Source organism: Pseudomonas sp. FH4 (genome assembly GCF_000510915.2).
GTDB classification, from domain to species: domain Bacteria; phylum Pseudomonadota; class Gammaproteobacteria; order Pseudomonadales; family Pseudomonadaceae; genus Aquipseudomonas; species Aquipseudomonas brenneri.
The window spans coordinates 57,672-173,014 of the sequence record NZ_AOHN01000019.1; the positions used below are offsets into that span (position 1 = coordinate 57,672).

The following is a 115,343-nucleotide window of genomic DNA, read 5'->3' on the forward strand; positions in this document are numbered from 1 at the left end:
ACTTGTAGTTGAAGCCCAGGCCGCCCTGCTGGGTCGGCTGGCTGACGCCCGGCCAGGCCGTGGATTCCTCGGCGATCACCAGGGCGCCGGGAGCTTCCAGGGCAACCACATCATTGAGATGGCGCAGGAACTCGATAGCTTCAAGGTTCTCGCGCCCACCGTGACGGTTGGGTACCCACTCACCGGCCTTGCGTGAATAGTCGCGGTACAGCATCGAGGCCACTGCATCCACGCGCAGGCCATCAATATGGAAATGCTTGAGCCAGTGCAACGCCGACGCCAGCATGAAACCATGGACCTCAGTGCGCCCCAGGTTGTAGATCAGCGTGTCCCAATCCTGGTGAAAACCTTCCAGCGGGTTGCCGTATTCGTACAGCGCGGTGCCATCGAACTGCGCCAAGCCATGGGTATCAGTGGGGAAATGTGCTGGGACCCAGTCGAGAATGATGCCGATATCCGCCTGGTGGCAGGCATTGACGAAGGCGCCAAACTCATCCGGTGAACCGAAGCGCGCACTGGGCGCAAATTGCGACAGTGGCTGGTAGCCCCAGGATCCACCGAAGGGATGCTCCATGATCGGCATCAGTTCGATATGGGTAAACCCCAGTTGCTGCACATAAGGAATCAGCCGTTCGCCCAGTTCGCGCCAGCCGTATTGGCACGACACTTCGCCCAACTCGTCGAGCTCGCATTGCCAGGAGCCGACGTGCAGCTCATAGATCGACAGCGGCGCACTGGCTGCCTGCCGTTCGCTACGGGCTTGCATCCAAGCCTCATCCGACCAATCCACTTGCAGCGGCGCGGCGACTTTTGAGGCGGTGTCGGGCGGCAGCTGTGTGGCCAGGGCCATGGGGTCGGCCTTGAGTGGCAGGATGCCGGCAGCGCCGAGGATTTCGTATTTGTAAGCGGCCCCCGGTTGCAGGCGCGGGATAAAAATCTCCCAGACCCCAGCCGGGTGGCGCAGGCGCATGGGGTGGCGGCGCCCGTCCCAGATATTGAAGTCGCCCACCACCGAGACCCGTCGCGCATTCGGCGCCCATACCGCAAAGCGCACGCCCTGGATGCCGTCGACGCTCATCACCTGGGCGCCCAGGCAGTTGCTCAGGTCACGGTGATTGCCTTCGGCGAACAGGTACAGGTCCATTTCCCCGAGCAACTGGCCGAAGCTATAGGGGTCTTCGGTGATCTGTTCGCCGCCGGCCCACTGGATTTTCAGCAGGTAGCCCTGGCGCGTGGCGAAATGCCCGACAAACAACCCCGGGATGGGCGTGGAGTCCAGGCCACCAAGCACATCACCGCTGTCACGGACCAGCACTTGCACGCTCAAGGCCTCGGGCAAAAACGCGCGGATCACCTGGCCGCCCGCCTCGTCCTCATGGGGCCCGAGGATCGCAAAGGGATCCGGGTGTTCGGCCCGCACCAGGGCTTCGATATCCTTGGGCGCAGGCATGACAGCAAACTTCGATTGCAGCGGTTCTTTGTGTGTAAAGCTCATGATTTCTCCCACTGCTTGCCCATTTTGGAATAGCTGGCCAAGGCCCCTGTAGGAGCTGGCCTGCCAGCGAAAATCGTCAACGATAATCCGGGTCAACTGGCACCCCGCGTTGCTCTCTGGCTCTTCGCCGGCAAGCCGGCGCCTACAATAATCCGTGCAATCCGCGTAATGGCACCGCCAGCCACGCGGGGCGGTTCTGCGCCTCGTAGGCCACTTCATACGCAGCCTTCTCCAGGCTGAACAAGGCCAGTGCCGCCTGCGCGCCGTTGGCATCCTGCCAGTCATGCGCCAGTGTAGACGTAGCCTGTTGATACGCCTGGATAAATGCCTGCCGTGCTTCGCTCAGGTAGCGATCAGCCACGCGCTGGCGGGCAGCCTCGGCATCGGCCGAGTGGTCCAGGCCTTGCCCTTGCACATTCAGGGCCATGGCGGCGGCATAGTCGAATGAACGCAGTACACCGCTGACGTCCTTGTACGGGCTGTGCTTGCCTCGCCGTTCGTGCAGGGGCCGCGCGGGCTCGCCTTCGAAGTCGATCAGATAGGCATCGCCCTTGACCACCAGCACCTGGCCCAGGTGTAAATCACCATGGACCCGGATGCGCAAGCCGCCCACCGTGGCTTTCGCCAGATCCTGCACATGGCTGGCAATCGCCTTTTTCTGCGCCAGCAGTTGAGTGACCAATGCCTGGTCGGCGGGGTTCAATTGGCTTTGGTGTTGTTTGAGCAACTGCAAGGCGCGCTCGATCTGCGCGCCCACCTGTTTGGCCCAGCCCTGGCTGTCCTTGATCGACGTCACTTGCGGCTTGAAGTCCGGGTTGCTCGTTGGCGCGGCCAGGACGTTGTGCATTTCCCCCAGCCGCTGCCCGAGCAAGCCGGCGAAATCCGCCAGTTCGCCAAGGGCGTTATAGTGCTGCTCCTGCTCGGAAATGGCTTCGGCCAGTTCATCACGAATGGCCCGTTCCAGGTTGTTCTGGGTCCAGCCCCAGGCATCGCCCTGGTTACTCAGGTAACCCTGGGCGATCATCAACAGGCTATCCTGGCCCTCGTTATCGCGGCGGATCACCGAGCCCAGCAGCGGCGAGATATGAGCGTAGCCAGCGGCGGTCAGGTAGGCGCCCATTTCCAGTTCCGGGTGAACCCCGGCGCTGACTTTGCGGATCAACTTCAGCACCAGGCTTTCGCCGACCACCACTGAACTGTTGGATTGCTCGGCGGCCAGGTAGCGCACTTGCAACTCGTCGCCCGCCGGTAAGTTGGCCAAGTGTGGGGTCGATTCGAAACGAATCTCGCCGTCGCTGCTGCTGAGCACGGTCTGCGCGCGCAGGCCCTCGATGACGGCGCGGATATAGCTATCGAGACTGAAGGCATCGGTGATCAAGCCCACCTGGCGTACTCGGCGTACCCGCGCCAGGGCCAATTGTTGCGGCAAGGCACTGGTGAACTGGTCTTCACCCAACAGGCCGAATGGCAATTGATAACGACTGGTCTGCCCAGCGCTGGTCACTTCTATCTCACTGAGCAGCACCGGATGCTGGGCGTCGCCAAAGCGCACGCCATAGGCGATATGCACGTGCTCGATGGTTGACTCCTTATTGGCGAACCAGCGCCGCTTGGGCAGCCAGGTGGGCAACGAGGTTTGCTCCAGGATGGTGCGGCATGGCACTTCGAGCAATTCTTCGAGGCGTTTCTTCAGGACCAGGGTGGTGAAGTCCGGCAAGCTCTGGGCCGGTTCCACGTGCCAACTGGGCATTTGGTTCTCTGGCGCAAGAACGAACCAGTAGAAGCCGTATGGGGCCAGGGTCAGCAGGAAATTCAGTTGGCCAATGGGCGGGAATGCGTTGCCGCCGAGCATCTCCACAGGAACCATCCCCGCGAAGGCCGACAGGTCCAACTCCGCCGCCTGGGCCGTGCGCGAGACGTTGGCCACGCACAGGATGATTTCGTGCTTGCCGTCGGCGCCAGTGTATTCGCGGGTGTAGGCGAGAATCCGGCGATTGCTCGGTGAAAGCATTTTCAGGCTGCCGCGCCCGAACGCCTTGGACTGCTTGCGGATTGCCAGCATGCGCCGGGTCCAGTTCAGCAATGAATGCGGGTCCTGGGCCTGGGTTTCGACGTTGACCGACTGATAACCGTAGAGCGGGTCCATGATCGGCGGCAACACCAGGCTGGCCGGGTCGGCGCGGGAAAAACCGCCGTTGCGGTCGATGGACCATTGCATCGGCGTACGCACGCCGTCACGGTCACCCAGGTAGATATTGTCGCCCATCCCGATTTCATCACCGTAATACAGGGTCGGTGTGCCAGGCATGGACAGCAACAGGCTGTTGAGCAGCTCGATGCGTCGGCGGTCGCGTTCCATCAGCGGCGCCAGGCGCCGGCGAATCCCCAGGTTGATACGCGCACGGCGGTCCGCGGCGTAGTAGTTCCACAGGTAGTCGCGCTCTTTGTCGGTGACCATTTCCAGGGTCAACTCATCGTGATTGCGCAGGAAGATTGCCCATTGGCAATTAGCCGGGATTTCCGGGGTCTGGCGCAGGATATCGGTGATCGGGAAGCGATCTTCCTGGGCCAGGGCCATATACATGCGCGGCATCAGTGGGAAGTGGAAGGCCATATGGCATTCGTCAGCGTCGTCGCCCTTTTGGTCGCCAAAGTACAGTTGGGTGTCTTCCGGCCACTGGTTGGCTTCGGCCAGCAGCATGCGGTCCGGGTAATGGGCGTCGATCTCGGCGCGGATCTGCTTGAGCACCTCATGGGTTTCGGGGAGGTTTTCGTTGTTGGTGCCGTCGCGCTCGATCAGGTAAGGGATGGCATCCAGGCGCAGGCCGTCGATGCCCATGTCCAGCCAGTAGCGCATCACTGATAGCACCGCCTTCATGACTTGCGGGTTGTCGAAGTTGAGGTCCGGCTGGTGGGAATAGAAGCGGTGCCAGAAGTATTGGCCGGCCACCGGGTCCCAGGTCCAGTTGGACTTTTCGGTGTCGAGAAAAATGATGCGCGTGCCGTCGTATTTCTGCTCGTCGTCGGACCACACGTAGAAATCCCGGGCGCTGGAGCCAGGCTTGGCCTTGCGTGCGCGCTGGAACCACGGATGCTGGTCGGAGGTGTGGTTGATCACAAGCTCGGTGATGACCCGCAGGCCACGCTTGTGCGCCTCGGCGATAAAGCGCTTGGCGTCGGCCATGGTCCCGTAGTCGCTGTGTACGCCACGGTATTCAGCGATGTCATAGCCGTCGTCACGGCGCGGTGAGGGATAGAACGGCAGCAGCCAGATAGTGTTCACGCCCAGGTCGGCGATGTAGTCGAGTTTGGCGATCAGCCCGGGGAAGTCACCGATGCCATCGTTGTTGGCGTCGAAATAGGATTTGACGTGAACCTGATAAATCACCGCGTCCTTGTACCAGAGCGGGTCTTTGATGAAGGTGGCAGCCTTGGGTTTCTTCGCCATTGGAAACTCCTGGAGAATGCAAAAAACTTACGACGGGACTCGGTCTATGTGAGATCGGCTCTTGTGTGGGAGCGGGCTTGCTCGCGAAGGTGGTGTATCAGTCAACTATCAACCAACTGATCCACCGCTTTCGCGAGCAAGCCCGCTCCCACATTTGATCTGCATCCCATTCAAGACTGGGTGATGCGCCAGATGCCAAACGGCATCTGGGGCTCGATGCGCATCCATTGGGTCTTGCCGTACCAGGTCCAGCGATGGCCACTCATCAGGTCTTCGCCCTGGGCCTGGGCATCGTCCGCCAAGCCCATTTCCCACAGCGGCAACTCGAAATGGGCCTCCTGGGCGTTGAACGGATCGAGACTGACGGCAATCAGGATGAAGTTGCTGGCGTCCTCGCTGCGCTTGCCGAAATACAGAATGTTGTCGTTAAAGGCGTTGTAGAGCCTCAAGCCCAGGTGCGTCTGCAGCGCCGGGTTCTGCCGCCGGATGCGGTTGAGTTGGGCGATCTCGGCAATGATGTTGCCGGGGGCGCTGAAGTCTCGGGGGCGGATCTCGTACTTTTCCGAGTCCAGGTACTCTTCCTTGCCCGGTACTGGCGCGCTCTCGCACAGTTCAAAGCCCGAATACATGCCCCACAGGCCCGAGCCCATGGTGGCCAGCGCAGCGCGTATGAGAAAGCCGGCGCGGCCGGACTCATGCAGGAAACCGGGGTTGATGTCCGGTGTATTGACGAAAAAGTTCGGCCGGTAGCATTCACGCCAGGGCGACTGGTTCAACTGGGTGAAGTACTCGCTCAACTCGGCCTTGGTGTTGCGCCAGGTGAAATAGGTATAGCTCTGGGAGTAACCGACCTTGCCCAGGCGCGCCATCATGGCCGGCGTGGTGAAGGCCTCGGCGAGGAAGATCACGTCCGGGTGTTGTGCGCGTACATCGCTGATCAACCATTGCCAGAACGGCAGCGGCTTGGTGTGCGGGTTGTCGACGCGAAACGTCTTCACGCCCTCCTCGACCCAACCCAGCACAATGTCGCGCAACTCCAGCCACAGGCTGGGGATCGCATCGGCGGCATAGAAGTCGACGTTGACGATATCCTGGTATTTCTTCGGCGGATTTTCCGCATATTTGATCGTGCCGTCCGGGCGCCAGTTGAACCAGCCGGGGTGTTGCTTGAGCCACGGGTGGTCCTGGGAGCACTGGATGGCAAAGTCCAGGGCAATCTCCAGGCCGTACTCGGCGGCGGCGGCCACCAGGCGGCGGAAGTCTTCGCGGGTGCCCAACTGTGAATGGATTGCGTCGTGACCGCCCTCCTCGCTGCCGATGGCATAAGGACTGCCAGGGTCATCGGGGCCGGCACTCAGTGAGTTATTCCGGCCCTTGCGATGGCTGCGGCCGATGGGGTGGATCGGCGGGAAGTACAGCACGTCAAAGCCCATGTCGTGGATCATCGCCAGGCGTGAATGCACGTCATTGAAGGTGCCGTGGCGGGCCGGATCGTCAGTGATCGAGCGCGGGAACAGCTCGTACCAACTGGCAAACAACGCTTGTGGACGCTCCACATCCAGTGCATAGACCGGGCTGATACTCAGGTAGGGCCGCAGGTCAGCCTGGGCCATCAGCTGTGCACTGTCTTCGTGCAGGAACAACGCGACCTGCTCGGTTTCCAGCAGCCCGGACAACTGCTCATGCAACAGCCGCAAGCGTTGTTGCAACAGGCCGTCGCTGCGTTCAGCCGCTTGCAGGACCTGCTGGCGACCTTCCTGCAGTTCCAGGCTGACGGGGACGCCAGCCGTGTGTTTTTTGCCCAGCTCGTAGCAGAAACTGGCGAAATGGTCGATCCAGGCTTCGATACAAAACTGGTGTGGGCCTCGCTCGGTCACGCTGAACGCGCCCCGCCAGGCATTGTTGCCCTGGTCGCCCATGGGCACCTCGTGCCAAGTATCTTTGCTCAATGGCCGCCAGCGGATCAACACCGCCAACGAGTCATGACCGTCGGCGAATACCTTGCTGGTGACATGGATCTGCTGGCCTTGCACGGCCTTGACCGCGAATGCGCCAGCATCGATCACTGGCATCGTGTCTTCTATGGCGATCCTGGGCAGCAACAGCGCCTGGGACAGCGGCAATGCGGGTATTTCAGCAGTCATCGAGCATCTCCCCTTCCGCCCAATGGGCGCTCTAGTGCTTGATAGTCAGTGCTGCGGGCAGCCTCTCCCTGAGTCGGCCGTATAAAGTCCGAGCCCGGCCACCTTTGAAAAGTTCAGGTGGATGTACCGCCACCGGGCGGGAATCAATTGGCCAAGGCGATTGTCCATCGATTGAGCAAAGCACAAACGAGGCCACCGCGATGAACATCCCGATTCCCGCTGAAACCCCAGACCCGAATATCGATAAACCCACCCTGCCGCCGACCGAGCCGCAACCGGTTCCCGAACAGGAGCCACCTGGCAGCCAGCCCCCGGCGGTGGAGGAACCAGTGAAACCCATGTCGCCCGTGATCGTCTGAGCAGAGGATGCGACGACGAAATTTCCGACGGATGTAAAAGGTATGTCCTCAGGCAGTTCTCACCCCCCGAGTTGATACTTGTCTGGCGCCCCGAAACCAGGGAGGGCGTCACGACACTTCAACTCGCAAGGTGAAAAAACACATGTCATCCATTAATACAGGATTGAACGCCTACCGTCCGTTGCCCCCGAACGACCCCACGCCACGCGCCAACACGCCCGCCGAGCAAGCGAGCATGCAACGCCTGAATGATATTCGCAGTCTGTTGAGTGAGCAGAATATCGACGCCATGTTACGTAATCCCGAATCTCCCGCCGTAGCTGAAGTACTCGCTCAACTGAGCAGATTGATCAACAAGGATACCCTCAGCCTAATGCGCCGTGACCCTTCGGGGGATACCAGCAAGGCCCTCAGCGCTATCGCCACGTTGTTGAGCGAGAGTGCCATCCACAAACGTACGAACGAATCCCTGGGCGCCTATGTCAAGAGCGAAGCCAGAAAGTACGAGGCAACGCGTTTCGATAACCTCCTGCGGCTGAGCATGGCCGATCCTGAGGCGGGGTGGGACACGGCCCAGGGGATATGGAGCGAGTTGCAGGCCTCGATCCTTGCTTCACAGGCACACGCAGGTCAAATCAAAAGTAACGCCAGCACGCTCAGGGGTTACGGTGAGCTCTTCAACATCGACAAAGACAAGTAATCAGCCCTCTGCCGATCCACAGCATCACACTGTCGACAGTCGCAAGCCCCCAAGGCCAGCACCAGTGATTCGGTGATTTGATTGATCTGGATCAGCATGCCCTGAGTACGCTTGATCCAGGCACCCGCCCCAAGCATGCGGGGTGCTGCACATTGTCGCAGCAGCACCTGAAAAAACCATCTGATCCGCTTTTTATCGATTTACCTGAGTCTGTTATGCAAACAGATTGCGCCGCATAGTTCATCCGCCTGATGGAGGCTGATGAGCGAAAGACCATGAGCGATAGAATCCCCGTCCGATTAGTAGAGCATTTCGAGCCTGCACATCCAAAGAAGATGAAGGCCAAATCCAGCGACAACCAGATTCACACCCGCAGTTTCACCGGCCTGTTCCGTACCTTGCGCATAAGCGGTGCGGGCTTTTTGTTCCTGGCCTTTTTTGGCACCGTGTGGCTGAACTGGGACTCACGCCAGGCGGTGCTGTGGGATCTGGCTGAAAGCAAGTTCCATATCTTTGGCGCAACCTTCTGGCCCCAGGACTTCATCCTGTTGTCGGCGCTGTTGATCATCTGTGCCTTTGGGCTGTTTGCCATTACGGTATTTGCCGGCCGTGTGTGGTGTGGCTATACCTGCCCGCAAAGCTCGTTTACCTGGCTGTTCATGTGGTGCGAGAAAGTCACCGAAGGTGAGCGCAACCAACGAATCAAGCTGCAGGCCGCGCCCTGGGGTGTGAACAAACTGGCGCGTCGTGCCGCCAAACACACGTTGTGGCTGGCGATCAGTGTGCTGACCGGCCTGACGTTTGTCGGCTATTTCACCCCGATCCGCCCCTTGGCCGAAGAACTGCTGACCTGGCAGATGGGCGGCGTCAGCCTGTTCTGGGTGCTGTTCTTTACCGGTGCCACCTACATCAATGCCGGTTGGCTGCGCGAAGCGGTGTGCATGCACATGTGCCCGTATGCACGGTTCCAGAGCGTGATGTTCGACAAGGACACCCTGACCATTTCCTACGATGCCGCCCGTGGCGAAAGTCGTGGCCCGCGCAAGCGTGATGTGAATCCCGCCGATGTCGGCCTGGGCGACTGTATCGACTGCCACCTGTGCGTGCAGGTCTGCCCTACCGGCATCGATATCCGCGACGGCCTGCAAATGGAATGCATCGGCTGCGCAGCGTGTATCGATGCCTGTGATTCGATCATGGACAAGATGGGCTACGCGCGAGGTTTGGTGGGTTATACCTCCGAGCACCAGTTGCAAGGTGGCAAGACACATCTGCTGCGACCACGGTTGATCGGCTACAGTGCGGTGCTTCTGGTGATGATCGCGGCCCTGGTGATGGCATTGGTGCAGCGCCCCATGGTGTCGCTGGACGTGGCCAAGGACCGGGGCATGTTCCGTGAAAACAGCCAGGGGCTGATCGAGAACATCTACAGTTTGAAGATCATCAACAAGACCCAGCAACGCCAGGATTACCGCGTGGAACTGGTAGAGGGCGATGGCTTTGAGCTGCAGGGCAAGACCGAAATCAGCCTGGCACCTGGGGAAATCACCGATGTGCCGGTTTCGGTGGCGCTGACCCGTGACAAACCAACCAGCAGCTCGCAAACCATCCGTTTCAAGGTGACGGATATAGATGAGCCAAGTGTTTATAGTGTCGCCGACAGCCGTTTTGTGGCGCCGCTGAACCGTTGATATCCACGGTCTGGGAATCAATAAATCCCCCTGTGGGAGCGAGCTTGCTCCCACATTTGGAAACATGTAGACCATTAGGATCACGATGAAACGCTACGAGAAATTTGCCGACGACATCGCTGAACTGATCCGCTCCGGTGTCCTCGGACCGGGCCAGCGGGTACCGTCGGTGCGTTATGCCAGCCAGACCTACGGCGTCAGTCCATCCACGGTGTTCCAGGCCTATTACCTGCTGGAGCGCCGAGGCCTGATCCGTGCGCGGCCGCGCTCGGGGTATTTCGTCAATACCCATGCCCCCAGCCCGTTCTCGGAGCCGGCGGTCAGCGCCCATGTACACGAATCCACCGAAGTGGACGTCAGTGAGCTGGTGTTTTCGGTACTCGATTCGATCAAGGACCCGCAGACCGTGCCCTTTGGCTCGGCCTTTCCCAGCCCGATGCTGTTTCCGCTGCAACGCCTGGCCCGTTCCCTGGCCAGCGCCAGCCGCGAGATGGACCCGCGCATGGTGGTCACCGACATGTCGCCGGGCAACCCACAACTGCGTCGGCAAATTGCCCTGCGCTACATGGTCGGCGGGTTGATGTTGCCCATGGAGGAATTGCTGATCACCAACGGCGCCCTCGAAGCACTGAACCTGTGCCTGCAAGCGGTGACAGAGCCGGGCGACCTGGTAGCCATCGAAGCCCCGGCGTTCTATGCCTGCCTGCAGGTGCTGGAGCGCTTGAAGCTCAAGGCCGTGGAAATTCCCGTGCACCCGCGCGATGGCATTGACCTGAAGGTCCTGGCCCAGACCCTGGAGCGCTACCCGATCAAGGCCTGCTGGTGCATGACCAGTTTCCAGAACCCCATGGGTGCAACCATGCCCGAGGCCAAGAAGCAGGAGTTGGTCGAACTGTTGCGCGGGCATCAAGTGCCGCTGATCGAAGACGACGTGTATGCCGAGTTGTATTACGGCCAACAGGCGCCCAAGCCAGCCAAGGCCTTCGATACCGAAGGCCTGGTGATGCACTGCGGCTCCTTCGCCAAGAGCCTGGCCCCTGGCTACCGCGTCGGCTGGGTGGCGGCAGGCCGTTATGCGCAAAAGATCGAACGCTTGAAGTTAATGACCTCGCTCTGTGCCTCGATGCCGGCCCAGGCCGCCATTGCCGACTATTTGCAACACGGCGGCTACGACCGGCACCTGCGCAAGCTGCGCTATGCCCTGGAAGAACAGCAAAGTGCCATGCTTGCCGCCATCGCCCGCTACTTTCCGGCGCAAACCCGGGTCAGCCAACCGGCCGGGGGTTACTTCCTGTGGCTGGAGTTGCCGGAGCAGACCGACTCGCTGAAATTGTTCCAGATGGCACTGGCCCAGGGCATCAGCATTGCGCCGGGGCCAATCTTTTCGCCAACCCAGCGCTTTCGCAACTGCATCCGCCTGAACTACGGTAGCCCCTGGGATGAGGCGGCGGAAAAGGCGATGGAGACGCTGGGGCGGATTGTGCGTTCGTTTTAACAGGAGGAATTGGAACCGAATCTCGCGGTTAGTCCACTTTGTTGAATGCCATTTCACAGATTGGAGACGGTTTTTCCGAATTGGGAGTCGTCATCCTGCACAACTCGGAGGCTGACCGCCTGGACCCGTTCGCCCGAGAAGGCTACTCGGTGCTGCACAGTTTCTGATGCTCTGATGGTGTCCGCCTTGCATTCCGGGTCCCGGCTTGACGAGACGGCGGTGCTGAGCGGCGGGAGGTCACTTTTCCCACTGTTCGAGCAGTATTGAGACAAACTTTTCTGCTGCGGGGGACAGAGAGGCGCCTCGTCGGTAAACCAGCCCCAAGGATCGATTCACAATGGGCTCTATCAAAGGAACGCTCACCAATGTCGGATGATCCACGGCAGGCATTGCCAGGCTGGGCATTGCAGACACGCCTAGCCCGGCTTCTACCAAACCCAACGACGTCGACAGGTGTTGGACCTCATAGAACCACTGCGGACGCCAGCTCAAGCCTGACAAGGCATGGTCGAGCAACATCCGGTTGCCGCTTAGGCGACCGACGCCGATAAGACGATAATTGCTGAGTTCTGACCAGGTTACCGAGCTGCGCTCGGCCAGTTCATGATCACGTCGACAAGCCAACACAAAAGGCTCGTTGACCAGTGGCACGAACTCTATGTCGGGGTGCTGGCCACTCATCATATTGATGCCAAAATCGGCTTCGCCGCGAAGTACAGCCTCCAGTCCTTCGTTAGCGCTAAGGTCCAGCAAGCGGATGCGGATTTGTGGATAGCGCTCGTTATAGAGGCGGATCACCGAAGGGAGAAAGTAGAAGGCGGCAGTTGGAATGCACGCAAGGGTAACCCGGCCGCTCTGGCGCTCTGCCAGCTCCCGGATGTTAAGTATTGAATCGTCGAAGTCATCCAGTAAGCGCCGTGCCTTGGGCAGGAAGTCTCGCCCGACGCTGGTCAGGCTTACTCTCCTTGTCGTGCGATCAAGCAGTGACGTTCCCAGCCCCTCCTCAAGTTTTTTCATCCTGCGGCTTAGTGCTGGCTGGGATAGGTTCAATGCATCAGCAGCTTCGTGAAAGCTTCCAAGTTCAGCGATTTTCACGAAAGATCGAATGTCATTCAGCTCATAATGCATTTTTTTATCTCTCCAGAAGGACACGATGAAGCGTAGTCATCCTAGATAACTCATTTGCCATACGCAATAATCAGGCTGATATTTGCATTGGATACAATTTTAAAACCTTGAGACTCTTGCTCACAAGACATCAATTACCCCGATTGATTAAAAAGAGTCAGTGTCTATGCAACGAATTCCCTGTGTGCTTATGCGCGGTGGTACTTCCAAGGGCCCAGTATTTCTCGCATGGGATCTACCCGTTGCGATCGAAGAGCGCGATGAACTGCTGCTCAATCTCATGGGCTCTGGCCATGAGTTGGAAATTGACGGTATCGGTGGTGGCAGCCCACAAACCAGCAAGGTTGCGATCGTCAGCCCGTCACTGCACCCCGACGCGGATGTCGACTATCTGTTCGTACAGGTCATGGTCTCCCAGCGCCGCGTAGACACAGCGCCCAATTGCGGCAATATGCTATGCGCCGTTGGCCCATTTGCCATCGAGCAGGGCTTGGTTAAAGCCTCCCAGGACCAAACTCGCGTGCGTATTCGCAACATCAATACGGGAACGTTTGTAAATGCAGAGGTACAGACCCCAGGCGGGAAGGTCAGCTATGAAGGCGACACGGCTATAGATGGAGTGCCTGGTACTGCCGCTGCCGTGCAACTCACCTTCCTCGATGCCGCAGGTTGCAAGACCGGTAAACTTTTCCCAACGGGGCAAACGCAGGATCTGATCGACGGCATTGCGTTGACTTGCATCGATATGGCGATGCCCATGATGATCGTTGAGGCTGGCCAATTGGGTAAACGCGGTGATGAGACCCCAGCAGAACTGGATGCCGATAAAGCGTTTCTGCACCGTTTAGAGTCCCTGAGACTGCAAGCGGGCCGAGCAATGGGCCTGGGTGACGTCAGTGACAAAGTGATTCCCAAGCCTGTATTGGTGTCGCCGGCGAGGGTTGGTGGCACGATTTCGGTGCGCTATTTCATGCCGCACAGCTGCCATCGCGCCTTGGCTATCACAGGTTCAATTGGCTTGGCCACAGCGTGCGTCACCCAAGGTAGTGTGGTCGCACAGTTGCTCGGCGAAGCGAGCGAGCCACGGTTGAACCAAGTGCGAATTGAACATCCGAGTGGCGCAATAGACGTTGTGTTGTCCTACACAGGTGCGCATGCTGAGACCATTCGCGCTTCAGTAGTGCGAACATCACGTAGGTTGTTTTCCGGTTATGTCTACGCCACGGGCTCCCAGCGACTTGCCGGATAACGCCCCTTGGTCATGCCGGTCAAGGCTGACCTGAAACCGCTTCAATATTCACTGAATGTTCCCGCTGGGCAATGTCTATCGTGCCGCCTGGCGGGTTCGCGGTTGTACGCCTGCGCGTCGGCCACGCAACTCACAATAACAAGAGAATCAACCTATGCTCGCATTGCTTGGCTTGGCCATGGTGGTGGTGTTCACCTTCCTGATAATGACTAAACGGCTTTCGCCAATTGTCGCGTTGACAGTGGTGCCAATCATCTTTGCTGTCATTGGCGGCTTTAGTGGTACCACTGGCAAAATGATGCTAGATGGCTTGAAAATGGTCGCGCCTTCAGCAGCACTTTTGCTGTTCGCCATTCTATTTTTCGGCCTGATGATCGACGCCGGGCTGTTCGACCCGCTGATTCGCAAGATCCTCAAGCGAGTCAATGGAGACCCGATAAAGATCGCTGTCGGTACCGCGTTGCTCTCATTGGTGGTAGCCCTGGACGGTGATGGCACGACTACTTACATGATTACCTGTGCGGCGATGCTCCCCCTTTACAAACGCATCGGCATGAATCCCATGATCCTGGCGACCATCGCCATGCTGTCATTGAGCATCATGAGTGGAATGACTCCCTGGGGTGGCCCGGCGACTCGTGCTATCGCCGCGCTAGGCCTGGATGCCGGTGAATACTTTGTTCCCCTGCTACCTACCATGATTGGGGGGGCAACATGGGTAGTCTTCACCGCGTTTCTGCTGGGTCGAGGCGAACGCAAGCGGATCGGTAATATCCAGCTGGAGAGTGGCGGTGGCAACTGCTACATAAAAGCGATACTCGAAGACACCCCGCACAAACGCCCAAAGCTGGCCTATGTCAACCTGCTGCTGGTCATCGTGGTGATGGTCGCGCTTGTGATGGGGCTTATGCACTCCGCGATCCTGTTCCTCATCGGGTTTGTATTGGCGCTAATGATCAACTATCCGCAGCTGGATATTCAGAAGGAACGTATTCTGGCTCACTCGGGCAACGCCATGACCGTGGTACTTCTGGTCTTTGCAGCGGGTATTTTTGCCGGGATTTTTTCCGGCACGAAGATGGTCGACTCTCTCGCGCAAACCCTGGTTGACTGGATTCCGCCGTCTTGGGGGCACCTGTTCCCTCTCGTGGTGGCGATTACCAGCATGCCCCTGACGTTTGTCCTTTCAAACGATGCCTATTACTTCGGCGTAGTACCTATCCTGGCGAATGCCGCGGCCGCCTATGGCATTGATCCGCTAGAGATCGCCCGTGCTTCGATTCTCGGTCAACCGGTACACCTGATGAGTCCGCTGGTAGCCTCAACCCTGTTATTGGTCGGTATGGTCGATCGAGATATCGGCGACTTCCAGAAAGCCACGTTCAAATGGGCGCTGCTCACATCCCTGGTCGTTACCGCGCTCGCGCTGCTGACCGGGGCGATAAGTCTCTTCACCTAACTCACCCAGGCTGCTTCTTTTTTTCTAACGCCCCTCGCCAGCGGGGAGCGCAATACCCTGCACCTCAAATAACAACAATGAGTCGTTTGCCATGAGCACTTTTTATATCCGCCGAGCGATACTTTCTCTTCTGGGCCTATTACCGTTGGCCAGCGTCAACGCAGATGGTTTTATCAATGACAGCAAACTGAAGTTGCAATTACGTAACGTTTACTTCAATGAGAACTTTCGCGATAAACATGGTTTAAGTGCCAAGTCCGCGAGGACGGCGAAGAGCGAGCGAACCGAATGGGCCCAGGGATTTTTGCTGGATTATCAGTCGGGGTTTACCCAAGGCACCCTCGGGTTTGGTGTTGATGCACTGGGGTTGCTCGGGTTCAGACTTGACTCCGGACGTGGTCGCAGCGGCACTGGCTTGCTGCCCGTCCATGATGACGGCCGTGCAACTGAGGCATTCGCAAGTCTGGGTGTGACTGCAAAGGCTCGACTGGCCAAGACCACGGTCAAATATGGCACCTTGCTACCCAAGACTGCAGTGCTGATCTATAACGATGCTCGCCTGTTGCCGCAAACCTATCAAGGTGCTCAATTCAGCAGTATCGATATCGAAAGCCTTACGCTGACAGGGGGTTATTTAGATCGATTCAAACTGCGCGATTCTACTGACAGCGTGCCGATCGTGCCTGACGGTTATACCGGTGATAAATCCGCAGACTTCAGTTATGCCGGTGCGGAGTACAAACTGGGGAAAAACGTTCGCTTGAGTTACTACTACGGTGAGCTGGGAAATTTTTACCAGCAAAACTTCGCGGGTATCCAGCACGACTTAACGTTAGGTAACGGCGTATTGACCAGCGATTTACGTTATTTCAACAGCATCGATAGTGGGTCTGCCTACGGCGGCAAGATCGACAACAACATGCTGAGCGGGCAACTCTCCTACACCATCTCTGGCCATACGTTTGGTGGTGGATACCAGGCCTTGAGTGGCGATGCCGGGTTGCCCTACATCAGCGGTGCAACGGTCTACTCGTTTAGCAACGCGGGTATCGGTAAGTTTATCGAAGAGGATGAAAAAACCTGGATGCTCAACTACGGCTACAATTTTTCTGCCCTCGGCGTGCCTGGCCTCACGCTCTCCATGCGCTATCTGAGCGGCAACGACGGCAAGTCCAACACCACGGTTAAAGAGTGGGAGCGTGATGCCGAACTGGCTTATGTCGTACCACAAGGCACCTTTAAAGGTCTGGGCGTGCGGTTGCGCAACTACGTTTACCGCGCTGATTACGCCCGGGGTCGCGATAGCAACCGCCTCTACTTGACCTACGACATCGCGCTCTGGTGAGTCGCACCCCGCAGTCTGAGCAACAGCTGTAGGTTATCGGCCACCGCCCAGGTCAACAAATGTCCCGGTGGCATAGGACGCCTTGTCCGAGAGCAGCCAGACGATCGCTTCAGCCACTTCGTCCGGTCGCCCACCACGGGCCATGGGGATACCCGATTCGAGCTTGCTGACCCGGTCCGGATCACCGCTCAGGGCATGAAAGTCGGTGAAGATATAACCAGGGCGCACTGCATTGACCCGAATCCCCTCGCCCGCCACTTCCTTGGACAACCCTATGGTGAAGCTGTCCAGTGCGCCTTTGGACGCGGCATAGTCCACATACTCGCCCGGCGAACCCAGGCGTGAGGCCACCGACGAGACATTGACGATGCTGCCACCCTGCCCGCCATGCCGGGGCGACATGCGCAGCAGCGCATGCTTGGCGCACAGGATCGGGCCCAGCACATTGGTCTTGAGTATTTTGAGGATGCGGAACTCGGACATCTCATCGACCCGCGACTTATGCCCGACGGTCCCGGCATTGTTGACCAGCGCAGTGACGCGGCCCAATTCGGTATCGACCCGGTGGAACAGGCTGATCACTTCATCTTCGATGCTCACATCGGCGCGTACCGCAATGGCCTGGGCGCCCAGTGCGCGGACTTGCTCCAGCACACGCAACGCGGCTTCTTCGTCGGATTGGAAGTTGATACAGATGCGATAGCCCTGGCGGGCCGCCAACAAGGCCGTGGCGGCCCCGATGCCACGACTGCCACCGGTGATGATGACGACTTTGTCCATGTGTACTGACTCCCGATTCAACCTGAGCTGTTGGATCCAAGAATACCTGTGCCTGCCAGGTTTTGCATGGACTGGGGTCAATTGATCTCAGGGGGCAGGAGGCTTTTCCTTAGCCATGATGGCGTTCATGAATGTATCCGGCGGCAACGGGTGGCCCAGGTGGTAGCCTTGCAGCGAGTCGCAGCCCAGGCGCGTGAGGAAGTTCTGCTGCACATCGGTCTCGACCCCTTCGGCCACGATACGCAGGCCGAGGGCCTGGCCCAGGGCGACAATGGCCGAGACGATGGCGGCATCGTCGCTGTCATGTTCAAGATCACGGACAAAGCCGCGGTCGATTTTCAGCTCGTTGGCCGGCAAGCGCTTGAGGTACATCAGGCTGGAATAGCCCGTGCCAAAGTCGTCGATGGACAGGTCAACGCCCATTTCCGAGAGTTTTTGCAACACCGTCATGCTGGCATCGGCGTCGCTCATGGCCGTGGTTTCGGTGATTTCCAAGGTCAGGCTATTAGCGGGCAACTGGTGGCGTTGCAGGGCGTTGGCGACGCTGGCGACCAACCCGGCATGGCAGAACTGCAGGGCTGACAGGTTGACCGCAATGCGCCAGTCACGATAACCCTGGGCAAACCACACTTGCATTTGGCGGCATGCTTCGTTGAGCACCCAATCGCCAATGGCGATGATCAGCCCGGTCTTTTCTGCCAACTCGATAAACTTGTCCGGCAGCAACAGGCCATGTTGTGGATGCTCCCAGCGCAACAGGGCCTCAGCGCCGATGGCGCGGCCGCTGATCGCGTCGAACTTAGGCTGGTAATACAGGCGAAATTGCTGTTGCTCCACCGCATTGCGCAGGTCTTGCAACAGTTGCAGTTGCTTGCGCGCGTTGGTGTTCATCGACACATCGAAAAAGCTGTAGCCGTTCTTGCCCATGCCCTTGGCGTGATACATCGCCGCATCGGCATTCATCAGCAGTTCCTGGGGCGTTTCGCCGTTACCGGGGAACATCGCGATGCCGACGCTGGCGGAAATGTTCAGGTCATGCTCCGCTACTCGGAATGACTTGTTGATCAGCCCGACCTGACGCTCGGCCAGGCGCAGGGCATCGTCGGGCTGGGACAATTGCACCAGCAGTACGAACTCATCGCCGCCGATCCGGGCCAGGGTGTCCTGGCTGCGCAGGTCTTCACGCAGGCGCAGACCCACCTCACGCAACAACTGGTCGCCCAGATGATGGCCAAAGGCATCGTTGACCGGCTTGAAGCCGTCCAGATCAATAAACATCAGAGCAAAACAGCCGCCCTGCTCTTCGACCAATTGGGTGGCCTGCTGGATCCGGTCCGCCAGCAAGGTACGGTTTGGCAGGCCGGTGAGCGTGTCGTGCAAGGCCAGGTGGGTGAGTTCCTGGTTGGCCAGGGTCAGGGAGTCGGCCAGCACGGCGGTGCGCGCTTCCAGCCGGGCGTCGAGCAATGAAGTCAACAGAGCGATGGCCAGTACCGCCAGGGTGGTCACCAGCACCAGGTTGGCCAGGCCGCTGCCGCTCAGGCCATCCACCGATGCCCCGCAAAAACTGCCATCGGCAAAACGCGCGGCAGCCATGCCGGTGTAATGCATGCCGACGATAGCGATACCCATCACTACCGCTGCGCCGCCCCGTGCCAGGCGTACGTAAGGGGTATTGCGCCGTAGATTGAAGGCGATCCATAACGCGGCGGCCGAAGCCCCTACCGCAATCAGCAATGAGGCGCCAAACAGCGTAGGGTCGTAGTCGATGCCCGGCGTCATGCGCATGGCGGCCATGCCGGTGTAGTGCATGCTACTGATGCCTGCGCCCATGATCAGGGCACCAAAACCCAGTTGCCAGATAGGCAGGCGCGATTGGTTGACCAACCACAGGGCGAACCCGCAGGAAAAAATCGCGATCACCAGCGACAACGCCGTAATGCCGATGTCGTAGCCCAGCGCGATCGGCAGGCGGAAGGCCAACATCCCGATAAAGTGCATCGACCACACACCAATCCCCATGGCCAACGCCCCGCCGGCCATCCACAGGTACACCGCCCGGCCCTTGGCCGTGGCGATGCGGCCGGTCAGGTCCAGGGCGGTATAGGACGCAAGGATTGCCACAAACAGGGAAATGAGGACCAGTGCGGGGGAATAGGTGCCGGTAAGCATGGGTTTCTCATGGATGGCGGTGCGAACGGCGTCCGTGCCGCAGGGGAAAAGTTCGGGATTGTAGCGAGAATAATTCTTGAGTAGTTGAAATATTATCACAAGGCCATTACTGGCTATTCGCCCTTCCCTATCCACATCAAAGCGCGGAGCTGCGCCCTGTAGGAGCGAGCTTGCTCGCAAGAAACATCAACGATAACGCGTGCTACCAGAGTAAGCGCGTTGTTGTTGCGTTCTTCGCGAGCAAGCTCGCTCCTACAGGGGAGATGCGGGAGATTCACAATCAGGGTTTTGCGTCTGCCTGCATCTGGCCGTCCCATCCGCCGCCCAGCGCGGCGATCAGTTGCACGCTGGCGACCAGTCGGGTTTGTAGCAGGGTCAGTACGGTGCGCTCGTTGCTCAGGGCCGTGGCCTGGACATTGACCACATCCAGGTAGGCGATCAGACCCGCCTTGTACTGGTTCTGGGTCAGGCGCAAGGATTCACGGGCTGATTGCAGCGCTTCGTTGCTCACGCCTGCCTCATCCTCCAGGACTTTGAGCTGGACCATGTAGTTTTCCACCTCGCGGAAACCGTCGAGTACGGTCTGGCGGTACTTGGCCACGGTTTCATCGTAAGACGCTTCGGCGCGATCGACTTGTGCCGAACGCTGCCCGCCGTCGAACAAGGTCATCGCCAGTTTGGGCCCCACCGACCAGAAACGGTTCGGCAGGCTGATCCAGTCGGCGTAAGTGCTGCTGGAGTAACCACCGGCCAGGCTCAGGGTCAGGTCCGGGTAGTAGGCGGTTTTCGCCACGCCGATATTGGCGTTGGCGGCGATCACTGCACGTTCTGCCGAGGCGATGTCCGGGCGGCGCTCCAGCAGTTGCGATGGCAGGTTGGCGGGAATCTGCGGCAGTGCGGGAATGTCCTGGCTCACCGCCAGGTTGAACGTGGCCGGAGCCTCCCCGATCAGCACCGCGATGGCGTTTTCCAGCTGTGCCCGCTGCCAGACCAGGTCGATCATGCTGGCTTGGGTGCTTTTAAGCTGGGTTTGGGCCTGGGCCACTGCGTCTTTGCCGGAGACCCCCGCGCGGTACTGGTTTTCAGTCATTTGCAGCGAGCGCTGGTAGGTCTCCACGGTGGCTTGCAACAAGCGCGTCTGTTCGTCCATGACCCGCAGTTGCAGGTAGTTCTGCACCAACTCCGACTGCTGGCTCAGGCGCATGGCGGCAAGGTCGGCGGCGCTGGCTTGCTCACTGGCGTTGCTGGCCTCCAGGCCACGACGCAACTTGCCCCAGATATCCGCCTCCCAGCTCACACCCAACTGCGTATTGAGGGTGTCGCGGATACCGCTGCTGGAGCTGCTCAAGCTCGCATTGCTGCTGCCGGTGCCCTGGCTGGCGCGGGTTTTCCCGGCGCTCAGGTCGATCGTCGGGAAGAATGCGCCCCGGGAGCTACGCGCGGTGGCCTGGGCCTGGCGGTAGCGGGCCTCGGCCTGGGCCACGGTCTGGTTGGCGTTGTTGAGCTTGTCCACCAGGCTGTTGAGTTGCCGGTCGCCATACAGCTCCCACCAGGCGCCACGGGCCAGGGCATCGCTGGGCGCCGCCTGGCGCCAGCCCTGGGCCTCTTTGTACTGCGCCGGCTCAGCCACTTGCGGGCGCTGATAATCGGGGCCTATGGCGCAGGCGCTGAGTAGCACGCCGCAAAACACCAATATTGACAGCCGTCCTGTAGGAGCGAGCTTGCTCGCGATGGTCTCAAGGGCACCGCGTACATTCAGGCATAGTGCGTTATGGTTGGCGTTTTTCGCTGGCAAGCCAGCGCCTACAGGGAGGTGCGTTGCGGTCATAGCGGAGTATCCAGGGCGGCGTCGGTACGCACCCCGCGCCAGCCGTTGAAACGGTGGCGCAGGCGGTCGAGATAGAGGTAAACCACCGGGGTGGTGTAAAGGGTCAGGATCTGGCTGAACACCAGGCCGCCGATAATCGTCAGGCCCAGGGGCTGGCGCATTTCCGCACCTTCTGCGGTGCTCAGCAGCAGGGGCAAGGCGCCGAGGATCGCTGCCAGGGTAGTCATCAGGATCGGCCGCAAGCGCAACAGGCACGCGCTGCGGATGGACTCCAGGGGATCCATGCCATCCTTGCGTTCCAGTTGCAGCGCCAGGTCGATCATCAGGATCGCGTTTTTCTTCACCACGCCGATCAACAGGAACAGGCCCAGCAGCGAGATCAGGCTGAATTCGGCGCCCAGCACGTAGATCGACAACAGCGCGCCAACCCCGGCCGACGGCAAGGTCGAGAGAATGGTCAGTGGGTGGATATAGCTCTCATAGAGAATCCCCAGCACCAGGTACACCGCCACCAGTGCGCCGAGGATCATGAACGGCTGGCTTTTCTGGGTGGCGGCGAAGGCATCGGCGGTACCGGCCATCTTCGCAATCACATCCTCCGGCAAGCCGACCTTGGCAATCGCCCGCTCGATGGCGGCTGTGCCCTGCTCCACCGTGACCCCGGGTGCCATGTCGAAGGCAATGTCTTCTGAGGCGAATTGCCCTTCGTGGCTGACGCGGTCGTCGGCCAGGCTGTTTTCGTAGTGGGCGATGGTCGACAGCGGGATCCGCGCGCCATCGGCGGTAATCACCTGTACCTGATTGAGGGTGATCGGGTCCTGGGCGTACTTCGGATTGACCTCCATCACCACCCGGTACTGGTTGAGGCTGTCGTAGATCGTGGAAATCTGCCGCTGGCTATAGGCGTTGTTCAGCACCGAGGTGACCATGTTCATATCCACGCCCAGGCGCTTGGCCTGATCACGGTCGACAATCAGCGTCACCTGTTGTGCGCCACGGCCTTCGCGAGCGTCGATGGCGGTCAGTTCCGGCAGTTCACGCAAGGCGGCGACCACTTTCGGGTACCACAGGCGCAAGGCGGCCAGGTCGCCACTTTGCAGGATGTAGGAGTATTGCGACGACGTCTGGTCGCGGCCACCGCCAAACTGCAGGTCCTGGTCGGCCATCAGCATCAAGCGGCCACCCGGCACCGGCGGCACGTTTTTGCGCAGGCGCTCGATCACCGCCTGGGCCGACAGCTTGCGCTCCTTGATCGGCTTGAGGCGCACCAGCATCACTGCGTTGTTGGTGCCGTTGCTGCCACCGATAAAGCCGGCCACGCTTTCCACTGCTGGGTCTTGCAGCACGGCCTTGCGGAAGATTTCCATCTTTGGCTGCATGACACTGAATGACAGGCCGTCATCCCCGCGTACAAAACCGATCAGTTGCCCGGTGTCCTGCTGCGGCATAAAGGTTTTTGGCACCACCACATACAGTGCGATATTCACACCAATGGTCACGAACAGGCTGAGCAGCGTCAGGCGCTTGTGCCGCAGGACCCAGTCCAGGCTACGGGCGTAACCGGCCACCATCTTATCGTTGACCTTCTGGCTCCAGCGCTGCAAACCGGTCTCCTGCCCTTTGACATGGGGCTTGAGCCAACGGGCGCAGAGCATCGGGGTCAGAGTCAGCGAAACCACCAGCGAAACGATGATCGCCGCCGCCAGGGTGATGGAAAACTCACGGAACAGACTGGTGACAATCCCGCCCATGAACAGGATCGACAGGAACACCGCCACCAGCGACACGTTCATCGACAGCAGCGTGAAGCCGACCTCCTTGGCGCCCAGGTACGCGGCCTTCATCGGCGCGATACCGTCGTCGATGTGCCGGGAAATGTTCTCCAGCACCACGATGGCGTCGTCCACCACCAGGCCGGTGGCGAGGATCAGGGCCATCAGCGACAGGTTATTCAGGGAAAAGCCATAGAGGTACATGATCGCAAAGGTGCCCACCAATGACACCGGCACCGCCAGGGTCGGGATCAGCGAGGCGCGGAAGTTGCCGAGGAACAGGTACACCACCAGGATCACCAGGGCCACGGCAATCAGCAGGGTCATTTCTGCTTCGTGCAAGGTGGCGGTGATCACCGGCGAGCGGTCCATGGCGAGGTTGAGCTTGACGCTGGACGGCAGCACCGCCTGCAGCGCCGGCAACTGGGCCTTGATCTGCTTGACGGTCTCGATGATGTTGGCACCGGACTGGCGGTTGATCACCAGCAACACGGCTGAGTCGTTGTTGAAGAACCCGCTGTTGTAGCGGTCCTCGACACCGTCGCTGATCTTGGCCACGTCACTCAAGCGCAAGGCAGCGCCGTCCTGGTAGCGGATCAGCAACGGCTCGTAGTCCTTGGCCTTTTCCAACTGGTCATTGGCCTGGATCTGCCAATTGCGCTGACCATCTTCCACCGAGCCCTTGGGCCGGCGCACGTTGGCATTGGCAATGGTGTCGCGCACTTCGTCCAGGGATACGCCGTACTGGTCCAGGGCCTTGGGTTCCAGTTCGATGCGCACCGCAGGCAGGGAACTGCCGCCGATCTGCACTTCGCCCACGCCCGGCACCTGGGACAGGCTTTGCGAGAGGATGGTCGAGGCCAGGTCGTAGAGCTGGCCCTTGGGCAACACATCCGAGGTCAGCGACAGCACCATGATCGGCGCCTGGGACGGGTTGATCTTCTTGTAGGTGGGCATGCTGCGCATACCGCTGGGCAACAGGTTGCGCGAGGCGTTGATCGCCGCCTGCACCTCCCGCGCCGCGCCGTTGATATCGCGGTCGGAGTCGAACGCCAGGATCACCCGGGTCGAGCCCTGGCTGGAGGAACTGCTCAGGGTGGTAACCCCGGCAATCGCGCCGAAGGAACGCTCAAGCGGCGTGGCCACGGTGGAGGCCATCACTTCCGGGCTGGCACCGGGCAAGCTGGCAGACACCACGATCACCGGGAAGTCGATCTGCGGCAACGGCGAGACCGGCAGCAAATTGAAACTGACGCCGCCCAGCAACATGATCGCCAGGCTCAGCAGCATGGTGGCTACCGGCCGGCGAATGAAAGGTCCGGACAGGTTCATGGCTCAACCGGCTCCAGCGCTTCGGGGGGCTTGCGCCAGCGACGGCCAAGGCGATCAAAGTACAGGTAGATCACCGGGGTGGTGAACAGCGTGAGGATCTGGCTCAACAGCAGGCCACCGACCATCACCAGGCCCAGGGGTTGGCGCAACTCGGCACCGGAACCAGTAGCGAGCATCAACGGTACCGCACCGAACAAGGCTGCCAGGGTGGTCATCAGGATCGGCCGGAAGCGCAGCAGCGCCGCCTGGTAGATCGCGGTCTGCGGGTCCAGGCCCTGGTTGCGTTCGGCGTCGAGGGCGAAGTCGATCATCATGATCGCGTTCTTCTTGACGATGCCGATCAGCAGAATGATGCCGATGATCGCGATCATTCCCAGGTCATTGCCACTGAGCAGCAACGCCAGCAAGGCCCCCACCGCAGCCGATGGCAGGGTCGAGAGGATGGTGATCGGGTGGATATAGCTCTCGTACAGCACGCCGAGCACGATGTACATGGTCACCACCGCCGCCAGGATCAGCAACAAGGTGCTCGACAGCGAGGCTTCGAACGCCTGGGCTGCCCCCTGGAACTGAGTCTGCACGCCGACCGGCATGCCGATGTCCTTCTGCACTTGGTTGATCAGTTCCACACCTTTACCCAGGGCCACGCCGGGCGCCAGGTTGAACGACATCATCACCGCCGGGAACTGGCCGATATGGGTAATCGCCAGTTGGGCCTGGCGCTGCTCGACACGGGCCAGGCTCGACAGGCGAACCTGGCCGCCATCGGTGGTTTTCACATGGATCTGGTTCAGCGCATCAGGCCCCAGGCTTTCGCCGGACTGGGCCTGCAACACCACGCGATACTGGCTGGCCTGGGTGTAGATCGTGGAAATCTGCCGCTGGCCGAAGGCGTCGTACAAGGCGTCGGTGATATTGGCAACCGAGACGCCCAGGCGCGAGGCCGCGTCGCGGTCGATCACCATGTAGACCTGCAAACCCTTGTCCTGCAGGTCACTGGCCACGTCGGTGAGTTCAGGCAACTGACTCAGGGCCTGGACCAGTTTGCCGCTCCACAGCGCCAATAGATCGGCATCCGGGGACGACATACTGAATTGATATTGGGTGCGACTGACGCGGTCTTCGATGGTCAAGTCCTGCACCGGCTGCATGAACAGGCGGATCCCCACCAATTTGTCCAATGCCGGTTGCAGGCGGGCGATCACCTCGACGGCACTCAGGTCCCGCTCCTTGTGGGGCTTGAGGTTGATCAGCAGGCGACCACTGTTGAGCGTGGCGTTATCACCATCCACACCAATGTAGGACGACAGGCTGTCTACCGCTGGATCTTCAAGGATGATCTTTGCCAGTTCTTGCTGGCGCTGGCTCATGGCAGCAAAGGAAATCGACTGCGGGGCTTCGGAAATACCCTGGATCACCCCGGTGTCCTGCACCGGGAAGAAGCCCTTGGGTACCACCATATACAACACCACGGTCAGGCCCAGGGTGGCGACGGCCACCAGCAGGGTCAGCGGCTGGTGCTTGAGCACCCACTGCAACTTGCGCCCGTAGGCGGCCACCAGCCAGTCGATCCAGGCGCCGCTGGCTTTGTAGAAGCGGCCCTGTTCCTCTTCCTTCGGTTCGCGCTTGAGCAGGCGTGCGCACATCATCGGCGTCAGGGTCAGGGACACCACCAAGGAGATGAGGATGGCTACCGCCAGGGTGATGGCAAATTCGCGGAACAGCCGACCGACCACATCAGCCATAAACAGCAACGGGATCAATACCGCGATCAGCGACAAGGTCAGGGAAATCAGGGTAAAGCCAATCTGCTTGGCGCCCTTGAGCGCGGCGGCCATTGGGGTCTCCCCTTCCTCGATATAGCGGGAGATGTTCTCCAGCATCACGATCGCATCGTCCACCACAAAACCGGTGGCGATGGTCAGGGCCATCAGGGTCAGGTTGTTGATGGAGAACCCGGCCAGGTACATCACGCCAAAGGTGCCGATCAAGGACAGCGGCACGGCAATCGACGGGATGATGGTGGCGCTGAAGCGGCGCAGGAACAGGAACGTCACCATCACCACCAGGGCAATGGCAATCAGCAATTCATGCTGCACATCGGTGACCGAGGCGCGGATGGTCTGGGTGCGGTCGGTAAGGACTGTCACGTCCAGGCCCGCCGGCAGGTTGTCGGTGATGCTCGGCAGCAGCGCCTTGATGCGATCCACCACCTCGATCACGTTGGCTCCAGGCTGGCGCTGGATATTGAGCAACACGGCCTGGTTTTCATTGGCCCAGGCGGCAAGGCGCTCGTTCTCGGCGCCATCGACGATTTGTGCGACGTCTTTCAAGCGCAGCGGTGCACCGTTGCTATAAGCCAGGATCAGTTCGGCGTACTGCTCAGGTGACACCAACTGGTCGTTGGCGTCGAGCATCGAGACTCGGGTCGGGCCGTCAAAGTTACCCTTGGGCTGGTTGACGTTGGAGGCGGCGATCAGGCTGCGCACGTCCGCCAGGTTCAAGCCATTGGCCGCCAAGGCCTCGGGGTTGACCTTGATCCGCACCGCCTGGCGTTGGCCACCGGCAATGCTGACCATGCCGACGCCGCTGATCTGCGCGATTTTCTGCGCCATGCGCGTATCGACCAGGTCATTGAGCTTGGGCAGCAGCATCGTTTTAGACGTGATGGCCAGGGTCAGCACCGGCGTGTCGGCCGGGTTGACCTTGTTGTACACCGGCGGTGCGGGCAAGTCCGACGGCAACAGGTTGCTGGCCGCGTTGATCGCTGCCTGCACCTGCTGCTCGGCGACGTCCATATTGACGTCGAGGTTGAAGCGCAGGGTCAGCACGGAGGCGCCACCGGAACTGGTGGAGGCCATCTGCGTGAGACCGGGCATTTGCCCGAACTGGCGTTCCAGGGGTGCGGTCACCGCGCTGGTCATCACGTCCGGGCTCGCGCCGGGGTACAGGGTCATGACACGGATGGTCGGGTAATCCACCTGGGGCAAGGCCGACACCGGCATCAGGCGATAGGCAATCAGGCCGGCCAGGACAATGGCCAGCATGCTCAGGGTGGTGGCGACGGGCCTGAGGATGAACAGCCGTGACAGGTTCATGCGCCGGCCTTTTGCGCCTTGCCAGCATCCGCCGCCGGGCTGCTTTCGCCTTGCGCCGCGGGCTGGCCCTGCAAATGTTCGGTTGGTGTGGTCGGTACCTGATTGCTGTCATTGACCACTTCTACGTCGGTGCCGTCCTTCAGGCGGTCGGTGCCTTCCAACACCACGCGGTCGCCAGCGGCCAGGCCGTCCTTGACCACGGTGTTCTGGCCATCGGTATCACCAATGACCAGCGTGCGGATCTTGACCTTCTTGTCACCGTCCAGGGCATAGACAAAGGTGCCATTGGTGCCGAACTGGATCGCGGCCGAGGGGACCAGCACCACGTTTTTCAGGGTGTCTGCCAGCAGGCGCACGTTGACGAATTGATTGGGGAACAACACCTGGTCCTGGTTATCGAAGCGCGCCTTGAATTTCAAGGTGCCGGTGGCGACGTCAATCTGGTTGTCCAGGCTCTGCAACACGCCGGTGGCTTGCAGTTGCACATCGCCACGATCCCAGGCCTGCACTGGCAGCTTGTTGCCGGTGCGATAGCGGGCCAATACGGTTTGCAGGGTGTTCTCCGGCAGGGTGAACGCCACGCTGATCGGCTGGGTCTGGGTGATGATCGCCAGGGCGGTGGTGTCGTTGGCCGCTACCAGGTTGCCGACGTCCAGTTGGCGCAGGCCGACACGGCCGGAGATCGGCGCGCGGATCTGGGTGAATTCAAGGTTGAGCTTGGCGTCATCCACCGCGCCCTGGTTGGTCTTGACCGTGCCCTGGTATTGCAGGACCAGCGCAGCGGCGGTGTCCAGGGTCTGTTTGGCGATACTGTCCTGCTCATACAGGCCGCGATAACGTTCAAGGTCGACCTGGGCGTTTTTCAACTGGGCCTGGTTTTGCAGCAGCGTGCCCTGAGCCTGAAGCAATGCATTCTGATAGCTGCGCGGGTCGATTTGCGCCAACAAGTCGCCAGCCTTGACCATCTGGCCCTCTTCAAAGGCTATCTTGACCAGTTCTCCCCCGACCCGGCTGCGCACGTTGATGGTGTTCAATGCGGTCACGGTACCCAGCGCCTTGTAGTACAGCGGGAAATCCCCCGTCACTGCTGGCGCGACACGTACCGGCACCGCAGCGCCCGAACCACCGAAGCCGGGACGCATCATCCCCGTCTTGCTGGTCCTGGCTGCCGGGGCGTCTTTCTGGACGGTGCCAGCAGGCCAGAACTTCCAGCACAGGCCGGCGACCACCAACAGGACAAGCAAGCCAAACAGCCAGCGGCGGGAATTGCGGGGAGACGATTGCATGGATTGATCAACCATTGGATGCGAGGGCTTCTTCTTTGGGAGGCTGAAAGATAAGCACTGGAGCGCGTTTAGAGAAGCGCCTTTACCGGCTATTTACCTTCAGGCTTACAAACATTTACTTTTCGACTTAAAACATCAGCAATTTGGGCTAAACCGCTGAAGCACAAATAAAAACGGCCTGGACTAGGCCAGGCCGCAAGCATGCATCATACGGGTTACTGCAAAGCGACAGTAACGCGCAGGAACAATTACTTCAGTACGGCCAGGGCCGCTTCGTAGTTTGGCTCTTCAGCGATCTCGCCAACCAGTTCGCTGTGCAGCACTTTATCGTTTTCGTCCAGTACCACCACGGCGCGGGCGGTCAAGCCCTTGAGGGCGCCGTCGGCAATGGAGACACCGTAGTCAACGGCAAAATCGGCGCTGCGGAAGTCCGACAGGTTCTTCACGTTTTCCAGGCCTTCGGTACCGCAGAAGCGAGCCTGGGCGAATGGCAGGTCGGTGGAGATGCACAGTACAACGGTGTTGTTCAGGTCGTTGGCCTGGGCGTTGAACTTGCGTACCGAAGTCGCGCAGGTCGGGGTGTCAACGCTTGGGAAGATGTTCAGTACTTTGCGCTTGCCAGCGAAAGTCGCCAGGGTGACGTCCGACAGATCGCCTGCGGTCAGGGAAAAGTCGAGAGCCTGGGTACCAATTTTCGGCAACTCGCCTTCAACCTGGACCGGGTTGCCTTTGAGAGTGACTTGAGCCATGAACGGAATCCTTATGCTGGGTTAGATGAAACAAATTCGAGAGGCCGAAGTTAACCACAAAGTGCGATTGACACCTATGGGCCGCGAGAAAAACTCATGTCGGCATCAGGACCGAGGTGCTGTGGTTTAATTACCGCGCTTTTGCCCTGCCCTTGAAGGAATCCACCGTTGAAGAATCAGCCTGCCACCCACGTTCTGGTCATTGGTTATGTCTGGCCGGAGCCGCGCTCCTCGGCTGCGGGCGGGCATATGATGCAGATCCTGGAGAGTTTTCTTACGCAAGGTTGGGAAATTACCTTCAGCAGCCCGGCGGCCATTGGCGAACATAAGGCCGACCTCGCGGCACTCGGCATTCGCGAATGTACTATCGAGCTCAATAACAGCAGTTTCGATGAATTTATCCACGAACTGGCCCCGGATATCGTGCTGTTCGACCGATTCATGATGGAAGAGCAATTCGGCTGGCGAGTAGAAAAACACTGCCCCGATGCCTTGCGTGTGCTGGAAACCTCCGATTTGCAGAGCCTGCGCGATGCCCGCCACCAACGCCTGAAGGATTTCCTGAAACACTCGCCACAGGCAGATGACTTCAGCCCCTTGTTCGCTCCGGCCCTGGAAGAAGAATTCCAGTTGATGGCCGACACTGACCTGGCCAAGCGCGAGATTGCGGCGATCTACCGCTGTGATATCAGCCTGATGATTTCCGACGTCGAAATCCAACTGCTCACCGAACACTTCAAGGTGCCTGCCGCCCTGCTCCACTGGTGCCCGCTGATGGTCGACCCGCCTGCCGAAGCGTTTACACCCTACGACGAGCGTGCGCATTTCCTGAGCATCGGCAACTTCCGTCACGCGCCCAACTGGGATGCCGTGCTGTGGATGAAAAACAGTGTCTGGCCGTTGATTCGCCAGCGCCTGCCCGGTGCTCAACTGCATGTCTATGGCGCTTACACACCACCCAAGGCCACGGCGCTGCACAATCCGGCGCAAGGCTTTCATGTGATGAACTGGGCCGAGGATGCCCTGCAGGTGATGTCGGCAGCGCGCATCTGCCTGGCGCCCCTGCGCTTTGGCGCAGGAATCAAGGGCAAGCTAGCGGATGGCATGCTCTGTGGCACGCCCAGTGTCACCACGCCCATCGGCGCCGAAGGCATGGGCGACGAGCAGCCCTGGCCTGGGGCAATCGCCCACAGCGCGACGGCCCTGGCCGCAGCCGCCGTCGCGTTGTACGAAGACCCGCAAGCCTGGACCATGGCCCAGCAACGTGGCCGGGAGCTGCTTGCCCAGCGCTACACCGCACATATCCATGGGCCTGCACTGGTCGAGCGTTTGCAACACTGTCGTGACGAATTGGCACAGCACCGGCGCAACAACTTTACCGGCAGCATGTTGCGCCACCATTTGCACAAAAGTACCCAATACATGGCGCAATGGATCGAGGCGAAAAACCGCGTGCTTTAAACACCCATGCTGGCGAGGTGGCACGCAACGGGGCATTATCGGCTGTGCAACCACAATAAAAGCGACGTCAGCATGACCCGAGCCGCGCGAATCACTGACCCTTCCTACGAGTTGATGGACGACCACAACGGCCTGTCCATCATCTATCGCCAGCACGGCTTCCCCTGCCCTCTGGTGCGCTGGCACTTTCACAAGGAGTACGAGCTGCACCTGATTGTTGCCAGTTCCGGCAAGGTGTTTATCGGCGACTATATCGGCAACTTCTACCCGCAAAGCCTGTTCCTCACCGGCCCCAACCTGCCCCACAACTGGATCAGCCAGGTGGAGGAAGACGAAGTGGTGCCAAAGCGCGACATGTTGGTGAATTTCACCGATGAATTGCTGGAGGGCGGCAGCCAGATCTTCACTGAACTCAAGAGCCTGGCACCGCTGCTGGAGCGAGCACAGTACGGCATCGAGTTTCGCTGTAAAAAAACCATCGCCCAGGCCATGACCCTGATGCAGCGTATCGAGGACGCCCAGGGCATGACGCGGCTGGGGCACTTTTTTATCTTGCTGGAGGCACTCAGTACCTGTGAGGACTACCAGTTGTTATCAGGTGTGACCACGGCGCAACTGGCCGATGAGCACAGCATCGACCGTACCAACCGTGCGGTGGACTATATTTTTGCCCACTACGCCCGCGACTTGTCCTTGGAGGAAGTCGCGCACTATCTGGGGATGAAGCCGACCTACTTCTCTCGGGTGTTCAAGCAAGCCACCGGGCGCACCTTCGTCGAGTTCGTCAATCGGCTGCGCATCAGCAAGTCCTGCGAGTTGCTGGCCGATGGCGATAAGGCCGTGACCGATGTGTGCTTTGAGTCAGGCTTCAACAACATTTCCAATTTCAACCGCCGGTTCCAGCAGCTCAAGGGCATGACGCCGTCCCACTACCGACGCCTGGCGGTGCAGCGCTTGACGGAGCAGAACCTGGCCTGAGCGTCCCCAGGGACGGCTAATTCACGACCACTCGTCGCCACTGTCAATGTTGACAGTTATGCCCGCCCCCGCCTTGGGTGTGTGATGTCCTTGTCCAGTTTTCCTGCACAAGGAACCCCCCTCGATGAAGAAGCTCACATCATCCCCCAGCACACCTTATTGCTACGAGCCTGTACTACCAGCCGTTGACGAACTCGAACCGCCCTTCGTCAGCGATGAAGTGCGCCCGTTTCCAGGCGCTACGCTCGGGCTGGGTATCCGACAAACCCGGCCCTGGATGACTGTGAATATTCCGCGATGGATCTTGTTCGGGCTAGGCGATATATACAAGTTCTACATGGGCAGTGATCGCTTTGCCATTGCCTCGGATGAGGTCAGGTACGAGGATTTGGACAAGGCGAAAGTGCAGTTGGTAATCCCTCCCGAGTTGATACCAGAGGGGTTGACCTACCCGTGTTTTTGCGAAGTGATTCGGTCCGGCTCAGGCACCCCCAATACTTCCCCGCGTCAAACCTGGTTCGTCAAACGCACACGTCCAGGGGGTGTCAGTAAAGATCCTGGGCTGCCATATCACACTGAGCTGGTGCTACATCTGCCGCCAGACCTGGTAGGAGGCGTGCTCGACCCCGAGCGTGCAAAGGAAGGGGTGGAGATGACGATCAGCCCTTACCCCAACATCACAGCAGGCGACACCGTCCAGGTGTATTGGAACGGCCGTCCGGTGCAACTGACAATTGATGACGAGCATGTCGCCGGTCTCAAGCCCATTGTCGTGCTGATCCCTGAGTCAATCATCACGCTGGGAGGCAGTGGCGAGGTCACTATTCGCTTTCGGCTCTATGACAAGGTGTTCAACTTTTCCGGGGAAATCCAGCAATGGTCACAAGCTGTCACGCTGGATACCGACCTGACGCATGGCCTGCTTGAGGCACCGCACTTCGTGGTGAACGGAAACTCCGTCAGGGAACTGAATCTCGACATCCATGGCGATACAGACTTCGAAGTAGAGGTCGTGATCCCCAGAAGGCTGCCAAATGGGAGCCTGACACCTGCCGGCGCCTTGATTGTGGTGACATTGACAGGAGCAGACGCACAGGATTTGCCCTTCTACAAGACGCTGCCGGCGTTCCCTGCGCGCATTGGCCTGTCGGCCTCGACCTGGGTGGATCGTAAAGACCTTGAGGCCGTGATCAACGGCCACATGCAGATCGAATACACCCTGACAACGTCCACGGGTGTGTTCCTCGCTGCCTCCCGACGCCTGAACATCACGGTGTTCGGTACGAAAAACTCAATGCCCCCGATGCACATCGAGCAAGACGAAGGCGGCAACATCGACCCTGAACACCCCTTTATCAAAGTCATTTTCCCGCGGTACACCCCCTACGACCGCAACTACAATGTGACGCTGCGCATGGAGGCCATACGGCCCGGGGGCGGCCTGGTGTTCTATGAAGAAACACTATTGGCAGGTGCCGAGCCGCCACCGGAGCGCTATCGCATTGTACACAAGGAAGATTTCGATCGTTTCGTCGGCCTGGGGCCGGTCAGAGTGCTCTACCTCGTCGACAACGGCATGATGCGGATCATGGTTCCCGGCATTCAGGCGATCCGCAAATCCGATGAATTGGTAGTGACCTTTGGCCCACGCTATGCCGAGCTGCCAGCGCCGCAGATGCAATATGTCGATGCGTTCAACAATCTGGATCCGGATCGCATAAAGGGAGGCCTGGTCCAGATAACACTGTCGTTCACACGTACGTTCCCTGGCGATATTTTCAAGTGGACATTGCTCGGAGCGAACAGCAACGGTAGCGACAGTGGCGAGATACTCCTCAATAGCGGGACGGCAGGCAAACCAGTGGTGTTCACGCTCGACCGGGCGTTGTTCGATGCCAATTTGAATAGGGAAATTCGCCTCAGCTATTCGCGGGTGCCAGTAACCGGTGGCAATCCGCAATACTCAGAGGTGTTGGTCGTCACCGTGGGGCAAGCCCTGGATCTGCTGCGACCAGAGGTGCTGCAAGCCCAGCGTTACCCCGACCAAGTGCCACCCGAGGCTGTACTGCGCGGCGCAACCATCGCTGTCACCTACCCACAAATGCTCCCCAGCCATCGTATCCGCGCTTGCTGGACCGGTATTCCCGAGATTGGTACCTATTGCGACACGAAGGATGGCAACACCTCCAGAACCGTGCACTTCGAGGTTCCGCCAGAGGTCATTGGTGCCAATCTCAATGAATATGGGCGCTATATCGATGTGCAGTACTTTGTAGTGCTGGGTACACATCAGACGCCGTCGCCGGTACTGAGCCTGTATGTGTTACCACCGGTACTCCCCCTGCCCTACCTCGAAGGCCATACCAGCAGCGTACTGGACGTCAGCACATTGATCGGTACTGAACGCGCCATGGTCGATCGCTGGAGCTTTATCAATCGCAATCAACGGATGTGGTTTGAACTGCATGGCACCTATGCCAATGACGCCCCATTCTTTTTTGCGCTCTACAACGGCGACCTGGTGACGTACAACGGTGAACAGATCGGTATCCGGCCACAGGCGCCGGTGAGCGAACTGCGCCAACTCAAGGATGGCTCGCAATTGCTCATGCGCTTTGGCGTGACATTTGACCAGACGGTCTATGACACCAATGCCCTGTGGTTCCCGGAGCGCAGGTATACAGTCCAGGCTATTCCAGCGGAGTTTCCGGTGCCCAGGCTGGTGCAGGCAACGGGTTCCGGCACTGCTGTGACGTTAACAGCGCTGAGTGCGCAATACGGTGCGACGGTAGAAGTGCCCTACAGCCCAATGTACACCAGCGACATCATCACCCTGGAAGTGAGAGGCACCGATGGACCAGGCTCGGCAGAACTGGGGCCAAAAACTGGCGAAATCGATGGGACGGTCAACTTCGATCTGTCAGCGGCACTGATTGCCGCCAATATTGGCAACCGTGACACCACCTTTACCGTGAAATATACGGTCCTGCGCACTGGCCAACTCCGTTCGTCAGTCGTGTTGACCGTTACGCTGAAGGCCATCCCATTGGCCGAATTGAGCAAAACCGTAATCCGTATCGATGAAGCGGCTAACGGCGTACTCAATGTGGACGAGTTGATCGGTGATGCAACAGCAAGGTTGGGGACCTGGCCGTTCATTGCCAGGGACCAGCCCGTATGGCTGCGTTTGCTCGGTAACAAACCCGACGGTACGGCACACAACTTAACCCTGCTGAACGGAGCCCAGGGTGACCGGGTGAGTGACGGGTGGTTGAACCAAGGGTATCAATTGCTGACGGTACTCAATACTTACCTGAGAGACCTTGGAAACGGCACTCGACTGTCGATGCAGTTCAAAGTGGCCCTCAATCACAGTACCGATGAGTGGAAAGCACTTGAGTTTCCAGTGGTTACGTACTCCATATTGAGCCTGCTGATCTCAGACAAAACGCCCTTCACCGGTGGGTTCATGAATGGTTGGATCAGCCAGTACCCCAAAGAGAAAAGCATCCAGCGCGAGGCGGATGGCAACTATTACCTGCGGCACGGCCCTCTGACGGGGGATGGTGTCAGAATCTACAAAATATATACCCCGGTCGACTATGGGTATTATCGAGTCAGGTTTAAATACAGGATCAACAAGTTTGCCAGCATTGGTGGGCCAACCAGTATGTTCATTCACCTGGCTAATTTGACGCGCAACATTATCGTCCCCAACCTCAACACATGGAACTATGTCGATGAATACCTGGGTTATTGGAAAGGCGGGGATTTTCAAGCCTCAATAGCTGTTATGAATCCGACGACTGGCGGGATCTACGATATAGATGATGTCTGGATCCAACAGCGACACTTTCCGGGTTGAGTTGCAGCAAACAAGGGGGTAGGTGCAATGCACTTATCCCCTGCTTTTTTGCGTTGATTCACCCTGCAGCCAGCGCTCTCCGAAAATGCTAGGGCCTTACACATGCCACCAGTTTTTCGTCAAATTCCAGCCCGGTTGGGCATGTATAAGGATACTGAATCCACCGTTGGGTCGCTGAGTTAAACACACATCGGTAGAACCCCCCCACTCTGTCAGTGCTTTTGAAATACCCCGCCCTAGTACAAGGAGGTTCTCGTGATTCCGGAGGTGTTGTTGTACAAGCACCGATAGAAACCGCCATGAGTAAGCCCAGTGCGATTTTATAGAGGGTGTGACCTTTGGGGTTTACGCGGGAACAGTTCATAAACATCTCCTGATTAGGTTTTGCCAAACTATTAACCCTCTGCTGTTCCCTTGCGTCTACTGTCAGAAATAACAGGTTGCTGCTCTCGTGTGAGGTTTTGACTGCCCAGCAGGCTCAGTGCAAAAAAGTATTAGTTAAAGTGTTCACAAGGATTTGTCACCACGCCTGCAGCAGGCTGTAATCAACGCACACTCTTCCTGCTGCCATGGAAGACACAACAACAATAACTGTCCTTCTGCAGCCCCCGGGCGCAGAACTGGAGTGCGCGATGAATCTCACAGCAAAAGCACTGCTTGCCTGTACCTGCATGACCCTCAGCGCCGTCAGCCTTGGCGCACAAACCCTGACCATTGCCACCGTCAATAACAGCGACATGATTCGCATGCAAAAGCTCTCGAAAACCTTCGAGGCCGAGCACCCGGACATCAAGTTGAACTGGGTAGTGCTGGAAGAAAATGTCCTGCGCCAACGCCTGACCACGGATATCGCGACCCAGGGCGGGCAGTTCGATGTATTGACCATTGGCATGTACGAAGCTGCACTGTGGGGTGCCAAGGGCTGGCTGGAGCCGATGAAGGATCTGCCGGCTTCCTACGACCTTGACGATGTTTTCCCTTCGGTACGCGACGGTCTTTCCGTCAAGGGCTCGCTGTACGCCCTGCCGTTCTATGCCGAAAGCTCCATCACCTACTATCGCACCGACCTGTTCAAGGCTGCCGGACTGACCATGCCTGAACATCCGACCTGGGTGCAGATTGGCGAGTTTGCGCAAAAGCTCACCGACAAGAACAAGGAGCAATACGGATTGTGCCTGCGCGGCAAGGCCGGTTGGGGCGAGAACATGGCGCTGATCGGCACCCTGGCCAATGGCTATGGCGCCCGCTGGTTCGATGAGAAGTGGCAACCCGAATTCAACGGCCCCGAGTGGAAAGACGCGCTGAACTTCTACGTGGACAACATGAAGAAGTCCGGCCCGCCGGGCGCGTCCAGCAACGGCTTCAATGAAAACCTGGCGCTGTTCAACAGTGGCAAGTGCGCGATCTGGGTCGATGCCAGCGTCGCCGGTTCGTTCGTTACCGACAAAACCCAGAGCAAGGTCGCCGATCACGTCGGCTTCACCTTTGCCCCGCAACAGGTCACCGACAAGGGCACCTCATGGCTGTACTCCTGGTCGCTGGCGATCCCCACCAGCTCCAAGGCTAAGGAGGCTGCCAAGGTCTTCAGTGCCTGGGCGACATCCAAGGAGTACGGTGCGCTGGTGGCCAAGACCGATGGCATTGCCAATGTCCCGCCAGGCACCCGCGCCTCGACCTATAGCGAGGCGTACATGCAGGCCGCGCCATTTGCCAAGGTGACGTTGGAGTCACTGAAAGTTGCGGACCCAACCAAACCGACCCTCAAGCCCGTGCCTTATATCGGCATCCAGTTGGTGACCATTCCTGAATTCCAGGCCATTGGCACCCAGGTGGGCAAATTCTTCTCCGGCGCCCTGACCGGCCAGCAGACAGTCGACCAGGCCCTGGCTGCCGCACAAACCACCACCGAGCGGGAAATGAAGCGGGCCGGCTACCCCAAATAACCCAGGTTCACCCCTGTCAATGTGGGAGCAAGTCCACTCCCACACTGACCGCGCTCCGACTCTCGTTCTGCAAACTGGTTCTGATCCTATGAATGTGCAAACCGCTGCTGCGGATAAACCGCGCAAAAACCGCCTGCTCAACCCAGGCTGGTTCCTCGTCAGCCCCTCGGTAGGCCTATTGCTACTGTGGATGATCGTGCCCCTGGGCATGACCCTGTACTTTTCACTGATCCGCTACAACCTGCTCTACCCTGGCGAAAACCAATTTGTGGGCCTGGAGAACTTCACTTACTTCATCACCGATTCGGGCTTCCTGCCTGGTGCCACCAATACCTTGTTGCTGGTGGGCAGCGTGCTGCTGATCAGCGTGGTGCTGGGGGTGTTGATCAGTGCCTTGTTGGAGGCCAGCGAGTTTTTCGGCCGTGGGCTGGTGCGGGTGCTGCTGATCTCGCCGTTCTTCATCATGCCCACCGTCGGTGCGCTGATCTGGAAGAACCTGATTTTCCACCCGGTGTCCGGTGTGCTGGCCGCCCTGTGGAAGCTGTTTGGCGCGCAGCCGGTGGACTGGCTGGCGCACTACCCGCTGCTGTCGATCATCATCATTGTGTCCTGGCAATGGCTGCCCTTCGCGATCCTGATCCTGATGACCGCCATGCAGTCCCTGGACCAAGAGCAGAAAGAAGCGGCGCGCCTGGACGGTGCCGGCCCGATTGCGATCTTCTGGCACTTGACCCTGCCGCACCTGGCACGGCCCATTGCCGTCGTGGTGATGATCGAGACCATCTTCCTGCTCTCGGTGTTCGCCGAAATCTTTACCACCACCAACGGCGGCCCCGGCTACGCCTCGACCAACCTTGCCTACCTGATCTACAACCAGGCGCTGGTGCAGTTCGATGTGGGCATGGCTTCGGCAGGCGGCTTGATTGCCGTGGTCATTGCCAATATCGCGGCGATCATCCTGGTGCGGATGCTCGGCAAAAACCTGACTGACAAGCCTTGAGGGCCGCGCCATGACACTTCAACAATCCCGCCGCCTGCAAAGCTTGTTGCTCGGCACTCTGGCCTGGGCCATCGCGATCGTGATTTTCTTCCCGATCTTCTGGATGGTGCTCACCAGTTTCAAGACCGAAATCGATGCGTTTGCCACGCCGCCGCAGTTCATTTTCACACCAACCCTTGAGAACTATCTGCACATCAACGAGCGCAGCAACTATTTCAGCTATGCCTGGAACTCGGTGCTGATTTCCTTCAGCGCGACCGCCTTGTGCCTGCTGATTGCGGTGCCTGCGGCCTACTCCATGGCGTTCTACGAAACCCAGCGCACCAAGGGCACGCTGCTGTGGATGCTGTCGACCAAAATGCTGCCACCGGTGGGGGTGCTGATGCCGATCTACCTGCTGGCAAAGAGCATGGGCCTGCTGGACACGCGCCTTGCGCTGATCATCATCTACACCCTGATCAACCTGCCGATTGTGGTGTGGATGGTTTACACCTACTTCAAGGACATTCCCAAGGACATCCTCGAAGCCGCACGCTTGGATGGCGCCACGCTGTGGCAGGAAATGGTCCGGGTATTGCTGCCCATCGCCAAGGGCGGCCTGGCCTCCACCGTGCTGCTGTCGCTGATCCTGTGCTGGAACGAGGCGTTCTGGTCACTGAACCTGACCTCGTCCAACGCCGCGCCATTGACCGCGCTGATTGCCTCCTACTCCAGCCCCGAAGGCTTGTTCTGGGCCAAATTGTCCGCCGTCTCGACCCTGGCCTGCGCACCGATCCTGATCTTTGGCTGGATCAGCCAGAAGCAACTGGTGCGCGGCCTGTCCTTTGGCGCTGTGAAATAACGACCCCTATAAAAAATGGAGGCCCATCATGGCCAACCTGAAAATCAAGAATTTGCAAAAAGGCTTCGAAGGTTTTTCCATCATCAAGGGCATCGACCTGGAAGTGAACGACAAGGAGTTCGTGGTCTTCGTCGGGCCGTCCGGGTGTGGCAAGTCCACCCTGTTGCGCCTGATTGCCGGCCTTGAGGAAGTCACTGAGGGCACCATCGAACTGGATGGCCGTGACATCACCGAAGTGACCCCGGCCAAGCGCGACCTGGCCATGGTGTTCCAGACCTACGCCCTGTACCCGCATATGAGCGTGCGCAAAAACATGTCGTTTGCCCTGGACCTGGCCGGCGTCGACAAACAGATTGTCGACAGCAAAGTCAGTGAAGCCGCCCGCATCCTTGAGCTGGGCCCGCTGCTGGAACGCAAGCCCAAGCAGTTGTCTGGCGGCCAGCGCCAACGCGTGGCCATTGGCCGGGCGATTGTGCGCAATCCGAAAATCTTCCTGTTCGATGAACCGCTGTCCAACCTCGACGCGGCGCTGCGCGTGCAAATGCGCCTGGAACTGGCGCGCCTGCATAAAGAACTGCAAGCGACGATGATTTACGTAACCCACGACCAAGTCGAAGCCATGACCCTGGCCGACAAAGTAGTAGTGCTCAACAGCGGCCGCATCGAACAGGTCGGCTCCCCCCTGGAGTTGTACCACCAGCCGGCCAACCTGTTTGTCGCGGGCTTCCTGGGAACGCCGAAAATGGGCTTTCTCAAAGGCCAGGTCACACGTGTCGATGGCCAGGGCTGCGACGTACAGCTGGATGCCGGCACCCTGATCAGCCTGCCGTTGAGCGGCGCCAGCTTGAGCGTGGGCAGTGCGGTAACCCTGGGCATCCGCCCCGAGCACCTGGAGCTCGCCGCGCCGGGCGATACCACCCTGACCGTCACCGCCGATGTGGGCGAACGCCTGGGCAGCGACACGTTCTGCCATGTGCTCACCAGCAGCGGCGAGCCGCTGACCCTGCGCATTCGTGGCGACATGGCCAGCCAATATGGCGAGACGCTGCAACTGCACCTGGACCCGGCGCACTGCCATCTGTTCGACACCGATGGTGTTGCCGTGGCTCGTCCACTGCGCGCTGCCGCCTGATCTCGCGAGAACTTTTGATGAAACTGAACAAGCAAAACCTCACGCAGCTCGCGCCGCAAGTCCGCCTGCCGGCCTACGCCATTGCTGATACACGCCAGGGCATCGCCCACATCGGCGTCGGTGGTTTTCATCGCGCACACCAGGCGTATTACACCGATGCCTTGATGAATACCGGCGAGGGCCTGGACTGGAGCATCTGCGGCATTGGCCTGCGCGCTGAGGACCGCAAGGCGCGGGATGACCTGGCTGGCCAGGACTATCTGTTTACCCTGTTTGAGCTGGGCGACACCGACGATACCGAAGTACGCGTGATCGGCGCCATCAGCGATATGCTGCTGGCCCAGGACGGTGCCCAGGCCCTGATCGACAAACTGGCCAGCCCAGAGATTCGTATCGTATCGCTGACCATCACCGAGGGCGGCTACTGCATCGACGACAGCAATGGCGAGTTCATGGCCCACCTGCCGCAGATCCAGCATGACCTGGCCCACCCCGACGCGCCCCAAACCGTGTTCGGTTTTATCTGCGCGGCCCTGACCCAACGCCGGGCTGCAGGTATTGCAGCCTTTACCGTGATGTCCTGCGATAACCTGCCCCATAACGGCGCCGTGACTCGCAAGGCACTGCTGGCCTTCGCGGCGCTGCACAATGCCGACCTGCATGACTGGATCAAGGAAAATGTGAGTTTCCCCAACGCCATGGTCGACCGCATTACGCCGATGACCAGCACTGCGCATCGTCTGCAACTGCATGATGAACACGGCATCGACGATGCCTGGCCGGTGGTGTGCGAGCCCTTTGTGCAATGGGTGCTGGAAGACAAGTTCGTCAACGGCCGCCCGGCGTGGGAACAGGTGGGGGTGCAGTTCACCGACGACGTCACGCCTTATGAAGAAATGAAGATTGGCCTGCTCAACGGCAGCCACCTGGCCCTGACCTACCTGGGCTTTCTCAAGGGCTATCGGTTTGTCCACGAGACCATGAACGACCCGCTGTTTGTCGCGTATATACGTGCTTATATGGACCTGGACGTGACGCCCAACCTCGCGCCCGTGCCGGGTATCGACCTGGGCGACTACAAACAGACCCTGGTAGACCGCTTCTCCAACCAGGCGATTGCCGATCAGTTGGAGCGCGTATGTTCCGATGGCTCATCGAAGTTTCCCAAGTTCACCGTACCGACCATCAACCGCTTGATCGCCGATGGCCGCGAAACTGAACGGGCAGCACTGGTGGTGGCGGCCTGGGCCTTGTATTTGCAAGGTGTGGATGAGAACGGCGTACGCTACCGGATCCCCGACCCTCGCGCGGACTTCTGCCGGGCGCTGGTGGCGGACGATGCGTTGATCAGCCAGCGGTTGCTGAGTGTTGAAGAGATTTTTGGTACGGCGATTCCCAATTCACCCGCGTTTGTGGCAGCGTTTGAACGGTGTTTTGCCAGTTTGCGTGACAAGGGTGTCGCAGAGACCCTGAAGCAGCTGCTTGCCAACCTTCACTGACACAACTTGGGCAAAATAATGATCCGACAATCTCTGTTCCTCGGCATCGACTGCGGTACCCAAGGCACCAAGGCCATTGTCCTCGACGCTGCCAGCGGCAAGGTCCTGGGCCTGGGGGCCGCTGCGCACACCCTGATCAGCGGTGCCAATGGCCGTCGCGAGCAGCACCCCCAGGAATGGCTCGATGCCTTTACCGAAGCCACCCACCGCGCCTTGCAACAGGCCGGTGTAGACGGCCAGGATATCCTCGGGATAGGCGTTTCCGGCCAGCAACATGGCCTCGTGCTGCTGGACGACAATGGTCAGGTACTGCGTCCGGCCAAACTGTGGTGCGACACCGAAACCAGCGCCGAAAACCAGCGATTGCTGCAGTACCTGGGCGGTGAAAGCGGTTCCCTGGAGCGTCTCGGTGTAGCGATTGCACCGGGTTACACCGTGTCCAAGCTGTTGTGGACCCTGGAGCAGCACCCGGATGTTTTCGCGCGTATTGCGCACATCCTGCTGCCCCACGACTACCTCAACTATTGGCTCACCGGCCGGGCCTGTGCCGAGTATGGCGATGCCTCGGGCACCGGTTATTTCAACGTGCGCACCCGGCAATGGGACTTGCCCTTGCTGCGGCATATCGATGCCAGCGGGCGCCTGGAGGCCGCGTTACCACCGCTGATCGAAGCCAATCAGGCGCTGGGCAGCATTCTGCCGGCCGTTGCCGAGCGCCTCGGTATCAACCCCAATGCCATCGTGTCCAGTGGCGGCGGCGACAATATGATGGGAGCCATTGGCACCGGCAATATCGCGCCGGGGGTAATTACCATGAGCCTGGGCTCATCGGGCACTGTCTATGCCTTCGCCGAGCAGCCGAATGTCAGCGTCCAGGCCTCGGTAGCGACGTTCTGTTCATCCAGTGGCGGTTGGCTGCCACTGATCTGCACCATGAACCTGACCAACGCCACCGGCGTTATCCGCGAGCTGTTCGAATTGGACTTGGTGGCGTTCAACGCCCTGGTGGCCCAGGCTCCGATCGGCGCCGAGGGCGTCAGCATGCTGCCGTTCCTCAATGGCGAGCGCGTGCCTGCCCTGCCCCACGCCACCGGCAGCCTACATGGCCTGACCATGACCAACCTGACCCGTGGCAACCTGTGCCGTGCGGTGGTCGAGGGCACCACTTTTGGCTTGCGCCAAGGCCTGGACCTGTTGCGCGAGACCGGCCTGCACAGCCAGAGTATCCGCCTGATCGGCGGTGGTTCAAAAAGCCCGGTGTGGCGGCAAATGGTCGCCGATATCATGGACACCGAAGTGGTCTGTACCGAACAAAGCGAAGCAGCGGCCCTGGGCGCGGCGATACAGGCGGCGTGGTGCCAGTCCGGCGAAAGCCTTGAGGCCTTGTGCGCACGTTGCGTCAGCGTCGACCCGGCAAGCCGCACCCAACCCGTCGCCGCCAGCGTCGCGGCTTATCAGCAGGCCTATGAGCGCTATCAACAGCACGTGGCAACCCTTTAAGAGTGAATAACTATGTATCTGGTGTGTGGCGAAGCGCTGTTTGATTTTTTCAGCGAAGAGGATGCCAGCGGACAGGCCTCCAAAGTCAATTTCAAGGCCATTGCCGGCGGCTCGCCGTTTAACGTCGCCGTCGGCTTGCGTCGCCTGGGGATCGACGCGGGCCTGTTCGCCGGTTTGTCCAGCGACTACCTGGGCCAGCGCCTGCGCCAGGTCCTCAGGGCCGAAGGTGTGCGCGACGATTACCTGGTCGAGTTTGCCGCACCGACCACCCTGGCGATGGTTGCCCTGGGGGCCAATGGATCACCGCAATACAGCTTCCGTGGCGAAGGCTGTGCGGATCGGCAATTGCAGATCGAGCATCTACCTGTTCTCGATGCGCAGGTACGAGGCCTGCATTTCGGCTCGTTTTCCCTGGTGGTGCAGCCGGTGGCCGACAGCCTGCTGACCCTCGTCCAGCGGGAAAGCGGCAAACGCCTGATCAGCCTCGATCCGAATGTACGCCTCAATCCCGAACCCAACATCGAGTTGTGGCGCCAGCGGGTTGCAGAGTTGGTGCAACATGCCGACCTGATCAAGGTCAGCGACGAAGACCTGCACCTGCTCTACCCCGGCCAGGCGCCGGAAAGCGTGCTGCAAGGCTGGTTACAGCACCGTTGCCAGTTGATTTTCCTTACCCGTGGCGGCGATGGTGCCAGCGTGTTCAGTCGCCAACATGGCAGTTGGTCGGCTCCCGCCGTCAAGGTGGTGATGGCCGACACAGTGGGCGCCGGCGATACCTTCCAGGCGGCCTTGATTGCCTGGTTGACCGAGCAGCAACTGGATTCGATCGAGGGTTTGCGCAGCCTTGCCAGGGATCAAATCGATGCAATGCTCAAGTTCGCCATTCGTGCGGCGGCGTTGACGTGTGGCAAGACCGGCCCGGACCTGCCCTATCGCCAGCAATTAAACGGATAACCCCCAGGCAGTTTCACTATGCCATCACTGCAGGCCACGGATTGCGTGGCTTTTAGCTGCTTCTAAATATTGCCAGTCGCCGCAAACTGTACTAGACCCTTACAACGTAGAATTTTCCTACAAAGACAGGGACGACCAATGGGCAATGACCGCTCCTGTATCAAACCCGCCGTTTTCGTGGCTGGCATCCTTTCACTGCAAACCCCGGCTCAGGCCGCTTGCGTCTTCACCCCGGGCCCTGGTGACGACAGCTATACCTGCGACAGCGGCACCTCTGCCGGTGGCCTGACCGACTTGTTCGGTAAAAACACCTTGAACTTGCCTGTAGGCGGTTCGGGCACCGTCAATGGCAGCGTGGTGTTTGGCGCGGGCGACGATGGGGTCGCGATCAATTCCGGGCGTATCGTCGGTTCGGTGACTCAGGGTGACGGTGCCGATCGCTTCCAGATCAGTGGCGGCACTGTCACCGGGACGGTCTCCCAAGGCAACGGCATCGACGACTTCGTGATGAGTGGCGGGCAGATCCAGGCCCTGGCCCAGGGCGATGGTCGGGATACGTTCAGCATGACGGGTGGCACCATCGTCGGCGCGTTTGAAGACGGCGATGTCGCCAATCAAACCGCCGGGACTATCGGCCGGGTAGATATGAAACTGGACAACAATATCTATGACATGTCCGGTGGTGCCATCCTTGGCAACCTGGTGACCGGCTTTGGTACTGACTGGATCCGCGTGACCGGTGGCAGTATTGGCGGCAACGTCAGCGTCAGCGGCGGCAATGACACCATTCTCGTCAGCGGCGGCGTAATCAATGGCGAGATACGCGCCAGCGTGGGCAACGACACCTTGGAATGGCGCACGGGTGGCCAGATCAAATCTGCCATCTTGATGGGCGACGGTGATGACACTGCGCTGCTGGCTGGCCTGGGTGCCAGCCAACTGGCGGCCACGCCTTCGATAGATGGCGGCCTGGGCAATGATCGATTGACCTTCGACAACACCACTTCGAGTAACGCCGGCCGCTATATCGGCTGGGAAACCTTCGACCTCAACAATGGCTCGCGCCTGGACCTGGCGGGGGATCTGTTCCTGGGCGATAGCGCCAGCGGCACCGGGGTGTTCTCCATCGACAACAGCAGCGTGCTGGCGGTGACCCAAGGCAGTATCCGGCCCTATACCGCCGGCCAACTGGCGACAGTCAATAACGCCGGGACCATCGATATGACCAGCGCCAGCAACAGCGCCACGGACTCGCTGACGGTGTACGGTAATTATGTCGGCAACAATGGCCAACTGTGGCTGCAAACAGTGCTGGGTGATGAGACCTCGGCCAGTGACAAGCTGGTGGTGTCCCAAGGTGCGATCAGCGGCAATACCCAACTGGCGGTGAGCAACCTTGGTGGCCTGGGTGGGCTGACCCGCAACAACGGGATTGAAGTGGTGCAGGCGCTTAACGGCGCAACCAGCACTACCGATGCGTTTGCCCTCAAAAGCGCGGTGTCTGCCGGGGCCTATGAGTATTTCCTGTTCAAAGGTGGCGTAACGGCCGGTTCAGAGAACAACTGGTACCTGCGCTCCTCCGTGGTCGCCGTCCAGCCGCCCGCCGTGCCAACGCCGCCGGTGGTACCACCGGTGATCGTTCCGGAACCACCGATCCCGGCCGTGCCGCCGGTGGTCGATCCTGACGAGCCACCGGTGGAACCGCCCACCGATCAGCCTGTGGCACCGGTCGAGCCTCCGGCTCCGCCACCGACCCAGATCCCGGCTGAGGTCTCGCCCACGCCTGCCGACACCACGCCACCCTTGCCCACCGCCGTGGCCGGCGCCGAGCCGATCCCGCTGTATCGCGTCGAGGTACCGGTGTACTCGGTGGTGGTGCCGGCGGCCCAACGCATGACCTTGCAAGCACTTGGCACCTTCCATGATCGCCAGGGCGAGCAAAGCCTGTTGGGCGAAACCGGTACGGTTCCTGCTGGCTGGGGCCGGGCCTATGGCAGTGACTTCCGGCAGAGTTGGTCGGGCACGGTGTCGCCGAGTTTCGACGGCAGCCTCAAGGGCTATCAGGTGGGCCATGACCTGTACGCCTCGGTAACCGATGGCGGGCAACTCCAGCGCCTGGGGCTGTTTATCGGTCAAAGCCGTTTGCAAGGCGATGTCAAAGGCTTTGCCTTGGGTTTTGAGGGCCAGCGTTCCGGGCAGGTCAAACTCACCGGCGACAACTATGGTGCTTACTGGACACTGACGGATCCAAAGGGCTGGTACGTGGACCTGGTAGCCATGGGCACGCGCCTGGACGGTGATAATAAATCCGAGCGCGGGATAAAAATGGATACCAAAGGCCATGCGCTGGCCTTGTCTGCCGAAGCGGGTTACCCGCTTGCCGTTTCCGCGAACTGGGTGGTGGAGCCGCAGGCCCAGGTGATCCACCAACAGATTGACTTGGACCGCCAGAACGACGGGATCTCCAGTGTGTCCTTCGACTCCCAGGATTACTGGACAGGACGCGTGGGTGCCCGCTTGAAAGGCCGCTACTTGCTGCAAGACACCCCTGTCGAACCTTATCTGCGGGTCAACGCCTGGCGCACCTTCGGCGGCAGCGACACGGTGACTTACGATGACGTTGACCGGATCAAAAGTGACCACAAATCGGCCTATGCTGATCTTGGCGTCGGCGTGGTCGCCAAACTGTCCACCAGCGTCAGCGTGTACGTGGCCGCCGACTACAGCACCCAACTGGACACCAACACACAGGAAGGTATCAGCGGCAATGCTGGCATCCGGATGAGTTGGTAGCCCGGGTCACGGCCGTTCCCGTATGGCCCTGGCTACCACGGCGCCGACAATGCCACCCGCCAGGGGCGCCAGCCAGAACAGCCAGAGCTGCATCAGGTAATCACTGCCGGCAAACAAAGCCGCCCCGGTGCTACGCGCCGGGTTGACCGAGGTGTTGGTCACGGGTATCGACACCAGGTGAATCAGGGTCAGCGTCAGACCGATGGCAATCGGTGCAAACCCCGGCGTCACTCCAGGCGCCGTGGTCCGCATGACGATGAACACCAGGAAGAACGTCGACACCGTTTCCACCACCACCGCAGCCAACAGGCTGTACTGCCCCGGGCTCAAGTGACCATAGCCATTGGCGGCGAACTCGCCTATTTCAAACCCCGGCCGGCCGCTGGCAACCAGCGCCAGTATCGCCGCTGCGACTGTCGCACCGGCTACCTGGGCGATGATGTAGGGCAGCACATCCAGCCCTGGCAGTCGCCCGCCCACCCAAAAGCCGACGGTCACCGCCGGGTTGAAATGTGCACCGCTGATGCTGCCCACCGCGTAAGACATGGTCAGCACACTCAAGCCAAACGCCAATGCCACACCGGCAAAACCGATCCCCAGACCGGGAAACGCCGCCGACAGGATGGCGCTGCCACAACCACCGAAGGTCAACCAGAAGGTACCGAGAAACTCTGCTGCGATTTTCTGTTGCACGCACTACCTCACCCACTGGCGACAGATGTGGGGAAACAGTAGCAAGGTGGAGTGAAAGAACCGTATCGGAATTATCTGAGGCTGGCAGTGGGCACGGAGATAATGCTGGGCCTGGGTTATCCGGGCCCGCAAACTGCCATGACACCGTCGCCTAGAGCGTGATGATCAGTAGAATCTCGCGCCGGCCCTGCGTGGGGCGGGTGCGTGGGCGTGCTTGAGATCTTCACGTAACTCCGTGATCAGGTTGCAGATGGCCCGACTACTGTCGAGCTTGTCGGCCTGGATGCCGGTGACGGTCAGGTCTGTACCGTCATCGTCGTAGACTTTGACCGTAAGCGACGCATCCTCGGCCTTGATGCATTCACAACGTTTAGGCAGAAAACTTCCTTCAATAATGCTGCGCAGTTCCAGTTCCGAAAGCATGGCGACCTCTCCTTCTTATCAATATTCACCTGCTGGCAAACGCCTTCAACCCACTAGCCTACTCCCCGGGCCGGAGCGCGTTGGATCCTTTTCTCATAAGCAGCGACGATGCCTATATAAGTTGTAGGGCAATTTGCAGCCTGGGCCGTAGGCTGGCATCGTGTTCGGGTTTTTCATCCTTCCAGACAAGGACGCCCCATGAACTTCCCTCTGCTCAATACCCTCTCCCTCCTTGGCCTCGCAGCCTGTTGTGCTCAGGCCAATGCGGCAAAACTTGAAGACATTGCACCTTACCCCAAGGCTGATGCCGGTTATGTGCGCCAAGTCATCCACCTGGCCGCACAGCCGCAGGAGCAGGACTTCAAGGTCGAGATCCTGGCCGGCAAGACCTTGACCGTCGACTGCAACCAACAACGCCTGGGCGGTGTGCTGGAAGAAAAGAACCTCGAAGGCTGGGGCTATCCGTTCTACCGGCTGGAGAAGGTCAGCGGCCCCATGAGCACGCTGATGGCCTGCCCCGATGGCAAGACCCGCGAGGACTTTGTGCCGGTGGTCGGTGACGGCTTTGTGCTGCGTTACAACAGCAAGCTGCCCATCGTTGTATATGTTCCAAAAGATGTCGAAGTGCGTTACCGCATCTGGTCGGCATCGGCCACCGTCGAGAAGGCCAGCGTGCAATAACGCAGCCAGTTAACGCCGCAGATCAAATGTGGGAGCTGGCTTGCCAGCGATGGTCGTTAACGATGACGTTGGCCATCTGACACCCCGAGGTGTTTTTGCTGGCGCCATCGTAGCCTCGCTAAAGCTCGACAACTCTCACATTCAATCTGTGCTATTGCGCCGCCACCCGTTCGGCAACGTGACGCAAACTGTCAAAGTTGATATTGGCCCCGGAGTTGATCGCCACCAGCGTCTGCCCCAGGGCCCCAGTACGTGCCACGTAGCGGCGGATCCCGGCAACTGCCAGCGCGCCTGATGGCTCGGTGATGGAACGGGTATCGTCGTAGATCAGCTTGATCGCACTGCACAGTTCATCGTTGCTGACGGTGATGACTTCATCAACATAGTGGCGGCAGATTTCAAAACCGTAGGCGCCGATCTGTGCGACAGCGGTGCCATCGGCGAAGCTGTCCACGCTGGGCAATACCACCCGCTCGCCCGCGCGCAGGGCTGCCAGCAGGCAACTGGAGCCTTCAGGCTCCACGCCAATGATGCGCACCTCTGGGCGCAAATACTTGATGTAGGCAGCGATCCCGGCGATCAACCCGCCACCCCCCACTGGCACAAAGATCACGTCCAGCGCACCTTGTTGCTGGCGCAGGATTTCCATCGCGACCGTGCCTTGGCCGGCGATCACATCCGGATCGTCGAACGGCGAAACAAAGGTAGCGCCCGACTGTTCGGCCAACTGCAACGCATGGGCCAAGGCAAACGGGAAACTGGCCCCATGCAGCACCGCGTCGGCGCCTCGCGAGCGCACGCCCAGCACTTTCAATTCGGGCGTGGTGCAAGGCATCACGATGGTCGCCTTGATCCCCAGTTCACGCGCCGCCAGTGCCACACCCTGGGCATGGTTGCCCGCCGACGCCGTGATCACCCCGCAGGCTTTTTGCGCGTCGGTGAGTTGCACCAGCTTGTTGTAGGCGCCGCGAATCTTGAAGGAAAACGTCGGCTGCAAGTCTTCGCGCTTAAGCAGGATCTGATTGCCGAGCAACGCCGATAGCGCAGGCGCGGGCTGTAAGGGAGTGCGCACGGCCAGGTCGTAGACCGGTGCGGCGAGGATTTTCTTTACGTAATGCTCAAGCAATCCATCGTCGGCGTTGGACTGCGGCAGTGGGCTACTCATGGGGGTCTCCTGACGTTTAGCAGAGCCCAGGAGACGGAAAAACAAAACCCGCCTCTAAGGCGGGTTTGGGTACAGCCGAGCGCTATCCCGCCAAATGAGGAATGGCGGTAATAATGCTTGGCTGGGAACGATAGGTTTGAAAGGTCATGAAGCAAAACTAACTGGCGGCCTGTGGCAAGTCAACTGTCGGGGTTTACGAGCGATATACGAAACGTATACGCTTTGTATATCAATCCCGCACAGTGAAGCTCATGGGCATCGTCAAGATTACCGACCAACTGCATGAACAAATCCGTCTCGCCAGCGCCGCCATGGACCGTTCCATCAACGCCCAGGCCGAGTTCTGGATCAAGATCGGCCTGCTGGCCGAGCTAAATCCGCACCTGGCCTACAACGATCTGATCAACAAACTATTGCTCGACAAGCCCGATCTGATCCGGGGGCGCACCTGATGATCAAGACTGCCCCACAGCTCGCCGTGATGCGCGAAGCGGGCCGCCTGCTGGGCCAAGTATTCAGCATGCTCGACAGCCGGGTCTGCGCCGGCCAGTCAACCCTGGAACTGGACGCCGCCGTCGAAGCGTTTATCCGCCACGACCTGCAGGCGCGCCCCGCCAGCCTTGGGCAATATGGCTACCCCTTCTGCATCAACACGTCCATCAACGAAGTGGTGTGCCACGGCATGCCGGATGCCAAGGCCGTGTTGAAGGACGGCGATATCGTCAATATTGACATCACCCTGGAGAAAGGCGGGTTTATCGCCGACTCCAGCAAGATGTACATGATCGGCGCGGTCGCCCCCAAGGCCCGGCGCCTGGTCGAGATGACGTTCGAGGCCATGTGGGCCGGTATCCGCCAGGTCAAGCCCGGCGCACGGTTGGGCGATATTGGCCATGCAATCCAGAGCCACGCGCAAGCCAACGGCTACAGCGTAGTACGCGAGTACTGCGGCCACGGAATTGGCCGCGAAATGCACGAAGAACCGCAGATCCTCCACTTCGGCCGGCCGGGCACCGGCTTGACCCTGCGCGAAGGCATGGTGTTCACCATCGAGCCGATGCTGAACCAGGGCAGCGCCAAGGTACGCAGCCTCAAGGATGGCTGGACCGTGGTCACCCGCGATAACAGCCTGTCGGCGCAATGGGAGCACACGGTGGCTGTCACCGCTGATGGCTTTGAAGTGCTGACACTGCAGGAGGGTGCCTAGGCACCCAAGTGGGAAGCGGGCTTCAATCACCCCGCTTTCCCACCGCCCCTGGCAATCCGCCTGAGCCCCAGCACCATCCCCACTGCACCCAGCGCCATCGCCAGCAGAAACAATGGATACGCCACCCACCACGGCGTCCCTGCCGTCATCATGCTGAACTCGGACATCCCTCCAATACTGGCGATCAGGTTCAACGGCAGGAACACTACGTTGATCAGCGTCAGCTTGCGCAGCAGGTTATTCATGCTGTTGTTCATCAGGTTGCCCCGGGCATCAATCAACCCGGAGAACACATTGGAGTAGATCTCCGCCTGCTTGTAGCACTGGTTATTCTCGATGATCAGGTCGTCGATCAAACCCAGAGTCTGCGAACTGAAATGTTCCTTCTCGCCGTGGTTGCGCAAGCGCGTCAAGACGGCGCCGTTGCTGTGCAGCGCATTGATGTAATAGATCAGGCTCTCGCTGAGGCTGAACATCTGCATCAGGTGGCGATTACTCATCGAGGCGTTGAACTGCTGCTGCAATTCCCGGGCGACTAGCTTGATCACCTTGAGATGGCCCAGATAGTGATGGATGTTGTTGAGCAGCAGATCCAGCAGCACATCCAGCGGTGTATGCAGTGGCCGGCGCGCACCCAGGTCGGATAGTTGGCTGTCATCGGTGGCAATCACCAGCAGGCGGTCCGGTGAAAACAGCAAGCCACAGGATGACACTTCAAACACTAGGTTACTGCCCCCGGAATAGTTTTGCGGGCGCTTCCAGATCAGGAACAGGTTGTCGGGATGGAATTCAATACGCGACACCTCGTCAGGGTCCAGCGCCGACGCCAGCGCGTGCTCATCGACTTTATAGCGCTCGCGCAGCAATTCACGTTCATCGCTATCGGGGTTGCTGAACAGCAGGATCTCGGCACTTTCGCGCTCGGTGCGGCGCAATGCGCCCTCGCTGAGTTCAAGGCAGATCACCAGACCTGACCCTGGCGTTTGAGCTCCAGGCGTCGCACGAACTCCTCCAGCACCAGGGAATACAGGTCGTCCTGCAAATAGGCGTCTTCAATCCCGGCATCCATATTCGGGTTGTCGTTGACCTCAATCACCACCACCTTGTCACCAGACTGCTTTAAATCCACGCCGTACAACCCGTCGCCGATCAGGTTTGCGGTCTTGACCGCCAGTTCCACCACCGCCTTCGGTGCCTCGTGAACCGCCAGGGTGCGACACTCACCGTTGATATCCTGGCCGATGGCCTTGTGGTTATAGATCTGCCAATGGCCCTTGGACATGAAGTATTGACAGGCAAAGATCGGCTTGCGGTTGAGCACACCAATGCGCCAGTCGTACTCGGTATAGAAAAACTCCTGGGCCAGCAGCAACACCGAATGTTCGAACAGCTCCGCCGTGGCGGCCAGCAGCGCCTCCTGGCTTTCGACCTTGATCACCCCACGGGAAAAACAACCGTCGGGGATTTTCAGCACCAGGGGAAAGCCCAGGCGTTCGCCAACCCGCTCGAAATCTTCCGGTCGTTCCTTGTAGAGGATTTCGGTGGCGGGCATGCCCAATTGATGGCTCTTGAGCAGGTCCGTGAGGTAGACCTTATTCGTACAGCGCAGGATCGAAGCAGGATCATCCATCACCACCAACCCTTCACTCTCGGCTTTCTTGGCGAAACGATAAGTGTGGTTATCGACGCTGGTGGTTTCGCGGATCAACAAGGCGTCGTACTCGGCCAGCCGTGCGTAGTCCTTGCGTTCGATCAACTCGACATCGATCCCCAGCCCCTTGCCCACCCGTACGAAATTATCCAGGGCCTTGGCATTGGACGGTGGCAACTGTTCCTGGGGATCATGCAGGATCGCCAGGTCATAACGGGCCAGACGCCGCGAACGCGGCTGGCGCCAGATCCTGCGGCTGAAGTTGTCCAGCGCGTGGGCAAATTGGTCTTCTTGATCATCACGCAACTTATGTAATGCCCCGGATTTAATGCCTTCGATGTGCCAGCCATTACTCTTGCGAAACTCAACTAACAGGATCGGACTTGGAAAGACTTCAAACAACTGACGGGCCAAATCCTGCAAAGGCTCAATATTGGTTCGACCAAAATAAAGAGTCAGGGTAAAACCTTCAGTATTGCTGTAGAGGTGATGACTCAATGCTTTGTCGAGGGTTTTATCCAGGTCATCCAGGGCCAGGCCATACAGGGATTTTTTCGTCAGTTCGCTGATGGTACGCACTGACGGAATTACCTTGTGCCCCCGCGCCTCCGCAAGCAGCGAGCAGTAGTAGCCATGGCCCAGGTACTTGTAGCTGCGGCACAGGTTGATCACCTGCACCCGCTTGCCAGCCTCGTTTTCCCTGGGGTGTTCGAGGTATTCCTGGGCGGTGACAATATCTTCGCTGGGAAAATAGGAAGCCCAGTCTTCCCTGCGTTCAACAATAATCACGACCTGACTTGTACTCTTGGGCGGTGTAGAAAAATATCCGCTGGAAGTTATTGTAGTCGCGACAGTTTGCTCGGATACTTCTCGCCAATGACTTTGTACCGCTGACATATTGATTGATCCGCTAGAGAACTTGACCTTTTCTATTAAGCACGATCTTTCAGAGAAGTCTCGTTTAGTTACGCAACTTTTACGGCGGTTACATGACTCTTTCCTTTCGCGTTGCAACGCTCGATGATTTGCCAGAATTGGTGGCATTGGAACAGCACTGCTTCACCACAGATCGACTGTCCCCTCGCAGTTTCCAGTGGATGATCAGCCGTGCTCACGCACAACTGCTGGTGGCCGAGAAAAGCGGGCATTTGCTCGGTTATGCCCTGGTGCTGTTCCATCGCGGCACCTCGTTGGCGCGCCTGTATTCCCTGGCCATCGCTACGCCTGCCCGAGGCCTGGGCTTGGGCAAGCAACTGCTGGCACGCATCGAAGCCTGCGCCGTGGCGCACGACTGTGCTTACCTGCGCCTTGAGGTGCGCACCGATAACCCTGGCGCCATCGCCCTGTATGAGCGCAGTGGGTACCGGCGGTTTGCCCTGATCAACGACTATTACGCCGACCATACCGACGCCCTGCGCCTGGAAAAACGTATCCTCCAGCATACTGACGGCCGGGCCTTGAGTGTCCCCTATTACCAGCAGACCACCGACTTCACCTGCGGCGCCGCCTGCCTGCTGATGGCCATGGGTGCCCTGACGCCAGGGCGTGAGGCCCAGCGCCGTGAAGAGCTGCAGATCTGGCGCGAGGCGACCACCGTCTTCATGACTGCCGGCCACGGTGGTTGCAGCCCACAGGGCCTGGCCCTGGCCGCCTGGCGCCGAGGGTTTCGCGTGCGCATGCAGGTCAACGTGTATGGGCCGCTGTTTCTCGACGGGGTGCGTGACCCGCATAAAAAGGAGGTCATACGCCTGGTGCATGAGGGATTCGAGGAAGAATTGGCGGGCAGTGATGTGCAGCAAATACACGGCGGTGCATTGGACCTGACACAGGTCTTGGACGACGGCGGCCAGCCGCTGGTGCTGATCAGCAGCTACCGACTGACACGTTCCAAGTCACCGCACTGGGTGATTGTGACTGACTGTGATCAGGAGTTTGTCTACCTGCATGATCCTGACGTGGACCATAGCCAGCACCGCCAGCCCATGGACTGCCAGCATTTGCCGGTCAGCCACGGGGAATTCGAACGGATGTGCCGCTTTGGCAACAACCAGCTACGCGCGGCGGTGGTGCTATACCGGTAACGCGACCGCCCTGGCGCTGCCGGTCGCAGCGGCCTTGGCTTCCAGCTCGCGCACCAGGGGCAATACGCGCTGACCAAAATATTCCACCTCCTCCTGGAAATGCAGGAAGCCCGCCAGCACCAGGTCCACCCCCACCGCCTTGAGCGCAACGATGCGCTCGGCGATCTGCCGGGGCGTGCCGATCAGGTTGGTCTTGAAACCGTCGTTGTACTGCACCAGGTCGGCAAAGCTGGACTTGGCCCAATTGCCCTCTCCTTCCGGCGAAGCCCTGCCCGCCTGCTTGGCCGCATCACCAAAGGCATTCACCGCTTGCGGGTCGGCCTTGTCGATGATCTCGGCCAGTACCGCCTGGGCCTCTTCCTCGGTGTCGCGGGCGATCACGAAGGCGTTGACCCCGACTTTTACCGAATGATTATTGGCGGTGGCCTTGGCACGGATGTCATCCACCTGAGCCTTGATACCTTCTGGCGTATTACCGTTAGTGAAATACCAATCCGACACCCGCGCCGCCATATCCCGCGCCGCACGGGAGCTGCCGCCCTGGAAAATCTCCGGGTGCGGCTGTCCCAGGGGCTTGGGCTTGAGGCTGTAATTGTTGAACCGGTAGAAATCGCCCTTGAAGGTGAACTCGTCCTGGGTCCAGATACCTTTCAACGCGCGGATGAATTCTTCGGAGCGCCGATAACGCTCGTCATGCTCCAGCCAGTGCTCGCCAATGGCCTGGAACTCGCCCTTGAACCAGCCGCTGACGATATTCACCGCCACCCGGCCATTGGTCAGTTGATCAATGGTCGCCAGTTGCTTGGCCGCCAGCGCCGGCTGCCAGGGACCTGGCAGGATCGCCGCGATCACCTTGAGCTTGGTGGTAGCCGCCAGTAACGCGTGGCTGAAGGCCACGGATTCATGCTGGTACTCGGCGCCGTAACCAGCGGTGAAGCGGATTTGCGTCAAGGCGTATTCAAACCCCGCCGCCTCGGCCAACTGGGCCAGCTTGCGGTTGTAGTCGATGCCCCAGTCGGTGCGTTGTTCGACCTTGCTGACCACCAGGCCACCACTGACATTGGGCACCCAATAGGCAAATTTCACGGCTTGCTGAGTCATTGTTCGGTACCTCGCACACAGGGGATGTGCAGGTTGTGGAGCAGCAAGCGTGCCAGTGTGCGCAAAGCCCCATGCTAGGGGCGCGCGGCTGTTGCGGACCTGGGCAGGGCAATGTTGCCCAGGTGGGTGAATTGTTGAATCACTGTTGCTGCTGCAACAGTCGCCGTAACAATCGGTTATAGGTAAGCTATCGGACTTTCGCGCAGCCCCGTTCTGCGCCTCGCCGAAAATAAGTCGCCTCCATGCCTTTTGAACTCAGCGTTGACCTCACCACCCTGGCCATTCTGGCTGTGGTTGCCTTTGTTGCCGGTTTTATCGATGCCATTGCCGGCGGTGGCGGTTTGCTCACCACACCCGCCTTGCTCACTGCCGGCATGCCGCCCCATCTGGTATTGGGTACCAACAAACTGAGTTCGACCTTCGGCTCGGCCACCGCCAGTTTCACCTTCTACCGGCGCAAGCTGTTCCACCCGCGCCAGTGGGTGCATGCCATCGTCGGTACGCTGGTCGGCGCGCTGCTCGGTGCCATCGTCGCCCATTACCTGCCCGCCGAATGGTTGAACAAGATGCTGCCGGTGATTGTCTTCGCCTGTGGTATCTACCTGCTATTTGGTGGCACGCCCAAGGCGCCGCTGGACGCGGATGCGCCGATCAAGAAGAAATGGCAGTCGACCCAGGGTTTTGGCCTGGGCTTCTATGATGGCGTGGCAGGTCCCGGCACCGGCGCGTTCTGGACCGTCAGCACCTTGCTGATGTACCCCGTCGACCTGGTCAAGGCCAGCGGCGTGGCGCGCAGCATGAACTTCGTCAGCAACGCGGCGGCGCTGTCGGTGTTTATCTTCAATGGTTCGGTGGACTGGATTGTCGGCCTGAGCATGGGCCTGTCGGTGATGGTGGGTGCGTTCTTTGGCGCACGCAGTGCCATCAGCGGCGGCGCCAAATTCATTCGCCCGGTGTTTATCACCGTGGTCCTCGGCCTGACTGTGCGCCTAGCCTGGCAGCACTGGTTCAGCGTGGCCTAAGCGGCGCGCCACATACAGGTCGATCAGGTAGCGGGCAATCGAGCGCGACGCCGGCAATGGTGGCAACTGGTGGATGTTGAACCACTGCGCATCCTCGATCTCGTCGGCCTGGGGCACGATCTCGCCACCGGCATACTCGGCATGAAAGCCCAGCATCATTGAGTGCGGAAACGGCCAGCACTGGCTGCCCACGTACTGGATGTTCTGCACCTCGACCTGCACTTCCTCGCGCACTTCGCGGACCAGGCAGTCTTCGGCAGACTCCCCTGGCTCGGCAAACCCGGCCAGGGTGCTGTAGACCCCAGTGACGAAACGCGGTGAGCGTGCGAGCAGAATCTCATCACCACGGGTGATCAACACAATCATGCTGGGGGAAATACGCGGGTAGCTGCGCAGGTCGCACGCCTGGCAGAACATTGCGCGCTCCCGGGGTACCTGCACCATCGCCTGGCCGCAGCTGCCACAAAAACGGTGCTCGCGGGCCCAGGTGCCGATTTGCGCGGCATAGCCCAGGACTTTGTACAGGCGGTGGTCGCCTTGCAGCATAAAGGCCCGCAGGCCCTGCCAGCGGCAACCTTGCACATCGCCAGGGCTGTTCAACTCCAGCAGGTACACCGGCTCGCCATCCAGGTGACCGATGCCATGCTCGGCCAATACCGACAAGTCCTGGCGCTTGAGCCATTCCCTGGGAAACAGCGGCCCGTTGTCGTCCAGCAAAAAGCCTTCACGGCTGCGGGCCACGGCCCAGCCGCCGGGGGCGTCATTGTCCAGCAGCGTTGTGGTCATCCAGCCTGGGGTCATGTTCAGTCAATCCACGAATTCGGGTTTCTGCTTGCTCATATGGGCCGCGATGGCCACGCGCAGGTCGTTGGATTGCAACATAGCAGCGTTCCAGGTGGCAACGTATTCCAGGCCATCGTTGATGGTGTGGTCACGCATGTAGCTGATCATGGCCTTGGTACCGGTCACGGCAATCGGCGATTTGGCGGCAATTTGCGTTGCAAGCTCCATCACCCCGGCCAGCAGGCTTTCATGATCGGCAAAGGTGCGGTTGACCAGGCCGATACTGCGCGCTTCTTCTGCCCCAAAGGTACGGCCGGTGTAGGCCAGCTCGCGCAGCATGCCGTCGCCAATGATGCGTGGCAGACGCTGCAAGGTGCCAACGTCGGCGGCCATGCCGATGTCGATTTCCTTGATCGAGAATTGCGCGTCGTCAGCGGCATAACGCATGTCACAGGCGCTGATCAGGTCGATCGCGCCGCCAATGCAATAGCCCTGGATCGCCGCGAGGACCGGCTTGCGGCAGTTGTCCACGGCATTGAACGAGGCTTGCAGTTGCAGGATCTTGCGCCGCAGCAAGCGCGCATTACGGCCCACGTCCTTGCCAAACTCATTGGCTACCGAGGCCAGCATCATCAGGTCGATGCCCGAGGAAAAATGCTTGCCGGCGCCACTCAGGACCACGGCGCGTACCGCATCGGTGTCTTCGACCCATTGGAAAATCTCGATGATCTCGCTCCAGAACGCCGCGTTCATGGCGTTGATCTTTTCTGGGCGATTGATCTGCACATGGGCGACGTTGTCGTGGAGTTCGACGACAAAGGCTTGGTATTCGGACATGGCAGTGATCCTTGGCTGGCGACTGATAAAGGCCGAACTATAGCAAGGGAGCGTCAGGGGCGGTAAGGCTGTGCATGTGCCAAAAACAGGACTCTTAATGCCAGTCAGTTAAGCGGATTCTGCTTTCTGTAGGAGCGAGCTTGCTCGCGAAGAACTTGAGAGCGCCGCGTTTACCTAGCAAATACGCGTTATCGTTGACGTCCTTCGCGAGCAAGCTCGCTCCTACAAAAAAGCCTTAACTGACTGGCATTAACACAAGCCCCGCCCCACCGCAGGGTCAGGTGGGCAGCCACAGGCGCATGCGTGCACCGCCCAAGGGCGAGGCCTGGGCGGTGAGTGTGCCGCCTTGTGCTTCTACCGCCCTGCGGCTGATCGCCAGGCCCAGGCCGAAGCCGCCGGTGGCGCGGTCACGGCTGCGGTCCAGGCGGTAGAACGGTTCGAAAATCCGTGCGCGCTGTTCCTCGGGGATGCCAATGCCATCGTCATCCACCCAGATCTCGCAGCCCTTGGCGCACACCTTGACGCCAATCTGGATCCGCCTTTCGCAGTAGCGCATGGCATTGCGCAGCAGGTTTTGCAGGGCGCGGGCGGTAAGGCGCGGGTCGAGGGCAAAACGCTCGACGGCGCAGTCGAGCACCACATCAATCACGATCTCGGGGTTTTCCAGTTCGTCGTCGATGCTGCCCAAGATACTGTCGATGAATTCATCCAGCACCACGTCCACCCGCTCGGGCAGTTGCGCCGGGTTTTGCAGGCGGCTGTAGGACAACAGCTCCAGCACCAGCTCATCCAGCTCGCGGATGTGCGCCACCAGGCCTTGCAGGCGTTCGCGGCTGGCCGCCGGCTGGTCTTCGGACAGCGCCAGGGCCAGGCCGAAGTCCAGGCGCGTCAGCGGGGTGCGCAGTTCGTGGGAAACCGCGTTGAGCAAGTCGCGCTGCTGGTTGAGCAGGTGCTCGATGTCGTTGGCCATGGTGTCGAACACCGCTGCCAGGCTGCCGATGTTGGAGCTGGGGGGAATGTGCGTGCGCTCTTCCAGATGCCCCCGGCCCAGTTGCGCCGCTGTCGCCTTGAGGCGCTCCAGATCACGCCAGTGCGGTCGCAGCCATATCAACAACCCGCCCAGCAACGCCGCGCCGATCAGCACGTTCATGGTCCAGTACAGCAGGTTCATGTCCAGCGGGTCGGGCGGGATGGTCAGCTTGACCGCTAATTGCCCATTGAGCGGCGAGCTGATTTCTTCCATCCAGCCCCACTCCCCCAGGCGAATCACCGGCTTGCCCTGCTCCAGCAATTGCTCTTCGGCCGGTGTATAGCGGGCGTCCTGGCGATGCATCAATTGCACTTTCAAGGGGGCAAAGTCCCGGGCCAACTGGTCGGTGACCTCGGACCAGCGCTCCACCGGCCGGCTGTGGTACTGGCGCACGATCAGGCTCTGCAAACCCCGGGACTGCTCGATGCTGTAGTTCATGTAGCGAGTGTGAAAGACCTCGATGATGCCCATGGGGATCAGGTAGATCGCCGCGCTGTAAGTCACGATGGTCAGCAGGTAAAGACGGATCAGGACGCGGAACATGGTCTCAGCATTCCCACTCGGAACGGCTGAACAGGTAACCCTTGCCCCACACCGTCTTGATCTTGCGCGCTTCGCCGGCATGGTCGTCGAACTTGCGGCGCAGCTTGGAAATGGCCACATCCACCGAGCGGTCGGTGCCGTTGAACTCGATGCCGCGCAGGCGCTGCAGGATCTGGTCGCGGCTGAGCACTTCACCGGCATGCCGGGCCAGCACCACCAGCAGGTTGTATTCGCCGCTGGACAACTCCACCGCCTGGTCGCGCCAGGTTACCGAACGTTCCGACAGGTCGATGCACAGGTTGCCCATCAATATCTGGTCGTTAGCCGCCTGGGGTTCGCTGAGGCTGCTGCGGCGCAACAAGGTACGCACCCGCGCCAGCAGCACCCGTGGCTCGCAGGGCTTGGTCACGTAGTCATCGGCGCCCATTTCCAGGCCCAGTACCTGGTCGTGGCTGTCATCGCGGGCGGTGAGCATCAGGATCGGCAGGCCGGCCGAATCGGCGCGTAACAGGCGGCAGACTTGCAGGCCGTCGAGGCCGGGCAGCATCAGGTCGAGGATCACCAGGTCCGGCGGATTGAGCCTGGCCCGCTCGCGCACATGGTCGCCACGGCTGAGCACATTGACGTGATAGCCATTGCGCTCAAGGTAACTGGCAATCAGCTCGGACAGCGCGGCGTCGTCTTCGACCAGGAGGATGTTGGGCATGGTGCTTCCAATTAATACGGTTTTTTGTCGTACACAAATCCAATGTGGGAACGGGCTTGCTCCCACATTAAATCGTCATTGCTCACAAGAGCTTGTTAGGATCCACGGCGGTGAAGGATATACGCACGTGCCTCGGCGTGCGCCGTACCTTACATTTCTTCACACACCACCTACAGAGCTTCACAGCACAGTGACGGGGGCGCCCGTAGGATGCGCCAGTCAATATTGGGATAAAAGCATGTCAAAGAATCTGTTTGCGCCGTTTTGCCTTCTCGCACTGACATTGGCCCTGAGCGCGTGTGGCAACTCCGCAGGCGACGCCCCCGAAATGCCCCTGGCCAAGGTGCGCGTCGAAACCCTCGCAGCCAAGCCGCTGTCAATCAGCAGCGAGTTGAGCGGACGCATTGCCGCGCCGCGTATTGCCGAAGTGCGCGCACGGGTCGCAGGCGTGGTGTTGCAGCGGGTATTCAAGGAAGGCCACGACGTCAAACAGGGCGACGTGCTGTTCCGTATCGACCCGGCGCCGTTCAAGGCTGACCTCGACAGCGCCCAGGCGAGCCTGCGCAAGGCCGAAGCCAATGCCTTCCAGGCGCACCTGCAGGAGCAGCGCTACAGCCAGTTGGTGGAAGGCAATGCCATCAGCGCCCAGGACTACGACAACGCCCGCGCCGCTGCCCGGCAAACTGCCGCCGATGTTGCGGCCAATCAGGCGGCGGTACAACGCGCCAAGCTCAACCTCGGCTATGCCACGGTGACCGCGCCGATCTCCGGGCGCATCGGCCGTGCGCTGGTGACCGAAGGCGCCCTGGTGGGCCAGAACGAAGCCACGCCCATGGCCGTGATCCAGCAACTGGACCCGATTCACGCCGACCTCACCCAGTCCACCCGCGAACTCAATGACCTGCGCCGTGCTTTTCGCGCCGGGCACTTGAAGCAAGTAGGCCAGGACCAGGCCAAGGCCACGCTGATCCAGGATGATGGCAGCCTTTACCCATTGCCGGGCAAGCTGCTGTTTGCGGAAATTTCCGTCGACCCCGGCACCGGGCAAATCATCCTGCGCAGCGAGTTCCCCAACCCGGACCTCGACCTGTTGCCCGGCAGTTTTATCCGCGTGCGCCTGGAGCAGGCGGTCGATCAGCAAGGCCTGAGTGTGCCGCAACGCGCCATCACCCGTGACAGCGCCGGTATCCCGATGGTGTTGTTGGTGGACGCCGAGCAGAACGTCAGCCAGCAACCCGTGGAATTGGGCGCGGCGATCAATGATCGCTGGGTGGTCAACAGCGGCCTGAAGGCCGGTGACCGGATTATCGTCGAAGGCCTGCAGCATGCACGCCCCGGTGAAAAAGTCGACGTCGATGCCAGCTCCGAACCTGTCGCCCAGGCAGCCGGCCAGTAATCAAAGGGATCAGAGACAATGCCGCAGTTCTTTATTGACCGCCCGATCTTCGCCTGGGTGGTTGCCTTGTTTATCCTGCTGGCCGGTGCCCTCGCCATCCCGCAGTTGCCGGTGGCCCAGTACCCCAACGTCGCGCCGCCGCAAGTGGAAATCTATGCGGTGTACCCCGGTGCCTCGGCCCAGACCCTGGATGAAAGCGTGGTCAGCCTGATCGAGCAGGAGCTCAATGGTGTCGACCACCTGCTGTATTTCGAATCCCAGAGCAGCCTGGGCTCGGCGACCATTACCGCGACATTCCAGCCGGGCACCAACCCGGAAATGGCCCAGGTGGATGTGCAGAACCGACTCAAGGTCGTCGAGCCGCGCCTACCGCAAGCGGTGACCCAGCAGGGCTTGCAGGTGGAAAAAGTCTCCGCCGGCTTCCTGCTGCTGGTCACGCTGACATCCAACGACGGCAAGCTCGATGACGTGGCGCTCAGCGATTACCTGGCGCGCAACGTGATGAACGAGCTCAAGCGCCTGGACGGTGTGGGTAAAGCCCAGCTGTATGGCGCCGAGCGGGCGATGCGGATCTGGATCGACCCGCAGAAGCTGATCGGTTTCAACCTGACCCCGGCCGACGTCAATGCCGCGATCAGCGCGCAGAACGCTCAGGTCTCGGCCGGCAGCATTGGTGACTTGCCGGGCACCAACACCCAGGAAATCACCGCGTCGATCCTGGTCAAGGGCCAGCTCTCAACCCCGGCCGAATTTGCCGACATTGTGCTCAAGGCCAACCCGGACGGCTCCACTGTGCGCATTGGTGATGTGGCGCGCGTCGAGATCGGCAGCCAGGAATACCAGTTCTCCACACGCCTGAACGGCAAACCGTCCACCGCTATCGGCGTGCAACTTTCGCCAGGCGCCAACGCCCTGAACACCGCGACCCTGGTTCGGGCGAAAATGGATGAGCTGTCACGCTACTTCCCGGCCAATGTGGAATACAAAATTCCTTACGACACCTCGCCGTTCGTCAAGATCTCGATCACCAAGGTGGTCTACACCTTGCTGGAGGCCATGGCGCTGGTGTTTGCGGTGATGTTCCTGTTCCTGCAGAACGTGCGCTACACCTTGATTCCCACGCTGGTGGTGCCGATTGCATTGATGGGGACCTTTGCCACCATGCTGTTGCTGGGCTTCTCGATCAACGTGCTGACCATGTTCGGCATGGTGCTGGCCATCGGCATCCTGGTGGACGATGCGATTGTGGTGGTGGAGAACGTCGAGCGGATCATGGTCACCGAGGGCCTGTCGCCCAAGGAAGCCACGCGCAAGGCCATGGGCCAGATTACCGGGGCGATCATCGGCATTACCCTGGTGCTGGTGGCGGTGTTCCTGCCGATGGCCTTTATGGCGGGCTCGGTGGGGGTGATCTACCAGCAGTTCTCGCTGTCGATGGCCACCTCTATCCTGTTCTCGGCGTTTCTCGCCCTGTCCTTGACCCCGGCCCTGTGCGCTACGTTGCTCAAACCGATTGCCAAAGGTGAGCACCATGCCAAGGGCGGGTTCTTCGGCTGGTTCAACCGCCGCTTTGAACAACTGACCGATCGCTACGAAGGCTGGGTCGCCTATGCCCTCAAGCGCAGCGGCCGCTACCTGCTGATCTACCTGGTATTGCTGGTGGGCCTGGGCTTTTTGTTCAGCCGCCTGCCCGCCTCGTTCCTGCCGGTGGAAGACCAGGGTTACACCATCACCGATATCCAACTGCCACCGGGTGCGAGCAAGAACCGGACGGTACTGGTGGCCGAGCAGATCGAGGCGCATAACGCGACCGAGCCGGGCGTCGGTGATACGACGATGATCATGGGCTTCAGTTTCTCCGGCTCCGGGCAGAATGCGGCGCTGGCGTTTACCACGCTCAAGGATTGGTCGCAGCGCAGCAGCGACGACTCCGCCGCCTCGATTGCCGATCGTGCCAACATGGCGTTTACCGAGCTCAAGGATGCGATGGCCTATGCCGTGCTGCCGCCGCCGGTGGATGGCCTGGGCACCTCCAGTGGCTTTGAGTTCCGCTTGCAGGACCGGGGTGGCGTGGGCCATGCCGCGTTGATGGCGGCCCGCACCGAGTTGCTGGCGGCGGCGGAAAAAAGCCCGATCCTGGCCAACGTGCGTGAAAGCGCCCTGGCTGAAGCACCGCAGGTGCAGCTTGAGGTAGACCGCAAGCGTGCCAACGCCCTGGGCGTGTCGTTTGCCGATGTCGGCAATATCCTCTCCTCGGCCATTGGTTCGGCGTATATCAACGACTTCCCCAACCAGGGCCGCATGCAGCGCGTGGTGGTGCAAGCCGAAGGCGACCAACGCAGCCAGGTCGAAGACCTGATGAAGATCCATGTGCGCAACAACGCCGGGAAGATGGTGCCGTTGTCGGCCTTTGTCGAGGCTCGTTGGGTCCAGGGCCCGACGCAGTTGACCCGTTACAACGGCTACCCGGCCATCGCCATTTCCGGTGAAGCGACACCTGGGCATAGCACCGGCGAGGCGATGGAGGAGATCCAGCGGCTGGTGTCGCAACTGCCGGCGGGCCTGGGCCAGGAATGGACCGGGTTATCGTTGCAGGAGCGGTTGTCGGGCGCCCAGGCGCCACTGCTATTGATGCTGTCGCTGCTGGTGGTGTTCCTGTGCCTGGCCGCGCTGTATGAAAGCTGGTCGATCCCCACCTCAGTGTTGCTGGTCGTGCCGCTGGGGGTGTTGGGCGCGGTCATGGCAGTGTCACTGCGCGGCATGCCCAATGACGTGTTCTTCAAGGTCGGCTTGATCACGATTATCGGGCTATCGGCAAAAAACGCGATCCTGATCATCGAGTTTGCCAAAGACCTGTATGACCAGGGCGAAGACTTGGTCGAGGCCACGCTGAAAGCCGCACGCCTGCGCCTGCGACCGATCATCATGACGTCCCTGGCGTTTATCCTCGGCGTGGTGCCATTGGCGATTGCCACCGGTGCCAGTTCGGCGAGCCAGCAGGCGATTGGTACGGGTGTGATTGGCGGGATGATCACCGCGACATTGGCGGTGGTGTTTGTGCCGGTGTTCTTCGTGGTCGTCATGAAACTGGTGCGCAAACGCCACGATTGATAGCTCTACCCTGTAGGAGCCGGCTTGCCGGCGAAAAACCTGAGAACGCTGCGGGGCATCAGGATTCCCGCGTTAGCGTTGACGATTTTCGCCGGCAAGCCGGCTCCTACAGGAATAGGCTATGGTTGCTCACCAAACCTGCATTTGTGAGCACCATGTCCTACCTCGCCCGTACCCACCCTCGCCTATCCGCTGCCGCCGTCCTGGGACTGGCAATCGGCATTCTGGCGCCCTTCGACTCAATCCTCACCAAAGTCCTGATCGGCTGGAACGCCGGGGTCTGGACCTACCTGATACTGATGGTACGCCTGACCATCCGCGCCAAGGCCGAGGACGTCAAACGCATCGCCGAAGTCGAAGATGAAAACGCCGCCCTGGTGTTGTTCATGGTGTCTATTGCCGCAATTGCCAGCCTGGCAACCATCGCTTTTGGCCTTGCCGGCAGCAAGGACCTGGGCACCGCCGAGCGCCTGTTGCATTACGGCTTTACCGGGGTGACGGTGATGGGGTCGTGGTTGTTGATCGGGGTGATATTCAGCGTGCACTACGCCAGGCTTTATTACACCTGGGACGGCAAGGAGCCGGCGCTGCGCTTTGCCGAGGGGCTGCTGACGCCCAACTACTGGGACTTCCTGTATTTCTCTTTCACCATCGGCGTCGCCGTGCAGACCTCTGATGTGGGTGTGGCTACCCGAGCCATGCGCAAAGTGGTGCTGGGGCAGTCGTTGATCGGCTTTTTGTTCAATACGGCGATCCTGGGATTCTCGATCAATATTGCGGCGGGGCTTTTCGGATGAGGTTTGACGTCCTTAGTTCCAGACAGTATTAAAAATCGATTATTAGACTGTCATTCCTCACAGTAGAAAAAAGTTTGGAAAGGCGTCTAATAGCCTTCAAGTCAGGTTCCGAATCACTCAGAAGCCGATGCCTTCGTATACTGTCATTTTTGACAGTATACAGTCTGGACACACTGCTATTTCATGACTCGGACAGAGCCGTCGACAACTCTGCTACTCGCACAATCATCAGCGATGGAGAAGCGATCATGACCGCAAACGCACAACAGTTATCCCCCGAGCAACAAAAATTACTGCGCCCCAAAGCACTCAATGCAACAGGCACATTCAACGCACTTATCGATACGGTACAGGTCGACTTTCAGACCTTGACCCTGGTGCATGACCGCGAGCAGGCTATCTATCGCCTTATAGCTCGACACGCTGACAACTCAGTCACCGTCACGAAAATCACGATTGAACTACCCAACAACCTTCGCCCGGGACAGGTAATACAGCTGGACCAGTGGATGTCTAACAAAGTCAACGCCTGGTATGCAGTGAAGTCCCCGACAACTCATTACATAGTAAGGTGTTCCACAGGGACTCTGATCCTTGGTAGCTTGCAAGCAGGCGTCATCAAAATCAGCGGCACGCTGGATGGCACCACCGATAAAGATATCAACGGGAACACTCACACCCTGAAAGTCGAATTCGACCTGACCAGTTGATTGCTTATGCAGGAGCAAAAAAACGCCCGTATCTTTCGATACGGGCGCTAATGGGCTTCAGGTATTTACCAGGAGTAGCGAATCCCTAGGTTCGCACCCCAAGGCTGCTCGACCCTACCGCCGCTGCTGTGTTCAAGGTCCGCATGCAGTTGCAGGTTTTGCGACAGTTTCAGCGCCATACCCGCACCGAACTCAGCGCGCGAGCCAGACAGGTCGTTATTGAACACATTGTTGTTCACCTTGACCTTATTGTTGTTGGCAAACTCATGCACCATCGCCGCCCGCAAGTAGGGCTGGACTACGCTGCCACTGTCGAGCTGGATATCGCGCCCAACGGTCGCACCAGCCTTGGCCAGGATTGAACGGGTACGCTCGCCATCGGCGTGCAGGTCATTGTCCAGGTTGTAATTGGCGCCCTGGATCACCACGGTGGACAGCTGTGCATATGGCTCGACAAAGTAGCCGTCGTCCAGCTTGATGTTGCGACCGAACTCTGCCGACAGGCCGCCACCGGTATTGGTGTACTTGCCCTTGGCCTTGGTACCGTCACTCAAGCCGACTTTGGACTCGTTCTGGAAGCGGTTGAGCTTGGCCACTGCATCGAAATACAGGCCACTTTCCTCATCCAGCCACGTTGCATAAGCACCTACGTAGTAGCTCTTTACCGTGCCTGAAGTACCGCGTTTGAGATTGAGGTCAGAGGTACTGTGACCGGCCATCACACCCACCAGCCACTGGCTGTCGGCCAACGGCGTGTCGACACCCAGGGTGAAGCCCTGCTGGTTCTGGTTGTAGCCCACGCCGGTGCTCTCGGCCACCTTGTACTTGTTGCCATAACCGCGCATCCACACACCCGCCTGGCCAGGCTCGAAACGCAACTCGCCCATGCGCGTACGCAATGAAGTCGCCTCGCCGTACCACACAGTGGGTGCCGTATTGAACAGCGCCATCACCGAGCGGGTGGCTGGGCTGATTACACGGTTGTTCGGGTCGAGGAACCAATCGGTGCCGTCCTTTTTCAGGCCGTAGGAGTAGGCACCTACATCGACCACATCACCCTTCAGGGAGAACTGCGCGTCCCCTCCGCCAGTATGTACGACGCGAATCTCTTCGGGGTTGACCGGCTCCGCGCCGCTGGCAGCGAGCAACAGGCTGTGATTACCATTGGCTTCGCCCGTGATATTCAGGAAGTCCGTGATGCCATTGGCAAAGTCGGTGCCCATGACGAAGGTCCCGTTGCCGTCAAGGCTGTCCAGGTCCAGTTGATAGAACGCGTCGGCATGACCGAATATCACCGTACCGTCCGTCAGGTTCAAGGCGCCCACCTGGCTATCACCGGTCAGTTCCCAGTATGAGGCGTCACCAACGTTCAGGCTGGTGACATTCTGCAGTTGCCCCGTCAGCCCAGCGCTGTTTTCCAGGTTCAAATGTGCGGTGCTGCCGTGTTCTACAATCACGTCGCCTTTCAAGCGGCTATTGTCGACATTCATGCTCGCCTTGGCCCCCCCATTGACTTCCAGCAAGGTGCCATTGCCACCGGTCAGGGTCGAGCCGTTGCGCACGTCGACTTCAACTTCCATTTCTTCGCCTGGGTAACCTTCGACGACAATGGCCGAACCGCTGCGACCTTCGACGCTGGAGTTGTCCAGCACCAATTTGCCAGGGCTCTCACTGCCCAGGTCATTGGTGAACAGCACGCCATTTTTGTCGCCGATAATCCGGCTTTGGCTGGCTGTCGCGGTTGCACCATCGAGCAATACGCCATAGCTGCCGGCACCGGTACCTTCAACCAAGGTGTTCTGGTGGAACTGCAGTTCGCTGTTGCCATAGGCCATCGCACCGCCCATCACGCCGCGAATAGTGCTGTTGTACACCTGAGCAAGCCCGCCCTTTGGCGAATCGAAATTCTGAAACGCTTGCAGACCTACGGTGGTATTGCTGCTGATGCTGCTGCCTTTGATAACGGCCGTGCTGTCATCCAGACGCACTGCGCCGAACGTCGTGTTGTTCGATTCAACCGTGGCACCGTCAAGGCTGACGTTGGAGCCCTGGGTCGCGCGAATGTCATCGACCAGGCTGCCTGTATTGACACTCAGTGTCGAATCGTTGACCAGGATATTTCCTGTCCGCGCGCCGTTGACGGTCAGGTCGGACTTGTGATCGAGCTGCCAGTCATTTTTCAGCTCTCTGGCGTCAATGACTTTAGACTCGCCAATCAGGTGAGCCGCCTGGGCATGGGTTTGCACAGCTGCAAACATAAGAAACGTAATAGCCGGAAATTTCATCATCTTGCTCAAAGGCTTGAGCTCGAAGTTAGTAGGTGCTGACATGGTGGTTCACTCTCTGGGATAGAGCCTCTGAAAACGGCTTGGCTCGTTCCTCGGAATGAAGCCTTACCTGTACGGCGCAGAGAGTACGGAGTGAAGATACCGGCGACTGTAGGATAAATCTGAACGCAAATTGGTAATAATCAGTTAAGACGTGACGAAAACTGCACGTTGCAAACAAGAAAAAGGCGGTAATTACCAGACATACAAAAGGGAAGCCATGCTTCCCTTTTGTCATTTCAGGTTTTGATTGATCTCAAGGTGTTGGTACAAACGGCACTCGATCGCAGAAGGAGTCTGGGTTCGAGAATCCGGTGTACACCGCGGCCAATGCACCGCGTCCCGTCACCCCGCCCACCAAGGTCGTTGTGTAGCTGACCTCGCAAGGCCCAAACGGCACCTGGGCCAGGAATGGACGGTAAGTGACATCAACGGTGAAGCCATTTTGCACATCATCAAGCGTCAACGGCGGGGTTGTAATCGTCAGCACAAATGGTCCAGGTGGAAGACCGGGGAAATCGTTGCTGATCGTAACCGTTACCGTCACGGTATTGCCCACCAGCAACCTTGGGTCGCCCGGAATGCGAAGCTGCCCAAACAGAACCGGTGGAGATCCCGGCATGCGCGTAAGCAACGATTCGCAAGACCACTCGCCCAAGCCGTCAAGGCGCAAATACACTGCTGGATCCAGCATCACCGTTACCGCATCGATCACGTTGACCATGGTCACGCCCGAGGGGTTTTCGTTGGTGGTACCGGGACCAATGACCGAATACTCGACGGGCTGCAGGCCGTTGCCATGTCGGGCAACGACCTCCCAAGGGATGGTGAACGTTGCATTGGCTCCAGGCACTATCGTACTGAGGGGAAAAGGCCCGACGCGCTCTTTGGAAGCCCCCCAGAACAGGAAAAACTCATTCCCAATATGGGGCAGCGCAGCGATGGTCCAGAGGGGAATCACGATAGTGACAGGCCTGTTCGCGTCGCCAATGCGCAGAGTGTTCAATTCCATTGAATCTTCACCAAACACCTGTGCCAAATTCAACGCAGGGTTCACATCACCTGGCTCAAGGGTGCCCGGCAGAACAGGCCCTTCGACCGACAAGTCAAGCCGCACCGTTTTAACGGGAGAATTGAAGAGTATTCCGTTGCGATCGATCCGGTAGTCCACGGTTACCGTCTGCGGCCCCAGCAACGCCGTATAGGCCGCCTTGATTGCAGCCCTCATATTGTTGAAAACCACCGGGAAACCAGTAAGTTCTGTGGTTTGCGGACCATAAGGCTCGGCCTCCCACCGCACTTCGAACTTGTCCAGCCCGATGGCATGCTCTGGATAGGTTTCAATGTGGCCGTCGATTCCTTGAACAAAATCCTTGATGTCGAGCAAGTCATCCGTGCTACCGCCACCTGGAGCCGGGGCCAATGGCAGGAAGATCGGCAATGGCATGGGATCTTCCAGTAACGCAACCGTGCGAAATTCATTGAACGATGGGCGGCTGACATTACCCGCTCGGTCCGTAATGGTGTAGAAAAGGTAATACAACCCGCTCAAGATTATCTGCGTAGCAGGCAGGAAGAACGTACTTATCGCGGGTGGTGGCAGCATCGGCACCCCTGAACCACTCACCAGATACTCTGGGCGCGGGTCCATTACCGGGCTGAAGTAAACGTTAATCCTGTCCCCGGCTTCAAAACGCCCTGTCTGCGGGCCAAAGGTGTTGGCAGGAAAGCCGAACTCCAGGCCGCCCTGATTCACCAGAAACGCATTGTTGATAATTGTGCCCGGTGGCGCATTGATGAAACTTGCAACGGATGGCTGCTCGCGTGACGACGCTACGGCATAGGGCGCAATGGTATCGACCCGGAATGCGCAAGGGTTGGAGCTGTCAAAGGCAGCGCCTGGCACGTTACCGGCAGCATTTCGATACTGCGTATTCATGAGTTCATAGAAGCCATGTTGGAACTCGGGCGGTGGCGCAGGTATAAACCGGTTGATGATGGCCGGTACCGGGGTCTGGTTGATTTGAAAGGGCTCTACCAAGCGGGTCCAGGTCGGTGGGCTCACGGAGGTATCGCGAATCTCGATACTCATCCAGTCGGTTGGTCGGGAGATCCCCCCTGATCTGCATTCGAGCGTGATGCCTACAGGTGCAACGACCGCCGGGATCAGGCCTGTTGCATCATCCAGCGCCTCTGCAATCGTGGGAGCATCGATAATCAGAGGTGTTGGCGTAGTCGTGACGTTTGGGTTGCTACTCATTTCAGTCTCTCCTTAGTACTTAATGTAGGCGTCGCACAAACACTCATAAAGTGGCCAAGCCGCCATCGCCCAATTGCTTGAGTGATTGCCGGATGACTGAAATCGCAGCAACACTCTCTCCAGCCGTATGACGTGCGGCCAAACAAAACAACGGTGGTATTACTCGTCAGACGTTCAATGAAACGTACGGGGTGTTCCAACACTCATGACACGAAGCCCTCTGAATCAGGGCTCAGGGCCATTACCATCAGTCCAGCAATAAATGGGGTTGGGCGGTGGTGGCGAGGTCGGTACCACGCGATCGAACGGCACATACCGGGAAGAAGATCGACCGATGATCACGCCGCCCCTGGACACCGTGTAGCTCGCCTCCCCTCCTGCGTTGTTTTTCAAGGGCCGGATCAAGCGCTCGACATCAAGGATCCAAAAAGCGTAGCCCGTCGCATCGGCGACACCATTCCAATAATGAGTGAGGGTTTCCACGATATTGGGATCTGGATTGACATCCGGGTACAGGCCATAGCCCTGGAACCGCAGGGTAATCAGGTCTCCATCATGTATGTCCGCGTGAGGGGCGATGAACACCTCGACCCCGAACCAGATCGGTGGCTGGGTGCTGCACGTCATGTACCGGTTGGGGTGCGACTCCGACTGCGGGAACGTAGGCCGAGGGTAGCGGGCCGGTGGCAGGTCGGCTTGCAACCGCGCTCGCGCCACCTGTGAAAACAGTGGGTTGACGTTGCCGGCCTGGTCTTTCAGGCGATAGAAGCAAAAGATCCAGAGAGCCCCCGGGAAGCTACGGAAGACGTCGCTGGGAACCTCAACGAATAGGCGGCCGGTGGCACTGGCCAAGGGCGGTGAAACCAGGGTTGGGGCGCCCGTTGGCAAGATATTCATGTCCGAGAAATACATCAGCACCTGGTCACCGACCTCACGCCCCAGATAGCCTCCGGGAATCTCCATGGGCACCAGAGGATTGGCAATCAGGTAGGCCTCCGTAAGCGGGTCGATGGGGAAGATCGCCGGTGGCAGCAATGCGCCGCCGCCGGGGGCATCCCGGTCGATCCTGATCGTCACCACCTCGGACTCATCGAAACTGGGGCTATCGGGCGTGCCGTTATGAATGCGAAACCTCAGATCAACGATTGCACTGTTCAGCATAAAAGCCTGAGGGATATGCACGAGGAAGGGAAAATCGGCAGGCGTCATCGGATTGGGCAGCAAAATGGGTGGCGCTTCGGCGGGACGCGCTCCGCGAACATTCCACTCAAGCACGAGGTATTGGTTCCTGCCTGGGGTCGGTAGAAATGCCCAGGGGCTCGGAATTTCGACCCTCAGGTCGCTGAAGTAAAATTGCGCGGGCACCAACCCGTCGGGCAAGGCGTCAATCACATTGGGCGCGGTAATTGCCAGCGTGCCCCCAGGGCCCTGGGGAGCATTCGTGTTCGACTTGCCAGCATTGCGGGTGCTCATCGAAACCTCCTATGACTACGCGCCGGCATATGGTTTGCGCACCATGCTGCAGGCTCTGTTGGGGTAATTGAACACCTCCTTCAACCTACCGGATACTGTCAGAACTAACAGGTAGGCTCGCCGCTCGTCGGTTTCAGCAGCTTGGTTTTGCGGTTGAATCAACAAAGATTTTCTTGACGACACGCGCTTGCTGGTGTCTCCTGAAACCGGTTTCAATCCAACCTTTACTGTGCACTCAATTCCAATAAGAAAGGCCCAGCCGTGACTTCATTTTCCGCCGCCCAGCGCAGCCGCGTGACCATGCTTGACGTCGCCGAGCGCGCCGGGGTTTCCAAGGCCAGCGTTTCACGTTTTATCGGCGACGACCGCGCCCTACTGTCCGATGCCATCGCCTTGCGTATCGAGCAGGCCATCGAAGAGCTGGGCTACCGCCCCAACCAGATGGCCCGGGGCCTGAAACGGGGCCGCACTCGTCTGATCGGCATGCTGGTGGCCGATATCCGCAACCCCTATTCGATTGCCGTGATGCATGGCGTGGAAACCGCCTGCCGCCAACACGGCTACAACCTGGTGGTGTGCAACACCGACCGCGATGACGAGCAGGAGCGCCAGCATCTGGCAGCACTGCGTGCCTATAACATCGAAGGTTTGATCGTAAACACCCTTGGTCATCACCTTGAACAACTGCTGGAGCTACAGAGGGAGATGCCTCTGGTGCTGGTGGACCGCAAGGTCGACGCGTTGCACAGCGACCTGGTAGGCCTGGATAACCCGCTGGCCGTACGCATGGCGCTGGAGCACCTGGAGCAGCAGGGCTACCGGGATATATTGCTGATCAGCGAAGCGGCCGATGGCACCAGTTCGCGTGTCGAGCGCCTGCACAGTTTCCAGAGTCAGATCAGCCGACGCAAAAAACTGCGTGGCAGCGTGCTGGAAATCACCCCTGATTTGAACGCCCACCTGCAGGCGTTTCTTGGCATGTCGCCTGCAGGTCCGAAAGCCTTGTTTTGTGCCAACGGCATTGCCGCGCTGGCGTGCACCAAGGCCTTGCGCGAGTTGGGTTGCCGGTTATTCGAGGACGTCGGCCTGATTGCCCTGGATGACCTGGATTGGTACCCGCTGGTGGGCAGCGGCATTACCGCCCTGGCCCAACCGACTCAAGCGATTGGCGCCAGTGCCTTTGAGTGTCTGCTCAAGCGCTTGCGCGGCGATACCTCGCCGACTCGCTCTCTGGACTTTGCTCCGCAACTCATAACACGTGGTTCAACCCAGCCCTTGTAGGAGCCAGCAAGTCGGCATCTATAAAGGGGATGTTTTTTATCTGCAAATGAAACCGGTTTCAGAGATCAATAACAATGCATAGATACCCCGTTTCCATCAGCCTTTCCAGCTACGGCTCCGACTTGGTTCGCCAACGTGGCCAATTGAGTTTCGTCGAGTTGTTGGCCGCTGCCGGCGCCAGGCGCATTGAATGGCGTGAAGAACTGCTCACCACCGAACAGCCTGCGGAACTGGCCCAGGCAGCAGCAGCCCAGGGCCTGGAATGCGTGTTTTCCTCCCCCCTGGAGTTGTGGATCGCCGGGCGTGCGCAAGCCAATAGCGAACTGGCCGCCACCCTCGACCGGGCCCAGGCGTTCGGTGCGCGCTGGCTGAAGGTTTCCCTCGGCTACTTCACCGACACCAACGACCTGCACAGCCTCAGCGCCCTGCTCAACCGCCACCCGGTGCGCTTGCTGGTGGAGAACGACCAGACCCTGCATGGCGGGCGCATCGAGCCGCTGCAACGCTTCTTCGATGAGGCAGAACGCCTGGCCGTCCCCGTGAAAATGACCTTCGATATTGGCAACTGGCACTGGCAGGACCAATCCGCCCACACCGCCGCGCGCTTGCTCGGCCGGCATGTCGATTACCTGCACTGCAAGGCCGTCGCCCGCCGTGCCGATGGCAAGCTGATCGCCCTGCCGCCCGGCGCCGCCGACCTGCACCTGTGGGAACAATTGCTGCAGCTGATGCCCCAAGGTATCAGCCGCGCAGTGGAGTTCCCGCTGCAAGGCGCAGACCTGGTGCAAGTCACAACCTTGCAGGTCGCCGCCCTCGCCTGCCTTGGCCAACCCCGCATGGAGAACGCCCATGTCTGAGATCGATATCCTCTCGTTCGGTGAAACCATGGCGATGTTTGTCGCCGAGCAAACCGGCGACCTGGCCCACGTTGGCCAGTTTCAAAAACGCATCGCCGGTGCTGACAGCAACGTAGCGATTGGCTTGTCGCGCCTGGGCTTCAACGTGGCCTGGCTGAGCCGCGTGGGCGATGACTCATTGGGCCGTTTTGTGGTCCAGAGCCTGGAGCGCGAAGGCCTGGATTGCCAGCATGTGGCGGTCGACCCTGCGCACCCCACCGGCTTTCAGCTCAAGTCCCGGGAAGAGACCGGCGACGATCCAACCGTCGAGTATTTTCGCCGCGGGTCAGCAGCCAGTCACTTGTCCAGCGCCATGATCACGCCTGGGCTGCTGCAAGCACGGCACCTGCACGCCACCGGGATTGTGCCGGCGCTGTCGGACACCAGCGCCGAACTGTCGCGCCAGTTGATGACGCAGATGCGCGCGGCAGGCCGCAGTGTGTCCTTCGACCCGAACCTGCGCCCGTCGCTATGGCCCAGCGAGCAAAAAATGATTCGCGAAATCAATGCCCTGGCCTGCCTCGCGCATTGGGTATTGCCGGGCTTGAGCGAAGGCCGGCTGCTGACCGGCTTCGAAGACCCCGAGGATATTGCCGCCTTCTACCTCGACCAGGGCGTGGAAGCCGTGGCGATCAAACTCGGCCCCCACGGCGCCTACTACCGCAGCCATCTGGACCAAGGGTTCATCGCCGCCGTGCCGGTGGCCAAGGTGGTGGACACCGTAGGCGCCGGTGATGGTTTTGCCGTGGGCATGATCAGTGCCCTCCTCGAAAACCTCAGCTTTGCCCAGGCGGTGCAGCGCGCCAACTGGATCGGCAGCCGCGCGGTACAGAGTCGCGGCGATATGGAAGGCCTGCCCTTGCGCGCTGACCTGCCCGCCCTGCAAAAGGCCGGCTGACCCCCGGCGTTACACCCGTTACCTGTTGCCACAACTACAACAAGCTCAGGAGCAACCCCATGAACAACCTGAAACTCGCCACCCGCCGTTGGTGGTACATCATGCCCATCGTGTTCATCACCTACAGCCTGGCGTACCTGGACCGCGCCAACTACGGCTTCGCCGCCGCCTCCGGGATGGCCGAGGACCTGATGATCACTCCGGGCATGTCCTCGCTGCTCGGCGCACTGTTCTTCCTCGGCTACTTTTTCTTCCAGGTGCCGGGGGCGATCTATGCCCAGCGCCGCAGTGTGAAGAAGCTGATTTTCGTCAGCCTGATCCTGTGGGGCGGCCTGGCCACCCTCACCGGCGTGGTCTCCAACGCCTATATGCTGATCGCCATCCGCTTCCTGCTTGGGGTGGTCGAGGCCGCCGTGATGCCGGCGATGCTGGTGTACCTGTGCCACTGGTTCACCCGTGCCGAACGCTCGCGGGCCAACACTTTCCTGATCCTCGGTAACCCGGTGACCATGCTGTGGATGTCGGTGGTGTCCGGCTACCTGGTGCAGCATTACAGCTGGCGCTGGATGTTTATCATCGAAGGCCTGCCCGCGGTGTTCTGGGCCTTTATCTGGTGGCGCCTGGCCGATGAGCGCCCAGCAGATGCCAAGTGGCTGAACGCCGCGGAGAAACACGATCTGGAAACCGCCCTCGCCGCCGAGCAGGTGGGGCTCAAGGCGGTGAAGAACTATGCCGAAGCCTTCCGCTCCCCCCAGGTGATCATCCTCGCACTGCAATTCTTTTGCTGGAGCATTGGCGTGTACGGCTTTGTGCTGTGGTTGCCGTCGATCCTCAAGGCCGGCCTGCAGATGGATATGATCGAAGCCGGCTGGTTGTCGGCGCTGCCTTACCTCGCCGCGGTGATCGGCATGCTGCTGGTGTCCTGGGGCTCGGACAAGCTGCAAAAGCGCAAACGTTTCGTGTGGCCGCCGTTGTTGATCGCCTCCGTGGCGTTTTATGGCTCCTACCTGCTGGGCGCCGAACATTTCTGGTGGTCCTACACCTTGCTGGTGATTGCCGGGGCCTGCATGTATGCGCCTTATGGGCCATTTTTCGCCATCGTCCCGGAAATTCTCCCGGCCAACGTTGCCGGAGGCGCCATGGCATTGATCAACAGCATGGGCGCACTGGGTTCGTTTGGCGGTTCGTACCTGGTGGGTTACCTCAACAGCAGCACCGGCTCGCCGGGTGCGTCCTACCTGCTGATGAGCGGCGCGTTGCTGCTGTCGGTGGTGCTGACGATTTTTCTCAAGACCGGGGCCCGTGAAGCGTCCCCGGCAACACCGTTGCACTCCCTGGATTTGAAGGTCAGAACCTGATGAAAAAGCATGTCGTGCTGTACAAGAAACTCTCCGCGCCGCTGATGGCCCGCTTGCATGAAGCGGCCGAGGTAACGCTGATTGAAAGCCTCGACCCCACGGGCCTGGCACAGCTGCGTGATGCCTTGCCCCGCGCCCACGGCTTGCTGGGCGCAAGCTTGCGCCTGGATGCACAACTGCTGGACCTGGCACCCCGCCTGGAAGCGGTGGCCAGCGTTTCGGTGGGGGTCGACAACTACGACATCGACTACCTGACCCAGCGCGGCATCCTGCTCAGCAACACCCCGGATGTACTCACCGAAACCACCGCCGACACCGGTTTTGCGCTGATCCTCGCCACCGCCCGACGCGTGGTGGAGCTGGCAAATATGGTGCGCGCCGGCAACTGGAACCAGAATATCGGCCCGCTGCACTTTGGCTGCGATGTGCATGGCAAGACCCTGGGCATCATCGGCATGGGCCGGATCGGCGAAGCACTGGCACAGCGTGGGCATTTTGGCTTTGGCATGCCGGTGATCTACCACAGCCACTCGCCCAAGCCAGCGGTAGAGCAGCGTTTTGGCGCCGAATATCGCAGCTTGCGGGACTTGCTGCAGCAAGCCGACTTTGTCTGCCTGACGTTGCCGCTGACGGCCGAGACTCAAGGTTTGATCGGCGCCGAGGAATTTGCGCAGATGGGGCAGGAGACGATTTTCATCAATATTTCACGGGGCAAAGTGGTCGATGAAGCCGCGCTGATCGAGGCCCTGCAACAGCGCACAATTCGCGCTGCGGGGCTGGATGTGTTTGAACGTGAGCCGTTGAATCATGATTCGCCGCTGATGCGCTTGAGCAATGTGGTGGCAACGCCGCATATTGGTTCTGCGACCCATGAAACCCGTGAAGCGATGGCGCGGTGTGCGGTGGATAATCTACTGGCGGCACTGGCCGGCGAACGCCCAAAAAACCTGGTCAATCCCACCGCCTGGACACCCTGATTCTGAAAGAGCGGATTCTGCTTTCTGTAGGAGCGAGAACTAGGCGTCCCCCTCGCTCCTACAAAAAAGCCTTAACTGACTGGCATTAGGGCTTGCTCGCTCCCACGGGTAAGTGTTCAGCCTCTAGCGCCCGGTGCGGATCGTGTTCCAGATCCGCGTGCGGATACGGTCGATCTTCATCGGCATGGCTTCGAGGGCGAATAGCTTGCCCATCATTTCTGCGCTTGGGTACACCTTGGTGTCGCTCTTGATCACCGGGTCCACCAGGCTGTCGGCAGCACTGTTGCCGTTGGCGTAGTGCACGAAGTTGGTGATGTCGGCCATCACATCCGGGCGCAGCAGGTAGTTCATGAAGGCGTAGCCGGCCTTTTCATCCGGGGCGTCGGCGGGCATGGCCACCATGTCGAACCAGATGGCAGCGCCTTCCTTGGGGATGTTGTAGCCGATCTTCACGCCATTCTTGGCTTCCTTGGCACGGCTTTCGGCCTGCAACACGTCCCCCGAGAAACCCACCGCCACGCAGATGTCGCCGTTGGCCAGGTCGCCGGTGTATTTCGAGGAGTGGAAGTAGGCAATGTATGGCCGTACTTTGATCAGCAATGCTTCGGCTTTTTTGTAGTCTTCGGGGTTCTTGCTGTGGTGCGGCAAGCCCAGGTAATTCAGGGCGATGGGCAGCAGTTCCGGGCCGTTGTCGAGGATTGCCACCCCGCACGTGCTGAGTTTTTCCATGTACTCGGGCTTGAAGATCAAGTCCCAGGAATTGACCGGGGCATCGTCGCCCAACACCGCCTTGACCTTGTCGATGTTGTAACCGATGCCGGTGCTGCCCCACAGGTACGGGAACCCGTGCTCATTGCCCGGATCGTTGGTTTCCAGGGCCTTGAGCAGCACCGGGTTGAGATTCTTCCAGTTGGGCAACTGGCTCTTGTCGAGCTTTTTCAGCGCCCCGCCCTGGATCTGCCGGGCCATGAAGTGGTTGGACGGGAAGACCACGTCGTACCCCGAATTGCCGGTCATCAACTTGCCGTCCAGGGTCTCGTTGCTGTCGTACACGTCATAGCTGAAACCGATCCCGGTTTCCTTCTGGAAGTTCTTGGTGGTGTCTGGCGCAATGTAGCTCGACCAGTTGTAGATTTTCACCGTTTCGGCGGCCTGGGTCAGGGAAGCCACCAACATCAAGGGCAACAGGGCAATGGGTCTCATGGTTCGATTTCCTGGCGGTTATAGGGCTGTTTTTATGGCAGGCGATCAAGGATCAGAAGGTTAGAGAATCAACACATAGGTCTTGCGTACGGTCTCCTGGATATCCCAGATTCCCGTGCTGTTGGCCGGCAGCATCAGTGCGTCGCCGGCTTCGATATGCAGGGTTTCGCCGTCATCGGGGGTGAAGGTGCAGCGCCCCTGGATAAAGTGGCAGAACTCCTGCGCCACGATCTGGCGCCGCCAACGGCCTGGGGTGCACTCCCAGATGCCGGTCTCGACGCCATCGCTGCGTTCCACGCTGAGGGTGGAGACCACGGCAACCGGGGTGCCTAGTGGTACGGCGACCGGGCTTGAGTCCGGCAAGTGGCGGTTCAGGGTGTCTTTGAACTGGGTAATGCTCATGGTCATACCTGTGGTGATTGAAACGACTTAGTGCATGAAACCTTCCATGAAACCGGCAACCCCGCTGGCCAGCTTGCGCCGCCAGGGCGCGGTGTTCGGGTCGGCCAGGGTCTGGTCTTCATGGACAAAACTGCGAATGATCGCGTTGTAGCCCAGCCAACGGCACGGCTCCGGCTCCCAGGCCCTGAGAGCATTCAGGCCGCCTTCACGCAGCACCCAGGGCTGCTCGACCAGCGATGTGGCGCGCCCCAGGATCAGATCGGCCAGGGTGCGCCCGCCAAGGTTGCTGGCGCCTACGCCCTCCCCGCCATAACCACCGGACAAGGCAATGCCGTTTTGCTGATCGCACAGCATGTGCGGCCGAAAGCGCCGCGACATGCCAAGGTTGCCGCCCCAGGAGTGGGTCACGCGCACATGCTTGAGTTGCGGGAACAACTCGCAGAACAGATAGCGGCGCAGCTCCACTTCGCTGTCGGTGAGGTCGAAGTTGTGGCGCAGCTTGCCGGCAAACTGATAGCCGCCACGGGCCCCGAAGACCAGGCGATTGTCGGCGGTGCGCTGGCCGTAGGTGACCTGGCGACTGCTTTCACCAAACGCCTGGCCCTGGTCCAGGCCGATTTCCTCCCAGGTACTGGCAGGCAGCGGTTCAGTCGCCACGATCAGGCTCTGCACCGGCAGTTGATAGCGGCCCAGAGGCTTGAGCGTCGGCGCATAGCCCTCTACTGCCGGCACCACCCACGAGGCCCGGACCCGGGCCTTGTCGGTACGCAGGCTGCCCGACTGCCAATGGGTGACCGGGCTGTTCTCGTAGATAGCCACGCCCATGGACTCGACCACCCGCGCCAACCCGCGCACCAGCTTGGCCGGATGGATCGTCGCGACATGCGGCGTGTACACCGCGCCATAGGCCGAGGCGATGCGGATCTGCCCGGCCAGTTGCTCGGGGCTGAGCCAGCGGTAATCCTCTTCGGTCAAGCCTTGGGCATGAAGCTTGGCCAAGTAGTCGCGCAGGCTGGCTTGTTGCTCGGGGTAGCGGGCGGCACAGTGCAGCGCCCCACCCTTGCGGTAATCGCAGTCGATGCCTTCGCGCGCCAGCACCTGGCCGACCTCATCGGGAATGCCGTGCAGCAGGTCAAACGAGGCCCGGCGCTGCTCGGCAGGTAAACCTGCAAGCAAGCGGTCTTCGCCCAGCAGGTTGCCCATCAGCCAGCCACCGTTGCGCCCGGAAGCGCCAAAGCCAGCGGTCTGCGCCTCGATGATTGCGACCTTCAACTGCGGCGCATGGCGCTTGAGGTAATAGGCGGTCCACAGCCCGGTATAGCCGGCGCCAATAATGGCCACATCGACATCCAGGTCCTGGCCGAGGGACGGACGCGCCTCCAGTGGCTCTTGCAACTGGTCCATCCATAAACTGATCTTGCGCCATGCCTGCATGCCAAAACTCCACCACCCAACGTCGATGGCGTGATCCTAGTGCCTGGCTTCAGCCGTCGTCTTGCGCGCGTGCACGCAGGGAAATTTGTTTGACGTAGGCCTTGGGCGACAAACCCGTGTGCTGGCGAAAACAGCTGTAAAAGGCCGATAGCGAGTTGAAGCCGGCGGCAAACGCCAGTTCATCGATACGGATTGGCGGCGTGACGCCATCCAGTGCTGCCAGCAAATGCTGCAGGCGGGCCTGGTTGACGTAGCGGTAGAAGCTCTGCCCCAGCACCTGGTTGAGCAGGTAGGAAATCTGGTTGCGACTGTAGCCACATTCCTTGGCCACCCGTTGCAGGTCCAGTTCGGGGTCGAGATAGGGTTGCTGGCGCTGGAAGTACTGCTGCAAATCGTTGGCCAGGTAACTCAGTTGCTGTGGCGACAGGCCCAGGCGGCTGACGGTCGGCCGCGTGGCCTGGGACGAGGAACGGCTGGTGGCGGGCTCATGGACCAGGGACGCATATTCGTTGACGCGCCAGATCAGCCCGTCGCGCACGGTGATCGCCTCGCTGGTGCGAAACGACACCAGGCCCTGGCCGCCGCGCAGCGTCACACGATACTGGATGAACGCGGTATCGCCGTCGGTACGGATGCGATCGGTGTGTTCAATGGCCTCGTCGGGGTCCCGGGGCATGCTGGCTTGCAGATACTCACGCAACTGGTCGAAGCACACCACGCGGTTCTGGAAGAAGTCGTGATACTGGATATCCGGGTGGTAGTGCGCCATGACCCCGTCCAGGTCCCGGCGCTTCCAGCACAGGTGATGGTGTAACACCACCTCGGCAGTCGCTTGCGTCTGTTGCGGGCTATCGGCCAGGACGGTCTGTGGCATACAACACTCGCAAACGGCTAAAGCCTGGAGCTTGCACAACTTTACCGACGGCTTCAATGGCAAAATGACAGTTTTAAGTAATGGCCTTTTGCTTAAGCATTTGTAAGACATGACCCACGTCATACTTCTTGTAAGGAACTGCCGAACGGACAGCAAAAAACCCGGTGCCAATTGCGACTGAGTGCTATTTTTTAGGCTTCACGGTCAGGACCATTGATGGACCTGACGCCCTTGCCGCGAGCTAAAGGAAGCGCTCAATGAACAAGGTGGGCAACATGAATAAAGTGACATTCCCCAATGCATGCCAACTGATGCGCTGGCATTTTCACCCGGTTGGCTTTGAAGGCAGTATGGACGCGCCTGGCAGCATGATCGCGCGATTGTTTGACCGAGAGAGTGGCGAAACCCTCATCGCCATCGCCGGCATCCCCTGTGCCACGGTGATGAACGCCACGGAGGTGGAACTGATTATCGAGGCGATCGAGGCTGAGCTGGATTCGTTTGTGCCGCCGCAGTTGCTGCAGGCCTGACAGATACCCTTGTAGGAGCCGGCTTGCCGGCGAAGAGTCCGAGAGCAACGCGGGGCATCAGGTACCCCGCGTTATCGTTGACGACTTTCCCAGGCAAACCAGCGCCTACAATGGGCCTTGCTTCAATGCCGGGGTACCCCGGCGATCATCAAAGAACGCCTTGCCCCCCGCCACCCGGTCCGACGCCCTCGGCGCATTCGTACCTTGGCCGTCCTGCCCTTCGACATACCAGTAGCAATGACTCACCGCCCGGGTAATCCCGACATAGGCCAGGCGCAGCACTTCGTCTTTTTGCGCATTGTCGTAGGGTTCGGTATCACCGTCCTTGCCAAGCCCGGCCATGCGGTACACCTGGTTCTTGTAGGGCGAGCGGGTCAGGTGCTGGCAATCGCCCAGCAAAAATACGGCGTCCGCCTGCAGCCCCTTGGCGCTGTGGTAGGTCAGTTGCTTGAGGCGGCGCATACCGGACGGCAAGCTAGAATCCAGATTAACTACAGACTCAATATGCTGCTGAATCAATAGCTTATCGATACTTTTTCGATACAACATTAATACCGATTCGCCCCGTTGATAGTGCGCCAGCAACTGCTGCGCCAGGGCTGCGTCGTCCCGGTCAAGCACCTGTACCGGCACCAGGGCCCTGGTTGCACCGCAGGCCTTGGCTTTCTTGCCGCTGATCGCCGGGGCGGCTTTAACGATATGTTCCGCTGCATCAATGATGTGCTGGTGGCTACGAAAGTTCTCCCCCAGCATCACCCGGGTGGTGGTCGGGGACGGGAACTCCTTGGTGAACTCCATGAAGTACTTGGGCGAACTGCCGCGCCAACCATAGATCGACTGCCAGTCATCCCCCACACATAACAGCGAGGAGTGCTGGGCACCGCGCCCCACATGCATCGCCGGCCCGCGACGACGAATCTCGCACAGGCTGGCGCGGATCCACGACACAATCTGCGGCGAGACATCCTGGAACTCGTCAATCATCAAGTGCGACAGCGGGCGCAAGAGTCCGTCGCTGAGCAGCTTGAGGTTTTCCGGGGTGTTCTCGCCAAACAGCGAAAACATGCGGTTGTAGGTCATGACCGGCGGCGACTGATCGAGCAGGTGATCCTCCAGGGCCTTCCAGAAAATACCCAGGGCCTCGAAGAAGCCGTGATCCGGGTCATCCTTGGCAAAGCTCATTTGGCCGACTGCGGTGGGTACGTCCAGGCCGAGGTTCTCGATAAAACCGGCTGCAGTGACAAAACAGTCGAGCAACGGTGCCGAAGCCAATTCGCCCTTGACCTTGTAATCAAACCCCGGGCCTGAAGAGGCATCACCGGCCAGACTGCTCAGAAGGCGTTTGGACGACTCGTAGTTATCCAGCCAGATCAATGGTTTGCGGCAGAATGCTTGAAATAGCGTACGCTTGACCGCCCATTCGGCCCGGACCGACAGCTTGGCACCGGGGCGTGCGATCTGCGGGTTTTCCCTGGAATCGAAGCCCAGCACCACCCACGCATCCAGTTCGGCGCTGTAGCCATGGCAGTGGAACGACGCGCCATTGATTTCAACGCTCTGGCGGTTCGGCTCGATCCCCTTGATCGGCCACGCGCCGGCGCGGAACCACAGGTCCTCGATCACATCACACAGTTCTTCGTCACGCTTGGCCGCCAACTCGGTGACCGCCACGCGTTTTTGCACATCCGGGTGGTCGCGCTCCAGCTCCTTGAGCTGCAAGGCGTGGCGTGCCATTGGCGCAATCAGCTCACGAAAGCGCGTATGCCGGCCGTAGAGCCCGTGATAACAGGCATTGAGTTGCTGGCGCTGGGCATCATTGATGCGCAAGTCAAAGGGGTTGCTGTCGGCCTCGTCATCGTAGAGGCCGCTGTGCAGGTTTTCGAAGGCCTGCAATCGCTCGAAGCCCGGCAGGCTACGCACCATGGGCAGGATCCGTGAGTGGAAGGTCCGCACCACGGCCTGGGCCTCTTTCAATGCAAGGGGTTGGCCCCACAGACTGAGAATCTCCATGAGCTTGCTGATGAAGTCCTTGCGCGACTCACGGGTGAAGGTCACCACGGTCATGGAACTCAGCTCAAAGCCCAGGTAATGGGTCAACAACAGGATCCGCAGGACCAAGGACGTGGACTTGCCGGCCCCGGCACCGGCAATCACCGAGGTTGACGGGGTGTCACTGAAGATCATCTTCCACTGGGCCGCGCTGGGTTGCGCATGAGCTGGCAACAGGCGCGCTACATCAGCCTTGATGCGCTTTTTCAGCTCCGGGGTCAGTGGCAAGCGCCAATCGTCGAACAGGCTATCATCCACGCCAGGCGCGCGGTGCTCATCGCTGCGAAAGTCACGAATCAACAGGACCTGGCGCCCTTCCTCGATGCCATCACGCTTACCTTCCTGGTAGCCATACTCCACGCCTGCCTCGTGCCCGCTGCGAAAGCCATCCGCCTGGCCATGCAACCACGAAAAACGATGCTGGGCCCGCAGGCGCGTCAAGCCGTGGCCAAACAGCCGGGCAGCCAGGCGCTTGAACAGCGGCATTTGCGCCAGGGGGCGCAGTTCGGGGGGCAGATCAGGGGTGTGTTGCGGCACGCGGACTCCTGCGAGGACTTGAGCGAACAGAGGCCCTATGGTCGCTGGAATCTCCCGACAGTTCCAGCCAATTGCTTTGGCTTCATGCAGTTAGGCGATGAAGTGAAGCTGGGGTCTAGTTCTGGCGCTGGAAAAACAATCGAATAACCCGATAAGAATCAGGCATTTTTTACGCTTTTTATCGATTATGCCTCGGCGGATGATAAGCCCATCAACAGGAGACGATCATGCTTGAACTTCGACCTTTTACTTCCCTGGGCGGTGCCAATCACGGTTGGCTGGATGCCCATCATCACTTTTCATTCGCCGAGTACCACGACCCACAGCGTATGCACTGGGGCAACCTGCGGGTATGGAACGACGACATCATCGCGCCGGGCACTGGTTTCCCGCAGCATCCACACCGGGACATGGAAATCATCACCTATGTGCGTGAGGGTGCCATCAGCCATGCCGATAACCTGGGCAACAAGGGCCGTACCGAGGCTGGCGACGTACAGGTGATGAGTGCCGGCACCGGGATTGCCCATAGCGAATACAACCTGGAGGCCACGGCGACCAAGATTTTCCAGATCTGGATCATTCCCAATGAAGCGGGCTTGCCTCCTTCCTGGGGCGCCAAGCCTTTTCCCAAGGGCGACCGCGAAGGGTTTGTGACCTTGGCCAGCGGCAAACAGGGTGACAATGAAAGCCTGCGCATCCGTGCCGATGCACGCCTGGTGGCGGCCAACTTGAAGGCCGGGGAAAGTGCCGAGTATCACTTGGATGCAGGACGCCGGGCGTACCTGGTGCCGGCGACCGGGGTGATTGAGGTCAATGGCTTGCAGGCACAGGCGCGCGATGGTGTTGCGGTGCAGGATGAGCGCGTACTGCGGGTGACCGCGATCGAAGACAGCGAAGTGGTGCTGGTGGACCTGGCCTGATCTCAAGCCAGACTCAAAAACCAAGCGGGCTTGCTCGCGATAGCGGTGGGTCAGTCACAGTAATATCGACTGATCCACCGCCATCGCGAGCAAGCCCGCTCCCACATGGGTGTCAGTTAGGGGTGATCGCACCATCCACCAACACCTGCGCCTCTTCCACCAGGCGCTTGAGGTGATCTTCGCCAATAAAGCTCTCGGCATAGATCTTGTAGATATCCTCGGTGCCCGACGGCCGCGCCGCAAACCAGCCGTTTTCAGTCATGACTTTCAACCCGCCAATCGCCTGGTCGTTACCCGGCGCATGGCTGAGGATCTGCTGGATGCTTTCCCCGGCCAATTGCGTGGACGTGACCTGCTCCGGCGCCAACTTGCCCAGCAGCGCTTTCTGCGCCGGCGTGGCCTTGGCATCCACACGAATGGCGAAGGGTTCGCCCAGGGCGTCAGTCAGGCCACGGTAGATCTGGCTCGGGTCCTGGCCTTTGCGCGAGGTCATTTCCGCGGCCAGCAAAGCCGGGATCAAGCCGTCCTTGTCAGTGCTCCACACGCTGCCGTCCTTGCGCAGGAACGAAGCCCCCGCGCTTTCTTCGCCGCCAAAGCCCAGGGAGCCTTCGAACAGCCCATCCGCAAACCATTTGAAGCCCACCGGCACTTCGTACAGGCGCCGGCCGATGCGCGCGGCCACGCGGTCGATCAAGCCACTGCTGACCACGGTTTTACCCACGGCGGCATCAGCACGCCACTGGGGACGGTTCTGGAACAGGTAGTCGATGGACACGGCCAGGTAGTTGTTTGGCGCCAACAGCCCGCCAGAGGGGGTAACGATGCCGTGGCGGTCGTGGTCCGGATCGCAAGCGAACGCAACATCGAAGCGTTCCTTGAGCCCGATCAAGCCTTGCATCGCATAGCTGGAGGACGGGTCCATGCGAATCTGTCCGTCCCAGTCCACGCTCATGAAGCGGAAGGTCGGGTCGACCTCAGTGTTCACCACTTCCAGGTTCAAACGGTAATGCTCGGCGATAGCCGACCAGTAGCGCACCCCTGCTCCACCCAATGGATCCACGCCCAGGCGCAAGTCGGCGCTGCGGATGGCGTCCATGTCGATGACATTGACCAGGTCGGCCACGTAGGTATTGAGGTAGTCGTGGCGGTGGGTGGTGTCAGCTTTCAGTGCCTGGGCGTGAGTAATGCGCTTGACTCCGGCCAGCTTGGCCGCCAAAAGCTCGTTGGCCTTGGCTTCGATCCATTTGGTGACATGGGTATCGGCCGGGCCGCCGTTGGGCGGGTTGTATTTATAACCGCCGCTCTGGGGCGGGTTATGGGACGGGGTGATGACAATGCCATCGGCCAACCCGCTGGTACGGCCACGGTTGTAGCAGAGGATGGCGTGGGAAATCGCCGGGGTCGGTGTGTATTCATCGCCTTCGGCGAGCATCACATGCACGCCGTTGGCCGCCAGCACTTCCAGGGCGCTGGCGCCCGCCGGCGTGGACAGTGCATGGGTGTCGAGGCCGACAAACAGCGGGCCATTGATGCCTTGCGCTTCGCGGTACAGGCAGATGGCCTGGCTGATGGCCAATACGTGCCATTCATTGAAGCTCAAGTCAAAAGAGCTGCCACGGTGCCCGGAGGTACCAAAAGCCACGCGTTGAGTGGAGATTGCTGCATCGGGCTGGCCGGTGTAATAGGCCGTCACCAGTCGCGGGATGTCCACCAGCAATTGAGCTGGCGCCGGTTTGCCCGCAAAAGGACTGAGAGTCATGCAAAAACCTCTGAAAAGAAGGATTCGGAAAAAGAATACAGTTTACTGGGAGTTCGACCGCCAAGCGACGGTATCTATCCCACATCAACCCGCGATATTTCCCACGCGGCCTATTCATCCGTTCTGCCCTTGCTTGAGTGCCCGTGCCAACTCCTCCAGCACCAGGTCCAGGCTGTGATGGCTGCTGACCACATGACTCAGGCGAAAGTGCTGCTGGTACAGGCCGCTTACGCTGAACAATTCGCCAGGGGCAATCACTACTTGGCGCGCCAGCATGGTCTGGAATACCCGGCGCATATCGACGGCCTCAGTCGAGCGCAACCAGTGGGTAGCGCCTGCCTGCGGCGCGCGGTATGTCACACGCTCGCCCAAATGCTCGACCAGACGCGCCTGCATCGCTGCCGTGTGCCCCTTGAGCAGGCTGCGCAAGGCCTGCAAATGCTGGTCAAGGCGGCCATTGTGGTACAGCCGGGCAATCGCCCGCTGGCGAATCGACGACAAACGAAACGCACGCAACAGGAATTGACGCTGCAGCTGCGTGCTCAGGTGCCGCGAGAGCAGATAACCGTAGGGCGCTTCCGGGCCCATAACTTTTTCGAAGGTGGAAAACACCATCAGTCGGTCAGGATTCACCCAATCGCGCAAGTAGCAGGAACGGGCCTCGAATTCCAACCCGCCCTGGATGTCATTCTCCAACAGCCAGCAGGCATGTTGCTCCAGCAACCCTGCCACCTGCACCTGATCCGCCAGGGACATGGCTTTGCCCGTGGGCAGACCCGGGGTCGAGGACAGCAATGCCAACTGCACGTTCTCGGCACGCAGTTGCTGTTCCAGATAGGCCAGGTCAAGCCCGTCCTGCTCGTTGCACGGCCACTCAATCACCCGCACTCCGGCGTCTTGCAGCAGGCGCAGGATCAACCAGTCACACGGCGACTCCACCAACACCGCCGCACCTTTGAGTGCCAGCACCTCGATCAGGATGGCCAGCACTCCCCGCAGATCAGCGCCGACATAGACATCATCCGCCTGCCAGCAACGTGTCGGCGATTGGGTATAACGTGCCGCCAGCGCCGCACGCAGCTCCCAGATACCACACGGCTGGGAATAGGGCTGCAACTGGCGCGGGTACTGGCGCACCAGTTCACGTTCCAATTGCAGCAAAGGGCCGTCCAGGGACAGCAGTTGCGCCGGCTCATCGGCGCTGAGTACTAACATCCCCGGCCTGCGCGCCCCGACATACAGGCGTTCGAGCAAATCCCCTGCGGTGCAGCACGGCGTATTGAGGGCAATGGGCAAGGCGTAATAGCCGGACTTGGCCACCGAATACACCCTGCCCTCCTTTTCCAGCAGCGAGTAGGCGTATTGAATAGTGGAAATCGATACATTCAAACGCTCTGCCAAGTGCCGCAAGGACGGTAGTTTGACCCTGGCCTCTGTGCCCACTTCGTTGATCAGATTGATCATGTAGCGATAGACAGCCTGATAGGCGAAGTCTGTCTGTTTATCCCTCCTCATGACGGTTTCTGCCCGATCCATGGCTGCCGTAGCGCAACCACCCTCAGTGCCCTGGCACGCCGTGCGGCCCCGTGGCCGGATCCTCGCTGTTGATACAAGCGGCATTGGCCGCGGCATTGGCGTGGTACAGGTGCTGCAAAAGCGTGAGGGGTAAACCGCTGGCGTCAACAATCCAATGCTGAATCAACTCTGCCGACGGCTTGCCCTCCAGGGCTTTGTGCAGCTCGGGCAGCGCCACCAGCATGCCGGGATGACAGCGACGCAAGAAGGCTTCCAGGCGTTGCCCTTGCTGGATAAAGGGTGAAAACAACAGGCATACCAGCTGGCTTTCTTCCAGGCCAAAGAACTCGCGAGCGTAGGTCGCCGCCAGCACGCGTCCATCCCTGGTCCCGGCCTGGGCAATCAGCAATTCGGGGATTTTTTTACGACGCATAAAGCCGATGGCTTGTTCGATAAACCGCGTGACACCCTGTTGATAGTCAAGACCCTGTAGCACTTGTGCATGCAGGCCATGCAGGTGGGCCATCAGAAACGGGTTGGCGTAGGCCGGGGTGCTGAACTGAAAGGCAAACTCATCTTGCTTGTAACCCATAAAATCGTTGAGTAATGCCGTAGAGTCCTGCTCCCCACCGCGCAACAGGTCGGCCGCGCCGATGTAGGCCAGGTGTCGATGCACTTCCTTGGAGGAGGCATCCTGTGCCGCGTAATGTTCACCATAGACATCGCGATAATAGCCCGCGCTGCAATCATCCATGTGGGTGAACAGAGCGTTGAGCGCCAGTGGCCGTCCGAAGGGACCTTTCATGCCCGCAGCACGGGTGGTCCTGGCCAGCCATGCCAGGTATTGATTCTGCTTACGCGGCGAATCACTGCTGACCAGGGCATGCACCCCACCGTCCCATGCAGTGATGCGGCGATAAAAATCCCCCAGGGACAAGTAGCCGTCGTTGCACAAACTGGCGCGGATATCCCCCGAATTCATATGCCCGACCATCAACAGGTTACGGCGGCCAACATCCTGAGCCACCGTGGAAGACGGGCGTAAGTGGTTGAAGGGCATAACTTCCTGGTTTTCCACCATCAATAACTCGACCCTGGGGTCGTCATGGAAAAACAACGCGCTGTAGCCCCGATGAATGCTGTCCAGCGCCGCTTGCGTCATCCCTGTATGGCGCAGGGTAGCGACACGCAATTGAAAACTCCTCGGCGCACGCCCGGCGATGGTCAATTGGGCGGCACGCAATAAAGCCAGTGCGTAACTGCTGCCTTTGCCGCCCCCATGGGCGACCAGTATTTTATAGTCGCCGATTTGCTCGATGCCCCCAGCCGCCACAATCAACCGCTGAATCAATAACTGAAGTGCGGTGCGCTCCGCCCGTGAGAAGTGGCCCTGCAACCGTTGCAACACTTGCTGGTAAACATAGTTCATGGCTTGTTCGTGAATAGCGCTCATAGCTTTACTACCTGAGGTTAACTGTCAGTCCCGGGCAAGCAGTTAGGCGTGCCTGCACGAGCTGCTGTTTACTTAAAGTTGGCGCCTGTTGCGATTAAGGCTGATAGCTAAATGTTAGCACCACACAACAAAACGCCAGTTGGAACATCCCGACGAAGACGCCATCACCGGCTGAAGAAAGCCCTTACGCTGGCCTTCTGGCAGGCCTAGGATCCGTCTTACAACTTCCTACCAACCTTTAACTCAAACATTAAAGAAGGATCCGACATATATAGCGCGGGGAAGAGTCTGGATTTAGTTCGCGCGCACTTAAAGGCTCTCTCTACAGACCTATGTCCTTGGGTCGGTATACAAGACGACTTGTTAGTTACAGCGAGCCGATGTTTTGATTTGTTTTCTGCAATCATTGCTCAGTCCTTGAGATGAAAGTGACCGGGCAATTATCAGCGCTTGCTTGATGATTAGAAGATACAGACTCGGCGCAAAAACCAGTGCAGTTTGGTGAGCCGGCATGTACAGCAGTGCCCATGTAAAACGCCGCTGCTCTGGGATTCAGGGCAGCGGCGGTATCAAAGGCAGGTTTTGCGGGGACAAAATCCCGGCAGAAGAATCAGCAAGGGACGTAGATCCTGTCCTTCTAAATGGCGTATTTGCCCCATGGCAAGCACAGCCGGAATGTCCGTTTACGAACATTCCCACAGATCAAACAGCTTCAACCTGCAAAGCCACCCGCTCGCGGCACGGGCATTCGTCCATGTAACGATGGGCATCGACAAACTCGCTGAACGGAAATACCCGCGTCTTGAGCGGTACCAGCACACCGTCTGCAGTCAGTTGGTTGATATCACGCAGGGCCCGTTGCAACGCTGCCTGATCCTGGATAATGCCCAGTTCCGGCTTGCCAGTGAAATTACCGATACAGTGCACAAAGAACTGAATGTTCTTCTGGAACGCGGCGCAGGCCGGGAAAGGTGTCTGGTTGCCGCCTTGCAGGCCATACAGCACCAAGCTGCCCCGTGGCGCGAGAACATCGCCCAACAGCGACATCTGCGGGCCGCCGAGGCCGTCGAACACCACATCCACACCGCGGTTATCGGTGAACTTGTTGATCTGCATCAGCAAGTCCTGCTCTTCGGTGACGATGACTTTTTCGGCGCCCAGGGACAGCAGATATTCGCGCTCCTCTGGCGACTTGGTGGCAGCGATCACCCGCACCCCCAGGGCCTTGCCCAATTGCACAAACGAAGGCCCGGCACAATGGCTGGCATCCGTAACCAAGGCAAACTGCCCGGGCTTGACCCGCGCCAGGTCGATGTAGGCAAAGTAGGCAATCAACAGCGGCGTGTAATGCACGCTCGCGTCCACCGGGCTCAAGATATCCGGATAACGGGTCAGGGCCGAACGGGGCAGGACAATCAGCTCGCCATACACTGGGTAATCATTGGGGCTCTCGGCTGGGAAGCTGGCGACCTTGTCACCCACCGCCAGGTCGTCAACACCCTCGCCCACCGCCACGACTACGCCAGCCATTTCATGGCCAAGGCCCGAAGGCAAGCGAGCATGGGAAGACGCCAGGTTCTGCCGCCAGAGAATGTCGTACCAGCTGATGCCAATCGCTTCGACACGCACCTGCACTTCGCCCGGTGCGGGCAACGTGGCTTCATGCTCTTCGCACTTGAGCACCTCGGCCGGACCAAACTTGTGAAAACGGATCGTGCGGGACATCGCAAACCTCGCCAAAGTAACCTCTAATGCCATGAACTTTATCTGGGCTTTCGGGGCAAGGCCACCGGTCGCCATTAATAGTCGTCATGTCTGTCATTGATTCCACCGCCTAGGAAAATATCCTAGGCAGCGTAGGAAAACTGAATTAGCCGGTGCAGAGTACCAGCCTTTCCCCGTAAGATTCATGCCGGCCATTGTTGTCATGTGGCCGCTCACGTCAAGTTTGCTGAATCTGCCAGGACACAAGATGAACCGTAACGACCTGCGTCGTGTCGACCTGAACCTGTTGATCGTGTTCGAAACCTTGATGCATGAGCGCAGTGTGACCCGTGCCGCCGAGAAATTGTTCCTCGGCCAGCCGGCCATCAGCGCTGCCTTGTCACGCCTGCGCGGGCTGTTCGATGACCCGCTGTTCGTGCGTACCGGGCGCAGCATGGAGCCCTCGGCCCGGGCGGTGGAGATCTTCGCCCTGCTCTCGCCGGCCCTGGACTCGATTTCCACCGCCGTCAGCCGCGCCGCCGAATTCGATCCGGCCACCAGCACCGCCGTGTTTCGCATTGGCCTGTCGGACGATGTCGAGTTTGCCTTGCTGCCGCAACTGCTCAAACGCCTGCGCGCCGAAGCACCGGGTATCGTGCTGGTAATCCGTCGCGTCAATTACATCCTGATGCCGGGCCTGCTGGCCTCCGGGGAAATCTCCATCGGTGTCAGCTACACCACCGACCTGCCGGCCAACGCCAAGCGCAAGGTCCTGCGCCGCAGCCTGCCCAAACTGCTACGCGCCGACAGCGTGCCTGGCGCATTGAGCCTGGACGACTTCTGCGCCCGCCCCCACGCCCTGGTCTCCTTCGCCGGTGACCTGAGTGGGTTCATTGATGAAGAGTTGGAAAAGCTCGACCGCAAGCGCCATGTGGTCCTGGCGGTTCCGCAGTTCAACGGCCTGGGTACCTTGCTGGCCGGCACCGACATCCTGGCGACCGTGCCGGACTACACCGCCGAAGCCCTGACCGCTGCTGGCGGCTTGCGCGCCGAAGACCCGCCGTTGCCGGTACGCAGTTTTGAACTGCACATGGCGTGGCGCGGCTCCCAGGATAACGATCCGGGTGAGCGCTGGTTGCGGTCGCGGATTCAGATGTTTTTTGGGGACCCTGAGAGTCTTTAGGCGTTGTCGGATAGGCTGTTTATCTGATCATTTTTGCCTTTCCACAAACCATGGAGCTCCATTCATTTCCAGTGGATTGCTACATTGGGGGCATATCTGAGGGCATGCTTTGATAAGGAGAGTCGCCCGCTCCTCCCAATCTTCAACGGCGACCGCTGCCCGCATGACCGTGGTGTAACCGGGCTACGTTCTGATCGATGCGGTCTTGGATCGTTCGCAAGGTGTCTCGAGTAATAACCTGCGGGTATAGGTTCTCGGCGATGCTTGCAAATCGGCTCGCCACATCGCAAATGCCGTCAATCATTCTACCGGCAACGTCCGGGGGCACCTCGGCTTCCTCGGCAAGCCGAAGCATTTGCGTGCGGGAAATCGATAGGGCTTCTCCCATCACATCCATCTGGTGATATCCACCTGGCCCCTCGCAGAAGGTCACATCGTAAGCCGGGGACAGTTGCCACTGGCCGTCTTGCGACATGATGTAGGCAAAGTTTTTGGAGTGATCGTCTCGGTTGTTGAACGCAACATTGAAGACAGCACGTTCGAAGGCCACCGCCATCTCTCGCACGTCGTTGGTGCACATCTGTGTTGCCCGCAAGAAGTTGACGTAGTCCAACACCCCCGGAGACCGGTAATTCGCCCCCGTAAAGGCCGCGAGGCTTTGCATGGGTACGCGCATACCATCCCGACGGTCAAATCGCTTACTAGCAAACGCAGCCAACCCATTAGGCAGACTGAAGTACTGCGTGTCAGGGGTGTTGATGCCGCACATGCGCAGGCACTCGGCGTAGACCATTTCGATAGCGCACACCTCGGCATGCTCTTCTTTCGCCGGGAACTTGACCAACCAAGCTTCAAAGCCTGCCGTAACGGCAGTGGTAAAACGGCCAGTTTCGGGGTCGCGATAGACGAGGGCCTTAGGCCTTGCACCTTGAGGCGAGCCACCCACCAGCAGCAACGTCTGCAGGAACTCACCACCGTCTCCATGGAGCACTTCCTGCACTTGGACAGCAAGCTGTTCCAGCGGGATGTGGACTTCAGACTCCTGCCCTTCGGGCGCCACGGGCTCAAACGTCATGGCACCCATTGCATTGCTACCGATGTAGGCCAGCCGTTCCAGTGAGCCGATGCGCGCCGTGGTGAGCCCGCGGCGCCTGAACATACGGTCCATCAGCAACATGCCCCACCCATCCGGCAACGCATCGTAAACAGGCCCTGGTAAGTACAGTTGGTGGTCTGGAAAATCTTGGCGCAACTTAGCCCCCTCCAGCGGCAGCGTGTAGGAGGACAGTTCCAAGCCCCGTTGCCTGGCTTCATTGCTGTACTCGAACACGATCAGCGGGCGACCGGTCAGGGCAGTTGTGGAGACCAGCGTGCCCCATTGCCATCGTTCACCCCAGCCCTCGTAGAAGACGTTCACCTGCTCAAGCATTGCCGGACTTCCTCTTTGTACGGAGGCGATTGGCGCTGTTTTCGTAGCGTCGAATATCCTCGATGCTGTCCAGCTTTGGCAGGAACAGGCCTTCAAGTTCCTTGATTCGACCAAGAGCAATCGCCACACGGACGACGTTCTCGAATCCGACATTGCGCCCTGCTTCAAGGTTGGACACTGTGTTTGTGCCGATGCCGGCACGTCCGGCCAAGTCGGCTTGCGTCATGTCCAGCGCCAAGCGCTCTGTACGCAGGCGATCGCAGAGGCGCTTGACGACCTCACTCGGCTTGCTGAAGCTTAAATCCAACATAGTGTGCACCAAACCAATTCCGTGCCAGTTAATCCACAAAATTATAGAATTAACGACCAACCCTATCAAGTAACTTAACTCACAGAACCTGTGGCTTATCGAATAATTTCCAGCTATAACCACAATATAATGGATTTACCTACCATAAAAGCCAAAAAAATGAGAACTATTGGCGCCGTTAAGAGCCGTATTCTGGGTTAAGGCTGACTTGCGCCCGAGCCCAGTTAGCGTTGGGTGGGAAAATGGGGCACGCTAGAAATTTCGAGACCTGAAATCGCCGTACTAGAGCCCACTCAAAATGTTCTTTGGGGATCCAGAGAGTCTCTGAAAAACCGGCTGAAACCGCTAATACCCAAACAGCGACTTGCTCTCCAGATACTCGTCAAACCCGTACTCGCCCCACTCACGACCGTTGCCCGACTGCTTGTAGCCGCCAAACGGCGCGGCCTGGTCGGCACGGGCACCATTGAGGTGGACCATGCCGGTACGCAGTTGACGGGCAACCTGGCGGCTGCGTTCAAGACTGGCCGAGGTGACGTAGCCAGACAGGCCATAGGGGCTGTCGTTGGCGATGGCTATCGCCTCGGTTTCGCTGTCATACGGGATGATCGCCAAGACCGGGCCGAAGATTTCTTCGCGCGCCACCAGCATGTCCGGTGTGACATCGGCAAATACAGTCGGTCGCACGTAGTAACCACGCTCAATACCTTCAGGACGCCCTGCTCCCCCAGCAGCCAACTGCGAACCTTCGGCGATGGCCTGGGCGATCAAGGCCTGGACCCGAGCGAACTGCATGCCGTTGGCGACAGGGCCGATAGCCATGAGCGGGTTGCTGTCGTCGTAACACACCTGCGCGAGCACTTGCCGGGCGATCTCGATCACCGCCGGTTGCTGTGCACGCGGCACCAACAGGCGTGTCGGCGCGTTGCATGACTGGCCACTGTTGCGCATGCAGCCCAGCACCCCATGACGCACCGCGCTGGGCAGGCAGGCATCGTCGAGCAGGATATTCGCGGATTTGCCGCCCAGTTCCTGGGACACACGCTTGACTGTCTCCGCCGCCGCCTTGGCCACCGCGACGCCCGCGCGGGTGGAACCAGTGAAAGACACCATGTCCACCTCGGCATGGCTTGCCAGCGCGGCGCCCACCCCGGGGCCGTCGCCGTTGACCAGGTTGAACACACCCTTGGGCACCCCGGCCTCATGCAGCACCTGGGCAATGATTCGGGCCGACAACGGCGCACGCTCACTGGGTTTGAGCACAACGGTGCAACCCACCGCCAGCGCTGGCGCGAGCTTGCAGGTGAGTTGGTTGAGCGGCCAGTTCCAGGGCGTGATCAGGGCGCACACGCCGATGGGCTCGCGCACCACCAGCGTATTACCCAGGCGTCGTTCGAAGCGGTACTCGCGTAGCACCTCCAACGCCTGTGTCAGGTGGCCCAGGCCTGCCGGCACATGGGCACTGCGGGCCAGGGACAGCGGTGCGCCCATCTCCAGGTGCACCGCTTCAATCAACGCCTCGCTGTGGTGTTTGTAGGCTTGGATAATGCGTTGCAGCAGTTCGATGCGTGCCTCCAGAGAACTCGCCGCGAACCCCGCAAACGCTTGCCTGGCCGCGCTGACCGCACGGTCCACGTCATGGCTATCGCCAAGGATAATGCGCCCGACAACCTGCTCGGTAGAGGGGTTTACCACGGTTTCGACGGTTGTACCGTGGGGCTGGACCCAGGCACCGTCAATATAGAACTCAAACAGGTCCGACATGCTTTGGACTCCCTTCAGGCCACGTGTTTCAGGGCGCTCGCCAGGGTGTCGAACACCTGGGCGATCTCCTGTGGGCTGATCACCAGCGGTGGCGATATCACGATGGTGTCGCCCGAGCCGCGCACCAGTACGCCGTTATCGAAGCACCACTGCGCAACTTCGCTACCCCGCGCACCTGGAGCGCCTGGACGCGGCTCAAGTTCAACGGCGCAGAGCAAACCGATAGCGCGTACGTCCAGCACCGGTCCGACGCCCTGCAACGCGAGTGCGGTCGACTGCCAGAGCCCGCTCACAGCGTTGACGTGTTGGTTGATGCCCAATTCACGATGCACCTCAAGGGTCGCCAACCCGGCCGCACACGCCAGCGGATGCGCCGAATAGGTGTAGCCGTGCATCAGTTCAATGACATTGGCCGGCCCGGCCATGAACGCTTCATAGACCGCACCGCTGACCAGTACCCCACCCATGGGTACCGCGCCGTTGGTCAGGCCTTTGGCGGTGGTGATCAGGTCCGGGGTCACGCCGAAGGCTTGCGCGGCAAAGGCAGCACCGACACGACCAAAGCCGGTGATCACCTCGTCGAAAATCAGCAGCACGCCGTGCCGCGTGCAAATCTCACGCAGGCGCTGCAAATAGCCCTGGGGCGGTGGGTAAACGCCGCCTGAACCGGTCACTGGCTCGACAATCACGGCGGCCACGGTGCTGGGGTCCTGGATGTCCAGCAACTGTGTCAGCGCATCGGCGTAACTGGCGCCCTGCTGCGGCTGCCCGACGCTGAAACGCATCCCCGCGTCATACGGCAGCGGCAGGTGCGAGACCTCCCCCAGCAGCGGGCCAAAGTCACGCTTCTGACGGCCGATGCCGGAGACCGACAGCCCACCGAAGCCCATGCCATGATAGCCCTTGGCGCGCCCGATAAACTGGGTACGGCGGCAGTCGCCACGCGCCTGGTGATAAGCCCGCGCGATCTTCAGCGCGGTGTCCACCGCCTCAGAGCCCGAGTTGGTGAAGAACACTTGCTCCATGCCGGCGGGGCTGATTTCGATCAGGCGCTCGGCCATTTCCAAGGCCTGGGGGTGGCTCATCTTGAATGACGACACAAAGTCCAGGCGCCCCGCCGCTTCACGAATGGCTTCGACGATTTTTGGCTGGCCATGCCCAGCGTTGACGCACCACAGCCCCGCCATCGCGTCGAGTACGCGGCGTCCATCGGTGGTGGTGTAGTGCATGCCGTCGGCACTGGCGAACATCATCGGTTGTTGCTGGAACTGACGCATCGGGGTAAACGGTGCCCAGAACGCGCCGCTGGCGGAACCTGAAGGGTTGGAAAGATCGTTCATGGCGACTCCTGCAAAGCAATGGTTGGATGGCCGGTCAGCGTCGGGCGCTGCAACGGGCCTGCGTTAACGTTGACGCTGCGGTCCACAGACAAGATGCCGTGTTCGATGCGGCAAGTGACCTGGTCACAAAACGCGGTCTCGACAAACTGCCAGGTCATGCACAACACCCCGTCGTCGCTCCAGCGCGCCTGCGCGACCACCGGGGTGAGCTCCGGCTGATATTGGTGATGCAGATAGTGGCCGGTCATGCTGGTCTGGCTTTCGATGCCATCGGCCAGCCCGGCGCGAATACAGTGGGTGCCACGGGGGTCGGTGAGGTAGAAATCACAATGTTCACTGCCGAACTGCAGGCGTACCTCGTTGACCTGGTCTTCATTGGCCTCGATGACGAACGTGCCGCTGAACTCGGCCTGGCGCGGTGAGTGCGAAGCACCGGACATGACGGGCCGCTGCTGGTGCGCCAGCAACGCCGCCAGTTCGGCATCCACCGCGCCGTCGGTGGGCACGCCCAGCGCCGGCAACAGGTGTTCCCAGAGCAAGCTGTGCAAGCGCCGCTCGCCCAGTGGCAGCCCGGCGGTAAACGCAATCACCGCGTTATGGCGGGGCAACACGATGCACTGCTGGCCAAACACGCCTGAGGCGTAATAACCACCGTGCTGGGTCATCCACCACTGATAGCCGTAGCCTTCGCGGCGCGTGATCCCGGCGTCGCTCGACTCGTCACGGCCCAGGTAGCGCTTGCCATCGAAGGCGCCCATCCACACATCATCGACCTGCCCACGGGTGGCTTCGGCCACCCATTCGCGGGACAGCAATTGCTGCCCCTCCCAGTTGCCTTGTTGCAGATGCAGCACGCCGAACTTGAGCAGGTCTTCGGTACGGCAACTGAGGCCATTGCCGCCGGTGTTGAAACCTCCTGGCGCAAGGTCCCACTCGATCGGGCCCATGCCCATGGGCTGGAAGATCCGCGCGTTGCACAGGTCGAACGCCGTCTGGCCGCTGACCACACTGACAATCGCCGAGAGCATGAAGCTCGATGCACTGCTGTAGATGAAGCGTTGCCCTGGCGGGTCTTCGACCGGCTCGCTGAGGAACAATTTGACCCAGCTGTCACTGCGCCCGCGCCAGGCCCCGCCGGAGATGCCCTGGCGATGTCCGGTGCGCATGGTCAGCAAATCCCGCACGGTCATGGCCGCCAAGTTGGCGCTGATGGATGACGGGCAATCTGCGGCAAAAAAATCCACCACCTTGGCGTCCAGCGACAGCACACCGTCATCCACTAACAGGCCGACGGCCATGGCGATCCAGCTTTTGGTCGCCGAGTGCTGAACATGCAGGCGTGCAGCGTGATAAGGCGCCCAAAATGCTTCGGCCACCACCGCACCGTCGCGGTAGAGCATGAAACTGTGCAATTGCAGGCCCGCAGCGTTCACCGCATCGATGAAATCACTTACGCCACGCGCCGATACGCGTTGTTGGCTGGGCCGTGCCCGGCGCAACGGCAAACTCGTCATCTGATCTATCCCCTTATTTCCACTGCCTGGGCATGCAACAGGCGGTGCCTGCTGCATGCCATTACCGCTACCAGAGCGCCACGGTGTAGCCCAGGATCACTCTGTTTTCGTTGGTGTCACGGGCGAAGTTGCTGGTGGCACTGGCGTTCTGCCAGCGCAGCGACACGTCCTTGAACGTACCGTTCTGCACCACATAGCCGAGGCTCAGGTCCCTCTCCCACTCGCGCCCTTCGCCGTTGAAGCCGATGACCTTGGCGTTGTCGCCCTTGGCATAACGCGTCGAGAACAGCAGGCCCGGAATGCCCAGCGAGGCGAAGTCATAGTCGTAACGGGCATGCCACACGCGCTCTCCGGTCTGGGAGAAGTTGGCCAGTTGATACTCGGTAAACAGGTAGGTGTTGGTACCGTCCACATACGTGAACGGCGTCGAACCGTATTGCGCCTGGTAACCGCCGCTGAGGTTGTGTCCGTAGAGGCCGTAGCCGATACGGGTACTCAACGCCCGGTTATCCACCTTGCCGGCCAGGGCTGCCGCGTCTTCACTGGCGTTGAAGTAGCGGATGTCCGTCTTGAACGTGCCCGGGCCCCACTTGAAGCTGTTTTTCAAACCCAGGTAATGCTGTTGGTACAGGCTTTCCAATTGCGCGAATTGGTAAGTCACGAAGGTCGTCGGCGTCAGTGCGTACTCACCGCCGGCATAGCGGAACTCATCGCTTTTGGCGCTGCTTTTATAGGCGCCATATTGGCTGGTGAGCCCCATGTCCTCATAGTGAGTCGAGTCGCGCTGCTTGACCTGGTCCAGTTGGCCCGCGGTCAGTGTCAGCTTGTCGATGTCCTTGGAGGTGAGTGCCGTGCCGCTGAAACTCTGCGGGAACAGGCGGCTCAGGTTCGGCTGCAAGGTCGGCAGGTCAGGCACCATATAGCCCACGCGCAGTTCGCTTTTGGCCAGGCGCGCCTTGCCGGTGATGCCGAGTTTGGAGTAGTTGTCGTGGGCGCGGCGGGCGTAGCTGGGGGAGCCTGGCTCAGCTGTGCTTGAGCGCGCCAGCAGCCCGGTGCCGGAGTTGTCCGGGCTCGAATCGAGCTTCACACCCAACATGCCGACCGCGTCCAGGCCAAAGCCCACCGTACCGTCGGTAAAGCCCGATTCGACCTTGAGGATAAACCCCTGTGCCCATTCGGCGCGCTTGTTCTGCCCGCTGGATTCGCGGTAGTCGCGGTTGAAGTAGTAGTTCTTCAACTCAAGCACGGCTTTGCTGTCGGCGACAAAGTCGGCCTGGGCAAACAAGGGCATGAAACCGGCGCCCATGACGCTGGCACGGGTGACAACTTTGTTGATGCGGTTCTTCATGTGTAGGTTCCTGGCAGACAGGTTGAGTGGGGTTGTTTTTGTTTTCTTCGGCCATGGCTTCGCCTGCTTCACACATCGTCGATGTGCGAAGGGTTGGGTTTGCATGCCAAGGCCTGGGGTGCAGCGGTACCTAAATCACACTGGCGCGGAGGCGGTAACTGCCGTCCGCACGTTTTTCCAAGGGGCTGGCCGCCGCGAGTAGCCGGCGGGTGTAAGGGTGTTGCGGGGTATCGAAAATCGTGTCACGCGGGCCGATTTCGACCACTTCGCCCTGGTTCATCACCGCCACGCGATGGGCGATGCGCTCCACCGCCGAGAGGTCGTGGGAAATGAACAGGCAGGCAAAGCCATATTGGCGTTGCAGACGCTCGAACAATTCGAGGATTTGCTTCTGGATGGTCATGTCCAGTGCCGAAATCGGCTCATCGGCAATCACCAGTTTGGGCCGTCGTACCAGCGCCCGGCCAATCGCCACCCGCTGGCGCTGGCCGCCGGACAGTTGATGGGCAAAGCGCTCGCGAAATTGCTCGGGCAAGCCCACGTCCGCCAGGGTCTCGGTGACTCGCTGACGCTTTTGCGCAGGCGTCAGGGCTGGCTCGTGGCGCAGCGGCTCGGCGATGATCTGGCCGACCGTCATGCGTGGGTCGAGGGATGAATACGGATCCTGGAAAATCATCTGGCATTGCAGGCGATGCGCCCGATTGGCGGCCTTCAGGATGTCCACGCCCTGAAACAGGATCGCCCCGGCACACGGGTTGACCAAGCCGACGACCGCACGCCCGAGGGTGGTCTTGCCCGAGCCGCTGCCGCCGACCAGGGCCAGGGTCTCGCCCGCAGCGATGCTCAGGTTTACCGAGTGCACCACGCGCTTGGGCTCGCTGCGCCCCCAGAAACTGCGAGGCCCCGGGTGTTCGATACACACCTCCCGGACCTGCAACAACGCGCTGTCGGCCGTTGGCAAGGGTACGAGTTCGCCGCGCCGAGGCAGGGCTTCGAGCAACTGCCGGGTGTATTCGGCCTTGGGGGCGAAGAGGATATCTTCGATGCGCCCCTGCTCCACCGCTTTGCCCGAGCGCATCACCACCACTTTGTGGGCATAACGCGCCACCAGGGACAGGTCGTGACTGATAAACAGAATCGCGGTGCCCTGCTCGCGGGTCAGTTCCAGCATCAACTCGATCACGTCCAGTTGTGCCAGGCAGTCCAGGGCCGTGGTGGGTTCGTCAGCGATCAACAGCGCCGGGCGCAGCAACATCACCGAGGCCAGCATGATGCGCTGGCGCATGCCGCCGGAGAATTGGTGCGGGTAGGATGCCAGGCACTTTTGCGCGTCCTTGATGCCGATGCGTTGCAGCATGGCGATACAACGCTCGCGGATCGTTGCCGCATCCAGTGCGGTATGCAGCTTGAGCGCCTCGCTCATCTGCCGGCCAATGGTCAGCGCAGGGTTGAGCGAGACCATCGGCTCCTGGAACACCATGCCGATCCGCGCGCCACGCAGCTCACGCATGGCCTTGGCATTGCGGCTGTCCAACGCTTGGCCCTGGAAGGTGATGCGCCCGCCGCAGACCTGCATCGGTGCCGGCAGCAGGCCAATGGCAGCGCGTGCGGCCATGGTCTTGCCGCTGCCGGACTCGCCCACCAGTGCGACGATTTCGCCCGGGGCCAGGGTGAAGCTGAAATCATCGACGGCCAGCGGACCGTCCACCCCGACACGAATCTGTAGATTTTCAACGGCCAGTAAAGGCACTGGAGCACTCATGCTCATTTCCTCATGCGCGGGTCGAGACGATCACGCAAGGCATCGCCGAACAGATTGATAGCCAGCAACGTCAGGCTGATAAAGATGCCTGGGAAGATCCCCAGCCACGGCGCCGTCGAGATATAGGTGCGGCTCGCCGAGAGCATGCTGCCCCAGGTCGCGGCCGGTGGTGGAACCCCAAGGCCGAGGAAGCTCAGCGCACTCTCCGAGAGCAACGCCCAGCCAAACATGCTGGTGGCCAGCACACACAAAGGCGCCAGGCAGTTGGGCGTGATGTGGCGGAACATGGTGTACAGCTCGGAGTTGCCGATAACCCGCGACGCCTCGATGAATTCCAGTTCACGCAACGACAGCACGCTGCCGCGCACCACCCGCACCACCGACGGGGTGTAGGCAATGCCCAGGGCAAGCACGATGCCGTACTGGCTGGCACCGACAATCGCCATGATGCCCAGGGCCATGAGAATGCCGGGAAACGCCAGCAACGCATCGTTGAGCATCATCAACACACGGTCGGTCCAACCGCGCAGGTAGCCGGCGAGCATGCCGATCAGCGTGCCGCAGATGACCGCCACGCTGACCGAAAGCAGGCTGATCCACAGGCTGGTACGCGCGCCAATGATCAGGCGGCTGAACACGTCGCGGCCAAACTCGTCGGTGCCCAGCCAATGCATGGCGCTCGGCGCATGCAGGCGCGAGAGCAGGTCCAGCTTGAGCGGGTCGTAAGGTGTCCACACCACGCCGAGCAATGCCAGTAACACCAGGGCCGCGAGCAAGCTGCCGCCGATCAGGGCGTTCAGCGGTGGGTAACGCCGGCGCCGCCGAGGCTGGGTCGCCGCCACGGTGGGCAAGGCAGGAGTCTTGAGGTTCATAGCTTCACCCTTGGATCGAACAGCGGATACAGCAGATCCACCAACAGGTTGACCAACACATAGATGCAGGTGACCAGCAGCAGGCAACCCTGCAGCACCGGGTAGTCGCGGGAGAAGATCGCATCGACCATCAAGCGGCCGATACCTGGCAGGGTGAACACGGTTTCCAATACCGCAATGCCGCCGAGCAAGTTACCGAGGATCAGGCCAATCAAGGTCCAGGTCGGCGCAAACGCGTTGCGCAAGGCGTGTTTGCACAACACCGCGCCTTCTGACAAGCCCTTGGCCCGTGCATGGGCGATGTATTCCAGGCGCAGTACCTCAATGGTGCTGGCCCGCGCCATCCGGGCAATGGCACCGAACTCCACCAGGGTCAAAGTGATGATCGGCAGTACCACATAGGTCAGCGCTTTCATCGGGTCGCTGGCAAAGCCGACGTAACCGATCACCGGCAGCCAACCCAGTTGAATGCCGAACACATACAGCAGCAGCAAGCCCAACCAGAAGCTCGGCACCGACAGCAACAAAGTCGCCGTCGCCACCAGGCCCAGGTCCATCGCGCTGTTTTGCTTCCAGGCAGCGAGCAAACCCACCGGCACCGCGAGCAGGGTCGCCAGCAATACCGCCACCAGCACCACGGTCGCACTGACACTGAAGCGCTCGACCAGCAATTGCAGCACCGGCTGGCGGCTGCTGATGGACACACCAAGGTCGCCGCTGAGTACCGACTTGATCCAGATCAGGTACTGGGTCACCACCGAGTGGTCCAGCCCCAGACTGCTACGCATGTCGGCCAGGCTTTGCGGGTCGGCCATGTCGCCCAGCATCAGCAACGCCGGGTCGCCGGGGATCAGGCGGATCAAGGCAAAGACAATCACCGAGATCAGCAACAGGGTCGGCACCGCCATGCCGAGCCTGTGCAATATGAATCGAAACATAGCGCTCGCCTTACTTGGAAGTGTCGGCCAGCTTCACGCCCCACAGGCGCGGCTTGGCAACGGGCCAGGAACGATAACCCTCGACGCGCTTACCCATGGCGCCGATGGCCGTGCCGTTGTAGATGACCACCATGGGCACATCCTCAAGCATCAGCGTATGCAACTTGTCGAACAGTGGCTGGCGCTTGGCGGGGTCAATTTCACGCTGGGCCTCACGCAATATCGCCAAGGCCTGGGGGTTGTCCCAGACTTTGCGCGGTTCCTTGTTCTTGTCGCCGATCACTGATTCGTAGCTTTGCGCCGCATCGAATCGCCCTGAATAGGAGAACGACATCATCTGGTAGCTGCCGGTCTGGTAGCGCTCCAGTTGCGTGCCCCACTCCAGGGTCTCCATCTCGATATTGATCCCTGCCGCCTGGGTCATGGCCTGGCTGAGCAGGCCCATGTCGAACATCTGCGGGTAGCGTTTATTGACCAGCATGCGGATTTTTTCACCGCTGTAGCCGGCCTCTTTCAACAGGCGCCGGGCCTCGTCAAGGTTGTAGGTATAACCCTGGTGCGCGGTGCCGTCGTAGTACGGGCTCGCGGTGGGGATGACCGAGTTGTTGACCACCGACAAGCCATCGGACAACGCCGCCACCATCTGCGCATAATCCAGGGACAACGCCACCGCACGACGGATGCGCACGTCCTTGAGCAAGGGGTCGCGAGTCTGGAATAACAGGCCGCTGATGGTCATGATCGGGCTGACCTGGATCTGCAGGTTCTTCACCTGCTTGAGTTGTGCCGCGTCCATCGCGGTCACGTCCGGCAGCAGGTCCACACCACCCGACAGCAGCGCGGCCTTGGCCGAGGCCGAGTCGGGGATTACCTCGAAACGCACCGTGTCGACAAACGCCTGCTTATTGCCGGTGTAACCATCCGCCTCGGTTTCGGCCCGTGGGGTGTATTGTTTGAAGCGATCCAGCTCGACGTACTGGCCCTTCTGCCATTTGCCCAGGGTGAACGGCCCGGTGCCAATCGGGGCGCGCCAACTGCCATCGGCGGCCAGGGAGTCCGGGTGCAGGATGCCGCTGCCGGCGCAATCGGGACGGGCCATCGCGGCCAGGAACAAGCCGTTGGCCTGGTCCAGCGTGAACACCACGGTTTTCGGATCGGGCGTGGCCACATCGACGATCTTGGCTGCGCCGCGCCCATCGAACTCCGCCAGGCAACGCCACTGGGTCTTGGGATCCAGGTAGCGCTGCCAGGTCCATTGCACATCCTTGGCGCTCAGCAGTTGACCATTTTGAAAGTGCACGCCGTCACGCAGAGTGAAGGTATAGCGCAGGCCGTCCGGCGAGACGGCAACCGCGCTGGCGAGCATTGGCGCGATGCTGGTGTCTTCACGGTACGCCACCAGCCCTTCGACGATATGCATCATCACCGCGTCGGTATTGTCGTCGCGGTTGACGCCTGGGTCGGTGCTGCGGATATCACCGTTGAGGCCCACGCTGATGACCTGGTCTTGCGCAACCGCCATGGACAAGGTGCACGCCGACATCGCGACGGCCAGTGCCGTCTTTACGTAATTATTCACGGGAAAAAGACTCCTTGAAGGAATTTTCCGGTCAGTGGCCGAAGGCCAAGGCAGGACCGGCATCAGAATGAGTGAATCCTTGGTTATTGTTATACGGTCTGTTCTGAGTGCATCTACCTGCGGTGTATCAGCCCAGGCTGCGCTTGTGGCGCAACACCTTGGCGAAAAAATCCTGGGCAGCCGGCATGGCCTTGATGCCCTGGTGCGCGACGTTGGGCAGCAGATCGAAGTGCACCTGCACGCCGGCGGCTTCGAAACTGGCCTTCAAGCTGGCCAGGCGCTCCGGGCGCGTGCGGCCAGCAGCGTTGGCACCGGGCATGAAGTGTTTGCCGCCTTCGCGGTGGGTGATTTCCCAGGTTTCGAGGTCTGAATCCCCCACCACCATATGCACCGGCAACTGCTGCAAGGCTGGCAGGTTCAGCGGTTTGCCAAAGCGCGTCGCGAAGTCTCGCACGCCCACCCACCAGTCCTGGTCGGCATCCAGCAAGGTCACCGAACCCGGCGCACCGATGGACGCTGCCCAGAGTTTCTCCGGGTGCAGGTAGCAAAAACGATGGGTGAATTGCCCGCCGCCGGAATAGCCGAACAGCGCGAAGGTATCGAAGCGGCGACCGTAGCGCTTGCCAACACTGGCGATCATGTCGAGCAATACCTGGTCGTAGTGGATATCGCCTTCGACCATCTGTTTGTAGCCATCACCGTTGCCGTCCCCCAGCACGCCGACCGGGAACAGCGGCGACAGGATCACACAATCGTTCCAGCGGCCAAACTCTGCGAAGCCATTGCGGTAAATCTCCATCGCACGGGTCGAGCCGTGCAGCGACACCACCAGATCTACTGGCCGGTTGCTGTCCTCGATGGCTTCAGGCACGTAGAGGGTGTAAGCAAAACGACTGTCCTCATGATGCGAATACACGGTGGTCGCGCCAAGGTGGTACACGTTCTTTGCAGCACGCAAGGCTGCATCTTCAGGGCTGATATCTGGATTGCTCATGGGGGAAAGTTCGCCGAGTCAGTTCGGACTGGAGTATTGGTCGCCCGCTATAAAAAGAAAAACTAATTTAACTTTAGCAAGAGTAAACAAAACCTTTACTATTGATCCGCACCCATGACTACGGGCCTCCCTATGAGCAACATCCGTTTCTTCAAGACGTTCATCGCCGTCGCTGAGTACGGCAGTTTCGCCGCCGCCGCCGACCGGGTGGCGCTCACCAACGCCGCCGTCGGCCTGCAAATGCGCGCCCTCGAAGAAGAGATGCGCCGGCCGCTGTTCGACCGCAGCCAGCGGCAGATCAAGCTGAGTCGCGATGGCGTGTTGTTGCTGCCCAAGGCCAAGCGCCTGCTGGCGGACTACGAGCAAATGATCGCCGAGGCACCCGATGACATGGCCATGGAGGGCGAAGTGTCCATCGGCGGTATTACCTCGGGCATGGGCCTGCTCGCCAATTGCCTGGTGCAACTGAAAAAACTGCACCCGCGCATATCGGTCAACCTGATGACCGCGCGCTCCGATGAAGTGGTCAACCTGGTGCACGCCGCCAAGCTCGATGCGGCCCTGCTGATCGAGACGGCGCGGCAAAACTTCGACGGTTTGAGCTGGACCCTGCTCTACAACGAGCCCATCGTCATGCTCGCCAATACCACACAGACCGCCGGTATCAACGATGCCGTGGAATTGCTCAGGACTCAGCCGTTCATCCGTTATGACAGGTCCACCGCCGTGGGCCGCAAGGTGCAGTCGATCATCAAGAGTGAATCGGTCGAACCGTTGGAAATCCTCGAACTGAACTCGATCATCGGCATCGCCGACCTGGTCCGCCAGCAAGTCGGGGTGGCGATCGTGCCGCTGTTGAAGAACTTTGACTGGGACAAAGACCCCAGCCTGCGCGTCCTGCCGCTGCCCGGCGACTTGGCAGTACGCCGGGTGGGGATCTTGGAGCAAGGCACCAAAAGTGCGATTACCGGGGAGATTCGCAAGTTGCTGATGTCGGCCGTGGCGAAGTGAGCCTTACCTGACGCTTATGGCTCACGCTCAGCCAACTCTTCCAGCAAGTCAGCGGACGGCACGAAAAACAAGCTGCCAGTGACCGCCGTACTGAAGTCCAGCAACCGGTCATAGTTGCCGGCAGGCAGGCCGACAAACATGTTCGCAAGCATCCGTTCCAAGGGCTGCGGCGAACGCGCATAGCCGATGAAGTAGGTACCGAACTCCCCCGCTCCCGGCCGGCCGAACGGCATGTTGTCGCGCAGGATTTTCACTTCCTCGCCATCCTCGGTGAGGGTGGTCAAGGCACTGTGTGAGTTGCTCGGCTTGACCTCATCTGCCAGCTCGATATCCGACAGTTTGGTGCGCCCGATCACCCGTTCCTGGGCCTCTGTGGACAAGGCGTTCCAAGCCGTCATGTTGTGCAGGTACTTCTGCACCAGCACATAGCTGCCACCACTGAATGCCGGATCTTCGTCACCGACGATGGTGAAACCGACGGCCTTGCGCCCGGTTGGGTTCTCGGTGCCGTCGACAAACCCAATGATGCTGCGCATATCGAAATTGCGGAAACCCTGGACCTCATCAACCACGGTCACCGCATCGCCCAGGGCCACCATGATTTGCGCGGCCAGTTCAAAGCACAGGTCCATGCGATCGGCGCGAATGTGCAGCAACACATCCCCAGGCGTGGCAACCGCCATGCGCCCTGCTACACCAACTGCCTGAAACGGATGCAGGGCGGCCGGGCGTGGATTGCCGAACAATCCATCCCAGGCCGTCGATCCAAAGCCGCACACACAGGTCAAGTTGCCGTCGGGCACGCGCTTGCCGACCGAGCGCGTGAGGGCTGCGATATCGCCGCACCATTTCCGTACCGTCCTGGCCGCATCGTTGCCAGGGGCAAGTGTGGCGACCATGAAAATGGCGCTGCTGGTGATCGGGCTACATACGGGTTGAGGGTCAATATTCGGGTTCATCGTGATGGATTCCACATTTAAGCGTCCGGTTAAGTCGCCTTGACGTCATGCATTCTGGCTTGGTTTTTTACAGACCACATTACTATCGGATACAGAGAGCAGGTTCTAGAGGGGATTCATTTTCGACCAGTTGCTGGGGGCGGATTGTTACAGCAAACTCAGTCCGCTCGCCCCACCTAAAGGAACTGAAATTATATGAAGGATCAATCCAGCCCTATCCCCCTGGTTATCCTTGACGTGCAGGACGCCATTGATCGTCCGAGCTGGGACGGGAAAAATAATCCTGGGTATGTTGCGGTGGTCCAGCGTCTTCTCATTCTCTGGCGATCAAACGACTGGCCAGTCTGCACGTGAAGCACGATGAACAAAATCCTACATCTAGTTATTACGTCCACGGACGAAGTGATCGCTCAGTTCACTTAAGGCTAAGAGGCGTCCTTAACCGCCCGGCCTCACCTTGGGCTTAGCCGACGCTACTCACTGGCCAGGAATCGGTTGATGATCATCGAGACCGCTTGCACTGAAGAGGTCAGTGCTGTGTCTATGCAAAACGGAGCTTTGTCCCACGGCTCATATTCATGATCCAGTACAGACTGCCAGGTTGGCGGAGTCAGACCGGGAATATCAACCACTCTTGTTTCTACCCGGCGCTGATGTTCATGATTATCGGAGCAAATCACTTGGATATTTGCTAAGCGAACACCAGAGTGAGAGGCGATTTCGCTCCACGCGACTCGGCTTTCGATGACGGGGTTGACACAATCAACGATGACCGTGCGGCCCAAACGAAGGTTACTCCGCGCAAGCTCATAAGCGACCATATAACCACTGCGCCCTACATCTTGTGCAAGAGCACCAGAGTTTCGAATCGCCTGCTCAATCGTATCAATGCGCAGGTACACGGCACCTGTCGTAGCAGCGAGATCATTGGCGATAGTCGTTTTTCCGGTGCCGGGAAGGCCGCTAAAGACGATCAGCATTCTATGTCCTTCGATTAGTGAGTTAACCCAGTGTAGGCAGCGGCCAGTTACCCCGGGGATATTCTCGGCCTGTTCGACATCGGGGGTCCTGGGCAATCTGGAGGCCCCACAGTCTGAAGCCACGCAACTTGCCAATACGTTCGTCGGTGATATTACCTGGTTGCCCTTTGGCAGCTTTAGCGGGTTATGGCTGAACGTCAGGTTCCGCTGATCTGGGTCCAGCCAAGCGAGCTGGGCCTGATGCCCTGCCCGCTTATCGGTGGCTGCAATCAATTGCCCGGACAGTGTCTTAAAGCAGCGTCCAGGTGTAACTGAGGATCAGCCGATTCTCATCGATATCACTGCGGTAATTAGAGCGTGCCATCACATTACGTACCCGGATACCCAAACCACTGAGCACGCCGCTTTGCACGGCATACCCGATATCCAGGTCCCGCTCGCGGTCCCGCCCTTCGTAACCAGCGCCGGTACTCACATTGTCGCCCGTGATATAGCGCAGCGTGGTCGTCAGCCCCGGCATCCCCCAGGCGGCGAAGTCGTAGTCATGGCGCACTTGCCATGAACGCTCGTCGGTATACGCGAACTCGTAAGTCGGCACTTCATTGCCCAATGGCGTGACATTGGCAAATACCCTCGGGAAGGCACTGTCGCCATACATGGCCTGATAACCCACGTAGAAGGTATGGCCACCGCGCTTGGCCGACAGCAGCGAAAAAAACGCCTGGTTATCGATCTTGCCGAGCAACTGGTCGCCATCCTCCCGCGCAGTGTAGTAGCCCAAATTGGCGCCCAACACCCAGTTTCCGACCGCCTGGCTGTGCTTGAAGCCGACAAAGTCCTGGGCATAGATGTCTTGCAACTGCCCATGCCAGGCGCTGACGCTGCTGCGATTGCCATTGAAGGTGTAGTCGCCCCCGGCATAGTTGAAAGCATCACTCTGAGCCCCGCGCTGCGGTATATGGCCGAGCATGGCGAGCATTTTTTCATCACCGGCCTCATTACGCAGGCTGGTGCTGGTCAAGTGCCCGGCCTGCAGGGTGAGGCCGGTGATTTCACTGGAGCTGATGCTGAGCCCCTGGTAACTGGGCGGCAGCAGGCGTATGTCGCTGAAGGCCAGTACCGGCAGGTTCGGCTGCAACTCACCGACCTTCAGTTCGCTCCTGGACAGCCGCGCCTTGAAGGTCAGGCCCAGGCGACTGTAGTTGTCAGCGGCACGGCCATCGTCCTTGACCGGCAGCAAGCCGCTATTGACTCGGTCGGGGCTGCTGTCGAGCTTGAGACCCAGGGTGCCCAGCGCATCCAGGCCAAAGCCCACCGGGCCTGGGGTGTAACCGGATTTATAGGTGAGGATAAAGCCCTGGCCCCACTCCTCGGCCTTGGACTGCTGGTTGGCGCCGACAATGTCCGAGAAGTCGCGGCTGAAGTAGTAGTTGCGGGCCTGCAAGGTGGCGGTGGAACTCTCGAAAAAGCCACCCTCGCCAGCCGTTGCGGCAAGGGGCAGCCCTAGCAGGGAAAGCCAGATTCGTTGTGTGTTCATGTCGTTGCTCTTTGTTTTTATTATCGACGGTTAGAACGGTTACAGCGCCTGGGCAGCCGGCAGGCCAATACGGGTACGCCGTTCATTCAGGGCAAACACCGTCATCGCCAGCGCTGCTATGGCACCGGGGATGGCAAAGGCCATGAAGTTCAGTTGCAGGGGCAGTTCGATCGCCATCAGCGCGCCGCCCAGCAACGGGCCGACGATCGCGCCATTGCGCCCGATACCGGACGCCCAGCCCAGGCCCGTGGCGCGAATCGACAGGCCATAGAGCTGCGCCGCCCCGGCATACAGGAGGATTTGCGTGCCGATGGTGGTGGCGCCCGCGATGAAGATCAGCAGATACAGGACCGGCATCGGGCTGTTGATGCCCAACAGGCTGATCGACACCACTGCGGCGGCAAAGAAACTGATCACCACTTTCACCAGGTTCAACCGATCGCCCAAGCGCCCGCCGATCAGCGCCCCGGCCATGCCACCCAGGTTCAAGGCAATCAGGAACGACAGGCTCGACCCCAGGCTATAACCGGCCCCGGCCATCAGCTTGGGCAGCCACGAACTCAAGGCATAGACCATCAACAGGCAGCAGAAAAACGCCGTCCAGATCATCGCCGTACGTACCGCCAGGCCATGACGGAACAGCTCTATCACCGAGGCGCCCTTGCCTTTGCTGTCTGTCACGAGCAACTCGTCCTCGGCATCGATCCGGGTGCCCGGCGACAAGCGATTGAGCAACGCCCTCGCCTGCTCCATCCGACCCTGGCGGATCAGGAAACCGATGGACTCGGGCAGCCAGAGCACAATCAGCGGCAGCAACACCAGTGGGATAACGGCCACAAAAAACATCGACGACCAGCCGTAGGCCGGCAGCATGAAGATGCCCACACTGGCCGCCAGCATGCCGCCCAGGGAATAGCCGCTGAACATGAAGGCCATCAAGGTGCTGCGGACTTTCTTCGGCGCATATTCGTTGATCAGCGCGGCCGCGTTGGGCATCAGCCCGCCACAGCCGAGCCCGGCGATAAAGCGGCAGATACCGAATTCGGTGGGGCTGCTGGCAAAGCCGTTGACCACGGTGGCGATGCTGAACAGCGCAAAACAAAAGACGATGCCTTTCTTGCGCCCGAAGCGGTCGGCCAGGGTGCCGAAGATCAGCGCGCCGAACATCATGCCGAACAGCGCATAGCTGCCCAGGGCGCCGGCCTGCAAGGGCGTGAGCCCCCACTCGCGCATGATCGAGGGCAGGACTACGCCGTAGATAAACAAGTCATAGCCATCAAAGATCAACAGCAAGGCACACAGGCTCACGATCAGCCAGTGAAAGCGGTTGAAAGGTGCATTATCGATAATCGAATGAACGTCATGGGTACGCATGGCAGTGCTCTCTTTATTGTTGTTGTGAGTCAATGTCTGCAGGTGAAGGCGAATCAGCCGAGGTCGCCACCTCCTACCGGCAAGGTCACGCCGGTGATATAGGAGGCCTCGTCCGAGGCCAGGAACAAAATCGCGCCCGCTTGCTCGTCGATGCTGCCGTAACGCTTCATCGAGCTGCTGTCGAGGGTCTGGTCGACGATCTGCTGGTACCACACGCGCTCCTGCGCGCTCTGTGGCTGGCTGTTGCGCGGGATGCGGCGTGGCGGTGCCTCGGTGCCACCCGGTGCGGTGGCATTGACGCGAATACCGCTGCCGGCGGTCTCCAGGGCCAGGCAGGCGGTCAGGGCATTCACCCCGCCCTTGGCCGCGCCATAGGGCACGCGATTGACCCCGCGCGTGGCGACCGAAGACACATTGACGATGGCCCCGCTGCCCTGCTCCAGCATGTAAGGCAGCACGCAATGGCAGCACCACAGCGTAGGGAACAGCGAACGGCGCACTTCGGCTTCGATTTGCGCTTCGGCGTAGTACTCGAAGGGCTTGGCCCAGATGGTCCCGCCGACGTTGTTGACCAGAATATCGATGCGTCCGAAACGCACCTTGGCAGCGGCCATCACCTGGGCGCACTCGGCATGTTGCTCAAGGTCGGCAGTCAGGGTCAGCGCTCGGTCGTGCTGCAGTTCATGCACCAGTTCCGAGCGATCGACTGCGACCAGCCAGGCGCCCTCTTCCAGCAAACGCTCGGCGACACGCCGACCAATGCCCTGGGCGGCGCCGGTGACCAGCGCGACCTTGCTGTCAAAACGTGGATTCATGCTGATTTCCTCAGGCCGCATCGCAGCTGGCGACAGCGTTGGGGGTGAATTTCTCGTAATGGAAACTGGCCGGGCTCAGCCCGAGTGTTTTGAAATGCTGGCGCACCGCATCGACCATCGGCGGCGGCCCGCACAGATAGACGTCTACATCGCCGTCGTTCAGGGCCTTGCTGGCCATATGCTGGGTGACGTAGCCCTGGCGCGGGTGCGCGGTCTGCGGATCGGCCACGCAGGTGACAACGTCGAGGTTGGGCAAGCGTGCGGCGAACGCCTGCAGGGCCTCGACCAGCACCAGGTCCTGATCCCGCGTCACCCCGTAGATCAGCGTGATCGGCCGGTCTTCCCCGCGTT

86 protein-coding genes and 1 pseudogene (2 of these 87 cut by a window edge) are annotated in these 115,343 nt (G+C 59.9%); 36 read left to right on the top strand and 51 right to left on the bottom strand.

The features are described 5' to 3' along the window. From glgB to H097_RS13750, 3 genes are all read right to left on the bottom strand, one after another. Nucleotides 1-1,495, bottom strand: the 5' portion of a protein-coding gene (glgB, locus tag H097_RS13740; RefSeq protein WP_032860365.1) for a 1,4-alpha-glucan branching protein GlgB. The gene continues 734 nt to the left of window position 1, outside the view; 1,495 of the gene's 2,229 nt are visible here — the first part of the coding sequence; it begins with the start codon at nt 1,493-1,495; its stop codon lies beyond the left edge, outside the window. Between the two features lie 142 nt (nt 1,496-1,637). Next, nucleotides 1,638-4,943, bottom strand: a complete 3,306-nt coding sequence (gene treS / locus H097_RS13745) for a maltose alpha-D-glucosyltransferase (protein WP_032860366.1) — start codon at nt 4,941-4,943, stop codon at nt 1,638-1,640. Between the two features lie 170 nt (nt 4,944-5,113). Next, a complete protein-coding gene (locus H097_RS13750) occupies nt 5,114-7,087 on the bottom strand; it encodes an alpha-1,4-glucan--maltose-1-phosphate maltosyltransferase (protein ID WP_032860368.1) in 1,974 nt (657 codons plus the stop codon). Between the two features lie 200 nt (nt 7,088-7,287). Here H097_RS13750 and H097_RS28425 point away from each other — a divergent pair, with 200 nt between their 5' ends. The 4 genes from H097_RS28425 to mapR all read left to right on the top strand — a co-directional run bounded on the left by H097_RS28425 (nt 7,288) and on the right by mapR (nt 11,332). Continuing rightward, nucleotides 7,288-7,446 carry a hypothetical protein gene (locus H097_RS28425; RefSeq protein WP_167360821.1) on the top strand — a complete coding sequence of 53 codons (159 nt, stop codon included), beginning with the start codon at nt 7,288-7,290 and terminating at the stop codon, nt 7,444-7,446. Between the two features lie 142 nt (nt 7,447-7,588). Next, nucleotides 7,589-8,146, top strand: a complete 558-nt coding sequence (locus H097_RS13755; protein WP_032860370.1) for a hypothetical protein — start codon at nt 7,589-7,591, stop codon at nt 8,144-8,146. A gap of 275 nt (nt 8,147-8,421) precedes the next feature. Then, complete coding sequence (gene ccoG, locus H097_RS13760) at nt 8,422-9,837, top strand: cytochrome c oxidase accessory protein CcoG (protein WP_032860371.1); 1,416 nt, start codon at nt 8,422-8,424, stop codon at nt 9,835-9,837. Between the two features lie 85 nt (nt 9,838-9,922). After that, entirely contained in the window at nt 9,923-11,332 is a 1,410-nt protein-coding gene (gene mapR, locus H097_RS13765; RefSeq protein ID WP_032860373.1) for a GntR family transcriptional regulator MpaR, read from the top strand. Nucleotides 11,333-11,569: 237 nt separating this feature from the next. On the opposite strand, the gene H097_RS13770 is transcribed toward mapR, so the two are convergent. Further along, nucleotides 11,570-12,460 carry a LysR family transcriptional regulator gene (locus H097_RS13770; RefSeq protein WP_032860375.1) on the bottom strand — a complete coding sequence of 297 codons (891 nt, stop codon included), beginning with the start codon at nt 12,458-12,460 and terminating at the stop codon, nt 11,570-11,572. 166 nt (nt 12,461-12,626) lie between these two features. Here H097_RS13770 and H097_RS13775 point away from each other — a divergent pair, with 166 nt between their 5' ends. From H097_RS13775 to H097_RS13785, 3 genes are all read left to right on the top strand, one after another. After that, nucleotides 12,627-13,709, top strand: a complete 1,083-nt coding sequence (locus H097_RS13775; RefSeq protein WP_032860376.1) for a 4-oxalomesaconate tautomerase — start codon at nt 12,627-12,629, stop codon at nt 13,707-13,709. Nucleotides 13,710-13,863: 154 nt separating this feature from the next. Further along, complete coding sequence (locus tag H097_RS13780; RefSeq protein ID WP_032860377.1) at nt 13,864-15,168, top strand: citrate:proton symporter; 1,305 nt, start codon at nt 13,864-13,866, stop codon at nt 15,166-15,168. Between the two features lie 91 nt (nt 15,169-15,259). Then, nucleotides 15,260-16,513 carry an OprD family porin gene (locus H097_RS13785; RefSeq protein ID WP_032860378.1) on the top strand — a complete coding sequence of 418 codons (1,254 nt, stop codon included), beginning with the start codon at nt 15,260-15,262 and terminating at the stop codon, nt 16,511-16,513. A gap of 33 nt (nt 16,514-16,546) precedes the next feature. On the opposite strand, the gene H097_RS13790 is transcribed toward H097_RS13785, so the two are convergent. From H097_RS13790 to tpx, 7 genes are all read right to left on the bottom strand, one after another. Beyond that, nucleotides 16,547-17,293, bottom strand: coding sequence for an SDR family oxidoreductase (locus H097_RS13790; protein ID WP_032860379.1), 747 nt, complete (start codon nt 17,291-17,293; stop codon nt 16,547-16,549). 87 nt (nt 17,294-17,380) lie between these two features. Then, nucleotides 17,381-19,462, bottom strand: coding sequence for an EAL domain-containing protein (locus H097_RS13795; RefSeq protein ID WP_032860380.1), 2,082 nt, complete (start codon nt 19,460-19,462; stop codon nt 17,381-17,383). A 280-nt stretch (nt 19,463-19,742) separates the two neighbouring features. Continuing rightward, nucleotides 19,743-21,290, bottom strand: a complete 1,548-nt coding sequence (locus tag H097_RS13800) for an efflux transporter outer membrane subunit (protein WP_082445589.1) — start codon at nt 21,288-21,290, stop codon at nt 19,743-19,745. Further along, nucleotides 21,287-24,394 carry an efflux RND transporter permease subunit gene (locus H097_RS13805; protein WP_032860381.1) on the bottom strand — a complete coding sequence of 1,036 codons (3,108 nt, stop codon included), beginning with the start codon at nt 24,392-24,394 and terminating at the stop codon, nt 21,287-21,289. The genes H097_RS13800 and H097_RS13805 overlap by 4 nt, the downstream gene beginning before the upstream one ends. After that, entirely contained in the window at nt 24,391-27,492 is a 3,102-nt protein-coding gene (locus tag H097_RS13810) for an MdtB/MuxB family multidrug efflux RND transporter permease subunit (RefSeq protein WP_032860383.1), read from the bottom strand. Before H097_RS13810 ends, H097_RS13805 begins: the two co-directional genes overlap by 4 nt. After that, on the bottom strand, nt 27,489-28,793 hold the full coding sequence (locus tag H097_RS13815) for an MdtA/MuxA family multidrug efflux RND transporter periplasmic adaptor subunit (RefSeq protein ID WP_032860384.1): 1,305 nt from the start codon (nt 28,791-28,793) through the stop codon (nt 27,489-27,491). The genes H097_RS13810 and H097_RS13815 overlap by 4 nt, the downstream gene beginning before the upstream one ends. Before the next feature lie 233 nt (nt 28,794-29,026). Further along, the gene (gene tpx, locus H097_RS13820) at nt 29,027-29,527 is read right to left on the bottom strand and encodes a thiol peroxidase (RefSeq protein WP_032860386.1); all 501 of its coding nucleotides are present in this window, start codon (nt 29,525-29,527) and stop codon (nt 29,027-29,029) included. Between the two features lie 168 nt (nt 29,528-29,695). Here tpx and H097_RS13825 point away from each other — a divergent pair, with 168 nt between their 5' ends. The 11 genes from H097_RS13825 to H097_RS13875 all read left to right on the top strand — a co-directional run bounded on the left by H097_RS13825 (nt 29,696) and on the right by H097_RS13875 (nt 47,493). Further along, nucleotides 29,696-30,988: a glycosyltransferase gene (locus H097_RS13825; RefSeq protein ID WP_032860387.1), complete on the top strand. Its 1,293-nt coding sequence runs from the start codon at nt 29,696-29,698 to the stop codon at nt 30,986-30,988. 72 nt (nt 30,989-31,060) lie between these two features. Then, on the top strand, nt 31,061-31,966 hold the full coding sequence (locus H097_RS13830) for an AraC family transcriptional regulator (RefSeq protein WP_032860388.1): 906 nt from the start codon (nt 31,061-31,063) through the stop codon (nt 31,964-31,966). Nucleotides 31,967-32,090: 124 nt separating this feature from the next. Then, nucleotides 32,091-35,831, top strand: a complete 3,741-nt coding sequence (locus H097_RS13835; protein WP_156356800.1) for a hypothetical protein — start codon at nt 32,091-32,093, stop codon at nt 35,829-35,831. Nucleotides 35,832-36,463: 632 nt separating this feature from the next. Beyond that, entirely contained in the window at nt 36,464-37,774 is a 1,311-nt protein-coding gene (locus H097_RS13840) for a sugar ABC transporter substrate-binding protein (RefSeq protein ID WP_032860389.1), read from the top strand. A gap of 88 nt (nt 37,775-37,862) precedes the next feature. Beyond that, nucleotides 37,863-38,774 carry a sugar ABC transporter permease gene (locus H097_RS13845; RefSeq protein WP_032860390.1) on the top strand — a complete coding sequence of 304 codons (912 nt, stop codon included), beginning with the start codon at nt 37,863-37,865 and terminating at the stop codon, nt 38,772-38,774. 10 nt (nt 38,775-38,784) lie between these two features. After that, entirely contained in the window at nt 38,785-39,615 is an 831-nt protein-coding gene (locus H097_RS13850; RefSeq protein ID WP_032860392.1) for a carbohydrate ABC transporter permease, read from the top strand. Between the two features lie 28 nt (nt 39,616-39,643). Continuing rightward, complete coding sequence (gene ugpC / locus H097_RS13855; protein ID WP_032860393.1) at nt 39,644-40,747, top strand: sn-glycerol-3-phosphate ABC transporter ATP-binding protein UgpC; 1,104 nt, start codon at nt 39,644-39,646, stop codon at nt 40,745-40,747. A gap of 17 nt (nt 40,748-40,764) precedes the next feature. Beyond that, entirely contained in the window at nt 40,765-42,246 is a 1,482-nt protein-coding gene (locus H097_RS13860; RefSeq protein WP_032860394.1) for a mannitol dehydrogenase family protein, read from the top strand. 18 nt (nt 42,247-42,264) lie between these two features. Then, the gene (xylB, locus tag H097_RS13865) at nt 42,265-43,746 is read left to right on the top strand and encodes a xylulokinase (RefSeq protein WP_032860395.1); all 1,482 of its coding nucleotides are present in this window, start codon (nt 42,265-42,267) and stop codon (nt 43,744-43,746) included. Between the two features lie 12 nt (nt 43,747-43,758). Beyond that, on the top strand, nt 43,759-44,700 hold the full coding sequence (locus tag H097_RS13870) for a carbohydrate kinase (RefSeq protein WP_032860396.1): 942 nt from the start codon (nt 43,759-43,761) through the stop codon (nt 44,698-44,700). 138 nt (nt 44,701-44,838) lie between these two features. Continuing rightward, complete coding sequence (locus H097_RS13875) at nt 44,839-47,493, top strand: autotransporter outer membrane beta-barrel domain-containing protein (protein WP_032860397.1); 2,655 nt, start codon at nt 44,839-44,841, stop codon at nt 47,491-47,493. A gap of 6 nt (nt 47,494-47,499) precedes the next feature. Here H097_RS13875 and aqpZ read toward each other — a convergent pair whose 3' ends face one another. Together aqpZ and H097_RS13885 are read right to left on the bottom strand one after the other, a co-directional pair. After that, the gene (gene aqpZ, locus H097_RS13880; RefSeq protein ID WP_032860398.1) at nt 47,500-48,186 is read right to left on the bottom strand and encodes an aquaporin Z; all 687 of its coding nucleotides are present in this window, start codon (nt 48,184-48,186) and stop codon (nt 47,500-47,502) included. A gap of 165 nt (nt 48,187-48,351) precedes the next feature. Then, nucleotides 48,352-48,609 carry a DUF1652 domain-containing protein gene (locus tag H097_RS13885; protein ID WP_032860400.1) on the bottom strand — a complete coding sequence of 86 codons (258 nt, stop codon included), beginning with the start codon at nt 48,607-48,609 and terminating at the stop codon, nt 48,352-48,354. Between the two features lie 198 nt (nt 48,610-48,807). Here H097_RS13885 and eco point away from each other — a divergent pair, with 198 nt between their 5' ends. Next, nucleotides 48,808-49,290, top strand: a complete 483-nt coding sequence (gene eco, locus H097_RS13890; RefSeq protein ID WP_032860402.1) for a serine protease inhibitor ecotin — start codon at nt 48,808-48,810, stop codon at nt 49,288-49,290. Nucleotides 49,291-49,441: 151 nt separating this feature from the next. Here eco and ilvA read toward each other — a convergent pair whose 3' ends face one another. Next, nucleotides 49,442-50,455 carry a threonine ammonia-lyase, biosynthetic gene (gene ilvA / locus H097_RS13895; protein ID WP_082445590.1) on the bottom strand — a complete coding sequence of 338 codons (1,014 nt, stop codon included), beginning with the start codon at nt 50,453-50,455 and terminating at the stop codon, nt 49,442-49,444. Between the two features lie 251 nt (nt 50,456-50,706). Between ilvA and H097_RS13900 the strand changes: the two genes are divergently transcribed. Beyond that, on the top strand, nt 50,707-50,907 hold the full coding sequence (locus H097_RS13900) for a ParD-like family protein (RefSeq protein ID WP_032860404.1): 201 nt from the start codon (nt 50,707-50,709) through the stop codon (nt 50,905-50,907). Then, nucleotides 50,907-51,662, top strand: coding sequence for a type I methionyl aminopeptidase (map, locus tag H097_RS13905; RefSeq protein WP_032860405.1), 756 nt, complete (start codon nt 50,907-50,909; stop codon nt 51,660-51,662). Before H097_RS13900 ends, map begins: the two co-directional genes overlap by 1 nt. Nucleotides 51,663-51,688: 26 nt before the next feature. Here map and H097_RS13910 read toward each other — a convergent pair whose 3' ends face one another. Then, nucleotides 51,689-52,630, bottom strand: coding sequence for a magnesium transporter CorA family protein (locus H097_RS13910; protein ID WP_032860406.1), 942 nt, complete (start codon nt 52,628-52,630; stop codon nt 51,689-51,691). Next, entirely contained in the window at nt 52,624-54,210 is a 1,587-nt protein-coding gene (locus H097_RS13915; protein ID WP_032860407.1) for a RimK family protein, read from the bottom strand. Before H097_RS13915 ends, H097_RS13910 begins: the two co-directional genes overlap by 7 nt. Nucleotides 54,211-54,302: 92 nt before the next feature. On the opposite strand from H097_RS13915, the gene H097_RS13920 reads away from it, so the two are divergent. Further along, nucleotides 54,303-55,394: a GNAT family N-acetyltransferase/peptidase C39 family protein gene (locus H097_RS13920; RefSeq protein ID WP_032860408.1), complete on the top strand. Its 1,092-nt coding sequence runs from the start codon at nt 54,303-54,305 to the stop codon at nt 55,392-55,394. On the opposite strand, the gene sfnG is transcribed toward H097_RS13920, so the two are convergent. Beyond that, on the bottom strand, nt 55,383-56,495 hold the full coding sequence (gene sfnG, locus H097_RS13925) for a dimethylsulfone monooxygenase SfnG (protein WP_032860410.1): 1,113 nt from the start codon (nt 56,493-56,495) through the stop codon (nt 55,383-55,385). The two genes, H097_RS13920 and sfnG, sit on opposite strands and share 12 nt — an antisense overlap. Before the next feature lie 242 nt (nt 56,496-56,737). Here sfnG and H097_RS13930 point away from each other — a divergent pair, with 242 nt between their 5' ends. Beyond that, nucleotides 56,738-57,517: a TSUP family transporter gene (locus tag H097_RS13930; RefSeq protein ID WP_032860412.1), complete on the top strand. Its 780-nt coding sequence runs from the start codon at nt 56,738-56,740 to the stop codon at nt 57,515-57,517. Here the strand turns inward: H097_RS13930 and nudC are convergent. From nudC to H097_RS13950, 4 genes are all read right to left on the bottom strand, one after another. Next, the gene (nudC, locus tag H097_RS13935) at nt 57,485-58,318 is read right to left on the bottom strand and encodes an NAD(+) diphosphatase (RefSeq protein WP_032860414.1); all 834 of its coding nucleotides are present in this window, start codon (nt 58,316-58,318) and stop codon (nt 57,485-57,487) included. The two genes, H097_RS13930 and nudC, sit on opposite strands and share 33 nt — an antisense overlap. A 6-nt stretch (nt 58,319-58,324) precedes the next feature. Next, nucleotides 58,325-59,137, bottom strand: a complete 813-nt coding sequence (locus tag H097_RS13940; protein WP_032860416.1) for a crotonase/enoyl-CoA hydratase family protein — start codon at nt 59,135-59,137, stop codon at nt 58,325-58,327. 277 nt (nt 59,138-59,414) lie between these two features. Further along, the gene (locus tag H097_RS13945; protein WP_032860417.1) at nt 59,415-60,710 is read right to left on the bottom strand and encodes an ATP-binding protein; all 1,296 of its coding nucleotides are present in this window, start codon (nt 60,708-60,710) and stop codon (nt 59,415-59,417) included. Between the two features lie 4 nt (nt 60,711-60,714). After that, complete coding sequence (locus tag H097_RS13950; protein ID WP_032860419.1) at nt 60,715-61,416, bottom strand: response regulator transcription factor; 702 nt, start codon at nt 61,414-61,416, stop codon at nt 60,715-60,717. Nucleotides 61,417-61,654: 238 nt separating this feature from the next. On the opposite strand from H097_RS13950, the gene H097_RS13955 reads away from it, so the two are divergent. Further along, a complete protein-coding gene (locus H097_RS13955; RefSeq protein ID WP_032860421.1) occupies nt 61,655-62,812 on the top strand; it encodes an efflux RND transporter periplasmic adaptor subunit in 1,158 nt (385 codons plus the stop codon). Between the two features lie 18 nt (nt 62,813-62,830). Further along, nucleotides 62,831-65,923: an efflux RND transporter permease subunit gene (locus H097_RS13960; RefSeq protein WP_032860423.1), complete on the top strand. Its 3,093-nt coding sequence runs from the start codon at nt 62,831-62,833 to the stop codon at nt 65,921-65,923. Between the two features lie 11 nt (nt 65,924-65,934). On the opposite strand, the pseudogene H097_RS28740 reads toward H097_RS13960, so the two are convergent. Beyond that, nucleotides 65,935-66,039: pseudogene (locus H097_RS28740) on the bottom strand (outer membrane lipoprotein carrier protein LolA); the annotation flags it as partial. A gap of 39 nt (nt 66,040-66,078) precedes the next feature. Here H097_RS28740 and H097_RS13965 point away from each other — a divergent pair. Together H097_RS13965 and H097_RS13970 are read left to right on the top strand one after the other, a co-directional pair. Further along, nucleotides 66,079-66,720, top strand: coding sequence for a DUF1345 domain-containing protein (locus H097_RS13965; RefSeq protein ID WP_032860709.1), 642 nt, complete (start codon nt 66,079-66,081; stop codon nt 66,718-66,720). A gap of 248 nt (nt 66,721-66,968) precedes the next feature. Continuing rightward, on the top strand, nt 66,969-67,430 hold the full coding sequence (locus tag H097_RS13970) for a hypothetical protein (protein ID WP_032860425.1): 462 nt from the start codon (nt 66,969-66,971) through the stop codon (nt 67,428-67,430). Nucleotides 67,431-67,495: 65 nt separating this feature from the next. On the opposite strand, the gene H097_RS13975 is transcribed toward H097_RS13970, so the two are convergent. From H097_RS13975 to H097_RS13985, 3 genes are all read right to left on the bottom strand, one after another. Next, entirely contained in the window at nt 67,496-69,760 is a 2,265-nt protein-coding gene (locus H097_RS13975) for an autotransporter outer membrane beta-barrel domain-containing protein (protein WP_032860426.1), read from the bottom strand. Between the two features lie 253 nt (nt 69,761-70,013). Beyond that, nucleotides 70,014-72,017 carry a hypothetical protein gene (locus tag H097_RS13980; RefSeq protein ID WP_032860428.1) on the bottom strand — a complete coding sequence of 668 codons (2,004 nt, stop codon included), beginning with the start codon at nt 72,015-72,017 and terminating at the stop codon, nt 70,014-70,016. Between the two features lie 225 nt (nt 72,018-72,242). Continuing rightward, nucleotides 72,243-73,490, bottom strand: a complete 1,248-nt coding sequence (locus H097_RS13985; protein WP_032860430.1) for a hypothetical protein — start codon at nt 73,488-73,490, stop codon at nt 72,243-72,245. A gap of 261 nt (nt 73,491-73,751) precedes the next feature. Between H097_RS13985 and H097_RS13990 the strand changes: the two genes are divergently transcribed. From H097_RS13990 to H097_RS14010, 5 genes are all read left to right on the top strand, one after another. Then, nucleotides 73,752-74,771, top strand: a complete 1,020-nt coding sequence (locus H097_RS13990) for a LacI family DNA-binding transcriptional regulator (RefSeq protein WP_032860432.1) — start codon at nt 73,752-73,754, stop codon at nt 74,769-74,771. 74 nt (nt 74,772-74,845) lie between these two features. Continuing rightward, on the top strand, nt 74,846-75,628 hold the full coding sequence (locus tag H097_RS13995; protein WP_032860433.1) for a TIM barrel protein: 783 nt from the start codon (nt 74,846-74,848) through the stop codon (nt 75,626-75,628). Next, the gene (locus H097_RS14000) at nt 75,621-76,565 is read left to right on the top strand and encodes a sugar kinase (RefSeq protein ID WP_032860435.1); all 945 of its coding nucleotides are present in this window, start codon (nt 75,621-75,623) and stop codon (nt 76,563-76,565) included. The genes H097_RS13995 and H097_RS14000 overlap by 8 nt, the downstream gene beginning before the upstream one ends. Nucleotides 76,566-76,624: 59 nt before the next feature. Continuing rightward, entirely contained in the window at nt 76,625-77,923 is a 1,299-nt protein-coding gene (locus H097_RS14005; protein ID WP_032860437.1) for an MFS transporter, read from the top strand. Next, nucleotides 77,923-78,900 (top strand): D-glycerate dehydrogenase, encoded by a 978-nt coding sequence (locus tag H097_RS14010; RefSeq protein ID WP_032860439.1) that lies wholly within the window; start codon nt 77,923-77,925, stop codon nt 78,898-78,900. The genes H097_RS14005 and H097_RS14010 overlap by 1 nt, the downstream gene beginning before the upstream one ends. 123 nt (nt 78,901-79,023) lie before the next feature. Here the strand turns inward: H097_RS14010 and H097_RS14015 are convergent, their stop codons facing one another. The 4 genes from H097_RS14015 to H097_RS14030 are packed head-to-tail and all read right to left on the bottom strand — an operon-like array spanning nt 79,024 to nt 82,813. Continuing rightward, a complete protein-coding gene (locus H097_RS14015) occupies nt 79,024-80,103 on the bottom strand; it encodes a polyamine ABC transporter substrate-binding protein (protein WP_032860441.1) in 1,080 nt (359 codons plus the stop codon). A gap of 60 nt (nt 80,104-80,163) precedes the next feature. Next, entirely contained in the window at nt 80,164-80,505 is a 342-nt protein-coding gene (locus H097_RS14020) for a cupin domain-containing protein (protein WP_032860443.1), read from the bottom strand. Nucleotides 80,506-80,532: 27 nt separating this feature from the next. Continuing rightward, on the bottom strand, nt 80,533-81,939 hold the full coding sequence (locus H097_RS14025) for an FAD-binding oxidoreductase (protein ID WP_032860444.1): 1,407 nt from the start codon (nt 81,937-81,939) through the stop codon (nt 80,533-80,535). Nucleotides 81,940-81,988: 49 nt separating this feature from the next. Further along, a complete protein-coding gene (locus H097_RS14030) occupies nt 81,989-82,813 on the bottom strand; it encodes a helix-turn-helix domain-containing protein (RefSeq protein ID WP_032860445.1) in 825 nt (274 codons plus the stop codon). 257 nt (nt 82,814-83,070) lie between these two features. On the opposite strand from H097_RS14030, the gene H097_RS14035 reads away from it, so the two are divergent. Next, nucleotides 83,071-83,343, top strand: coding sequence for a DUF1652 domain-containing protein (locus H097_RS14035; protein ID WP_032860446.1), 273 nt, complete (start codon nt 83,071-83,073; stop codon nt 83,341-83,343). 105 nt (nt 83,344-83,448) lie between these two features. On the opposite strand, the gene H097_RS14040 is transcribed toward H097_RS14035, so the two are convergent. Next, nucleotides 83,449-85,929: a UvrD-helicase domain-containing protein gene (locus tag H097_RS14040; protein WP_032860447.1), complete on the bottom strand. Its 2,481-nt coding sequence runs from the start codon at nt 85,927-85,929 to the stop codon at nt 83,449-83,451. A 227-nt stretch (nt 85,930-86,156) separates the two neighbouring features. Here H097_RS14040 and H097_RS14045 point away from each other — a divergent pair, with 227 nt between their 5' ends. Continuing rightward, complete coding sequence (locus H097_RS14045; protein WP_032860448.1) at nt 86,157-86,852, top strand: pirin family protein; 696 nt, start codon at nt 86,157-86,159, stop codon at nt 86,850-86,852. A 112-nt stretch (nt 86,853-86,964) separates the two neighbouring features. Here the strand turns inward: H097_RS14045 and pgm are convergent, their stop codons facing one another. The 4 genes from pgm to H097_RS14065 all read right to left on the bottom strand — a co-directional run bounded on the left by pgm (nt 86,965) and on the right by H097_RS14065 (nt 93,304). Beyond that, complete coding sequence (gene pgm, locus H097_RS14050) at nt 86,965-88,611, bottom strand: phosphoglucomutase (alpha-D-glucose-1,6-bisphosphate-dependent) (protein ID WP_032860449.1); 1,647 nt, start codon at nt 88,609-88,611, stop codon at nt 86,965-86,967. 114 nt (nt 88,612-88,725) lie between these two features. Next, nucleotides 88,726-90,126, bottom strand: a complete 1,401-nt coding sequence (locus H097_RS14055) for a PLP-dependent aminotransferase family protein (protein WP_032860450.1) — start codon at nt 90,124-90,126, stop codon at nt 88,726-88,728. Between the two features lie 43 nt (nt 90,127-90,169). Then, nucleotides 90,170-91,579 carry a hypothetical protein gene (locus tag H097_RS14060; RefSeq protein WP_050593359.1) on the bottom strand — a complete coding sequence of 470 codons (1,410 nt, stop codon included), beginning with the start codon at nt 91,577-91,579 and terminating at the stop codon, nt 90,170-90,172. A 702-nt stretch (nt 91,580-92,281) separates the two neighbouring features. Continuing rightward, the gene (locus H097_RS14065; RefSeq protein WP_032860451.1) at nt 92,282-93,304 is read right to left on the bottom strand and encodes a zinc-dependent alcohol dehydrogenase family protein; all 1,023 of its coding nucleotides are present in this window, start codon (nt 93,302-93,304) and stop codon (nt 92,282-92,284) included. 247 nt (nt 93,305-93,551) lie between these two features. On the opposite strand from H097_RS14065, the gene H097_RS14070 reads away from it, so the two are divergent. After that, complete coding sequence (locus H097_RS14070; protein WP_032860452.1) at nt 93,552-94,466, top strand: LysR substrate-binding domain-containing protein; 915 nt, start codon at nt 93,552-93,554, stop codon at nt 94,464-94,466. A gap of 142 nt (nt 94,467-94,608) precedes the next feature. On the opposite strand, the gene H097_RS14075 is transcribed toward H097_RS14070, so the two are convergent. From H097_RS14075 to H097_RS14125, 11 genes are all read right to left on the bottom strand, one after another. Continuing rightward, nucleotides 94,609-95,895 carry a type II toxin-antitoxin system HipA family toxin gene (locus H097_RS14075; RefSeq protein WP_032860453.1) on the bottom strand — a complete coding sequence of 429 codons (1,287 nt, stop codon included), beginning with the start codon at nt 95,893-95,895 and terminating at the stop codon, nt 94,609-94,611. After that, nucleotides 95,888-96,205 carry a helix-turn-helix transcriptional regulator gene (locus H097_RS14080; RefSeq protein WP_032860454.1) on the bottom strand — a complete coding sequence of 106 codons (318 nt, stop codon included), beginning with the start codon at nt 96,203-96,205 and terminating at the stop codon, nt 95,888-95,890. Before H097_RS14080 ends, H097_RS14075 begins: the two co-directional genes overlap by 8 nt. A 345-nt stretch (nt 96,206-96,550) precedes the next feature. Beyond that, complete coding sequence (locus tag H097_RS14085; RefSeq protein WP_032860455.1) at nt 96,551-97,969, bottom strand: aldehyde dehydrogenase family protein; 1,419 nt, start codon at nt 97,967-97,969, stop codon at nt 96,551-96,553. A 14-nt stretch (nt 97,970-97,983) separates the two neighbouring features. Beyond that, entirely contained in the window at nt 97,984-99,309 is a 1,326-nt protein-coding gene (locus tag H097_RS14090) for an aminotransferase class III-fold pyridoxal phosphate-dependent enzyme (RefSeq protein ID WP_032860456.1), read from the bottom strand. Then, nucleotides 99,306-100,823: a serine hydrolase domain-containing protein gene (locus tag H097_RS14095; RefSeq protein ID WP_032860457.1), complete on the bottom strand. Its 1,518-nt coding sequence runs from the start codon at nt 100,821-100,823 to the stop codon at nt 99,306-99,308. Before H097_RS14095 ends, H097_RS14090 begins: the two co-directional genes overlap by 4 nt. 67 nt (nt 100,824-100,890) lie before the next feature. After that, nucleotides 100,891-102,171, bottom strand: a complete 1,281-nt coding sequence (locus H097_RS14100; RefSeq protein ID WP_032860458.1) for an OprD family porin — start codon at nt 102,169-102,171, stop codon at nt 100,891-100,893. Between the two features lie 130 nt (nt 102,172-102,301). Continuing rightward, a complete protein-coding gene (locus H097_RS14105) occupies nt 102,302-103,933 on the bottom strand; it encodes an ABC transporter ATP-binding protein (RefSeq protein ID WP_032860459.1) in 1,632 nt (543 codons plus the stop codon). Between the two features lie 2 nt (nt 103,934-103,935). Next, nucleotides 103,936-104,805 carry an ABC transporter permease gene (locus tag H097_RS14110; RefSeq protein WP_032860460.1) on the bottom strand — a complete coding sequence of 290 codons (870 nt, stop codon included), beginning with the start codon at nt 104,803-104,805 and terminating at the stop codon, nt 103,936-103,938. After that, complete coding sequence (locus H097_RS14115; protein ID WP_032860461.1) at nt 104,802-105,743, bottom strand: ABC transporter permease; 942 nt, start codon at nt 105,741-105,743, stop codon at nt 104,802-104,804. The genes H097_RS14110 and H097_RS14115 overlap by 4 nt, the downstream gene beginning before the upstream one ends. Nucleotides 105,744-105,753: 10 nt before the next feature. Further along, nucleotides 105,754-107,322, bottom strand: coding sequence for an ABC transporter substrate-binding protein (locus H097_RS14120; protein WP_032860462.1), 1,569 nt, complete (start codon nt 107,320-107,322; stop codon nt 105,754-105,756). A 127-nt stretch (nt 107,323-107,449) separates the two neighbouring features. Then, the gene (locus tag H097_RS14125; protein ID WP_032860463.1) at nt 107,450-108,316 is read right to left on the bottom strand and encodes a hydrolase; all 867 of its coding nucleotides are present in this window, start codon (nt 108,314-108,316) and stop codon (nt 107,450-107,452) included. Nucleotides 108,317-108,448: 132 nt separating this feature from the next. Here H097_RS14125 and H097_RS14130 point away from each other — a divergent pair, with 132 nt between their 5' ends. Further along, entirely contained in the window at nt 108,449-109,327 is an 879-nt protein-coding gene (locus H097_RS14130) for a LysR family transcriptional regulator (RefSeq protein WP_032860464.1), read from the top strand. A gap of 14 nt (nt 109,328-109,341) precedes the next feature. On the opposite strand, the gene H097_RS14135 is transcribed toward H097_RS14130, so the two are convergent. From H097_RS14135 to benC, 6 genes are all read right to left on the bottom strand, one after another. Beyond that, complete coding sequence (locus H097_RS14135; protein WP_032860465.1) at nt 109,342-110,286, bottom strand: Dyp-type peroxidase; 945 nt, start codon at nt 110,284-110,286, stop codon at nt 109,342-109,344. A gap of 473 nt (nt 110,287-110,759) precedes the next feature. After that, nucleotides 110,760-111,266, bottom strand: a complete 507-nt coding sequence (locus H097_RS14145; protein ID WP_032860466.1) for an AAA family ATPase — start codon at nt 111,264-111,266, stop codon at nt 110,760-110,762. A 289-nt stretch (nt 111,267-111,555) separates the two neighbouring features. After that, complete coding sequence (locus tag H097_RS14150; RefSeq protein WP_032860467.1) at nt 111,556-112,803, bottom strand: OprD family porin; 1,248 nt, start codon at nt 112,801-112,803, stop codon at nt 111,556-111,558. A gap of 39 nt (nt 112,804-112,842) precedes the next feature. Beyond that, on the bottom strand, nt 112,843-114,177 hold the full coding sequence (locus H097_RS14155; RefSeq protein WP_032860468.1) for an aromatic acid/H+ symport family MFS transporter: 1,335 nt from the start codon (nt 114,175-114,177) through the stop codon (nt 112,843-112,845). Between the two features lie 53 nt (nt 114,178-114,230). Further along, on the bottom strand, nt 114,231-114,992 hold the full coding sequence (locus tag H097_RS14160) for a 1,6-dihydroxycyclohexa-2,4-diene-1-carboxylate dehydrogenase (protein ID WP_032860470.1): 762 nt from the start codon (nt 114,990-114,992) through the stop codon (nt 114,231-114,233). 10 nt (nt 114,993-115,002) lie between these two features. Continuing rightward, nucleotides 115,003-115,343 carry the final stretch of a benzoate 1,2-dioxygenase electron transfer component BenC gene (gene benC, locus H097_RS14165; RefSeq protein ID WP_032860471.1) on the bottom strand. It continues 682 nt past the right edge of the window, so only the last 341 of its 1,023 coding nucleotides appear in the window; the start codon falls outside the window, past its right edge — the gene reads right to left on this strand; its stop codon occupies nt 115,003-115,005.

Coding starts and splice junctions, on each gene's coding strand:
- nudC (WP_032860414.1), bottom strand. CDS start 58,318: ATGACCCCAGGCTGGATGACCACAACGCTGCTGGACAATGACGCCCCC.
- H097_RS13870 (WP_032860396.1), top strand. CDS start 43,759: ATGTATCTGGTGTGTGGCGAAGCGCTGTTTGATTTTTTCAGCGAAGAG.
- tpx (WP_032860386.1), bottom strand. CDS start 29,527: ATGGCTCAAGTCACTCTCAAAGGCAACCCGGTCCAGGTTGAAGGCGAG.
- H097_RS13975 (WP_032860426.1), bottom strand. CDS start 69,760: ATGTCAGCACCTACTAACTTCGAGCTCAAGCCTTTGAGCAAGATGATG.
- H097_RS14055 (WP_032860450.1), bottom strand. CDS start 90,126: ATGAGGAGGGATAAACAGACAGACTTCGCCTATCAGGCTGTCTATCGC.
- H097_RS13845 (WP_032860390.1), top strand. CDS start 37,863: ATGAATGTGCAAACCGCTGCTGCGGATAAACCGCGCAAAAACCGCCTG.
- H097_RS14035 (WP_032860446.1), top strand. CDS start 83,071: ATGAACAAGGTGGGCAACATGAATAAAGTGACATTCCCCAATGCATGC.
- H097_RS14025 (WP_032860444.1), bottom strand. CDS start 81,939: ATGCAGGCATGGCGCAAGATCAGTTTATGGATGGACCAGTTGCAAGAG.
- H097_RS14095 (WP_032860457.1), bottom strand. CDS start 100,823: ATGACGAGTTTGCCGTTGCGCCGGGCACGGCCCAGCCAACAACGCGTA.
- H097_RS13940 (WP_032860416.1), bottom strand. CDS start 59,137: ATGTCCGAATACCAAGCCTTTGTCGTCGAACTCCACGACAACGTCGCC.
- H097_RS14000 (WP_032860435.1), top strand. CDS start 75,621: ATGTCTGAGATCGATATCCTCTCGTTCGGTGAAACCATGGCGATGTTT.
- H097_RS14105 (WP_032860459.1), bottom strand. CDS start 103,933: ATGAGTGCTCCAGTGCCTTTACTGGCCGTTGAAAATCTACAGATTCGT.
- H097_RS14020 (WP_032860443.1), bottom strand. CDS start 80,505: ATGAGCATTACCCAGTTCAAAGACACCCTGAACCGCCACTTGCCGGAC.
- H097_RS13835 (WP_156356800.1), top strand. CDS start 32,091: ATGAAGAAGCTCACATCATCCCCCAGCACACCTTATTGCTACGAGCCT.
- H097_RS13750 (WP_032860368.1), bottom strand. CDS start 7,087: ATGACTGCTGAAATACCCGCATTGCCGCTGTCCCAGGCGCTGTTGCTG.
- ugpC (WP_032860393.1), top strand. CDS start 39,644: ATGGCCAACCTGAAAATCAAGAATTTGCAAAAAGGCTTCGAAGGTTTT.
- eco (WP_032860402.1), top strand. CDS start 48,808: ATGAACTTCCCTCTGCTCAATACCCTCTCCCTCCTTGGCCTCGCAGCC.
- H097_RS13970 (WP_032860425.1), top strand. CDS start 66,969: ATGACCGCAAACGCACAACAGTTATCCCCCGAGCAACAAAAATTACTG.
- H097_RS13920 (WP_032860408.1), top strand. CDS start 54,303: ATGACTCTTTCCTTTCGCGTTGCAACGCTCGATGATTTGCCAGAATTG.
- H097_RS14130 (WP_032860464.1), top strand. CDS start 108,449: ATGAGCAACATCCGTTTCTTCAAGACGTTCATCGCCGTCGCTGAGTAC.
- mapR (WP_032860373.1), top strand. CDS start 9,923: ATGAAACGCTACGAGAAATTTGCCGACGACATCGCTGAACTGATCCGC.
- H097_RS13900 (WP_032860404.1), top strand. CDS start 50,707: ATGGGCATCGTCAAGATTACCGACCAACTGCATGAACAAATCCGTCTC.
- H097_RS14070 (WP_032860452.1), top strand. CDS start 93,552: ATGAACCGTAACGACCTGCGTCGTGTCGACCTGAACCTGTTGATCGTG.
- H097_RS14155 (WP_032860468.1), bottom strand. CDS start 114,177: ATGCGTACCCATGACGTTCATTCGATTATCGATAATGCACCTTTCAAC.
- H097_RS13875 (WP_032860397.1), top strand. CDS start 44,839: ATGGGCAATGACCGCTCCTGTATCAAACCCGCCGTTTTCGTGGCTGGC.
- H097_RS14075 (WP_032860453.1), bottom strand. CDS start 95,895: ATGCTTGAGCAGGTGAACGTCTTCTACGAGGGCTGGGGTGAACGATGG.
- H097_RS14010 (WP_032860439.1), top strand. CDS start 77,923: ATGAAAAAGCATGTCGTGCTGTACAAGAAACTCTCCGCGCCGCTGATG.
- H097_RS13955 (WP_032860421.1), top strand. CDS start 61,655: ATGTCAAAGAATCTGTTTGCGCCGTTTTGCCTTCTCGCACTGACATTG.
- H097_RS14015 (WP_032860441.1), bottom strand. CDS start 80,103: ATGAGACCCATTGCCCTGTTGCCCTTGATGTTGGTGGCTTCCCTGACC.
- ilvA (WP_082445590.1), bottom strand. CDS start 50,455: ATGAGTAGCCCACTGCCGCAGTCCAACGCCGACGATGGATTGCTTGAG.
- H097_RS14060 (WP_050593359.1), bottom strand. CDS start 91,579: ATGAGCGCTATTCACGAACAAGCCATGAACTATGTTTACCAGCAAGTG.
- H097_RS13995 (WP_032860433.1), top strand. CDS start 74,846: ATGCATAGATACCCCGTTTCCATCAGCCTTTCCAGCTACGGCTCCGAC.
- H097_RS14090 (WP_032860456.1), bottom strand. CDS start 99,309: ATGAACGATCTTTCCAACCCTTCAGGTTCCGCCAGCGGCGCGTTCTGG.
- H097_RS14135 (WP_032860465.1), bottom strand. CDS start 110,286: ATGAACCCGAATATTGACCCTCAACCCGTATGTAGCCCGATCACCAGC.
- H097_RS13790 (WP_032860379.1), bottom strand. CDS start 17,293: ATGGACAAAGTCGTCATCATCACCGGTGGCAGTCGTGGCATCGGGGCC.
- sfnG (WP_032860410.1), bottom strand. CDS start 56,495: ATGACTCAGCAAGCCGTGAAATTTGCCTATTGGGTGCCCAATGTCAGT.
- H097_RS13770 (WP_032860375.1), bottom strand. CDS start 12,460: ATGCATTATGAGCTGAATGACATTCGATCTTTCGTGAAAATCGCTGAA.
- H097_RS13860 (WP_032860394.1), top strand. CDS start 40,765: ATGAAACTGAACAAGCAAAACCTCACGCAGCTCGCGCCGCAAGTCCGC.
- H097_RS13775 (WP_032860376.1), top strand. CDS start 12,627: ATGCAACGAATTCCCTGTGTGCTTATGCGCGGTGGTACTTCCAAGGGC.
- pgm (WP_032860449.1), bottom strand. CDS start 88,611: ATGACTCTCAGTCCTTTTGCGGGCAAACCGGCGCCAGCTCAATTGCTG.
- H097_RS13850 (WP_032860392.1), top strand. CDS start 38,785: ATGACACTTCAACAATCCCGCCGCCTGCAAAGCTTGTTGCTCGGCACT.
- H097_RS14080 (WP_032860454.1), bottom strand. CDS start 96,205: ATGTTGGATTTAAGCTTCAGCAAGCCGAGTGAGGTCGTCAAGCGCCTC.
- map (WP_032860405.1), top strand. CDS start 50,907: ATGATCAAGACTGCCCCACAGCTCGCCGTGATGCGCGAAGCGGGCCGC.
- H097_RS14150 (WP_032860467.1), bottom strand. CDS start 112,803: ATGAACACACAACGAATCTGGCTTTCCCTGCTAGGGCTGCCCCTTGCC.
- H097_RS13960 (WP_032860423.1), top strand. CDS start 62,831: ATGCCGCAGTTCTTTATTGACCGCCCGATCTTCGCCTGGGTGGTTGCC.
- treS (WP_032860366.1), bottom strand. CDS start 4,943: ATGGCGAAGAAACCCAAGGCTGCCACCTTCATCAAAGACCCGCTCTGG.
- H097_RS13755 (WP_032860370.1), top strand. CDS start 7,589: ATGTCATCCATTAATACAGGATTGAACGCCTACCGTCCGTTGCCCCCG.
- H097_RS13915 (WP_032860407.1), bottom strand. CDS start 54,210: ATGTCAGCGGTACAAAGTCATTGGCGAGAAGTATCCGAGCAAACTGTC.
- H097_RS13815 (WP_032860384.1), bottom strand. CDS start 28,793: ATGGTTGATCAATCCATGCAATCGTCTCCCCGCAATTCCCGCCGCTGG.
- H097_RS13840 (WP_032860389.1), top strand. CDS start 36,464: ATGAATCTCACAGCAAAAGCACTGCTTGCCTGTACCTGCATGACCCTC.
- H097_RS13980 (WP_032860428.1), bottom strand. CDS start 72,017: ATGAGTAGCAACCCAAACGTCACGACTACGCCAACACCTCTGATTATC.
- H097_RS13780 (WP_032860377.1), top strand. CDS start 13,864: ATGCTCGCATTGCTTGGCTTGGCCATGGTGGTGGTGTTCACCTTCCTG.
- H097_RS13930 (WP_032860412.1), top strand. CDS start 56,738: ATGCCTTTTGAACTCAGCGTTGACCTCACCACCCTGGCCATTCTGGCT.
- H097_RS14145 (WP_032860466.1), bottom strand. CDS start 111,266: ATGCTGATCGTCTTTAGCGGCCTTCCCGGCACCGGAAAAACGACTATC.
- H097_RS13950 (WP_032860419.1), bottom strand. CDS start 61,416: ATGCCCAACATCCTCCTGGTCGAAGACGACGCCGCGCTGTCCGAGCTG.
- H097_RS13795 (WP_032860380.1), bottom strand. CDS start 19,462: ATGCTTACCGGCACCTATTCCCCCGCACTGGTCCTCATTTCCCTGTTT.
- H097_RS14045 (WP_032860448.1), top strand. CDS start 86,157: ATGCTTGAACTTCGACCTTTTACTTCCCTGGGCGGTGCCAATCACGGT.
- H097_RS13800 (WP_082445589.1), bottom strand. CDS start 21,290: ATGACCGCAACGCACCTCCCTGTAGGCGCTGGCTTGCCAGCGAAAAAC.
- xylB (WP_032860395.1), top strand. CDS start 42,265: ATGATCCGACAATCTCTGTTCCTCGGCATCGACTGCGGTACCCAAGGC.
- H097_RS28425 (WP_167360821.1), top strand. CDS start 7,288: ATGAACATCCCGATTCCCGCTGAAACCCCAGACCCGAATATCGATAAA.
- H097_RS13810 (WP_032860383.1), bottom strand. CDS start 27,492: ATGAACCTGTCACGGCTGTTCATCCTCAGGCCCGTCGCCACCACCCTG.
- ccoG (WP_032860371.1), top strand. CDS start 8,422: ATGAGCGATAGAATCCCCGTCCGATTAGTAGAGCATTTCGAGCCTGCA.
- H097_RS14125 (WP_032860463.1), bottom strand. CDS start 108,316: ATGAGCAATCCAGATATCAGCCCTGAAGATGCAGCCTTGCGTGCTGCA.
- H097_RS14115 (WP_032860461.1), bottom strand. CDS start 105,743: ATGTTTCGATTCATATTGCACAGGCTCGGCATGGCGGTGCCGACCCTG.
- H097_RS13945 (WP_032860417.1), bottom strand. CDS start 60,710: ATGTTCCGCGTCCTGATCCGTCTTTACCTGCTGACCATCGTGACTTAC.
- H097_RS13965 (WP_032860709.1), top strand. CDS start 66,079: ATGTCCTACCTCGCCCGTACCCACCCTCGCCTATCCGCTGCCGCCGTC.
- H097_RS14030 (WP_032860445.1), bottom strand. CDS start 82,813: ATGCCACAGACCGTCCTGGCCGATAGCCCGCAACAGACGCAAGCGACT.
- H097_RS14160 (WP_032860470.1), bottom strand. CDS start 114,992: ATGAATCCACGTTTTGACAGCAAGGTCGCGCTGGTCACCGGCGCCGCC.
- H097_RS13985 (WP_032860430.1), bottom strand. CDS start 73,490: ATGAGCACCCGCAATGCTGGCAAGTCGAACACGAATGCTCCCCAGGGC.
- H097_RS14100 (WP_032860458.1), bottom strand. CDS start 102,171: ATGAAGAACCGCATCAACAAAGTTGTCACCCGTGCCAGCGTCATGGGC.
- H097_RS13830 (WP_032860388.1), top strand. CDS start 31,061: ATGACCCGAGCCGCGCGAATCACTGACCCTTCCTACGAGTTGATGGAC.
- H097_RS14005 (WP_032860437.1), top strand. CDS start 76,625: ATGAACAACCTGAAACTCGCCACCCGCCGTTGGTGGTACATCATGCCC.
- H097_RS14085 (WP_032860455.1), bottom strand. CDS start 97,969: ATGTCGGACCTGTTTGAGTTCTATATTGACGGTGCCTGGGTCCAGCCC.
- H097_RS13785 (WP_032860378.1), top strand. CDS start 15,260: ATGAGCACTTTTTATATCCGCCGAGCGATACTTTCTCTTCTGGGCCTA.
- H097_RS14110 (WP_032860460.1), bottom strand. CDS start 104,805: ATGAACCTCAAGACTCCTGCCTTGCCCACCGTGGCGGCGACCCAGCCT.
- H097_RS13805 (WP_032860381.1), bottom strand. CDS start 24,394: ATGAACCTGTCCGGACCTTTCATTCGCCGGCCGGTAGCCACCATGCTG.
- H097_RS13885 (WP_032860400.1), bottom strand. CDS start 48,609: ATGCTTTCGGAACTGGAACTGCGCAGCATTATTGAAGGAAGTTTTCTG.
- H097_RS14065 (WP_032860451.1), bottom strand. CDS start 93,304: ATGTCCCGCACGATCCGTTTTCACAAGTTTGGTCCGGCCGAGGTGCTC.